The organism is Acidovorax sp. sif1233 (genome assembly GCF_019218755.1).
Taxonomy (GTDB): domain Bacteria; phylum Pseudomonadota; class Gammaproteobacteria; order Burkholderiales; family Burkholderiaceae_C; genus Acidovorax.
The window spans coordinates 167679-282231 of record NZ_JAHUWZ010000001.1 but is presented as its reverse complement, the minus strand read 5'-3'; the positions used below and the strand labels follow the sequence as shown (position 1 = coordinate 282231).

The window sequence follows — 114553 nt, the reverse complement described above, 5'->3', positions numbered from 1 at the left end:
CCTTGTTGACCACCTTGCGCCAGTCGTCCACCCAGCCGATCGCGCCAAAGCCCAGCGTGACGATGAGCACGATCCACACGAAGCGGTTGGACAGGTCGAACCACAACAGGGTCGAGATCGCGATCGACAGCAGGATGAGCACGCCGCCCATGGTGGGCGTGCCGCTCTTGGACAGGTGCGTCTGCATGGCATAGCCCCGGATGGGCTGGCCGATCTTGAGCGAGGTGAGCACGCGGATCACCTTGGGCCCCGCGATGAGGCCGATGAGCAGCGCCGTCATGGCCGCCATCACCGCCCGGAACGTGAGGTACTGGAACACGCGGAAAAAGCCGAACTCGGGCGACAGGCCCTGCAGCCATTGCGACAGCATCAGCAGCATGCGGCACCTCCCACGGGCGGCCGCGCCCCACGGACGCAGGCTCCGACTGCTGCTTCCAGCACGCTCTCAATGCGTTGCGCCATGGTGTCCCTCCCGTGCCTGCGTCGGCGGTTGTCGCTCTTGTTGTTCCTGGTTGTCCTGCGCTTGCGCGGCAGAGGCGATCGCCTCCACCACCTGTTCCATCTTCATGAATCGAGATCCCTTGACCAGCACGCTGCCCACCGTGGGCAGGGCCTGGCGCACCGCATCCAGCAGCGCGCCCCTATCGTTGAAATGCCGGGCCACACCGCCGTTGCCCTCGCCAAAGGACGTGGTGGCGTGCACCGATTGGTCTCCCAGCGCAAAGAGGCAGGGGATGCGGGCCGCGCGCGCATGCGCACCGGCCTCCGCATGGAACTGCGGCCCCTGGTCGCCCACCTCGCCCATGTCGCCCAGCACCAGCAGCTGCGGGCCGGGCAGTTCGGCCAGCACGTCGATGGCGGCGCGCATGGAGTCGGGGTTGGCGTTGTAGGTGTCGTCCACCACGGTGACCTCGCGGCCCGCGATGCGCACGCTGAAGGCGCGCGAGCGGCCCTTGACCGGCGCGAAATCGTTCAGCCCCTGCGCAATGGCGGCCAGCGGTGCGCCCGCCGCCAGCGTGCAGGCCGCGGCCGCCAGCGCGTTGGCCACGTTGTGGCGCCCGGCAATGTGCAGCTGGGTGGCCACCTCGCCCCGCGGCGTGGCCAGCGTGACGGCCCAGGCACCCTGGCCCCACGCAGCCTGTGCGCAGGCCACATCGCCGCCTTCGCCAAAGGTGACGGTGCGGCGCCCCGGCGCCATCGAGCGCCAGAGGGCGGTGTAGGCATCCCCCGAAGGAAACACCGCCACGCCGTCGGCGGGCAGGCTGGCCAACACGGAGCCGTTCTCGCGCGCCACCGCCTCCACCGTGTGCATGAACTCCAGGTGCTCGCGTTGCGCGTTGTTGACCAGTGCCACCGTGGGCCGCGCCATGGCGGCCAGCGTGGCGATTTCGCCCGGGTGGTTCATGCCCATCTCGATCACGGCCGCCGCATGGCCGGCACGCAGGCGCAGCAGTGTCAAAGGCACGCCGATGTCGTTGTTGAAATTGCCCTGCGTGGCAAACGCGGCCTCGCCTTTCCAGGCGCGCAGGATGGACGCGATCATCTGCGTCACCGTGGTCTTGCCGTTGCTGCCCGTCACGCCGATCAACGGAAGGCCAAACTGCGCGCGCCAGCCCGCGGCCAGCGCGCCCAGCGCGGCCAGGCTGTCCGGCACCTCGATGCCGGGCAGGCCGGCGGCTTGCAGGCCGCCATGGGCGATGGCGGCGGCGGCGCCACCGGCGCGGGCATCGGCCAGGAAGGCGTTGGCGTCAAAGCGTTCGCCCTTGAGCGCCACGAAAAGGTCGCCCGCCTGCAAGCTGCGCGTATCGGTGTGCACGCGGGCCAGCGGCGTGGCCCCATCGCCCACCAGGCGCGCGGCGGGAATGCGCGGCTGCACCAGGGCCAGCGCCTGCTGCAGGGTCATCATCACGGCCGGGGTGGCGCTCATGGGCGTGCTCCACGGGCCTGCAGCGCGCTCTGCGCATGGGCCATGTCGGAGAACGGCACGCGCACGCCCGCCGTCTCCTGGGTGTCTTCATGGCCCTTGCCGGCGATCAGCACCACATCGGCGGGCGCGGCCTCGGCCACGGCCAGGGCGATGGCGGCGGCACGGTCGGGCTCGGCACGCACCACGTTGCTGGCGATGGTGCCTTGCAGGATCTGGTGCAGGATGGCCGCGGGGTCTTCGCTGCGCGGGTTGTCGCTGGTCACGACCACGAGGTCGGCCTGCTGCTGCGCCACGGCGCCCATCAGGGGGCGCTTGCCCGCATCGCGGTCGCCGCCGCAGCCGAACACGCACCAGAGCTTGCCGCCGCGCTCCCGGGCCACCGGGCGCAGCGCCTGCAGGGCCTTGTCCAGCGCGTCGGGCGTGTGGGCGTAGTCCACGGCCACCAGGGGTTGCCCGGGGTGGTGGATCCGCTCCATGCGGCCGGGCACGGGCGAGAGCTGGGCGCAGGCGTAGAGCGCGTGCTCCAGCGGCACGCCCAAGGCGCGCAGCCCGGCCAGCACGCCCAGCAGGTTGGAGACGTTGTACTGCCCGATCACGCGCGTCTGCAGCACATGCGTGTGCACGCCCTCGGCCACCGTGAAGGAGAGGCCGCCCTCGCCCATGGCGATGTCACGCGCCGCGAGCCGCGCGGGGCCGGTGATGGAAACACTCCACAGGTCCAGCAGCCGGTCCGCCAGCGAGGCATGCAGCTCGGCACCGCGCGGGTCGTCGATGTTGACCACCGCGGCCTGCAGGCCGGGCCAGTCGAACAGCATGCTCTTGGCCTGCCAGTAGGCGGCCATGCCGGGGTGGTAGTCCAGGTGGTCCTGCGTGAAGTTGGTGAACAGCGCGACGCGGATGCGCGTGCCCGCCATGCGGTGCTCGGCCAGCCCGATGGACGAGGCCTCGATGGCGCAGGCCGTGCGGCCCGCATCGGTGAACTGCTGGAACGCGCGCTGCAGCCGCACCGGGTCGGGTGTGGTCATGCCCGTGCTGGTGAGTGCGGGCGGTGTGCCCATACCCAAAGTGCCTACCAGCGCACATCCACCTTGCGGAATAAGCTCATTTTTTGATAGCACATTGAGCGCTTCGGCCAGCCACCAGCTGGTGCTGGTCTTGCCGTTGGTGCCCGTCACGGCCAGCACATCCAGGCGCTGCGTGGACTGCCCGAACCAGTCGGCCGCGATGAGGCCGGTGGCCGCCTTCAGGCCATGGAGCGCCGCCACCGGCAAGCCTTCGAGCGCAAATGCCTCCACGCCCTCATGCTCCACCAGACAGGCCACGGCGCCGCGCGACAGCGCGTCCGCGATGTGGGCGCGGCCGTCGGTCGCGGCGCCGGGCCAGGCGATGAAACCGTCGCCGGGGCGCACCTGCCGGCTGTCGGTCTGCAGCGTGCCGGTGACCCGCTCGCGCAGCCAGGCGACGGCGTCGTGCACCGAGGCGAGCAAAGGCAAGGCCGTTGTCATAGCGATTCCTCCACCTCTTTGGCCACGATCTGCGGCTTGACCGCCATGTCCGGCTGCACGCCCATCATGCGCAGCGTCTGCTGCACGACTTCGCTGAACACGGGCGCGGCCACGGCACCGCCGTAGAACACGCCGTTGCTGGGCTCGTCGATCATCACGGCCACGATGATGCGCGGCTTGTCGATGGGCGCCATGCCGGTGAACCATGCCCGGTACTTGCCCGAGGCGTAGTTCTTGCCCACCTGCTTGCGCGCGGTGCCGGACTTGCCGCCCACCGAGTAGCCCAGGGTCTGCGCCTTCTGGCCGGTGCCGCCGGGGCCCGCGGCCATCTGCAGCATCTTGCGCACCTGGTCGGCGGTGCGTTCGGAGAACACGGGCACGCCCAGGGCGGGCTCGGAGGTCTTGAACATGGTGGCCGGAATCACGCGGCCGCCATTGGCGAACACCGTGTACGAGCGCGCCATCTGGAACAGGCTGGCCGACAGGCCGTAGCCGTAGGACATGGTGGCCTGCTCCACCGGGCGCCAGGTCTTGTAGGGGCGCAGGCGCCCCGTCACCACGCCAGGAAAATGCAGCTGCGGCTTCTGGCCGAAGCCCGCGGCCGAGAAGGTCTCCCACATCTCGCGCGCGGGCATCTGCATGGCGATCTTGGTGGTGCCCACGTTGCTCGACTTCTGGATCACCCCTTCCACCGTGAGCACGCCGTGGTTGCTGGTGTCGGAGATGGTGGAGCCCGTGATGTTGATCCGGCCCGGATTGGTGTCCACGATGGTGTCGGGCCGCACACGCCCCGATTCCAGCGCCAGGCCGATGGTGAACGGCTTCATGGTCGAGCCGGGCTCGAAAACGTCGGTGAGCGCGCGGTTGCGCAGCTGCTCGCCCGTGAGGTTCTGGCGCTTGTCGGGGACGTAGCTCGGGTAGTTGGCCAGCGCCAGCAGCTCGCCCGTGTGGGCATCGAGCACCACCACGCTGCCCGCCTTGGCCTTGTGCAGCGCGACCTGGTCCCGCAGCTTCTGGTAGGCAAAGAACTGCACCTTGCTGTCGATGGACAGCTGCATGTCCTTGCCATCGACTGGAGGCACGGTCTCGCCCACGCCCTCGACCACCCGGCCCAGGCGGTCCTTGATCACGCGACGCGAGCCCGCCTTGCCCGCCAGCTCCTTGTCGAAGGCCAGCTCCATGCCTTCCTGCCCGTGGTCTTCCACGTTGGTGAAACCCACCACGTGGGCCGCGGCTTCCCCTTCGGGGTACTGGCGCTTGTACTCCTTGCGCTGGTAGATGCCCTTGATGTCCAGTGCCGCGATCTCCCGGCCCACATCCCAGTCGAGCTGGCGCTTGATCCAGACGAAGGTCTTGTCTTCATCGGCCAGCTTGCGCTGCAACTCGGCCAATGGCATGTCGAGCAGCTTGGCCAGTTGCTTGAGCTTGGCGCGGACCTCGGGCCTGTCCTGCTCCACGTCTTCCGGAATCGCCCAGATGCTGGCCGCCGGCACGCTGGACGCCAGGATCAGCCCATTGCGGTCCACGATCTTGCCGCGGTTGGCCGGCAGCTCCAGCGTGCGCGCGAAGCGCACTTCGCCCTGGCGCTGGAAGAAGGCGTTGCCAAACACCTGCACGTAGGCAGCGCGCCCCGCCAGCCCCATGAAACCCAGCGCGATCGCCGCCACGATGAACTTGCTGCGCCAGACGGGCGTCTTGCTCGCCAGCAGCGGGCTGGAGGTGTAGAGCACGCTGCGGCTCATGGCTGCGCTCCTTCGGTCCGGGACGGCGCCGCACTGGCGGCCGCGGCGGCCGTGGCGGCGGCCACCCCTTGGGGGTCGGACACATACTGCGTGATGGCCGGCGTGGCCGTGCGCATGTTGAGCTGCGCGCGCGCGATCTTCTCCACGCGCAGCGGCGTGGCCTGCGCACGCTTTTCCACCTGCAGGCGCTGGTGTTCGGTTTCCAGGCGGCGCGCCTCGGCGGTGGCGCGGTCGAGCTCGGTGAACAGGCGGCGCGACTCGTACTGGGTGTGCACGAGATAGATCGCGCTGGCCAGCACGGCCACCAGCAAGACGACGTTGAGCCTTGTCATGTCAGTTGCCTGCCACGCCGCAGCATGAAACCGCCACGGCCCCACCCAGGGACACCGGGCCAGGGCCGTTGCGCAGCGAGGGCGTCGTCCCCCTGGAGGGGGAAGGCGCGAAGCGACTCGGGCGGCGCTTCATCACTGCACCTCGGTGCGCTCGGCCACGCGCATGATGGCGCTGCGCGAACGGGGGTTGGCCGCCACTTCGGCGGCACCGGGCTTGATGCGGTCCAGGGCCACGAGCTTCATGGCCTGGGGCGCGGCAAAGGGCGCGCGGCGGTCGTAGACCTCCTTGGAGTGTTTGGCGATGAACTGCTTGACGATGCGGTCTTCGAGCGAATGGAAGCTGATCACCACCAGCCGCCCGCCCGGCTGCAGCACCGAGAGGCTGGCCTCTAGCGCCTGTTGCAGCTCTTCAAGCTCGGCGTTGATGAAAATCCGAAGAGCTTGAAATGTGCGCGTTGCAGGGTTCTGGCCCGCTTCGCGGGTTTTGACCGCGCCAGCCACGAGGTCGGCCAGTTCGGCGGTGGTTGCAAGAGGACCCCGTTCTTCGCGCCGAGCAACAATCGCCTTTGCAATGGGGCCAGCAAACCGTTCTTCACCGTAGTCACGTATCACCTCCGCAATCTGACCGACTTCGGCCGTGGCCAACCAATCGGCCACGCTTTCGCCGCGCGTGGTGTCCATGCGCATGTCCAGCGGGCCGTCAAAACGGAAACTGAAGCCCCGCTCGGGGCTGTCGATCTGGGGCGAGCTCACGCCCAGGTCCATCAGCACGCCCGCCGCACTGGCGGGCGGAAGGTCGGCCAGATGGCGAAAACCCTCGTGCCGAATGGAAAAACGCGCATCGGTGATGCGCGTTGCTTCGGCAATGGCTTCGGGGTCCTTGTCAAAGGCGACAAGGCGCCCCTGCGGCCCCAGGCGAAGCAGGATGAGGCGCGAATGCCCCCCGCGCCCGAAGGTCGCGTCCACCCAGGTGCCCGCGGGCGTGGCGCCGGCGCCGCCCAGCAGGGCATCCACGGCTTCTTCGAGCAGGACGGTGGTGTGTTGCAAGGAGGATGTCACCGCGCGCCTTAGAAGGAGAAGTCCTTGAAGACATCCGGCATCTCGCCCTGCATGGCCTTGGCCTCCTGCTCGTCGTAGGTGGCCTTGTCCCAGAGTTCGAAATGGTTGCCCATGCCCAGCAGCATGGTGTCTTTGGAGATACCGGCCGCCTCGCGCAGCTCGGGCGAAACCAGCACGCGGCCCGTGGCGTCCATCTCCACATCCATGGCATTGCCCAGGAAGATGCGTTTCCACCACTGGGCGGACATGGGCAGCTGGGCGATGCGCTCGCGGAACTTCTCCCACTCCGGGCGGGGGAAGACCATGAGGCAGCCGTGCGGGTGCTTGGTGATGGTGAGCTGGCCGGACGCCGTGGCCGCGAGGACGTCACGATGCCGGGTCGGCACGGACAGCCGACCCTTCGCATCGAGACTCAGCGACGAAGCACCTTGAAACACGGACGGATTTCCCAACTCGGTTTTTGCGCCTCGCCGGTCCGTGCAATGGACCTGGAGGGCACTTTTCACCACTTAATTGCACTTTTTTGCACTGTAGCAGGAAAAGCACACCGAACAAGGGGGTGTCCAACAAACTTTTGCAATGAAATCAATGACTTAGGCGCGACTTTGTAGGCACAGGAAAGCCAAAAGTCGTTGAAAAAGAAGCACTTAGAGAGGCCTATGAAAGTGACCTCTCAAGGCTTGACCGAGTGGTCACAGGATGTAGCGCGACAGATCCTCGTCCTGGCTCAGCGTCTGCAGGCGGGCGTCCACGTAGGCGGCGTCCACGGTGACCGTCTGGCCCGACAGGCGCGTGGCATCAAAACTCACCTCGTCCAGCAGGCGCTCCATGACGGTGGACAGGCGGCGCGCGCCGATGTTTTCGGTGCGTTCGTTCACCTCGAACGCGATGTGCGCCAGGCGCGTGATCCCCTCGGGCGCGAACTCGAGCGTGACGCCCTCGGTCGCCAGCAGGGCCTGGTACTGCTTGACCAGGGAGGCATGGGTCTGCGTGAGGATGGCCTCGAAGTCCTTCACCGACAGGGATTCCAGCTCGACCCGGATCGGGAAACGCCCCTGCAGCTCGGGAATGAGGTCGCTGGGCCTGGACAGGTGAAAGGCACCGGAGGCGATGAACAGGATGTGGTCCGTCTTGATCATCCCGTACTTGGTGGACACGGTCGTGCCCTCCACCAGCGGCAGCAGGTCGCGCTGCACGCCCTGGCGCGACACGTCGGCGCCGCTGGTCTCCTGGCGGGCGGCCACCTTGTCGATCTCGTCGATGAAGACGATGCCGTTCTGCTCGGCATTGGCGACGGCCCGGGCCTTGATCTCGTCCTCGTTGACGAGTTTGCCAGCCTCTTCGTCGGTGAGCAGCTTCAGGGCCTCGGCGATCCTGAGCTTGCGCGTCTTGCGCTTGTCCTGCCCCATCTGGCTGAACATGCCGCGCAGCTGCTCGGTCATTTCCTCCATGCCCTGGGGCCCCATGATCTCCAGCTGGGGGCGGCCCTCGGCCACGTCGATCTCGATCTCCTTGTCGCCCAGGGCGCCTTCGCGCAGCTTCTTGCGAAACACCTGCCGCGCCGTGTTGTCCGCCGCGGGCTCGCTGCCTGCCGCGGCCCGGGCCGGCGGGATCAGCACGTCGAGGATGCGCTCCTCGGCCGCATCTTCGGCGCGGGTGCGCACCTTCTTCATCTCGGACTCGCGGGTCTGCTTCACCGCCATTTCGGCGAGATCGCGGATGATGGAATCCACATCCTTGCCCACATAGCCCACCTCGGTGAACTTGGTGGCCTCGACCTTGATGAAGGGCGCGTCGGCCAGCCGGGCCAGGCGGCGCGCGATCTCGGTCTTGCCCACGCCGGTGGGACCGATCATGAGGATGTTCTTGGGCGTGATCTCCTGGCGCAGGCTGCCCTCGACCTGCTGGCGGCGCCAGCGGTTGCGCAGCGCGATGGCGACCGCGCGCTTGGCGCTGGCCTGGCCCACGATGTGGTGGTCGAGTTCGGAGACGATTTCCTGGGGGGTCATGGACGACATACAGGTCTTCCTGGTATCAAATGAGGCTCCAGCGCATGCTCAACAAGCGCCAACAGCTATAAAAAACAGAGCAAACCGCTCCGGGGCATCCCCGGGGGCAGGACCATCCCGCGCGCTCAGAGCGTCTCGATGGTGTGGTTCATGTTGGTGTAGATGCACAGTTCGCCGGCGATTTCGAGCGATTTCTTGACGATGTCCTGCGCGGACAGATCGGTGTTCACCAGCAGCGCCTTGGCGGCCGAGTGCGCATAGGCGCCGCCCGAGCCAATGGCCACGATGCCCTGCTCTGGTTCGAGCACATCGCCGTTGCCCGTGATGATGAGCGACGCGCTCGCATCGGCCACCGCCAGCATGGCTTCCAGGCGGCGCAGCACGCGGTCGGTGCGCCAGTCCTTGGTGAGCTCGATGGCCGCGCGCGTGAGGTGGCCCTGGTGCTTTTCGAGCTTGGCCTCGAAACGCTCGAACAGCGTGAAGGCATCGGCCGTGGCCCCCGCGAAGCCCGCGAGCACCTTGCCATGGTAGAGCTTGCGCACCTTGCGGGCCGTGCCCTTGACCACGATGTTGCCCAGGGTGACCTGGCCGTCGCCGCCAATGGCCACTTGGATGCCTGCCGGGGTCTCGCGGCGCACGCTCAGGATGGTGGTGCCGTGGAACACCGGGGATTGGTTTGGTGATGAGTCCATAGCAGCCGCAGATGGGGACAGGCCCCCATTTTGCAAGCACACCGCCACCAGGGGCGCTGCGCGCGGCCAGCGGACGCCTTCGAACGGGCCTGGCCCGGCCCGCCAGCGTCGTCCGCCTTCCCGCGCGCCGCGCGGCAGAAGGGGCGGAGGCCGCGGTTCCAGGCATGCCTGCCCGGGCAGGGCGGTTCCGAAGAGCCGCCGTCTCTGGCGGCCGCACCGAGCGGAGCAGCCGGCCAGGGCGTGGCCCTAGTTCTTGCGGGGCACCACCCAGGCGTGCTCGTTGATGCCGATCACATTGAAGAAGATGGCCACCAGCCGCTGCAGGTTGTGAAACTGGATCACATGGCCCTGGCCCTGCTGCTCGGCCGCCCAGTTGAGCACCGAGCCCGCGGCGGCAAAGTCCACGCGGATGAGCTTGTCGCACACAATGGTGAGCGGCACGCCGGGCCGCAGGAGGGCCTGGAAGGGCTCCAGCAGCGGCGTGGCATCGCCGTCGATGTGGCCGCTGAGCTGGGCCACGGGCCCCGTGTCCGCGGGCGCGGGCACCGACTCGCCCAGGTCGGACGCCATGAAGTCGCTGTCCACCGACAGCGGCGCGGCCCCGGAAGACACGCCCTCGTTGTCCGAATATCCGCAGCGCGGCGATACCCAGGAGGGCGGCGACACCTCGTAGGTCACGCAGTAGTCGAGCGCGACCAGTTCGAACTCGTCGGGCTTGCCCATGAGCCGCAGCGCCGCCATGCGCAGGCGCCACCACTCAGGGCTGGTGGCACGGTCTCCGGACTGGGTCTTGGCGTCGAGCAGCGCATTGAGCTTCTCGACCCCCGAAAACACCAGTTGCCCGTCACGCTCGGCCCACTGGGTGAACTGGTCGGCCAGCAAAGGCACCGCGGCTTCGTCGATGGCGGCCAGGCGCGTCCAGGACAGCGTCCAGGGGGATGCGGCGCGGGCCAGGGAGGCCTGCAGCGCGGCGACGGACGACACCGCCAGGGAAGCCGGGGCATTCCAGCTGAAATCGCGGCGCACCGCGCCGGCCGGCGCGGCGCCCGTGGCACCGGGCGCCGCCGCGGCGGCAGCCGGCGCCATGCCCAGCTGCTGCGGCATGGAGAACCACAGCGGCGCCGAACGGCTGTACTGTGCGGCGAAGTCGATGGCCAGGGTGTCGAACCGGTCGTGCTGACCGGTTGCGCGGTACAGGTCGAAGAGCGTCATCCAGATTTCGAGTTGCTCTTCGGGATCATCCTGCTGGTGCTGGGCCAGCACGTCGAGCAGGCCGGACTCTGCCCCCGCGTGGTCGCCATTGGCGAACCGGATGGCGGCTTCTTCTAGATCGGGTTCGTGCACGAATTCCTCCGGTTCGGATGCCGGCGCTGGCGTTGCCGCTGTAGCCGCCGCAGGGCTGAAGGACGCTTCGCCCGGGCCTGGGCCCGCGAGCATTTGCGCATCGGTGCCGCCAAACCGGCCAATCGCCATGCTGTCATCGGCAAACAGCGGCTGGACACCGGCGGCCTGGTTGTTGTTGTCGCCCAGCGGCGCAGGCAGGCTGCCGGGCGCGGTGGGCGCGTAGGCCCTGGCGTGCGCGGAATCCGTCGTTGCCGCGCTGGGGGGCTCGGGCATGACGCCCGGCTGGGTGGGCGCCTCGGCCCCTTGCTTGCTCTTCCACCACTGCTGCGACATCTGCGCCTCGATCTCGTCGATCTTCTTGAGCGTCACGGCGCGTTCGTCGGGCGACGCCATGCTGCTCTGGAAGAACGACGGCCTGGCGGTGGGGTCCTCGGTGCGCTGCCCCTGCAGCACCTCGCGCTGGCGCAGCTTGCGCAACTGATCGAACTCGCGGCGCCGCACGAAATCGTTGCGGCGCTTGCGCTCGATCATCTCCTTGAGCATCTGCTTGCTGTACTGGCTCTCCCGGTCATTCTGCGCGGAGTCCAGCTCCGTCCAGTTGACCGTGGGATTGCGCACAAACCGCACCACCTTCGAAAGCAGTCCGCCAGGGGTGGTTTCTTCCTTGCTCATGGCTCAGGGCGCGCGTGGGGATCAGGCCGGGCGGCCAGGTCAATCACCAAACATCTTCTGCTTGAGTTCGCGGCGCTGCTGCGCTTCCAGCGACAGCGTGGCCGTCGGGCGGGCGATCAGGCGGCCCACGCCGATGGGTTCGCCGGTCTCATCGCAGTACCCATAGTCGCCCGCGTCGATGCGGGCAATGGACTGCTCGATCTTCTTGAGCAGCTTGCGCTCGCGGTCGCGGGTGCGCAGCTCCAGGGCATGCTCTTCCTCGATCGTGGCGCGGTCGGCGGGATCGGGCACGACGACGGTGTCTTCACGCAGGTGCTCGGTGGTTTCGCCGGCGCTGTTGTGGATGTCCTGCTTGAGCTGCACGAGCTTCAGGCGGAAGAACGCCATCTGCTTGTCGTTCATGTACTCGCTGTCAGGCATGGCCATGACTTCGGCGTCGGTCAGCTCGGCGGCGGACTTGGTCTTCCAGTTGTTCGCCAGCTTGGGGTCTTTTTTGGCAGCCGTATAGGTGGGCTGCGCTTGCACGGTCGTGGGCATGGTATGTAGATAACTGGCTTTGGCAGCGGTCGAAGCCACTGTCTGTGCCATGGATGGTACGGTCAATTGGGCCAATCGGGAAGAAGGCCGGGTTGTGCGCACGGGTACCTGCGAACCGGCCTGCAGCACGGGTGCTGGAGCGGGAGTCGCCACGGCCGCCGGGCTGGCGGCGACCTTGGGTGCTGCAGCCGGCTTGGCGGCAGCCTTCGCGCCAGCCTTGGTTGCCGCAGGGGCGGCGGCGGTTTTCGCCGCGGCAGGGGTTGCCTTGGTGGCCCCCTTGGATTTGCTGGTGTCGGCTTTCACTTCCTGGTCTCCTCGCAATACGGGCGGGCCCCAGCCGCATTCGCAGCCAAGGGCGGGTGGCAAGCCTTCCGGGGTTTTACCGGGGCGCGATTGTATCGACCTGGGCTGACGCAAACGGAAACGTTGCAGATACAACACAAACCAGCCGCCAACCCCCTGCCCTCGGGCCGCCCCGCCGGGGTCAGACCAGGCTCTGCTCCAGCCCCTGCAGAAAGATGTCCTTGGGCAGGTCGATGCCAATGAAGACCATCTTACTGGTGCGCGGCTCGCCTTCGGCCCACTGGGGGCCCAGGTCGCTGCCCATGAGCTGGTGCACGCCCTGGAAGATCACCTTGCGCTCGGTGCCCTTCATGTTCAGGACGCCCTTGTAGCGCAGCATGCGCGGGCCATAAATGTTGACAATCGCCCCGAGAAAATCCTCCAGCTTGGCCGGATCGAACGGCCGCTCGGAGCGGAAGACGAAGCTTTTCACGTCGTCATCGTGGTGATGGTGGTGGCGGTGCCCGTGGTCGTGCTGGTGCGAGGGGTGGCTGCAGTGCTCGCCATGCTCGTGGTCATGGTCGTGGTGGTCATGGCCGTCGCCCTCTTCCTTGAGGAACTCGGGGTCGATGTCCAGCTTGGCATTGAGGTTGAAGCCCCGCAGGTCCAGCACTTCCGACAGCGGCACCTCGCCGAAATGCACGGCCTTGATGGGCGCGCGCGGGTTCATGTGCTTGAGGCGATGGATCAGCGCGTCGGTTTCCTCGGCGCTGACCAGATCGGTCTTGGACAAAAAGATCTGGTCGGCAAAGCCCACCTGGCGGCGCGCTTCCTGGCGGTCGTTGAGCTGCTGGGGCGCGTGCTTGGCGTCCACCAGCGTGATGATGGAATCGATGAGGTAGGTCTCGGCGATCTCCTCGTCCATGAAGAAGGTCTGCGCGACGGGGCCGGGGTCGGCCACGCCGGTGGTCTCGATGACGATGCGGTCGAACTCCAGCAGGTTCTTGCGCTTCTTGGCGGCCAGCAGCTGCAGCGTCTCGCGCAGGTCTTCGCGGATGGTGCAGCAGATGCAGCCGTTGCTCATCTGCACGATCTGCTCCTTGGACTCGGTCACGAGGATGTCGTTGTCGATGTTCTCTTCGCCGAATTCGTTCTCGATCACGGCGATCTTCTGGCCGTGGGCTTCGGAGAGCAGGCGCTTGAGCAAGGTGGTCTTGCCCGAGCCCAGGAAGCCGGTGAGGATGGTGACGGGGATCAATGCCATGTTTCTTGTCCTTCAAGGGATGAACCCATGCGCTGCACCCGGCACTGCGGGCCGGGTGTGCGTGGCGCAAGGGGTTGTTTTCAGTGTACCGACGCTGTCAAGCCCTTGCCGCGCTCAGCCCTTGCGCATCACCACCAGCCCCTTGAGGTACTCGCCTTCGGGGAATTCCAGGGTCATCGGGTGGTCGGGCGCGCCGCCCAGGCGCTCCAGGATGAAGCCGTCCACGCCCGCGTCGGCGCCCGCAGATGCCACGATCTTGTGGAACAGGTCGGCGCTGATGCCGCCCGAGCACGAGAAGGTGAACAGCACGCCGCCCGGCGTGAGCAGCTGCAGCGCCAGGCGGTTGATGTCCTTGTACGCGCGTGCAGCGCGCTCGGCGTGGGCCGCCGTGGGCGCGAACTTCGGCGGGTCGAGCACGATGGCGTCGAAGCGCCGGCCTTCCTTGAGGAACTGGCGCAGCGAGGCGTTCACGTCCGCGTCCAGGAAGCTCGCGTGGTTCAGGTCGAACCCGTTGAGCGCCACATGGGCGCGGGCGCGCTCCAGGGCGGGGCCGGAGGAGTCGATGGACGTCACATGCCCGTCCGCCGATGCGCCGCTGGCGCGCATGCCGGCCAGCGCGGCCACGCTGAAGCCGCCGGTGTAGCAAAAGCAGTTGAGCACGTCCTTGAAGCCCAGGCGCTGCGCGTAGTCGGCAAAACGCTTGCGGCTGTCGCGCTGGTCCAGGTAGAAGCCGGTCTTGTGGCCTTCGGCGATGTTCAGCGTCAGGTTCCACTGGTGTTCGTGGATGGTGAGCTCGAGCGGCGGGCCTTCGCCGGCGCCCGGCGCGCCCGTGGGGCCGCCGCGCAGCCAGCCGGTGGCGGGCGGGAGGCCTTCGAGCGAGCGCACGCTGGCATCCGAGCGTTCATAGAGCTTGGCCAGGCCCGTCTCGCGCAGCAGGGCATCGGCGATCACGTCCTTCCAGCGCTCGGTCCCGGCGCTGGTGAACTGCGCCACCAGGGTGTCGCCATAGCGGTCCACGATGAGGCCCGGCAGGCCGTCGGACTCGCCGTGCACCAGGCGCACACCGTCGCTTTGTACATCAAAACGGGCTCTGGCGATGATGGAGCGCGCGCAAGCAGCTATGAAAAAAGGAGCATCGATACGCTGCGCCTCGTCAAAGCTCCACACCCGCGCGCGGATGCGCGAGCTGGGGCTGAACGCCGCCCAGGCCAGGAACTGGCCCTCGTGCGATTCCACGCGCACGGTCTCGCCGCTGTCGCCGCCGCCCTTGGCGATGGCCGATTCAAAGATCCAGGGGTGGCGGCGCAAGAGCGAGCGCTCTTTGCCAGGGCGAAGGCGAAGGGTTTTCATGATGGGGCGATTGTCGCGTGAATGGCCCCACGCCAGCCCCGGGGCTGGCGCCAGCGCGTCAGAGCGCGTGCCCGATGCGGCCCAGGCGCGGCGCCCAGTTTTCCAGGATGTCGGCCGACACCAGCACGCGCCGCGCCTGGCCGATGAGCAGGTGACGCGGGACGAAGCCGATGTAGCGGGAGTCCGCGCTGTTGTCGCGGTTGTCGCCCAGCACCAGGTACTGGCCCTCGGGCACCGTCACCGGGCCGAAGCTGCGGTGTGCCGTCACGCCCTGCAGCCATTGCACCCGGCGCTCGTGGCCCTGCAGGTGCTCCGTCCAGCGGGTGGCGGGCACCTGCGCGCCCAGCTCGGCCAGGTGTTCGGTCACCGCCTCGGGCGCGTCGTAGCGTGCGGCCTCGCCGTTGAGGTACAGCACCTCGTCGCGCATCTCCACCGTGTCGCCCGGCAGCGCCGCGATGCGCTTGATCAGCCGCGTGCCATCGCGCGGTGACGAGAACGTGACCACATCGCCCCGCGCGGGCTCGCCCAGGCGCGCCAGCACCACATCGGTGAGCGGCAGCTTCAGGTCATAGGCCAGCCGGTTGACGAACACCACGTCCCCTTCGAGCAGCGTGGGCCGCATGGACCCCGAAGGAATCGGATTCCAGTCCGCCACCGCCGTGCGAAAGATGCCGAAGCACAGCAGCAGCACGAGGAACCCACGGTTCGATTTGATCCATTTCAGCAGCATGGCGAGACACTCCAAGGCGCCCTACAGCAAGCACCCCTTGCTCGGATGCACGGCGTCACATCTTGGTTCCGTGGCACCGGCCCACGGCCGCAGCCCACCGGCATGCCCGATCAGCGCCAGAAGCCGTCCACACGCCACCAACGCCCGCAGCGCGCACCGCCCCCACCAGTGCACCCGTGGAACCGGCTGTGCCGGGCCACCGGGTGCGTCCCCCTCCGGGGGAAGGCGCGCAGCGCCTCAGGGGGGCTTCTTTCTCGCCCGAGGATGCGCCGCGTCATACACCTTGGCCAGGTGCTGGAAATCGAGCCGCGTGTAGACCTGCGTGGTGGTGATGTTGGCGTGGCCCAGCAGCTCCTGCACCGCGCGCAGGTCGCCGCTGCTTTGCAGCAGGTGGCTGGCGAACGAGTGGCGCAGCATGTGCGGGTGCACCGGCGTGGTCAGGCCCGCCTGCTGGCTGCGCTGGCGCAGGCGCAGCCAGATCGACTGCGCCGTGAGCCGCTTGCCGCGCTGGCCGACGAACAGTGCGGTGTCAAGCCGCGCTGATCCTTCACCGCCGAAGGGCGTGGCCCGCAGTAGCAACCAAGCCTGCAGCGCTGCAGTGGCCGCGCGCCCCACGGGCACGCTGCGGCGCTTGCTGCCCTTGCCGAACACATGGGCCTCGCCGGCCTGCAGGTCCACCCAGCCCCGGCCCAGGCGCTGGGTGTCGGCGTTGGGGATGGCGTCGAGCCCCGCGAGTTCGCCCACGCGCAGGCCGCAGCCATACAGCAGCTCCACCATGGCCGCATCGCGCGCCTCCAGCCAGGGGTCGGCGCCGGTGTTGTCGAATTCGGCCAGCCGCACGGCGTCGTCCACCCCCAGCGCCTTGGGCAGGGGCTTGGGCGCCTTGGGGGCACGCACGTCCTGCACGGGGTTGTGCGGAATCAGCCCCTGCCGCCCCGCCCAGATGAAAAACCCGCGCCAGCCAGAGAGGATGAGCGCAATCCCCCGCCCGCTGCGCCCGCCGCTGTGCATCTGCGCCACAAAACGGCGGATGTGCGCGGTCTGCAATTGCAGCAGCGGCACGCCCACCCCCGCCGCAAACTGCGCGAGCTTTTCAAGGTCCAGGGTGTAGAGCGTGAGCGTGCGCGCCGCCAGCCGCTTTTCGACGCGCACATGCTCCAGGTAACGCAGGACGTGCGGGTCCGGGGGAATCTGTGTGGCCAGCATGTCGGACACGGGGCATTACCCAGGCAACTGGCGCGCCCCAAGGCCAGCGCCACCGTGGAACCGGCCTTGCCGGGCCGGGGGTGGCGTCCCCCTGCAGGGGGGAAGCGGCGCAGCCGCACAGGGGGGCATCACTTCAGCCGCAGCAGGGCGGCACTGGCGAGTTCTGCCATGCGCGACAGAAATTCCGTGCCCATCGTGGCATCAAACCGCTGGGGGTCTTGCGAGCCCAGCACCAGCAGGCCGAACGCCGGCGTGGCGCTGTCGATGGCGCCTTCGCGCAGCGGCAGCAGGGCCAGCGACTGGGCGGGTTCGCCCGCCTCGGCCGCGAGCCAGCCTGCGGGCTCGAACCCCAGGTTGGGGCCGCAGAACGGCATGGTCAGCGACGAGGCGAACGCGCGGGCGTCTTCGCTGGCGCCCTGGGTGAAGTCGGCATCGATGTACGGCGCGGCCACCTCCCACACGCGCACCGCGGCCTGGGGCACGTCGAACAGGGTGCGCACGCCATCGACCACCGCCTGCGGCAGGTCGAACGGGTCGCGCACCTGCAGCAGCGCGCTCGTCCACTGGTGCACCTTGTGGGCGATGGCGGCGTTTTCGGTGCTGTTGCGCACCATTTCCATGATGCGCTGCTCCAGGCCCTTGATCTTCTCGCGCAGCATCTCGGCCTGGCGCTCCTGCAGGCTCACGGCGCGCGCGCCGTGGGGGCTGGTGATCTGCACGCTGGCCAGCACCTCGGCATGGCGTTCGAAGAAGCCCGGCGTGTTGGTGAGGAACTGGGCGATGTCGTCTTCGGTGATCGGGGGGATGTGGGACGTCATAGGAGGGTGTCAGGAATGTCGATCCGGCCTTCGAACACCGTGGTGGCGGGGCCGGTCATGAAAACGGAATCGGCCTCCTGGCCGCTCCAGGCGATGGTGAGGCGGCCGCCGCGCGTGTCCACATGCACCTCGTTGTCGAGCAGGCCCAGGCGGATGCCGGCCGCCACGGCCGCGCAGGCCCCCGAGCCGCAGGCCAGGGTTTCGCCCACGCCGCGCTCGAACACGCGCAGCCGCACATGGGCGCGGTCCACGATCTGCAAAAAGCCTGCATTCACGCGCTGCGGAAAACGCGCATGGCGCTCGACCAGGGGGCCCGCTTCCAGCACCGGGGCGGTGTCCACGTTGTCCACCAGCTGCACGGCGTGCGGGTTGCCCATGGAGACAACCGCTACCAAAACAGTAGCTGTCAGCGCTTTACTATCCAGCGCCAGCGGCCATTTTTGTCCTGAACCTTGTGCCACGGCGGTCAAACCACTGGCATCAAACGGCACCCGGGCGGGCTCGAACTGCGGTCGGCCCATGTCCACGGTGACGCGGCCATCGGGGGTGAGGCGGGGGGCGATCACGCCGCTTTTGGTCTGCACCCGCAGGGTGTCCTTGCCCGACAGGCCCTTGTCGTGCACAAAGCGCGCGAAGCAGCGGGCGCCGTTGCCACACTGCTCCACCTCGCCGCCATCGGCGTTGTGAATCACGTATTCGAAGTCGATACCGTCCGCTGGCGAAGGCCGCACCGTGAGGATCTGGTCGGCCCCCACACCGAAGTGGCGGTCGGCGAGGAAACGGTATTGGGCGGCGCCGAGCCCCAGGCGGCCCTGGGTTTCGTCGAGCACCACGAAATCGTTGCCCGCGCCCTGCATTTTGGTAAAGGGAATCTGCATGGCCGGATTATCGTCGGTGGGCCGGCGTGCGCGGCACCCCGCCCGGGGCAACTTGTGACAGAACCCCCACCCCGCCAATGAACCCCGGCCTGCACCGGTTTTTCCGCCGGTTTAGGCTGTGCCGTGTGGCGGCCCGCCCGCGCGCCGGCCGCCGCCTCCCCACCCCCCCCATTCGCCAACGAGGACCCGCATGCCCGATCTCGCCAGTTTTCCCATTACCCGCAAATGGCCCGCCCGGCACCCGGAGCGCATCCAGCTGTACTCGCTGCCCACGCCCAACGGCGTGAAGGTGTCGATCGTGCTGGAAGAGCTGGGCCTGCCCTACGAACCGCACCTGGTGAGCTTCGAGACCAGCGACCAGACCTCGCCCGAGTTCCTGTCGCTCAACCCCAACAACAAGATCCCGGCCATCCTGGACCCGAACGGGCCCGACGGAAAGCCCCTGGCGCTGTTCGAGTCCGGCGCCATCCTGGTGTACCTGGCGAGCAAGACCGGCCAGCTGATCCCGCAGGACACGGCCGGGCGTTACGAAGCCCTGCAGTGGGTGATGTGGCAGATGGGCGGCGTGGGCCCGATGTTCGGCCAGCTCGGTTTCTTCCACAAGTTCGCGGGCAAGGACTACGAGGACAAGCGCCCGCGCGACCGCTATGTGGCGGAGTCCAGGCGCCTGCTCAAGGTGCTGGACGAGCGCCTGAAGGGCCGCCAGTGGGTGATGGGCGAGCAGTACACCATCGCCGACATCGCCATCCTGCCCTGGGTGCGCAACCTCGTGGGCTTCTACGGCGCGGGCGATCTGGTGGAGTTCGGTCAGTTCAAGGAAATAAAGCGCGTGCTGGAAGCCTTCGTGGCGCGCCCGGCCGTGGCCAGGGGGCTGAACATCCCGGCGCGCGGCTGAGCAGGCCCTGGCTGCAGGGGCCGTGGCACCGGTCAGCCCATGCGCTCCTGCAGAAAATCCAGGAAACACGCGATGCGCGCGGCCAGCTGCGTGTTGCGGTAGTACACGGCGCTCACGGGCTGGCGCACGTCCGCCGTGTCCCTGGCCAGCACCTGCACCAGATCGCCGCGCGCGCGGTCGGCGGCGGTCATGAAATCCGACAGGCACACGATGCCCGCGCCCTGCAGCGCGAGCTGGCGCAGCGTCTCGCCGCTGGACGCGGCGATCTCCGGCACGGTGGGCCACTCGTCACCATGCGCGCCGCGCAGGGGCCAGCGGTTGAGCGATTCCGGCTGCGTGAAGCCCAGCAGGGTGTGCCGCGCCAGGTCTTCCACCGCCCGCGGCCGCCCCCGGGCGGCCAGGTAGGCCGGGCTGGCCAGCACGCGGATGCGGCTGGTGCACAGCGGGCGCGCGTGCAGGGTCGAGTCGCGCAGGTGGCCGATGCGGATGGCCACGTCGGTGCGGCGCTCGAGCAGGTCGATGTTCAGCTCGTCCGTGTCCAGCTCCAGCGTGATCTGCGGGTAGGCCGCGCGGAACGCCGGCACCAGCGGCACCACCGCGTGCAGCATGAAGGGCGTGGCCGCGTTCACGCGCAGGCGGCCCGCGGGCTGCTGGCGGCGCGCGGCCATGTGCTCCTCGGCATCGTCGATGGACGCCAGGATGGCGCGCGTGCGCAGCAGGAAGGCCTGCCCCTCCTCGGTCAGCGCGGCGCGGCGCGTGGTGCGGCGCAGCAGCGTGGTATCGAGCTTCTTCTCCAGCCGCGCCAGCGCCCGGCTGATGCCCGAGACGGTCTGCCCCAGCTGGTCGGCCGCCGCCGTGATGGAGCCGCCGTCCACCACGGCCACAAAGGCCTGCAGTTCTTCGAGCGTGGTTTTCATGGGCCTCCATTGTTGACTTCGGATCAAGTATCTATGGAGCTTAACGGTATTTTTCTGCAAAACTGAAGCGCCCACACTCCTTCCCATGTCCACAGGAGTGTTTCCATGCCCATTGCCTTGCTCGCGCTGACGCTCAGCGCTTTCGCCATCGGCACGACCGAGTTCGTGATCGTTGGCCTGCTGCCCACCGTGGCGGCCGACCTGTCCATCAGCATCCCCTCGGCGGGCCTGCTGGTCAGCCTGTACGCCCTGGGCGTCGCCGTGGGCGCGCCCGTGCTCACAGCCCTCACCGGCCGCGTGCCCCGCAAGGCGCTGCTGCTGTCGCTGATGGCGCTGTTCACCGCCGGCAACCTGCTGGCCTGGCAGGCGCCCAGCTACGAAACGCTGGTGGCCGCGCGCATCCTCACCGGGCTGGCGCACGGCGTGTTCTTCTCGATCGGCTCGACCATCGCCACCGGCCTGGTGCCGCGCGAGAAAGCCGCCAGTGCGATCGCCATCATGTTCACCGGCCTCACCGTGGCGCTGGTCACGGGCGTGCCGCTGGGCACCTTCATCGGCCAGCATTTCGGCTGGCGCGAGACCTTCCTGGCCGTGTCGGCACTGGGCGTGGTGGCCTTCATCGGCAGCGCGATCTTCGTGCCGCGCAACATCGCCCACACCCCGCCCGCCTCGCTGGTGCAGCAGGCCAGGGTGCTGGCCGAGCCGCGCCTGCTGCTGGTGTACGCCAAGACGGCCATCGGCTACGGCGGCACGTTCATCCCGTTCACCTTCCTCGCCCCCATCCTCACCGACATCGCGGGCTTCAGCGCCGGTGCCGTGGGCTGGGTGATGCTGGTGTACGGCGTCTCGGTGGCGGTGGGCAACATCTGGGGGGGCCGCCTGGCCGACCGGCTGGGGCCCATCCCCGCGCTGCGCATCATCTTCGCGCTGCTGGCCGCCGTGCTGCTGCTGCTGCAGTTCACCGCGCCCCACCCCTGGCTGGCCCTGGCCACCGTGCTGCTGTGGGGCGCCGTGGCGTTCGGCAACGTGCCCGGGCTGCAGGTGTATGTGGTCAAGCAGGCCGAGCGTTTCACGCCCCAGGCGGTGGACGTGGCCTCGGGCCTGAACATCGCGGCGTTCAACCTGGGCATCGCCGGCGCCGCCTGGGCCGGGGGCCTGATCGTGACGCACCTGGGCCTGATGCACACGCCCTGGATCGGCGCCCTGGTGGTGCTGGTGTCCCTGGCGCTCACGCACTACAGCGGCGTGCTGGACCGGCGCAGCGGCATCCCGGTGCGCGGCAGCGGGCCGGTGCCCGTGGGGCACTGAGCAGCCCACGCCCCCTCAACTCTTTCTGTCCCACCCCTTTTTTGCTTCGTTTCAGGAATCGCCATGACTTCTTCCCCTTCCCTTCCCGCCTTCGGCCTGGGCACCTTCCGCCTCCAGGGCCAGGTCGTCATCGACTCGGTGCGCAACGCGCTCGACCTGGGCTATCGCGCCATCGACACGGCGCAGATCTATGGCAACGAGGCCGAGGTCGGCCAGGCCATCGCGGACAGCGGCGTGCCGCGCGGCGAGCTCTTCATCACCACGAAGGTCTGGACCGAGCACCTGGCGGGCGACCGGCTCGTCCAGAGCCTGAAGGACAGCCTGGCCAGGCTGCGCACCGACCAGGTGGACCTCACGCTGATCCACTGGCCCTCGCCCGGCGGCGCCGTGCCCGTGGCCGAGTTCATGGGCGCGCTGGCCGAGGCCCAGGCCCGGGGCCTCACGCGCCTGATCGGCGTGTCGAACTTCAATACCGCCCTGCTGCGCGAAGCCATCGCGGCCGTCGGCGCCGACCGCATCGCCACGCACCAGATCGAGCTGCACCCCTACCTGCAGAACCGCGCCGTGGCGGACTTCGCGCGCAGCCAGGGCATCCACACCACCTCGTACATGACGCTGGCCTACGGGAAGGTGCTGGGCGACCCGGTGCTGGCGGACATCGCGCGGGCCCACGGCGCCACCACCGCGCAGGTGGCGCTGGCCTGGGCCATGCAGCTGGGGTATGCCGTGATTCCCTCGTCCACCCGGCGCGACAACCTGGCGAGCAACCTGAAAGCCCGGCCGCTGCGGCTGACCGGCGAGGACATGGCACGCATCGCCGCGCTGGACCGCGGCGAACGGCTGGTGAACCCCGAAGGCCTGGCGCCCGCCTGGGACTGAACCGCCCCGCCCGTGCGGGGCGCGCCGCGCGCCTCGATAATGGCCCGATGCCCCGCACCACCCAACAACTGCACCCCCACCGCGAACCTGTTGCCACCCGCCCGGCAGCCACCGTGCTGCTGCTGCGCGATGCGCAGGGCGAACCGGGCGGACTGGAAGTCCTCATGACCCGGCGCTCGGCCACGGCCAGCTTCGCGCCCGGGGCCTACGTGTTCCCGGGCGGGGGCATCGACGCGCTGGACGCGCAGGTGCACGCCGCCGCCGACCGCCGCCCCACGCAGAGCGACCAGCACCTCACGCAGGCCATCGCCGCGATCCGCGAAAGCTTCGAGGAGCTGGGCATCCTGCTGGCCCGCCATGCCGATGGGCGCATGGCCGACGCACGGGACATCGCCGCCATCGACCGCCAACAGCCGCTGGCCGCCCAGTGCGGCGCGCGCGGCCTGCGCCTGGCGGCCGACAGCGTGTACCTGCTGGCCCACTGGACGGCCGACCGCGACCTGCCGCGCCGTTTCGACGTGCCGTTCCTCGTGGCCCGCATGCCCGAGGGCCAGGAGCCCGTGGCCGACGAAACCGAGCAGTTCGAGCCCGTGTGGGTGCGCCCGGCCGATGCGCTGGCGCGGCACGCGGCGGGGCAGTTCTTCATGATCTTTCCCACCATCCGCACGCTGCAGCGGCTCGCCCTGTTCGCCAGCGCGCAGGCGGTTCTTGACGCCCTGGCCGATGAAAAGCCGCTGTGGGTGAGCTGCCCGCGCGCCGGCACGCTGGCGGGCCAGGAGGCGCGCTACATGGAAGGCGACGCCCCCTTTGGCGAGCTGGCCCTGGTGTGCCCCGACGGCCAGATCGTGCACGCGCTCGACTGGCAGACCGACCGGCCCGTGCCGCTGCTGCGCAACGTGCAGCGCCTGACCGCGCCCAACCCCGGCGTGATGACCGGACCCGGCACCAACAGCTACCTGGTGGGCGACCCGGCCACCGGCTACATCGCCATCGACCCGGGCCCGGCCGACGCGGAGCACCTGGACAGGCTCTGGCGCGCCGCCGGCGGCGACATCCGCACGATCGTGTGCACCCACTCGCACCCCGACCACTCGCCCGGCGCCGCGCCGCTGCAGGCGATGTGCACCCGGGCCGGGCGCAGCGCCCCCCCCATCCTGGGCCTGCCATCGGCCCCCACGGCGCGCGCTGCCAGCGCATTCACGCCCGACCGCTTGCTACAAAACAATGAGCTGCTCACGCTGGAAGGACAAGCGCCAGAGGGCAAAATCACCCACACCCTGCAGGTGATCCACACCCCGGGCCACGCGGCCAACCACCTGTGCCTGCTGCTCGTGGAAGACGCCCTGCTGTTCAGCGGCGACCACATCCTCAACGGCAGCACCACCGTGGTGGACCCACCCGACGGCAACATGGCCGACTACCTCGACTCTCTGGACAAGCTCGATGCGGTCTGCGCCGCACATGGCGTGGAATTCATCCTGCCCGCGCACGGCTATGTGCTGGGCGACGCGCGCGGCGCGATCGCCAGGCTCAAGGCCCACCGCCTGGCGCGCGAGGCCAAGGTGCTGGCCGCCATGCAGGCGCTGCCCCAGGGCAGCGTGGACGACTGGGTGCAGCATGCGTATGGCGACGTGCCCCCGCGCATGTGGCCCGTGGCCCAGCGCTCGCTGCTGGCGCATGTAGAGCGAATAAGAATGCTCGCCCCCTGAGTCGCCTGCGGCGCCTTCCCCCATCCGGGGGACGACGCCCTCGCTGCGGGTCGGCCCTCGCTTGGCGTCCCTGGCGGAGAGAGCGCCCGCTGCACGCGCCACGAACAACAAGAGGCGTGCCCACACAATCCATCCAACAAAGAAAGCCGCCCCCACCCATGAATGACAAAAACCCTGACCCCACCCACATCCGCCTGGCCAAACGCGTGGCCGAGCAACTGAACTGCTCGCGCAGCACGGCCGAGCAATTCATCGAAGGCGGCTTTGTGAGCGTGGACGGCCAGGTGGTGGAAGCCCCGGGCGCGCGCGTGCGCCCCGACCAGGCCGTGGCGGTGGCCAAGGACGCCAGCCTGCTGGAGCTGACCCCGGTGACCTTGCTGCTGCACAAGCCGGTGGGGTTTGAAGCCGGCCTGGGCCTGCCCGCCGGGCCAGCGGCGCACGCCAGCCGCAGCCAGGGCGCCACGGCCGCCAGCACGCTGCTGGGCGCTGCATCCCACCTGGCCGAGGACGCCTCGGGCATCCGCGTGCTGCTGCGCCATTTCAGGCAGCTCGAATGCTTCACGCCGCTGCCCACCGAGGCCAGCGGCCTGGTGGTCTACACCCAGGACAAGCGCATCGCGCGCAAGCTGGCGGAAGACATCGAGTCGCTGGAGCAGGAATGCATCGTCGAGGTGAAGGGCGATATCGCACCGAACGGGCTGCAGCGCCTGTGCCACGGCCTGTCGTTCAACGGCCGCCCGCTGCCGCCCATCAAGGTGAGCTGGCAAAGCGAGACGAAACTGCGCTTTGCGCTCAAGGGCATCCGCCCCGGCCAGATCCCGGCCATGTGCGACGCCGTGGGCCTGGCCGTGGTCGCCTTGAAGCGCATCCGCATCGGCCGCGTGCCGCTGGCCAAGGTGCCCGAGGGGCAGTGGCGCTATCTGCAGCCCTGGGAGAAGTTCTGACTCCCCCTGAGTCGCCTTTGGCGCCATCCCCCTGAGGGGGACGCACCCGGTGGCCTGGCAAAGCCAGTTCCACAGGTGCGCTGACAGAGGTGCGCCAGTTGCCGGCGGCGGGGCGGGGCGGGCCGAACCATCGCCAGAACGATTGCTACCAAAAACATAGCTATCAGCGCTTGATGGAAAGGCGCCAGAGGCCCATCTGGCTCGAGATTTTTTCCACAGACCGCTGCTACACTGCGCCACAAACAGGAGGGAGTCCATGAGCCAAGTTCCATCAGACAGAGACGGCGCCGCCGGGCCGATGTCCACGTTCATGCCGCAGAACATCGACGCGCACCCGCTCGAATTCACCGGCAGCGGCGGCGAGTATTTCCGGGTGTGGATCGTCAACGTGCTGCTGTCCATCGTCACGCTGGGCATCTACACCCCCTGGGCCCGGCGCCGCACCGCGCAGTACTTCTACAGCCACACGCTGGTGGCGGGCAGCCCCCTCGAATTCACCGCGCAGCAGCGCAAGATGGTGATGGGCTTCGTGCTGCTGGTGCTGCTCACGCTGGCCTACAACATCGCCGCCAATACCGGACAGGACGCGGCCGTGGGCGTGTTCCTGCTGACCGGCGCCGTGCTCTCGCCCCTGATCTGGGGCAGCGCCATGCGCTTTCGTCTCGGGGCCACGCGCTGGCGCGGCCTGCGCCTGCAGTTCACCGCCAGCTGGAAAGAGGTCTACATCGCCAGCTGGCCCATGTTCGCGCTGGCGCTGGTGTGGTTCGGCGTGTTCTTCGGCATGCAGGTGCTGTCGCCCGGACTGGCCGAGGCGCTCCAGGCCGCCGAGGAAGAAACCACCAAGCGGTCCCTGCCCGCCTTCACCCCCGCCATGGGCGGCCTGCTGCTGCTGGGCCTGGTGCTGACGGTGCTGTGCTTCATCCGCCTCGAATACAACTACAAGAGCCTGCTGGTGCTCAAGGCCCAGGTGGGCGCAGAAAAAGGCCGCTGGAAGCCGGTGTACATGGATTTCGTGAAGGTGTGGCTGGCCACGGTGGCCGTGTTCATCCTGTGCGTGGTCGGCATCTCGGCGCTGATCGGCATCCTGGCGGGCAGCTCCATCGCGCTGGTGGCCAGCCAGAGCGACCGCATGGGCCTGTGGCTGTTCGTGGTGATCATCGTGTCCATCGTGGCGGGCATCTTCATGCTGATCCTGGCCTCGGCCCCCGCCCGCGCGTACCGCGAGGCGCGCATGTTCCAGCTGATGTGGAACAACACCGGCGTGAGCCACGTGGCACGGTTCAAGTGTCACCTGAAGAGCGGGCGCTACGTGTGGCTGCGCATCAAGAACATGCTGCTCACCCTGCTCACGCTGGGGCTGTACCGTCCGTTTGCGCGGGTGAGCGAATACCGCATGAAATGCGAATCCGTCACCCTGCATGTCAAGGGCGGCGTGGAACAGGTGGCGGGCGCCATGGTGCGCCAGCAGCAAGGCGGCCTGGGCGATGCGCTGGCCGATGCGGCGGGCCTGGACCTGATTGGATAGCGGGTAGAGGGCATCCCCCTGAGGCGCTTCGCGCCCCGGTGCGTCCGCCAGGGCGGCCGCTCGCCCGTGCCGCCGCCAGTTTCACCGGCCCCGGGCCACCTACAACGTGATGGATGACTGACATGAACGCCCCCCTTCACGCTGCATCCCTCGTGCCTGGCCGCTGGTTCGACGGCCAGAGCAGCAGAGCCCGCCCCGTGATGGTGGGCCTGCGCCCCACGCCGCGGGGCCCGTCGCTGGTGCTGCACCCGCTCTCGCAGCCAGGCGCCGCGCCGGCCGTGTTCGCCTGCAAGGATGTGGGCTGGCCGGAGGCCTGGAACGAGCGCAAGCCCCAGCCCCGCGTGGTCGTGGACCTGCGGGACCACGGCAGCCTGGAGATCGATGCCGTGAACGACTGGCGCGCCGCCCTGGCCGCCGCTGGCGAACGCCCGGGCCTGGCCCAGCGCATGCAGACCCGCTGGCCCGTGCTGCTGGGCGTGGTGGCGGTGGCGGCCATCGGCCTCACGCTGTTCTATCGCTACGGCACCCCCTGGGCCGCCACGCAGCTCACGCGCTTTGTGCCCCTGTCCTGGGAAACCAGCGTGGCCGAGAACGTGCTGCGCCAGATGGACAGCGGCACGCTCAAGCCCAGCAAGCTCCCCAGGGAGCGGCAGGAGCAGCTCAAGGCGCGCTTTGACGCCCTGGTGCAGCACACACCCCCCGGCCTGCGGCGCTACCCCGGCTACCAGCCTTCCCTGAGCCTGGAATTCCGCTCGGGCATGGGCGCCAACGCCTTTGCGCTGCCGGGCGGCAAGGTGGTGATGACCGACGGCATCGTGAAGGCGGCCGCCGACAAGGGACTGGACGACAACGCGCTGGTGGGCGTGCTGGCGCACGAAATCGGCCATGTGGTGCAGCGGCACACCACGCGCATGGTGGTGCAGCAGGGCGTGCTCAGCATGGGCCTGGGGCTGGCGCTGGGCGATGTGTCCGGCATTGTCTCCACCGGTGCCTCGGTGCTCACGGGGCTGGCCTACAGCCGCAACCATGAGCGCGAAGCCGACTGCTACGCCATCGCGGTGATGGGCCAGGCAGCCCTGCCCACGGCGCCCATGGGCCAGCTGCTGCTGGCCATCGCGAAGGATGAAGCAGAAGAGGAAGAAGACAACAAGAAGAAGGAGAAAGCAGGCCAGGACCAGGCGGCCACCGCCACAGCGGCCGAACCCGGCGCCAGCAGCCCGGAGCGCTCGCGCAAGCGCAAGATGGCGGAAGACATGGCGTCGCACCCGGTCTGGTCGCTGCTCAGCAGCCACCCCGACACCGTGGAGCGGGCCACGGAGCTGGAGAAGGGGCATGCGCCCCACTGCGCGAAAGGCTGAGCGCGCCATGGCGTGCTCCGCGCCGGGCACGACCGGCACATCGGCGCCTACACCAGGCTGAGGCTGGGGGAAATAAAGTGTGAAGCGCGCCGATAAGCCGGATTCTGTGCACCACGGTTGCCCGCAGTGTGACCGCCATTAATCTGGGCCGGGTGTCGCCACCACGGCTCGGTGCTACCTACCCGCCAGCTCTGCGGAACCACATCAACGCTGGCCTACTTGGTATTGCTGCGCGTAGAGATTGCCCGTTTCACCCCGAGCGGGCTTGCCCGCTCGGGGTGGCTGTTCGGACCCGGCTTGCGCCGGGTTCGGACAGCTCTCGCTGTCCTCTCGCCAGCTTGCGCTGGCGCCTCACAGAACACTCCGTGGCAGGTAGTTTCCACCCGGACTCGTCTCTGTTGCTCTGATCCTCACCTCACGGTGGGCAGCCGTTAGCTGCTACGCTGTCCTGTGCAGTCCGGACGTTCCTCCAGTGCCTGGTTTCCCAGATTGCACCAGCGGCGGTCTGGCGCGCTTCACGGGGTGGATTATCCTAGAAACGGCAGTTGAATGCGCCCGTCAGTGCCGTGATCGGTGCGTCAGGCAAGGCGAGACGACGCTGCAGGCTCTTGCCTGCAAGGAGGAGCAACGCCGCATGGCACGCCGAGCGCGGTGCTGGCGGGTGTATAGCGTGCCCATCCAACCAGTGAACGCCATCGAAGCAGCACATACCTGACTTCAGATGGCAAGTTGAAGGAAACCAATCGGTCAACTGCCGTTTCTAGGATTACTGCCCAGCGGCAGCGGCGCGCTCCCAGTCCAGGCCGAACCGCGCCAGGTACTTGCGCAGCCGGTCCGCATCGTTGACCACCGTGCGCTGCGTGCGCGAGGCCTGGAACAGCTGGCGCCCCGCGTCCGACAGGGTGCGGGCCTGGCGGCACACCTGCAGCACGGCCGCCAGTTGCAGCTGGTCGAACAGGTCCAGGGCGTGCACCGCTTCCTCGCCCAGCAGGTCCGCCAGATCGCCGCGGCCCACCGCGCCGGGCATGGACGCCAGACCGCTGCGCGCATCGCTGGCGGGCTGCCACAGCCAGCGCAGGCGCGCGATCTCGGCATCGACCAGGGGCAGGCCGATGCGGCCGCTGTCCGCCAGCGTGGCCAGGCGCGTGACGCTGGCCGAGAGGTCGCGGAAGTTGCCCGTCCAAAGCGCTTCGGGCGACTGGGCGTAGCGCAGGTAGGCCGCGCGCGCCTCGTTGGAAAAGCGCACGCCGCGGCCCAACTCGGCGCCTGCGCGGGCCAGCTGGTGGTCCACGTTGGGCTCGATGTCCTCGGGCCGCTGCGCCAGGCCCGGCAGCACATAGCTCCAGAGGTTGATGCGCGCATACAGGTCTTCGCGAAAACGCCCCGCCGCCACCTCGGTGCGCAGGTCGCGGTTGGTACCCGCGATGAGCTCGAAGTCGCTGGCCACCTCGCGGTCGCTGCCCAGGGGGTAGAAGCGCTTTTCCTCCACCGCCTTGAGCAGCATGGCCTGCTCATCGAGGCCCAGTTCGCCGATCTCGTCGAGGAACAGCACGCCCTTGTGCGCCGTGCGCAGCAGGCCCGCGCGGTCGGCCGCCGCACCGGTGAAGGCGCCTTTCTTGTGGCCGAACAGCGTGGACGCCGCGCCGTCGCCATGCAGCGTGGCGCAGTTCACTTCCACGAACTCGCCCTCCACCTGGTGGCGCGACTTCTTCAGCTCGAACATGCGCCGCGCCAGGTGCGACTTGCCCGCGCCCGTGGGCCCGGTGAACAGGATGGGCGCACGCGAGCGCACCGCCACGCGCTCCACCTCGTCGATCAGCGCGTTGAAGCGCGCGTTGCGCGTGGCGATGCCGCTCTTGAGGAACTGCACCGCATCCCGCTGCTCGGCGCCGAAGCGCTGCGCGATCACGTCATAACGCGACAGGTCCAGGTCGATCAGCGTGTAGCTGCCCGGGTCGCCCATCTGCTGGCGTTTGGGCGGCGAGGTCTGCGCCAGCACGCCTGGAATGCGGCGCGACTCCACCAGCAGGAACAGGCAGATCTGCGCCACGTGGGTGCCGGTGGTGATGTGCGTCCAGTATTCCTCGCGCCCGGTGTCGAAGCGGTAGGCCTGCGCCCAGTCAAACAGCCTGGCATACACCTCGCCAAAGTCCCACGGGTCGGCAATGGGCAGGGGCGCCAGATTCACCGTGATCTCGGGCGAGGCGATGGCCATGTCGGCGCGCACCTGCTGCGCCAGGTCCTGGTGCGGGGGCGTGTAGAGCAGCTCCAGCCGCTCGATCACCACGTCCTCATGCTGCACCAGCGACACCGTGGGGCGCCACTTTTCCCACCGCCCCGCGCCCCTGCCGGCGTCGAGCTGGGTGCCCAGGAAACCGATGACGACTTTGTTTTTGCGCATTCTATTTATCTATTCAACTAGCTTTCATTCTAGTTACTTCATGCGCCTCGGATAGACCCAAAAATCAATCAACGAGATTTCCCCTTACAAATCAATGACTTGAAAGAAATCGAACCACAAGCCACAGGCTGGCACGCATCTGGCAATAAAGAAGACATCCAGCGCAAGCGGTGACCGCTCACAGGCCGGGGTTAGGACACACGTTCGCCCCGCCGGTGCAGGGAATCCGGAGCCTCAGGGCTCTTGTCGATTCCCCGCATGCCGCACGCCGCAAACGCTGGGTAACGGCACGGCCGTGGTAGCCATCCCGCAAGGGATGCCTGGTTCGACTCCAGGCGTGCCTCCATTGGTAGCTCATTGGTAGAGCAACCCCGCAAGGGGTCTGTTGCAGGTTCGATTCCTGCCCAAGGCCGCAAGGCCAGCACTTGGAAGTACCGGTCGAAAGACCACCCGCCGAACGCGGGGAGTTGCCCCAGGGTGGCGTTTTTTGGGAACGCAACCGCAAGGCAAGGCCCCGTCAGCCGGTGGCGGTTTGTGCCAGCACCCGGCACAGCCCGCGCCCGCAGCCAGCCACGCTGCCGCCCTGCTTGCAGGGCAGCAGCCACGGCGCACTGCAGGGCCCTGGCTGCGCCCGCTGACACCCCGCCATCGCTGTAACGGCACCCTGATTGCCATGACAACAACGAAGAAGTAACGACAACGAAAGAACGAGGAGAAGAAAAATGATGAAGTTGATCCAACGCACCACCGTGAAGAAGAACGAACGCGCACTGCTGCTGCGCAACGGCAGCTTTGACCGCGTGCTCCAAAGCGGCACCTACTGGCTGTTTGCGGGCATGGACCAGCTGCGTGTAGAGACCTTCGCTCTCGAACAACCCGCCTTCACCCACGGCCTGGCCGACTACCTGATGGCGCAGGAACCCGCCGTGGTGGCGGCAGAGTTTGTGCAAGTGAACCTGTCGGAACAGCAAGTGGGCCTGCGCAGCGAGAACGGCGTGCTGGTCGAGGTGCTGCCGCCCGGCACCCGCCGCCTTTATTGGAAAGGCCTGGTGGAAGTGAGTGTCCAGGTGATCGACCTGGAGGCAGGCCCCGAGCTGCCCGCCGCCCTGGTGGCGCGCCTGACGCACACACAACTGCGCCAGCGCAGCGTGACCGGATTGACTGGCGTGCTGCAGGTGCAGGTGCCCGAGGGCCAGTGCGCGCTGCTCTCCATCGACGGCAAAGTGGATCGGCTGCTGCCTGCAGGCGCCTACGCGTTCTGGAAGTACGGCCGCACCATCGCCGTGGAGCTGGTGGACCTGCGCCTGCAGGCCGTGGAGGTCTCGGGCCAGGACATCATGACCCGCGACAAGGTGAGCCTGCGGCTGAACCTGTCTGCCACCTTTCGCACCACCGATGTGCTGCGCGCCTTCGCCCAGCTGCAAAAGCCCGCCGACTACCTGTACCGCGAGCTGCAGTTCGCGCTGCGCGCCGCCGTGGGCACCCGCACGCTCGATGAGCTGCTGGAGAGCAAGACGGTGATCGACGACGTGGTGACCGCGCACATGGCCGCCAAATTGCAGCCCTTCGGCATGCAGCTGGAGAGCGTGGGCGTGAAGGACATCGTGCTGCCCGGCGAGATGAAGACCATCCTGACCCAGGTGGTGCAGGCCCAGAAGCAGGCCGAGGCCAACGTCATCCGCCGCCGCGAGGAAACGGCTGCCACGCGCTCGCTGCTCAACACGGCGAAGGTGATGGAGGACAACCCCGTCGCCCTGCGCATGAAAGAACTGGAGACGCTGGAGCGCGTGGCCGAGCGCATCGACAAGATCTCGGTGTTCGGAGGCCTCGACCAGGTGCTGAACGGCCTCGTGAAGATGCGCTGAGAAAAATGGAAAAAATGGAAAAGCAGGAACTGCCATGAAAAACAAGAAACTGACAGCGAGAGCAAAGCGCCTGCAGCGGGACACCGCATCCGCCACCTGCGCATCCGTCGGCCTGGACCCGGCGGTGTACAGCGCGGCCTTGCGCTACCTCTTCGACCGCCCCGTGCCCGACAAGAGCGGGCAGGAGTGGTATTGGCTGATCGACGAGCCGGAGTTCGACGCCACGCCACTGCAATGGACACACATCCAGACCGTGCTGTTCGCCAACGCGGGCACCGACCTGGCGCCCTACAGCGACGAGCAGGTGGGCATGGGCCTGAACCATGTGATGAGCAACAACGCGGGCGACATCCCGCACATGGCGAACGACCCCTCGGTGCCCTTGGCCGACGCGATGCGCATGATGCGGGCCCTGCCCACCTTGTGGCGCGACTGCCTCGGCCCGCGCCTGGACACCGGGTCGAGCCCCATCGGGAGCCGAAGCGACCGCCTCTACTTCGTGAGCTACATGTGGTTTGACGTGTGGCCCACGTTCTGGAACGCCAAGGACATCCCTGAATGGCGCGACGCGATGTGGCAGGTGTTCTGCGAGATGCTGGCGATGCCGTTCAGGGCCGCACAGGAGTCCGCATTGCACGGGATCGGCCACGAGGGCGTGCGCCTGAAGCGGCCCAAGGAACTGCAGGCGCACATGGACGCCTTCATCCGCCAGGTGAAGAACGACGACGAACTGAAGAACTACGCCCAGGCCGCCGCGCGCGGAATGGTGCAATGAACAACAAAATACGAAAGAACAATATGACCAACAACAACTACGAACAATACGAAGTGCCGAACGGCGTGCCCGTGAAGATGTGGACGAACGGCGTGCCCGTGGAAGAAGAAGCCCGGAACCAGCTGCGCAACATCGCGCGCCTGCCCATTGTGTTCAAGCACGTGGCGGTGATGCCCGACGTGCACCTGGGAATCGGCGCCACCATCGGCTCGGTGGTGCCCACGCTCAAGGCCATCATTCCCGCTGCGGTGGGGGTGGACCTGGGGTGCGGAATGATGGCGTGCAAGACCACGCTGACCGCCAGCGACCTGCCCGACAACCTCTCTGGCGTGCGCGCCGCCATCGAGCGCGCCGTGCCGGTGGGGATGACGCCCAAACGCTTTGGCCGCGATGAAGGCAGCTGGGATACCCCGCCGGCCGAGACCGACCGCGCATGGTCGGCCCTGGTGGACGAGTTCAAGGAGATCTGCGAGGCGCATCCGCGCATCGAGAAGACCAACAACTACAAGCACCTGGGAACGCTGGGAACGGGCAACCACTTCATCGAGATCTGCCTGGACGAACACCAGTCCGTGTGGGTGATGCTGCACTCGGGCTCGCGCGGGGTGGGGAACGCCATCGGCACCCACTTCATCGAGCTGGCCAAGAAGGACGCCGAGATGAACCAGCGCAACCTGCCCGATAAAGACCTGGCGTACTTCGAGGAAGGCGCGCGGTACTTCGGCGACTACGTGAAGGCCGTGGGGTGGGCCCAGAAGTTCGCCGCCGCCAACCGCGAAGTGATGATGGGCCGCGTGATCGCCGCGCTGCGACAGGTGATCACCAAGCCGTTCGAGACGCATGTGGAAGCGGTGAACTGCCACCACAACTACGTGCAGCGTGAAACCCACTTCGGACAGGACGTTTTCGTGACCCGCAAGGGCGCGGTGAGTGCCGAGCAGGGCAAGCTGGGGATCATCCCGGGGAGCATGGGGGCCAAGAGCTTCATCGTGCGAGGAAAGGGCCACCCCGAGAGCTTCAACAGCTGCAGCCACGGCGCGGGCCGCACCATGAGCCGCACCAAGGCCAAGAAGATGTTCACGATCGAGGATCAGATCAAAGCGACCGAAGGCGTGGAATGCCGCAAGGACGCCGACGTGATCGACGAGATCCCGATGGCGTACAAGAACATCGACGCGGTGATGGCGGCGCAGCAGGACCTGGTGGAGGTGGTGTACACGCTCAAGCAGGTGGTGTGCGTGAAGGGGTAGCCCCCGGGGCCGCACAGTGGCGAAGGGTTGCGGCGAATACTATACTTTTGATAGCTGTTCGCGCTTATCCAATGAGCGCCAAGGCCATTTTTATGCAAACAACAGAACCACAAGAAAATGCCGCACCCAGCCCACCCGGTGGAGCCACACACCCGCGCCGTGGGTGCGGCGCAGGCATCGCCATGACGGAGTTGACCTTGTCCCCCCTCACCCTCGACGGCTCCACCGGCGAAGGCGGCGGCCAGATCCTGCGCACCGGCCTGGCCCTTTCCATGGCCACCGGCCGGCCGCTGCACATCACGCGCATCCGCGCCGGGCGGCCCAAGCCGGGACTGATGCGACAGCACCTGGCCTGCGTGCAGGCGGCCACCGCCGTGTGCGGCGGGCAGGCCGAGGGGGCGGAGCTGGGCTCCCAGACGCTGCGGTTCACACCCGACGCGGTGCGTGCGGGCGACTACCGCTTTCAGATCGCCACGGCGGGCAGCTGCCTGCTGGTGCTGCAAACGGTCTTGCCCGCGCTGATGCTGGCCGACGGCGAGAGCCGTGTGCAGCTGTCGGGCGGCACGCACAACCCGATGGCGCCGCCGTTTGACTTTCTGGAACGGGCGTTTGCGCCGCTGGTGCGGCGGCTGGGGGTGGGGCTGGATCTGCAGCTGCAGCGGCGGGGCTTCTACCCCGCCGGGGGCGGCGAGGTGCTGGCGCACATCACGCCCCCAGTCCAGACCCTGGCCCCGGTGGACGTGCTGGAGCGCGGCACGCTGAAGACCGGGTGGGCCGATGCGCTGGCGCCCGGCCTGGCCCGCAACATTCCCTACCGGGAGCTGGAGACCCTGGGCCAGCGGATGGGCTGGACCTTTGAAGCAGGCCAGTTGCGCCAGCCGCCCACGCGCCAGAACGAGGGGCCGGGCAATGCGCTGATCGCCACGCTGGAGTACGAGCACGTCACCGAGGTGTTCTGCCAGCTGGGCGCGCGCAGCCTGTCGGCCGAGCAGGTCGCCAAGCGGCTGGTGGACGAGGTGCGCGCCTACCAGCGCAGCCAGGGCGCGCTGGGCCCGCACCTGGCGGACCAGTGGATGCTGCCGCTGGCCCTGGCGGTGTGGCGCAGCGGGCAAGCCGCGCGCTACACCTGCACCGAGGTGACGCAGCACACGGCCACCAATGCGCAGACCATCGCGCTGGGCCTGCCGGTGCGGGTGCAGACCACGCCGGTGGACGGGGCCATGCGGGTCGAGATCACACCGGCGTAGCCCGCCCCCCGGGCCCGCCGCGCGGCCGGGGCCGGGGACAACCCCTGCCGGCCGGCCCGCAACCCACAGGCCCCGGCATATCCATATCACCCAGACAGCAGAACAAGTGGTTCAGAATGCGCGTCACACCCCTCTTTGCACCTCACAGGAGACGCCATGAAAGTTGACAACATTCTGCAAACCATCGGCCACACGCCCCACGTGCGCATCAACCGCCTGTTTGGCCCGGCGGCCAACGTGTGGGTGAAGTCCGAGCGCAGCAACCCCGGCGGCTCCATCAAGGACCGCATCGCGCTGTCGATGGTGGAAGACGCCGAGAAGTCCGGCGCCCTGCAGCCCGGCGGCACCATCATCGAGCCCACCTCGGGCAATACCGGCATCGGCCTGGCGCTGGTGGCGGCCGTCAAGGGCTACAAGCTCATCCTGGTGATGCCCGACAGCATGAGCATCGAGCGCCGCCGCCTGATGCTGGCCTACGGCGCGCAGTTCGACCTGACCCCGCGCGAAAAGGGCATGAAGGGCGCGATCGCCCGCGCACAGGAGCTGCAGGCGCAGACGCCGGGCTCGTGGATTCCCCAGCAGTTCGAGAACCCCGCCAACATCGACGTGCATGTGCGCACCACCGCGCAGGAGATCCTGGCGGACTTCCCCGACGGCATCGACGTGCTGATCACGGGCGTGGGCACGGGCGGCCACATCACGGGCGTGGCGCGGGTGCTCAAGGCCAGGTTTCCGAACCTCAAGGTGTTCGCGGTGGAGCCCACGGCATCGCCGGTGATCTCGGGCGGCGCGCCGGCGCCCCACCCCATCCAGGGCATTGGCGCGGGGTTCATCCCCAGGAACCTCGACACCAGCCTGCTCGACGGCGTGATCCAGGTCGATGCCGAACCCGCCCGCGAATACGCACGCCGCTGCGCGCGTGAAGAAGGCATCCTGGTGGGCATTTCGTCGGGCGCCACGCTCGCCGCCATTGCGCAGAAGCTGCCCGAGCTGCCTGCGGGCGCCAAGGTGCTGGGCTTCAACTACGACACGGGCGAGCGTTATCTGTCGGTGGAGGGGTTCCTGCCTGCATAAGTTGCCCCCCTGAGGCGCAACCGCTTGGTGCCACCGCCAGAGGCGGTGTCTCTTCGATGCCGTCCAAGCCTGCGCAGGCAGGCTTGGAGCCGCGGCGTCTCAGCCCCCAGGGGGACGCACCCGGTGGCCTGGCAGAGCCAGTTCCACGGGTGCGCTGGCCTGGGGCGCGCCAGTTTCCAAGGTGCTGCGGGGCGGCCGGCCCCTGGTGCCAGCCCTGAACCCAGCACGTAGCCAAGGCACGGGTTCAGGGCCGAAAGCCTTTTTCGGCCAGCGCAGCACACACCCACGGCCAGCCGTCCTACAGCGGCGGCGCACTGCGGCCCCAACAATCGTTTCACCCTTCGGCCCGCCCCTGGCGGCGCCCCGCGCCGGAGGGCCCCACAACGATTGTTTGCCCATGGACACCCTCCCCTCACAACCCATCGCGTTCAAGGTGCTCACCGTGAACGTGCACAAGGGCTTCACCACCTTCAACCGGCGCTTCATGCTGCACGAGCTGCGCGAGGCGGTGCGCAGCGTGGCGGCGGACCTGGTCTTTCTGCAGGAGGTGCAGGGCACGCACCACCGCCATGCCAGCCGGCTCGCCAACTTTCCGCAGGTGCCGCACTACGAGTTCCTGGCCGACACCATCTGGTCGCAGTACGCCTACGGGCGCAATGCCGTGTATGACAACGGCGACCACGGCAACGCCCTGCTGTCCAAGTTCCCCATCACGCACTACGAGAACCATGACATCTCGATCAGCGGGCCCGAGCGGCGCGGCATGCTGCACTGTGTGCTGCAGCCGCCCGGCCACCACCTGCCCGTGCATGCCGTGTGCGTGCACCTGGGGCTGCAGGAGGCCCACCGCCAGCGCCAGCTGCAGCGGGTGTGCGAGCTGCTCAAGACCTTCCCGCCCGGCGAGCCCGTGGTGCTGGCCGGCGACTTCAATGACTGGCGCCACCGCGCGCACGCCATCCTGCAGCGGGGCGCGGGCCTGCAGGAGGTGTTCGTGCAGGCCTTCGGCCGGGCGGTGCGCACCTTCCCCGCGTCCATGCCGCTGCTCGCGCTGGACCGCATCTACGTGCGCAACGCGGCCGTTCACGCACCCCTGTCGCTGCCGCGCAAGCCCTGGGACAAGCTTTCGGACCACGCACCCCTGGCGGCGGAGATCCTGCTATGAGCCTATCTTCCCGCTCGTTTCGCGCACCACGCTCATCCCGCTGGGTGCCGGGCAACCACTTCGATCTGCTGGAAAACGGCGAGGAGTTTTTCCCCCGGGTGTTCGGCGCGATTGAAAAGGCACGGCGCGAAGTGCTGCTGGAGACCTTCATCCTGTTCGAGGACAAGATCGGCCAGGAACTGCACGCCGCCCTGCTCGCGGCCGCCCGGCGCGGCGTGGAAGTGCATGTGCTGGTGGACGGGTTCGGCTCGCCCGACCTGTCCGACGGCTTCGTGGGCAGCCTGGTCGAGGCGGGCGTGCGCTTTCGCATCTTCGACCCGGGCCGCCGCTTCATGGGCCAGCGCCTGAACATGCTGCGCCGCATGCACCGCAAGATGGTGGTGGTGGACGGCGAGCTGGGGTTCATCGGCGGCATCAACTACTCGGCCGACCACGTGGCGGATTTCGGCCCCGAGGCCAAGCAGGACTACGCCGTGCAGGTGCGCGGCCCCATCGTGGCGCAGATGCACCATTTCCTGCGCGAGGCCGTGCAGGAGGGCGCGCAGCGCCGGCGCCCGGGCGGCGCGGCCGCCACGGGGCGGCCCCACGCGGGCACCGCCCATGCCATTTTCGTGACCCGCGACAACCACGACCACCGCAGCGACATCGAACGCCACTACCGCGTGGCCCTGCGGTCGGCACGCCACCGCGTGGTGATCGCCAATGCGTATTTCTTCCCGGGCTACCGCTTCATCCGCGAGATGCGGCGCGCCGCCAAACGCGGGGTCGACGTGCGGCTCATCCTGCAGGGCCAGCCCGACATGGCCATCGTGCGCACGGCGGCCAGCATGCTCTACGACCACCTGCTGCGCGCGGGCGTGCAGGTGTATGAATACTGCGAGCGGCCCCTGCACGGCAAGGTGGCGCTGGTGGACGACGAATGGTCCACCGTCGGCTCCAGCAACCTCGACCCGCTGAGCCTGTCGCTCAACCTCGAGGCCAACGTGATCATCCAGGACCGCGGCTTCAACGCCCAGCTCCATCGCCGCCTGGCGCGGCTGATGGAGAACAACTGCCGGCAGATCGAGGCCCCGCCGCCGGGGCGGCTGGACGGCCTGCGCCTGCTGCGCAGCTACGTGGTCTTCCACCTGATGCGGTGGTTTCCCACCTGGGCCGGCTGGCTGCCCCGCCACGAGCCCACCATCACCATGGTCCGCAAGGCGCCGGCCCCCGCGCAGCCCGCGGGCGATGCCGCCGGCAACGGCAACGGCAACGGCACCAACAACAACAGCAGCGCGGGCGTGGCCGCCTAGGCGGCCCCGGCATCCCATGGCAGCCACCACCACCCCGCGCCACCCGGCCCTGCCGCCCCTGGCCGCGGGCAGGCAGGCCCCCGGCGCCCCTTCCGGCCGGCGCGGCCTCACCCAGCGCCCCTGGTGGCCGTGGCTCACGCGCGGCCTCGCGGCGGCGTTCTTCGGGGGGGTGGCCTGGCTCATCTTCCGGCAGGCGCGCCTGGTGGACTGGCCCGCCGTGTTGCGCGCCCTGCAGGCGCTGCCCGCCAGCGCGCTCGCCGTGGCGGGAGCGCTGGCCCTGGCCAGCCATTTCACCTACGGCAGCTTCGACTGGGTGGGCCGCCACTGCAGCGGCCACCGGCTCACGCGCCGCGCCACGCTGGGCATCGCGATGACCAGCTATCCCTTCACGCTCAACCTGGGCTCGCTGATCGGCGGCGTGGGCGTGCGCTACCGGCTGTACGCGCGGCGCGGGGTGGACGCGGGCACCATCGGGCAGGTGGTGGGCACCAGCGTGCTGACCAACTGGGTGGGCTACCTGCTGCTCGCGGCGGTCCTCCCCTGGCTGTGGCAGCCCCCGCTGCTGGCCGGCTGGGCCGCCACGCCATGGCAATGGCGGCTGGGCGGCGCGGTGCTGGGCTGCCTGCCCGTGGCCTACGTGGCGCTGTGCGCCGCGCGCGGCGGACGGGCCCTCACGCTGCGCGGCCACGCCTTTCCGCTGCCCCGGTGGCCCGTGGCCTTGTGGCAGGTGGCGGCGTCGGCCACGAACTGGATGCTCATGGGCGCGGCGCTGTGGGCCGTGCTGCAGGGCGCGGTGAGCTACCCCGCCGCGCTCGCCACCGTGCAGCTGGGAGCGGTGGCCGGGCTGGTCCTGCGGGTGCCCGCGGGCCTGGGCGTGCTGGAGGCCGTGGGCGTCGCGCTGCTGGCCCACGGCGCGCTGGGCCAGGACAAGGTGCTGGCGGCCCTGCTGGCGTACCGGGCGCTGTACTACTTCCTGCCCCTGCTGCTGGCCGCGCTGGGCTTTGGCGTGGCCGAGCTGCGCTGGCGCAGGGGCGAGGCCACCGGCGACGGAAGATCCGCATAAAAACCGGTTGCAGCGCTTATCCATCAAGCGGTAGCAGCTATCATTTTTGAAAATCACCTACCCCACGCCAAGGGCGCCCACGGCAGGCACGGGGCCGCGCGCCAGCGGCCCGGTAAAATCACGGCCCCACGACTTTGCACCCCGCCCGATCGACACGGGCCCGCAAGACCATGATCCGCCTCTCCGAAATCCGGCTGCCCTTCACGGCGGCCGAAGACCCCGACGCGCTGCTGCGCGCCGCCGCCGCCAGGCTGCTGGGCCTGGCCCCGGCCGACATCACCCACCTGCACGTCTTCAAGCGCAGCTTCGACGCGCGCAAGGTGGAACTGCTGGCGGTGTACATCATCGACATCACCCTCGCCCAGCCAGAGCGCGAGGCCGCGCTGCTCGCGCAGTTCGCGGGCAACCCGCACATCCAGCCCACACCCGACATGGCCTGGCAGCCCGTGGGCCAGGCCCCGGTCGAGCTGCCCCTGCGCCCCGTGGTGGTGGGCTTTGGCCCCTGCGGCATCTTCGCGGCGCTGGTGCTGGCGCAGATGGGCTTCCGGCCCATCGTGCTCGAGCGCGGCAAGCCCGTGCGCGAGCGCACCAAGGACACCTGGGGCCTGTGGCGCAAGCGCGAGCTGCATGCCGAAAGCAACGTGCAGTTCGGCGAGGGCGGCGCGGGCACTTTCAGCGACGGCAAGCTCTACAGCCAGATCAAGGACCCGCGCCACCTGGGCCGCAAGGTGATGAACGAGTTCGTGAAGGCCGGCGCGCCCGAGGAAATCCTGTACGTGGCCCACCCGCACATCGGCACCTTCAAGCTGGTGAAGGTGGTGGAGAACCTGCGCGAGCAGATCATCGCGCTGGGCGGCGAGATCCGCTTCGAGCAGCGCGTGACGGACGTGGTCGTCGAAGGCACCGGGGAGAACCGCCACCTGCGCGGCCTGAAGGTGCTGAACCAGGCCACGGGCGAGACCACCGACCTGCGCGCCGACCATGTGGTGATGGCCCTGGGCCACAGCTCGCGCGACACCTTTGCCATGCTGTACGACCGCGGCGTCGCCATGGAGGCCAAGCCGTTTTCCATCGGCTTTCGCATCGAGCACCCGCAGGGCATCATCGACCGCGCCCGCTGGGGCCGCCACGCCGGCCACCCGCTCCTGGGCGCGGCCGACTACAAGCTGGTGCACCATGCGCAGAACGGCCGGGCGGTGTACAGCTTCTGCATGTGCCCCGGCGGCACCGTGGTGGCCGCCACCAGCGAGCCGAACCGCGTGGTCACCAACGGCATGAGCCAGTACTCCCGCAACGAGCGCAACGCCAACGCGGGCATGGTGGTGGGGATCGATCCGAGCGACTACCCTACCGACGCCGCCGCCTTCGACACCCATCTGGGCCACACCCACGGCATCGAAGCGCTGCCGCAGGGCCAGTTCCACCCGCTGGCGGGCATCGTGCTGCAACGCCAGCTCGAATCCAACGCCTTCGTGCTCGGCGGGCGCGACTACAGCGCGCCGGGGCAGCTGGTGGGCGACTTCATCCAGGGCACTCCATCGAAGCACCTGGGCGATGTGGAGCCTTCGTACAAGCCCGGCGTGGCCCTGGGCGACCTGCACGCCGCCCTGCCCGGCTACGCCATCGCGGCCCTGCGCGAGGCGCTGCCCGTGTTCGGCCGCAAGATCAAGGGCTTCGACATGCACGACGCGGTGCTGACCGGCGTGGAGACCCGCACCTCGTCGCCGCTCAAGATCGGGCGGGGCGAGAACCTGCAGAGCCTGAACACCCCCGGCCTGTACCCGGCGGGCGAAGGCGCGAGCTACGCGGGCGGCATCCTGTCGGCGGGGGTGGACGGGATCAAGGTGGGCGAGGCGGTTGCGCGTGCTCTGCTGGGCCGTGCCTGACCTGGTGGTGGGATCGCTGCTGTGCTGACGCTCCCGACCCGCGCGCAGTTCGCTGCCGCTGCCCTGGCCATGGCCGCCGTGGTGCTGGCTTCCAACATCCTGGTGCAGTTCCCGATCAACGACTGGCTCACCTGGGGCGCGATCACCTACCCGGTCGCCTTCCTGGTGAGTGAGCTGGTCAACCGCGCCCACGGCCCGCAGCAGGCGCGCCGCGTGGCCTGGGTGGGCTTTGCCGTGGCGGTGGCCGCGTCGCTGGTGCTGGCACCTGCGCGCATTGCCATCGCGTCCGGCACGGCGTTTTTGCTGTCGCAATGGCTGGACATCGCCGTGTTCGACCGGCTGCGCCACGGCACCTGGTGGCGCGCGCCGCTGGTGGCCACGCTGATGGCTGCGGTGCTGGACACGGCAGTGTTCTGGAGCATCGCCTTTGCCGGTAGCAGCGACCCTTGGGTGACGTGGGCGCTGGGGGACCTGGGGGTGAAGCTGGTGCTGGGCGTGGCGCTGCTGCTGCCGTTTCGGCTGCTGGTGGGCCGGGGCGCCGCGCTCCACACCCGGTCGGGTTGAGCTTGTCGGAACCTGGGTGCGCTCGCAGGCTCGCTGATGGGCAGCATGCCTGGTTGAAGGGCGGAGGCCGGGAGTCGCCCGGCGTGCGAGTAACTTTCTTTCGCTTCGCCGAAAGAAAGTCACCAAAGAAAGGGCGACCCTACAGCCTGCGTCCCCACTCGCCCGCTGGGCGAGCGGGGCAACCTGCGGTGCTCGTGCGGGGGGCGCGCTGCGGAACTCGCTGCGCGCTTCGCGCTCCGCTCAGACAACCGCAGCGAGTCAGTCAACGAAGGCGTGTGTCCTTCGGCACACGCCCGCCCCCCGCACTGCGCTCCTCGGCGCATCCTGAAGGGCTGGGGGAGCCAACATCCACACGGGCCATCGCTGCGCTCGGCCCCCGAACGCGCAGGCGCTTTGCGCCGCGACCGCCAGGCCGAGCGAAGCAAAGGCCCGTGTGGCTGTTCGGCTGTCCACCCCCTGCTGGCTGCGCCTGCGGCGGGGCGGCTGCGGGGTGGCATGCGCGTCGGAGCGCGCATGCTTCGTGCACTGACTCGCCGCAGTTGTCTGAACGGAGCGCCAAAGGCGCGCAGTGAGTTCTGCGGCGCACCCCGCAACCGCACCGACGCAGGTTTGCCCCTTCGCAACGCGAAGGGGTCGCAGACTGGGGGTCGCCTTCTCTTTGGTGACTTTCTCTTGGCGAACCAAGAGAAAGTTACCGCGCCGCCGGGCGCGCACCCCGGCTCCCGCCCTCAACACAGGCATGTCGCATCCATCAGCCAAAGAGCCAACCCAGGTTTCGACAAGCTCAGCCCGCGCAACCTGAAGAGCCCCAACCCCATGCGGCGCCGTCGGCACCAGACCCAGCGCCAAGGCCCACGCCTTACTTGCGCTGCAAGAAATCCACCGCCAGCGCCGCCAGCGTGCGCGCACCCACCGGCAGCTGGTCTTCATCGATGTCGAACAACGGCGAGTGGTTGGATGGAGCCTTGTTGAAGTCCGCGCCCTTGGGCGGCGCGCCCAGGAAGTAGAAGAAGCCGGGCGCGACCTTCTGGAACTCCGAGAAGTCTTCCGAACCGCTCACCTTGGGGATGATCATCGCCTTGCCCCCCGTGGCCAGCTTGAGCGCGGGCAGCGAGGCGGCCGTCAGCTCGGCCGGGTTGGTGGTCACCGGGTAGGCCACGGGTCCGAAGCGCACCTTGGCCTTGGCGCCGCTCGACGCCGCGATCTGCTCGGCGGTGGTGGTGATGCGCTTCAAGGCCTCCTGGCGCATGCCCTCGTCAAAGGTGCGCAGGGTGCCCAGCAGCTCCACGTTGTCCGGAATGATGTTGTAGCGCGTGCCGCCGTGGATGGAACCGATGGTGACCACCGCGGGCTCCTGGCTGATGTTGAGCTGGCGGCTCACCACGGTCTGCAGGCCCAGCACCACCTGGCTGGCCGCCACCACCGGGTCCACTGCGTTCCAGGGCGACGAGCCATGGCCGCCGCGCCCTTCCACCTGGATGCTGATGTTGTCCGATCCGGCCATGAGCGGGCCGCTGCGGTAGCCCACCACGCCGGACGGCAGGTTGGCCGTGATGTGCAGGCCGTAGATGGCCTGCACATCCTTCAAGGCGCCCTCTTCCACCATGGCCTTGGCCCCGAAGCTGGGCACCTTGCCGTTGGCGTCGGCCTCCACGGGCGCGCCTTCCTCGGCGGGCTGGAAGATGAACTTGATGGTGCCGGGCAGCTGGGCCTTCATGCCGGCCAGCGCCTCGGCCGCGCCCATGAGCATGGCCACGTGGGCGTCGTGGCCGCAGGCGTGCATCACCGGCACTTCCTTGCCCAGGTAGTTGGCCTTCATCTTCGAGGCAAAGGGCAGGCCGGTGTTCTCGGGCACGGGCAATGCGTCCATGTCGGCGCGCAGCGCCACCACCTTGCCCGGGAGGCCGCCGCGCAGGGTGCCCACCACGCCGGTGCCGCCCACGTTGGTCTGCACCTCCATGCCGAGTTTCTTCAGGTGCTCGGCCACGAGCTTGGCGGTGCGCACCTCCTGGCCCGAGAGCTCGGGGTGGGCATGGATGTCGCGGCGCCAATTGACCATCTTGGGCGCCACCTTGTTCACGGCGGTGTCGATGGCCTGCAGGCCGGCGGCATCGAGCGCCTGGGCGTGGGCCGAAGAGGCGGCGATCAGCCCGCTGGCGGCGAGGCCGGCGGCAAGCGCGATGGCGGAAAGGGGTTTGTGCATGGGCAGATCCATAGGGTGGGTGACAGCTTGCAAGGCTGGAGCAGGGAGCAAAAAGCACGTTCATGCTAAAAGCCGGCACCCTCTTCATGACAAGCGAAAATGGCCATCCAACGAGCCAATACCGCCATGCCGCAGTCACCTTCGTCCTTGCCCCCGAGTCCCGCCAGGCCGCCGGTCTTTCGCGTGGACATTCCGCTGCTGCCCGAGTCCGCCGTGGGCAATGCGCTGCAGTTCATCGACCTGCTGCGCGGCGCCAACCTGCTGGCGGGCCTGCGCATGGGCGCGCAGGCGCCGCGCATGGCCTGGCGGCTGCTCGATGCCGGGGGGCTGCCCCTCGCTTCCCTGCCAGGGCCGCTGGCGGCCTACACGCCGGCCGGGGACACGGCGGCGCCCTCCGCCCCGGCCCACGCGTTGTTCATCCCCTCGTTCCATGCCGCGGACATTCCGGCCATCCGCGCGGTGGCGGCCCGCCACCGCGCGCTGTCGCGGCAGCTGGGCATCGCGCTCGATGCCGGGCAGAAACTGCTCACGGTGGGCAATGGTGCCTGGCTGGCGGCGCAAAGCGGCCGCCTGAACGGGCGCCAGGCCAGCCTGCCCTGGTTCTACATCGCGGGCTTCGAACGGGACTTCCCGGGCATCGGCCACAGCCTGGGCCGGGACCTGTCGGACGACGGCCCCTGGCTCAGCTGCGCGCTGCCGCACAGCGTGAACCTGCTGGCGATCGCCCTGGTGCGCCACGCGCTGGGGGAGGAACTGGCCGCCGCCTGCGAGACCGTGATGGCGCCGGACCACCAGCGTGCGCGCGCGGCCCTGCAGGCCAACGCGCAGCAGCACATCCCGGCCACGCGCGACAGCACCCTGGCGCGCGCCATCGCCTGGATGGAGGCCCACCTGGACCAGCCGTACTCCCTGGCCCGGCTGGCCGAGGCAGCATCGGTGAGCACGCGCACGCTGCTGCGGCACTTCCAGCAGGAGCTGTCGCAGTCGCCGCTCGACTACCTGCACGGCCTGCGCTGCCGCCGCGCCAAGGTCATGCTGGAAGTGACGCTGGAGAGCGTGCCCAGCGTCGCCGTGGCCTGCGGCTACGCCGACCCGGCGGCTTTCAGGCGCATCTTCGCGCGCTACACCGGCATGGCGCCGGCGGAGTACCGCAAGCGCCATGCGCTGCGCGCGCCGCGCAGGCGCTGGCGGGTGGAAATATCGTGACCGCCCTGTGGCGCCGGCTTGGCCGCGCCAGCCTTGGACGCCGCGCTTCACTCCAGGGAAGACGCCCTTGTCTAGCGCGGCAGCGCGTTGCCAGCCGGCAGGCGGAACGCCTCCACCAGTTCGGCCAACTGCTGCGCCTGCGCGCGCAGACCCTGCGCGGCGGCGGAGGACTCTTCCACCAGCGCGGCGTTCTGCTGCGTCATCTGGTCGAGCTGCGAGACCGCCTCGCCCACCTGGCTCAGGCCCGTGGTCTGCTCGCGCGCGGCGGTGCTGATCTCGCCAATGATGGTGGCCACCTGCTGCACGGAGCTCACGATCTCGCCCATGGTGCTGCCCGCCGCGTGCACGAGCTTGGCGCCCTCGTCCACCTGGCGCACGCTGTCGCTGATCAGGCCGCCGATCTCCTTGGCCGCCGTGGCCGACCGCTGGGCCAGGCTGCGCACCTCGCCGGCCACCACCGCGAAGCCCCGGCCCTGCTCTCCGGCCCGGGCCGCTTCCACGGCGGCGTTGAGCGCGAGGATGTTGGTCTGGAACGCGATGCCGTCGATCACGCTGGTGATGTCGGCGATGCGGCGGGACGACAGCGCGATGCCATCCATGGTGCCCACCACGCGGTCCACGGCCTCGCGCCCGCGCTGCGCCACGCCGCTGGCGCCCGTGGCCAGGCTGCTGGCCTGCGCGGCGGCGTCGGCGCTGTGGCGCACGGTGGCCAGCAGCTCCTCCATGCTCGCGGCGATTTCTTCGAGGTTGGAGGCCGTGTGCTCGGTGCGGGCCGACAGGTCGCTGTTGCCCGCCGCGATCTCGCTGCTGGCCCCGGCCACGGAAGTGCTGGCCTGGCGCATGCCCACCACCAGAGCGGCCAGGCGTGCCTGCATGCCGCCCAGGCGCGCGAGCAGCGCCTGCAGCTCGTCGCGGTTGCCCGCGCCCGGGGCCGGCACGGCCGAGGTCAGGTCACCTTCGGCGATGCGGTCGGTGACTTCGGACGCACGGGCCAGCGGCCGCAGGATAGAGCGCGACAGCAGCCAGGCACAGGCCAGGCTCAGCAGCAGCCCCACCACGGAACCCGCCGCCAGCAGGGTGATGCCCTGCCGTTCGCTGCGGGCGGCGGCATCGCGGGCCTCGGCCACGCGCTGGCGCTGGAAGTCGGCCAGCTGGTTCACGGCCGCCGCATAGGCATCAGCCGCCGGGCGCAGGCGCGTGGCGATGGCGTCGGGCGGCAGGGCCTCCCCGTCCTTGCGGCGCTTGACAAGGTCGTCGCGCACGGTGCGAAAACCATTGCCGGCCTTGTCGATGGCATCGAACAGGGCCTGGGACTCCGGGTCCGCCGCCAGTTCGTCCAGCCGCTTGCGCACGTCGGCGGACCGGGCAGAGGTGACCTTGCGGTCGGCATCGATGCGCGCCGCGTAGGCGGGGTTGTCGATTTCCAGCAGGGTTTCGGCCCGCACGGAGCTGAGCACCACGATGGCGTGCAGCTCGCGCGCCAGCAGTGCGCGCTCGGAGGAGGCGCCGCCCAGGTCGTCGGCGATGTCCTGCAGCCCCGCCAGCCGCCAGATGCCGACGGCGGCCGACAGCGACATGACCAGGCAGACAACGCCAAAGGCCAGGGCCAGGCGGACCGCAACACGCGCGTGGGAAATGGACATGGAGTGCTCTCGTGGGAATGAAGGTCAATGATGCAACCGCGCGCCGCACGGCATGCGGGCCTGGGTCGCCACCACCTTATCGACACAAGGTGACAAGCCCTTGAGCCTTGCCACGAGGCGGCCTGCCCACCCCACCAACAAAAAGGCCGCCGCGGGGGCTCCCGCGGCGGCCTGCAGGGGCCGAGGCCCGAGCCGGATCAGCCCTGCTACTGCTGCTGCGCATTCTGCAGCGCGGCAATGCGCTCTTCAATGGGCGGGTGCGTGCTGAACAGCTTGCCGATGCCGCCGGCGATGCCCATGGCGGCCATGCTCTTGGGCAGCTCGGCCGGGTGCATGCCACCCAGGCGGGCCAGGGCGTTGATCATGGGCTGGCGGCGGCCCATGAGCTGGGCGGCACCCGCGTCGGCGCGGAATTCGCGCTGGCGGCTGAACCAGGCCACGATCATGGCGGCCACAAAGCCCAGCAGGATGTCGAGCACGATGGTGGTCACGTAGTAGCCGATGCCGGGGCCCGAGCTGCTCTCGTCGTTCTTGCGCAGGAAGCTGTCCACGGCGTAGCCGATGACACGCGACAGGAACACCACGAAGGTGTTCATCACGCCCTGGATCAGCGTCATGGTGACCATGTCGCCGTTGGCGATGTGGGCCACCTCGTGGCCGATCACGGCCTCGACCTCTTCACGCGTCATGCCCTGCAGCAGGCCGGTGGACACCGCCACCAGCGCCGAGTTCTTGAACGCGCCCGTGGCGAACGCATTGGGGTCGCCCTCGAAGATGCCGACTTCGGGCATGCCGATCTTGGCTTCGGTGGCGAACTTGCGCACGGTCTCGACGATCCAGCGCTCGTCGGGCGAGCCGGAGCCGTCGATCACGCGCACGCCCGAGGTCCACTTGGCCATGGGCTTGCTGATGAGCAGCGAGATGATCGCGCCGCCAAAGCCCATGACGAGCGCGAAGCCCAGCAGCGCGCCCAGGTTCAGCCCGTTGGCCGTGAGATAGCGGTTCACGCCCAGCAGGCTGGCCACCACCCCCAGCACGACAACGACGGCCAGGTTGGTCATCACAAATAACAGGATCCGCTTCATGGAATGAATTCTCCGTGGGGTCAACAACAACAGTGTCCGCTGGTCCAGATGGGGGCCGGGGACCGCGCTTCAAGCGGTACGCCCTCGGGCGTGGCGGGCCGCTGCAGCCCCCGCGCCCGCCGCCCATGGCCGCGATTTCATCGCGCTATGGTAGGTGCAAACCTGTGGTGCGGCCTTATCACACAAGCCTTGACGGGAATTAGGGAGCGGGTGCAGCGCGCGGCGGACGGAACACCTGGGCGTCGGCATAGAAGCCCGGCACCTCATTCGCCCGCCACCAGCCGGGCACGCCCAGCACCGGCAGGGGGGTGAAAGGCTTGGCGTCCCAGGTGGGGGATTGCACCCGCCGCGCGAGCCAGGCATCCAGACCCGCTATGGATTCAATAGCTGCAGGCGCTGGATAGACGTGCGCCACCATGGGTTTTCGGGGTGCCACCAGCTTCTCCAGCAGCGCATGTCCGAACAGCACCAGCCGGGCTTCGCGCCACAGCGGGCGCAGGTCGACGAACAGGCGCTGCCAGTCGCGCGCCCGGAGCGCATCCCACAGTGCGTCGGGCGCCTGCAGCAGCGCGCCGTTTTCATCGAACACCGTGAGCGCATCGCGCAGCGGCCCGCGCACCGCCTGCACGCCGTCGGCGGCGATGGCCTGGGCCTGCAGTTCGTTCAGGCGGCGCTTGGTGAGCGGGAAATGCAGCCACACCAGGCCGTTGAAGAAGTCGTGCAGGTTGTCGCGCGTGGGCACGCGGCGGGTGTCCCAGATGTACTGCTCGTAGGCCACGCCGTCGGGCAGCGCGGCCTGCGGCGCGAACAGCATGGGCACCGCGCCGGGCGCCGCGGACTGCAATGCCTCGTGCACCGCGCCGCCGCCCTGCACCTGCCGCGCGATGGGCTGGCCCAGGCCGCGCCACGGCGCCAGCCAGGGAGCGCTCCAGTCGATGGCGTCGAAGGAGGGGCTTACACCAGCCGCCACGGCAGCGCTTCACCGGAGCGCAGGGGCTTGAGGTTGGCCTCGCCGAAGACGAAGCTCTCGGGCGGCGTCCAGGATTCGCGGCGCAGGGTGATGGTGCCGGTGTTGCGCGGCAGGCTGTAGAAGTCGGGGCCGTGGAAGCTGGCAAAGCCTTCGAGCTTGTCGAGCGCACCGGCGTTGTCGAACGCCTCGGCGTACATCTCCATGGCGGCATGCGCGGTGTAGCAGCCTGCGCAGCCGGTGGCGTGCTCCTTGAGGTGCGCGGGGTGTGGCGCGCTGTCGGTGCCCAGGAAGAACTTGGCCGAGCCGCTGGTGGCCGCCTGCACCAGGGCCACGCGGTGCGTCTCGCGCTTGAGCACGGGCAGGCAGTAGTAGTGCGGGCGCACGCCGCCGACGAAGATCGCGTTGCGGTTGTACAGAAGGTGGTGCGCCGTGATGGTCGCCGCGGTGAAGCGGCCGGACGCCTGCACGTAGTCGGCCGCGTCCTTGGTGGTGATGTGCTCGAAGACGATCTTGAGTTCGGGGAAGTCGCGGCGCAGCGGGATGAGCTGCTGGTCGATGAAGACGGCCTCGCGGTCGAACAGGTCGATGTCGCTGCTCGTGACTTCGCCGTGCACCAGCAGCAGCATGCCGGCCTTCTGCATGGCCTCGAGCGTCTTGTAGGTCTTGCGGATGTCGGTCACGCCCGCGTCGCTGTTGGTGGTGGCGCCCGCGGGATAGAGCTTGCAGGCCACCACGCCCGCATCCTTGGCGCGCACGATCTCGTCGGCGGGCAGGTTGTCGGTGAGGTACAGCGTCATCAGCGGCTCGAACTGCACGCCGGCGGGCACGGCGGCCAGGATGCGCTGCTTGTAGGCCAGGGCCTGCTCGGCCGTGGTCACGGGCGGGCGCAGGTTGGGCATGATGATCGCGCGGCCGAACTGCGCGGCCGTGTGCGGCACCACGGTGGAAAGCGGCTCGCCGTCGCGCACATGCAGGTGCCAGTCGTCGGGCCGGGTGATGGTGAGGGAGTCGATGGGGGGGTGGAGGGCGGCGGTCATGGGCAGCATTGTCCCATCGGCTTTGGAACTATCAATTTGATAGCTTCCGGCGCTTGACAAACAAGGGCCAGCAGCGAAAACAATCACAAACAGCAGGCCAGCACGACCTCATTCAGCCGTGATGCCCGCCTTGCGCACCACCTCGCCGAATTTCACGAGGCGCTCGGACATCATCTTCTCGAAGGCGGCGGGCGCCATCTCTTCGGGGGCGATCACGCCGCGCTCCTTGAGGTTGGCCAGCATCGCGGGCGAGGTGGCGACCTGGCGCACGGCCTTGTACAGCGTCTGCACGATGGCATCGGGCGTGCCGCCGGGGGCCGCCAGGCCTGTCCACGAGGTGAGATTGAGCTCCGGGTAGCCCACCTCGGCCATGGTGGGCACATCGGGCAGTTGGGCCAGCCGCTGGTCGGCCGCCACGGCCAGGGCACGGACCTTGCCGGCCTGCACGTGCGGCAGCATGATCACCAGGTTGTCGAGGATGAACTGCACCTCGTTGGCCAGCACGGCCGTGATCAGCGGCGTGCCGCCACGGTAGGGAATGTGGGTGGTGAAGGCGCCGGTGGCGGCCTTGAACATCTCGACGTTGAGCTGGCCCATGCTGCCCACGCCGCCGCTGCCGTAGTTGAGCTTGCCGGGGTTCTTCTTGGCGTAGGCCACGAACTCGGCGAACGTCTTGAACGGCAGGCTGCTGTGCACCACCAGCGCGTTGGGCTGGCGGCCCAGGATGGCGATGTTCTCGAAATCCTTGACCGGGTCGTAGCCCACCTTGGGCTGGGTGAGCGGGTTGGCCAGGTGGCTGCTTTGCGACGACACGACCAGCGTGTAGCCGTCGGGCTTGGCGCGCGCCACGTACAACGCGCCCACCGAGCCGCCCGCGCCCGCGCGGTTTTCCACGACGATGGGCACGCCCAGCACGCGCGAGAGCGGCTCGGAATACTGGCGGGCCATGATGTCCACCGACCCGCCGGGCGGGAACGGCACCACCAGGGTGATGGGGCGCGAGGGGAATTTCTCGTCCGCCTGGGCTGCTACCGGCGCCAGGCCCGCAAGGCCCAGCCCCAGGCCGGCGGAGAGAACATGGCGGCGGTTGAGTTGTGTGGAATGCATGGGGTCTTCTCTCGAAAAGGAATGGGGAGGGATCAGGGATGGTCCAGGATGGCCAGCGCCACGGCCTGGGCACGCGGCACGAAGGTGGACAGCTCGCAGTACTCGCGCTCGGTGTGCGGGTGGCCGCCCACGGGGCCGGTGCCGCACAGCGTGGGCGCGCCCACGGAGGCGGTGAGGCCGCTGTCGGCCGCGCCCCCGGTGAATTCGCCCTGCACCTCGAAGCCCAACGACTGGGCGCCGCGCTGGTACAGCGCCAGCAGCGCGTCGGGCGTGGGCTTCATGGGCAGCGTGCGGCGCGATTCGGTGATGCGGCCTTTGGTGCGCGGCACGGATTCCTCCTCCACGATGGCGCGCACCCTGGCGAGCAGTTCCTCGGGGTCGGTGTCCGAGGTGAAGCGCAGGTCCACCGCGGCCTTGGCGTGCGGCGCCACCATGTTGGGCACGATGCCGCCCTGCACCACGCCCACGTTGGCGGTGGTGCCCGTGGCGGGGTCGGTGAGTGCGTGCAGCGCCAGCGTCTTGCGGGCCAGGGCCTCGATGGCGCTCGCGCCCGCCGCGTGGTTGATGCCGGCGTGGGCGGCGACGCCCTCCACCTCGAACTCCACCACCATCGAGCCCTTGCGGCTCGTCACCAGGTTGCCGCTGACGCGTCCCGGCTCGGCGTTGAGCACCGCCTTGACGCCGCGCGCCTGGGCCATGATGCGCTCGCGCGTGGCGGGCGAGCCGATCTCCTCGTCGCACGAGAAGAACAGCTGCAGCGGCCCCTGGAGCCCGCCGCAGCGCGCGAAGGCCTCGGCCACGAACACGTTCATCACCAGGCCGGATTTCATGTCAGCCACGCCCGGGCCGTAGGCACGGCCATCCTCCACGCGGAAGGGGCGCCGCGCCACGGTGCCCGCGGGGAACACGGTGTCCATGTGGCCCATGAGCACGATGGGCGGGCCGTCGGTGGCGCCAGGAACGTGGGCATGCAGCAGCACGCCGTAACCCGGTACGGGCTCGAACCGCACGGCCACGCTGGCGGCCTCGAGCCGCTCGCGCAGGGCGGTGGCCACGGCCGTCACCCCCGCCTCGTCGCGGCTGCCGCTGTCGATGTTCACAACTTTCTGCAACAGTTCTTGCATGGCCTGCGACTGGCCAGCGAGCCAGTCCAGGATGCGCCGGCGCACCTGGGAGCCGCTTGCTTCAAGGGTATCCTGCATCTGTGTCCTTGGGTCCTGCCCCTGAACGCGGGGCGAAAATTGGTCCGAAGTGTTGCACGCGCTGCCTCTGTTTGCAATACATTTTTCATAAAAGAGACATTCATGAAATCATCATTGCAAGAATCCGCCGGCCTGCTGACCGAGCGCCTGGCCCGCCAGGGCGCCGAACTCACGACCACCGAGCGCGCGCTGGCGGAGGCGCTGGGGCGCGACTACCCGCACGCGCTGCTGGAGTCCGCCACGGCGCTGGCGGCGCGCAACGGCACGAGCGCATCGACGGTGGTGAGGCTGTTCGCCAAGCTGGGCTATGAAAGCTATGCCCAGGCGCAGCGCGAGGCGCGCGGCGAAGTCACGGCGCTGCTGCAAACGGCCGGCCAGCGCGCACCGGTGACCATCGGCACGGAGCGCAGCCTGCAGCAGTGCCTGGACGATGCGCTGCTGCACGACCAGCACAACATCGCCGCCACGCGCGACGGCCTGGACATGGCGGCCTTTGAGGCCATCGCCCGGCGCATCGCCCAGGCGCGGGGCCGCCTGTTCGTGCTAGCCCAGATCAACAGCGCGCCCGTGGCCGCGTGGCTGGCACTGCACCTGAACATGTGCCGCCCCGGGGTGCATGAGCTGGGCGTGGGCGCCGTGGCGACCACCGACCAGCTGCTGTGGGTGCAGCCCGAGGACACGCTGCTGGTCTTCAGCATCCGCCGCTATGCGAGCGGCCCGGTGAAGGTGGCCCAGCGCTTTCGCGACGCGGGCGCACAGGTGCTGGCCATCACCGACAGCGCGGCCGCACCGCTGGCGCGGCTGGCCCAGCACCGGCTTCAGGTGCGCACCTCCAACGCATCACCGTTCGACTCGTACACCGCGGCCTTCTTCCTGTGCAACGCCCTGGTGTCGGCCGTGGCCCAGCTGCGCCACAAGGCCGTGTCCGAGGCCCTGAAGCATCGCGACGACCTGTGGACGGATTTTGAGTCGCAGCTCATCGTGGAGGGCAGCCCGCCGGCCGGCCGGCGGGGCAAGCGTTAGCCTGGGCTCCTTGGCATTGCATGCGCCCATAAAAAAAGCGCTCCGAAGAGCGCTTTTTGCTTTTAATCCTGAACACCTGCACGCCACTCGCCGCATGAAACTGGCGCGGCCCAAGCCAGTGCCACCGGGGAACTGGCTTTGCCAGGCCACCGGTGGCGTCCCCCTGGGGGAAGGCGCCGCAGGCGACTCAGGGGGAGCCATCAGTGCTGCAGGATCTTGTTGAGGAAGTCCTTGGTGCGCGGCTGGCGGGCGTCGGGGTTGTTGAAGAAGTCGTCCTTGGAGCAGTCTTCCAGGATCTTGCCGCCCACGTCCATGAAGATCACGCGGTTGCTGACCTTGCGGGCGAAGCCCATTTCGTGGGTCACGCACATCATGGTCATGCCTTCGTTGGCCAGGCCCACCATCACGTCCAGCACCTCACCGACCATTTCGGGGTCGAGCGCGGACGTGGGTTCGTCGAACAGCATCACGATGGGGTCCATCGACAGCGCACGGGCAATCGCCACGCGCTGCTGCTGGCCGCCCGAGAGCTGGCCCGGAAACTTGTCCTTGTGCGCCATCAGGCCCACGCGTTCGAGCATCTTCAGGCCACGCTTCTTGGCGTCGTCCGCGCTGCGGCCCAGCACCTTGATCTGCGCGATCGTCAGATTCTCCGTCACCGACAGGTGGGGGAACAGCTCGAAATGCTGGAACACCATGCCCACGCGGCTGCGCAGCTTGGGCAGGTCGGTCTTGGGATCGTGCAGGCGGATGCCGTCCACCGTGATCTCGCCCTTCTGGAAGGGCTCCAGCGCGTTGATGGTCTTGATCAGCGTGGATTTGCCCGAGCCCGAGGGCCCGCACACCACCACCACTTCACCCTTGTTGATGGTGGCCGAGCATTCATTGAGCACCTGCACGGGGCCATACCACTTGGATACGTTCTTGAGTTCGATCATTTCTTTCTCCAATCTCTTCTCTCGTCACTTGTTCAGGGCGCTGCGCATGAGACCGATCCGGCCCCATGCGAGGACGCCGTGGAACTGGCTTTGCCAGGCCACTGGCGTCGTCCCTCTCGGGGGAAGGCGCCGAAGGCGACTCAGGGGGGGCTACCGAATAATTGCGATCTTCTGGTGCAGGCGCTTGACCATCCAGGACAGCGCGTAGCACATCACAAAGTACAGGACGGCGGCCGCCAGGTAGGCCTCGATGGGCCGGCCGAAGTTCTTGCCGGCCACTTCGAAGCCCTTGAGCATGTCGTAGGCGCCGATGGCGTAGACCAGCGACGTGTCCTGGAACAGGATGATGGTCTGCGTGAGCAGCACCGGCAGCATGTTGCGGAACGCCTGCGGCAGCACCACGAGCTTCATGTTCTGGCCATACGTCATGCCCAGCGCCTGGCCGGCATGCACCTGTCCGCGCGGGATGGACTGGATGCCGGCGCGCATGATCTCGCTGAAATAGGCGGCCTCGAACGCGATGAAGGTCACCACGGCCGACACTTCCGCGCCGATGGGCCGCCCGATGATGGCGGGCACCAGCAGGAAGAACCACAGGATCACCATCACCAGCGGAATGCTGCGCATGCCGTTGACGTAGATGGTGGCGGGCACGTCGAGCCATTTCTTGCCCGACAGGCGCATGAGCGCGAGCACGGTGCCGAAGATCACCCCGCCAATGGTGGCCACGAAGGTGAGCAGCAGGCTGAAGTACAGCCCCTTGAGCACGAAATTGGAGATGAGATCCCAGTTGTAGAAGGAGAAGTCGAGATTCATATCAATGACCTCCGCCTGCGCTGCTGGCCACGACCATGCCCGGGATGCGCACGCGCTTCTCGATGAACGCCATGATCCGGTTGATGGCAAAGGCCGAGATGATGTAGAGCGCCGTCACGGCCAGGTACACCTCGATGCCGCGCGAGGTTTCTTCCTGCGCCTGCATGGCGAACATGGTGAGTTCGGCCACCGACACGGCAAACGCCACGGACGAGTTCTTGAAGATGTTCATCGTCTCGCTGGTCAGCGGCGGGATGATGATGCGAAACGCCATGGGCAGCAGCACATAGCGGTAGGTCTGGAACGTGGTGAACCCCACCGCCAGGCCGGCATAGCGCTGGCCGCGTGGCAGCGTCTGGATGCCCGAACGCACCTGCTCGGCGATACGCGCCGAGGTGAAGAAGCCCAGGGCCAGCACGACCAGTGCAAACCCCGGAACGCCCTTGAGCACCGGGAACAGGCTCGGCAGGACGTGGTACCAGAGGAAGATCTGGACCAGCAGCGGAATATTGCGGAATAGCTCGACCCAGGCATTGCCCAGCCGAACGATCACCGGCCGGTCCTGCAGAGTGCGCAGCGTGCCGATGAAAGAGCCCAAAACAAGTGCCAGCACAAGTGCCAGCAGAGAAACAGACACCGTCCAGCCCCAGGCAGACAGCATCCAGTCCAGGTACGTGATGTCGCCGCCCTTGCCAAAGCAGCTTTGCACGACTTCCCGGTCCATGGTGTCCTGGCAGAACACCTGCCAATCCCAACTCATAGGAGCACCCCTTTAATTCTTGGTGTTGCGTTGGCCGCTACCGCTCGCGAGCCCAACAAAAAAGCCCCTTCAAACCGGCTGGCCGAAGGGGCACAAGCGCTCAGAAGATCACTTCTTTGCGTAGTCTTCCATGGGCTTGTCGTTAGGCGATGCCCAGGCGGCCTTGGTGGCATCGGAGATCGGCAGGCCGATCTTGGTGTTGGTCGGCGGCACGGGCTGCATGAACCACTTGTCGTACAGCTTGGCCAGCGAACCGTCCGCGATCTGGCGCTTGATGGAGTCGTCCACGGCCTTCTTGAAGGCTGCATCGTCCTTGCGCAGCATGCAGGCGATGGGCTCCACGCTCAGGACTTCACCGACGATCTTGTAGTCGGCGGGGTTCTTGGACTTGGAGATGTTGGCCGCCAGGATGGAGGCGTCCATCACGAAAGCGTCAGCGCGGCCCGTTTCCAGCATCAGGAAGCTGTCAGCGTGGTCCTTGCCGAAGACTTCCTTGAAGTCGATGCCGCCAGCGCGCTCGTGCTTGCGCAGGGTCTGCACCGACGTGGTGCCCGTGGTGGTGGCGATGGTCTTGCCGTTCAAGTCCTTGATCGACGTGATGCCCGAGCTGGACTTCACGGCGGTGCGCACTTCTTCCACATAGGTGGTCACGGCAAACGCCACGTCCTTCTGGCGCGCTGCGTTGTTGGTGGTGGAGCCGCACTCCAGGTCCACGGTGCCGTTGGTCACCAGGGGGATGCGGTTTTGCGAGGTGACGGGCTGGTACTTGACGTCCAGCTTGGGCAGGCCCAGCTGCTTCTGGATGTCGGCCAGGACGACTTCGCCCATTTCGGTGTGGAAGCCCACGAACTTGCCGTTGCCCAGGGTGTAGGAAAGACCCGAAGACTCGCGCACACCCAGCGTCACGCTGCCCGAGGCCTTGATCTTGGCCAGGGTGTCGGTGGCCTGAGCGAAAGCGCTACCTGCAGCCAGGGCGGTCACGGCAACCGCGAGCAAATGCTTCTTCATTGGTATCTCCTTGTGTGTGAAGCGAAAAAAGGGATGGATTCTAGAGATTCGACCCTGCCGGGGGTACCGGCAGACCGCATTCTCCAAAAATGGAAACCTCGACCAGGGATATTAGTCAGAACGGGACCTGGTCGGTAGGGTATTTCCAGAAGTCCCGCAACAAGTAGCTGACCGGAAGGTTCAGCACCGTGTTGTTCGGGGGGATGGGCTTGTTGAACCATTTGTCATAGATCGGGTAGATGTCGCGGCTGGTGATCAGGCGGCGCATCTCCTCGTCGATGAGCTTCTTGAACTCGGGGTCGTTCCTGGGCAGCATGATGGCCAGGGGCTCGGTGGTCATGAAGCGGCCCACCACCTTGAGCGCCTTGGGGTCGGGCCGCCCGGCCGCCAGGCCGTACAGCAGCACGTCGTCCATCACGAAGGCGTCGGCCTCGCCCTTTTCCACCATTTCGACGGCCTTGGCATGGTCGGGCGCCTCCACGATGGTGATGCCCATCAGGCGTTCGCGGTTGGCCTGGTCGGCCGCCTTCAGCGGCGTCGTGCCCTTGGTGGACACCAGTTTCTTGCCGTTGAGGTCTTCCACGCGGTCGATGGGGCTGGCGGACTTCACCAGCAGGCGCGCGCCGGTAATGAAGTGGGGGATCGTGAAGGCCACTTTCTGGCGCCGCTCGGCGTTGTTGGTAGTGGAGCCGCACTCCATGTCGGCCTTGCCCTGCTCGATCACCGCGATGCGGTTGGCCGGCGTGACCGCCACGAACTCGACCTCCATGTCCTTCTTGCCGGTCTTCTTGCGCACCACCTCGGCCAGGCGCAGGCACAGATCCATCGCATAGCCCACCGGCTTGCCGGACTGGGTGTCGATGTACGAGAAAGGCACCGACGATTCCCGGTGGGCGATCACCAGCTTGCCGCCAGCGCCGATGCGCTCGAGCACCGAGGCCTGCGCAGAAGTCGCAAAAGCGCTGCACAGGGCGGCAAGGCCCCAGGCAATTCCCCAATGCTGAACGTTCATACGGTGTCTCGGTGAGTGGATGGATCGGATTTGCAATGTTCGTGCCACCGTGGGGCCTTCAGAGGGCGCGCGCTGCGGTAACCGACCCGTCGATGGCGCAGACTGTACGTGTCGTTACCGTGAAATTCCAATGCCGTTTGCGCGCGCAACTATGCAAAGTGTTTATATCCGTATTTACCCTTAGCATGACCCTGCCTGGGATTGCAGGTAGGTCCACAGGGCCTGCGCCGTGCCCTTGGGGGCTTCCTTGCCCGCGGGCTTTTCGCGGTAGGCGCGCACGTCCATGGTCATCTGCAGTCCTTCGGTATCGGGCGGCGCCGCACTGACCAGGCGGCGCGAGCGCAGCTCCTTCTTCACCGCGCTGTGCGGCAGGAAGGCCACGCCATGGCCCTCGAGCGCCATGGCCTTGAGGCCCTCGGCCATGTCCGTCTCGTACACCCGCTCCAGATGGATGGGCGTGCCGGACTCCTTGAGGATCAGCTCCGTCACGCGCCCCAGGTAGGCACCGGGCGCGTAACCCAGGTAGGGCAGCGGCTGCCCGGCGCGGCCCGGCAGGCGGTGCAGCGGCTGGCCTTCCGCGTCGGCCTTGCTGTAAGGGGAGAGCACCTCCTGCCCCAGGCTCACCATCTCGTAGCGGTCGGCATCGAGCTGGAACGGCTGCGAAGGGTGGTGGTAGGCGATCAGCAGGTCGCAGCCGCCCTCCACCAGCCGCATCACGGCGTCGTGCACGTTCAGGGCGATGAGGCGGCTCTTGAACGGGCCGAACTTGTCGTGCAGGCTGGACACCCAGGCGGGGAAGAAGGTGAACGCGAGCGTGTGCGGCACCGCGAACTCGATCATGTCCTTGCCGGCGCTGGTGTGCGCGCGCAGCATGGCGCGCGTGTTCTGCAGTGCCTGCAGCATTTCCAGCGCCTGGTCGTACAGGGTCTTGCCGGCGGGCGTGAGGCGGGTGGGGTAGGAGCTCCGGTCCACCAGATCGGTGCCCGCCCAGGCTTCCAGGGCCTGGATGCGCCGGGAGAAGGCGGGCTGCGTCACGTGGCGTAACTGGGCGGAGCGGCTGAAGCTGCGCGTTTCCGCAAGACTGACAAAATCCTCTAGCCACTTGGTTTCCATGGGCGCATTATCCGCGCGCGCCCGCGGACGTGCTTCGTAAAGATATGAGGGTTTTCACAGCCCGCGCCAGGCGCACCAATGGTGTGCATGCATAGCAACCATCGCATAATAGAAAGCAGCGCTTACCGCGCTTTTTTTGCGCTCGGGGCGGGATTCGCCCCAGCCCCCGGTGCACAACACCGCCGGGCAGGGCGGCCGGCATTCGCATATGTTTGTTCCCCTCCACCCCTGCTCCCATGTCCTCCTCTTCCCCCCCCGGGCCCGCGGCCGATGCATCGCCCGGCGCTGCCAGCCCCGACACCGAGCCCCGCTCGCTGCGCCTTGAAGACTGGCTCACCGTCCTCGTGATGGCGGCGCTCGCGCTCATCACGTTCGCCAATGTCCTGGTGCGCTATTTCACCAACTCCTCCTTCGCCTGGACGGAGGAAATCTCCGTGTTCCTGATGATCGTGCTGGCCCTGGTGGCGGGCTCCGCCGCCGTGGCGCGCGACCAGCACATCCGCATCGAGTATTTCGCCGAAGGCGGCTCGGCCCTGCGCAGCAGGCGCCTGGCGCAGCTGGGAGCCATCACCGTGGCCCTGCTGTTCGGGCTGATCGCGGTGCTGAGCGTGCGCGTGGTGTGGGACGACTACCGCTTCGGCGAGACCTCGCCCGGCATCGGCGTGCCGCAGTGGTGGTATTCGATCTGGCTGCCCGTGCTGTCCACGCTGATCGCGGCGCGGGCCGTCGGCCTGCTGGTGCGGCGCACGCGCGCGGCGCCCGGGGCCACCGATGAATCCGCCGAGGACGCCCGGCCATGATCGCCACGCTCCTGTTCGTGGCCTTCCTGGGCCTGATGTTCGTGGGCGTGCCGATCGGCGCCGCGCTGGGCCTGGCGGGCGCCGCCGCCATCGCGCTGGCCAATGCCGACAGCCAGTGGTTCGGCCTGCTGGCCGTGCCGCAGAATTTCTACGCCGGGTTGGGCAAGTACCCGCTGCTGGCCATCCCCATGTTCGTGCTGGTCGGCTCCATCTTCGACCGCTCGGGCGTGGCGCTGCGCCTCGTGAACTTCGCCGTGGCCATCGTCGGACGCGGCCCGGGCATGCTGCCGCTGGTGGCGATCGCCGTGGCCATGTTCCTCGGGGGCATCTCGGGCTCGGGCCCGGCCAACGCCGCCGCCGTGGGCGGCGTGATGATCGCGGCCATGTCGCGCGCGGGCTACCCGCCCTCGTTCTCGGCCAGCGTGGTGGGCGCGGCAGCGGCCACGGACATCCTGATCCCGCCCTCGGTCGCGTTCATCATCTACTCGGTGCTGGTGCCCGGCGCCTCGGTGCCGGCGCTGTTCGCCGCCGGCATGATCCCCGGCATCCTGGCAGGCATCGCACTCATCGTGCCGGCCGTGTGGATGGCCCGCAAGCACAAGATGGGCGCACTGGAAGCCACCATGCCGCGCCCGCCGTTCTGGAAGAGCCTGCGCGAGGCCACCTGGGGCCTGGCCGCGCCGGTGCTGATCCTGGGCGGCATGCGCGCCGGCTGGTTCACGCCCACCGAGGCCGCCGTGGTGGCGGTGTTCTACGGCCTGTTCGTGGGCATGGTGATCCACCGCACGATCAAGGTGCGCGACCTGTTCCCCATCCTGCGCGAATCGGGCGAGCTGTCGGCCGTGATCCTCATCGTGGTGTCGCTCGCGGGCATCTTTGCGTATTCGCTGTCCACGCTGGGCGTGATCGACCCGGTGGCCAACGCCATCGTGAACTCCGGCCTGGGCGAATACGGCGTGCTGGCGCTGCTCATCGTGCTGCTCATCACCGTGGGCATGTTCCTCGACGGCATCTCGATCTTCCTGATCTTCGTGCCGCTGCTGCTGCCCATCATGCAGTTCTACAAATGGGACCCTGTCTGGTTCGGCGTGATCCTGACCCTGAAGGTGGCGCTGGGCCAGTTCACACCGCCGCTGGCCGTGAACCTCATGGTCTCGTGCCGCATCGCCGGCGTGCGCATGGAATCCACCGTGCGCTGGGTGGGCTGGATGCTGTTCGCCATGTTCCTCGTGATGGTGCTCGTGATCGCCTTCCCGCAACTGGCCCTGTGGCTGCCCGCCAAACTCGGTTATTGATTCACACATTGACCCCTGATTTCTATAAGGAGACTGAAACAATGAAACTGCGCACTTTCCTCACTTCCGCCGTCGCCACTGCGGCCGCCCTCGCCTTCACCGCCCCCGCCGCCATTGCCCAGACGGCCTACAAGAGCGAGTACCGCATGTCGCTGGTGCTGGGCACCGCCTTCCCCTGGGGCAAGGGCGGCGAACTCTGGGCCAACAAGGTCCGCGAACGCACCAGCGGCCGCATCAGCATCAAGCTGTACCCCGGCGTCTCGCTGATCCAGGGCGACCAGACGCGCGAGTTCAGCGCGCTGCGCCAGGGCGTGATCGACATGGCCGTGGGCTCCACCATCAACTGGTCGCCCCAGGTCAAGCAGCTCAACCTGTTCTCGCTGCCCTTCCTGTTCCCCGACTACGCGGCGGTGGACGCGGTGACGCAGGGCGACGTGGGCAAGCAGATCTTCCAGACCCTGGACAAGGCGGGCGTGATGCCCCTGGCCTGGGGCGAGAACGGCTACCGCGAGATCTCCAATTCCAAGAAGGCGATCAAGACCCCCGAGGACCTGAAGGGCCTGAAGATCCGCGTGGTGGGCTCGCCCCTGTTCCTGGACACCTTCACCGCGCTGGGCGCCAACCCCACCCAGATGAGCTGGGCCGATGCGCAGCCCGCGTTTGCCAGCGGCGCCGTGGACGGCCAGGAGAACCCGATTGCCGTGTACATGGCCGCCAAGCTGCACACCGTGGCGCAAAAGCACGTGACGATGTGGGGCTACGTGAACGACCCGCTGATCTTCGTGGTCAACAAGGACATCTGGGCGTCCTGGACACCCGCCGACCGCGAGATCGTCAAGCAGGCCGCCATCGATGCCGGCAAGGAGGAGATCGCCATTGCCCGCAAGGGCATGGTCGAGGCCGACAAGCCCCTGCTCAAGGACATCGCCGCCAATGGCGTGACCGTCACGCAGCTCTCCACCGCCGAGCGCGATGCCTTCGTGAAGGCCACGCGCCCCGTGTACGAAAAGTGGAAGGGCCAGATCGGCGCCGACCTGGTGGGCTCGGCCGAGAAGGCGATCGCCGCGCGCAAGAAGTGAGCAATGCCATCACCGGCGCACGGAAGCAAGCCGGTGCGTGCAGCATGAAAAAGCCCCGCCCTGGCGGGGCTTTTTCATGGGCGTCCCGTCACCGCCAAATGGAGAGCACCCGGCATGCAACACCGGTGCAGGCGCCCCCGTTCACTCCAGGTTTTCTGGTGCGGGGTGCTTGACGGCGTTCTTGCGCAGCTTGTGCTCCACCGCTTCGGCCAGGTCCACGCCCGCATGGTCGGCCAGCTGCAGCAGGTACAGCAGCACATCGGCCACTTCATCGGCGATGGGCTCCTTGAACGCCGGGTCGTCGCGCACCGACCGCGACTGCTCGGGCGTCATCCACTGGAAGATCTCGGCCAGCTCGGCCGCCTCCACCATCAGCGCCATGGCCAGGTTCTTGGGGGTGTGGAACGGCTGCCACTGCCGTTCGGCCGCAAACACACGCAGCCGGGCCTGCAGCGCATTCAAATCGACGGACATGAGTCGCTCCTGATGGAATAGCTGCCAGCGCTTGTCCAGCAAGCGCCAGCAGCCGATATCACTATTGAACCTTCTGTCACACCACCGTGACGGGCGCCTCGCCCGCCAGGTGGCGCCGGGCGTTTTCCATGAACCGGTCTACCGAGGCCTGCACCGCCTCGGGCGACCAGCCCGCCACATGGGGCGTGAGCACCACGTTGTCCAGGTCCAGCAGTTCGGCCGGGGGCGCGGGCTCGCTTTCGTACACATCGAGGCCCGCCGCCGCGATGCGGCCTTCGCGCAGCGCGGCGGCCAGGGCGGCCGTGTCGATCACGCTGCCGCGCGCGATGTTGACCACCACGCCGCGCGAGCCCAGGGCATCCAGCACAGCGGCATTGACAAGGTGCCTGGTACCTGCACCACCCGGCGTGGCGACCACGAGGAAGTCCGCCCATCCGGCCAGCGCCGCCACGTCTGCGAAGTAGCGGTAGGGCACATCGGTGCGCACGCTGCGGTTGTGGTAGCCCACCTCGATCTCGAAGCCCAGCGCGCGCTGCGCGATCTTCTTGCCGATGGTGCCCAGCCCGATGATGCCCAGGCGCTTGTGCGACACGTTGGGCGGCAGCGGCAGCGCCGTGCGCCAGATGCCCGCACGCGTGGCCTTGTCCAGCGCCAGGATGCGGCGCTGCGCCGCGATCAGCAGGCCCCAGGTGTGGTCGGCCACGCAGTCGTCGTTGGTGCCCGCGCCCGTGGCCACCACGATGCCGCGCGCCTTGGCGTGCGCAACGGCCACGTTCTCATAGCCCGCGCCCAGCACGCAGATGAGGGTGAGCGCGGGCAATGCGTCGATCTGCGCGGGGCTCAGGCCTACGGCACCGATGGTGAGCACCACGCGCACGCCATGCTGCGCAATGGCAGCCGCGGCCTGGGGCGCGTCGGGGGCGTAGACCACCTCGAAGGTCTGAGCCATCTGGGCGATGTGCTCTTCGGACAGGAACATGAGGGCAAGCAGGACAGGCTTCATGGGTCAATGCAATGTCAATGGAAAAAAACTGCGAGAACAAGAGCCGTGCGGCGTGCATCGTCTCCTTGCGCGCAGAGCGTACAAAACCGGCGCGGCCCGCGCGAGAGACACCCGGCAAGGGCCGCCCCTCAGGGGGAAAGCGCCGCAGGCGACTCGGGGGGGCTCTCCTGTTGCAAGGACCACATGCCCGCGTAGCGGCCTCCCAGGGCCAGCAGCTGGGCATGCGTGCCGCGCTCGATGATGCGTCCCGCGTCCATGACCAGGATCTCGTGCGCTTCCACCACCGTGGAGAGGCGGTGGGCGATCACCAGGGTGGTCTTGTTCTGCGAGACGTTCTGCAGCTCGGCCTGGATCGCGCGCTCGTTGGCCGAATCCAGCGCCGAGGTGGCCTCGTCGAAGATCAGGATGGGCGGGTTCTTGAGCAGGGTGCGCGCAATGGCCACGCGCTGCTTCTCTCCGCCCGAGAGCTTGAGCCCGCGCTCGCCCACCATGGTGCCGTAGCCCTTGGGGGTGCTGGCGATGAAGTCGTGGATGCGGGCGGAGCGCGCGGCCGCCTCCACCTCGGCTTGGCTGGCGCCGGGGCGGCCGTAGGCGATGTTGTAGGCCACCGTGTCGTTGAACAGCACCGTGTCCTGCGGCACGATGCCGATCGCCTGGCGCACGCTGGCCTGCGTCACGGCGCGGATTTCCTGCCCGGCGATGGTGATGCGGCCCTGCTGGATGTCGTAGAAGCGAAACAGCAGCCGCGCCAGCGTGCTCTTGCCCGAGCCCGAGGGCCCGACCACCGCCACCGTCTTGCCCGCAGGGATCTCGAAGCTGATGCCCTGCAGGATGGGGCGGCCACTGCCAAGGTCGCCGCCCTTGCGCACCTCGTAGGCGAAATGCACGTCCTCGAAGCGCACGGCGGGTTGGTCCAGCCCGGCCAGGGGCAATGCGCCGGGGCGGTCGGCCACCTCGCGCTCCTTGTCCATCAGCGTGAACATCTTGTCCAGGTCGGTCAGGCTCTGCTTGATCTCGCGGTAGATCACGCCCAGGAAGTTGAGCGGGATGTACAGCTGGATCATGAAGGCATTGACCATGACGAGGTCGCCCAGCGTCATGCGGCCATCGACCACGCCCTGCGTAGCGCGCCAGAGCATGGCCACCAGCCCGGCGGCGATGATGAGCTGCTGCCCCGTGTTGAGCAGGGACAGCGTCGTCTGGCTCTTGAGCCGCGCGCGGCGCAGGCGCTCCAGGCTTTCGTCGTAGCGGCGGGCCTCGAAGCCTTCGTTGTTGAAGTACTTGACCGTCTCGTAGTTGAGCAGCGAATCCACGGCCTTGGTGTGCGCGGCCGAATCGAACTCGTTGGCCTCGCGCCGGAACTGGGTGCGCCACTCGGTCACCAGCACCGTGAAGACGATGTAGAACGCCAGCGCCGCCAGCGTGATCCAGGCAAACCAGGCGTCGAACTTCACGGCCAGCACGGACAGCACCAGCACCACCTCGACCAGCGTGGCCACCACGTTGAACAGCGTGAAGGAGATCAGCGACTCGATGCCGCGCACGCCGCGTTCGATGTCGCGCGTCATGCCGCCGGTCTGCCGCTCCAGGTGAAAGCGCAGGCTCAGGGCATGCAGGTGCTCGAAGGTCTGCAGCGCGATGGAGCGCGCCGCCCCCTGCGTGGCCTTGGCGAACACCAGTTCGCGCAGCTCGGTGAACAGCGACGTGGACAGCCGCAGCGCGCCGTAGGCCACCAGCAGCCCCACGGGCACCACCAGCAGCGCCGCCGGGTCTCCGGGCTTGAAGCTCATCGCATCGACCAGCGTCTTGAGCAGAAGGGGCACGCCCACGTTGGCCACCTTGGCGCCCACCATGAACACGATGGCGGCGATCACGCGCCACTTGTACTGCCACAGGTAGGGCAGCAGGCGGTTCAGGGTGCTCCAGTCGGACTGTGCAGGCGGTGCAATGGTGGCGGTGGCGGAAGGGGCGGTTTCGCCGTGGTGGCGCATGGGGGACAATTCCAGTTGTTGTTTTTACCGACCCGGCTGATGCCCAGGTGGTTTTTTGCAGGGCGCGAGCCTGTGATGAAACCCCTGGTTCCCCAAGGATTGGCTCAGCCCCAACCGAGATTGTGCCCATGTCTGCCGTTTTCAGCCCGCCCCCCGCCGCATTGCCCTCCGACAAGGAACTGGTGCTCAAGGTGATCCCCATGCCCGCCGACACCAATGGCAACGGCGACATCTTCGGGGGCTGGGTGATGGCACAGGTCGACCTCGCCGGCTCGGTGCTGCCCGCGCGCTACATGCAGGGCCGCATGGCCACCGTGGCAGTGAACGAGTTCATCTTCAAGCAGCCCGTGCGCGTGGGCGACATCCTGTCGTTCTTCTCGTCCATCACGCGCGTGGGCAACACCTCGGTCACCGTGGAGGTGGAGGTGTATGCCGAGCGTTTTGCCGAGCAGGGCCGGTACGTGAAGGTGACGGAGGCGCGGCTCACCTACGTGGCCATCGACGAGCAGGGACGCCCGCGCCCCGTGCCCAAGCTGGCGCCGAATCCGTCGTAGGGGAGAAACGGCCCCGCACGGCCCGGCCTTTGCGCAGGCTTTCCGGGAAGGCCCGGACCGGCATGCGGCCTAGGGCTGCCCGAGCCCCACCAGCCGCATCAGCGTGCCCCGCGCCACCTGCTGGCGCGCGCCAGGCGACAGCTGGGCCAGGAAGCCCTGCACGCTCGCGTACTTCATGTCGTCGCTCGCGGCCGAGCGGTGGCTCGCATCCGTTCCCACCAGAAAGCGCCCGGGCTGCTCCTCGATGAGCGCCAGCCACTCGGGCCAGACGCGCGTGCCATCGCGCAGGATGGTGTAGTCCGGCGAGCGGGGATGGTGCGGCCAGGTGCGCGCACTCAGTTCGTAGTAGAGGTTGGGATGCCGCTCCAGCATGCGCCGCGCCAGGAACAGCGGCGTATAGCCCCCGTGCGCCCAGATCACGGGCACATCCGGGAACCGCTGCAAGAGCTGTGAAAGCTCCGCCATGCGCGTGCTTTCGACATGCACCATCACCGGCACCTTGTGCTTGAGGGCCAGCTCCAGGATGCCCGCCATCATCGGGCCGGCCACGCCGAAGTCCGTCTCCGCGAAGCCGGCCGAGGGAAAGTGCGCCACCGAGATCTCGCCGATGCCCTTGTAGAGGCCGGTCGCCAGCATGGCGTCGAGCTGTGTGAGCAGTTCGACGCCGTTGTGCTCCCAGTGCGGCCGGTACGCCGTGCGTTCGGGCGATATCGAGGCGAACGGAATCAGCACGCCGGGGTGCTGGCGCGCGGCCTCGGCCACGGACTCATTGCTGCTGCGCCCGCCCCAGAACACCACCGCGTGGCTGGCCCCCCAGCGCGCCATGAGCTCCAGCTGCATCGGCAGGCTGTTGAGGTGCACATGGGCATCCACGAAGGGCGTGAGTGCGCTGGCCGGTGCGGGTGCCTGCGCGGGGCCGGGCGCGGCATCGCGCTGCACCGGCTGCCGCGTGGCGCGCCGCACGGGCTCGGACGGCTCGGCCTGCGGCCAGGCGTTGAGCGCAGCCAGGGCAAGGCATGTGGCAAATAGAACTCGTGTCATGGTGGCGATGGCGCGAAGAAAGCGCGCCCGGAGTGCAAGACGACGTGGAAATTTTACAAAGCCATTTCCATGCCGCCTTCTCCGCACCCGCGCCGCGCCGCCACCGGCACGCAGGACGGCACAAGGCACCCGTGACGGCTCCAGCCAGGCCGAGCTGCCGCGGGTGCCTGAATGCCCTGGTTATCTGTGTGCCGCGATGCGGATCAGGCCGCCATCGCCGTGGGCTCGGCCCGCAGCGGTGCAGACGCCGTGCGCTGCGCGCCGGACGACGACGCGCCGCTGGCAAAGCCCGCCTCGATCTCGCCCGCGAGCTGCCCGCCCTCTTCCACCACCAGCTTGCCGTAGCGGATCTTGCCGTTGACCTTGCCGGTGCTGTAGATCACGAGCTTCTGGCGCACGGTGAGCGTGCCATTGAACTCGCCATGGATTTCGGCGATGTCGATCTCGGCCGAGCCGCGGAAGGCGCCGTTTTCAGAGATCTGGATGACGCGCGAATCCATGGTGGCCTCGACCGTGCCTTCGACCACGAGCGTGTCGCAATCGGTGATCTCCACGCCCTTGAGCTTGATGTTGGGGCCCACCGTGAGCTTGCTGCCCGAGGAGTCGCTGGAAGACCGGTTGGCGGCGGTGCCGGCCACGGACTGCGCCGTGGCCGCGCTGCTGGCCGCCGTGCCACTCAGGCTGGAAGCGGCAGATGAGGATGATGAAGTGGTGGCGCCATGGCGGGGTTGGAACGACTCAGGTTCACGCTTGCCAAAGAAGGGGTTTTGCACGGCCATCAGATCTCCTTGAAAAGAAGTCATCGTAGGTTTGGGACCCTGTGAAAGATGCCTTCGTTACGCAAGAACGGTAACCAAACGGTTCGTCCGTAGCATGCGCTTGCAAGGCTTGCGGGATCACACATCCACGCGATGGGGCGCGGCAACGGCCGTGACCTCGCCCCCGTGTCCGAAGAGGGTGCGCGCGCAGCGCGTTGGCGATGAAGCCGCTCAGGGCGCTACGACACGATGTACGCCGCGGCCCCCGCCGACATGATCTCCCCGTCCGGGCCGAGGAATTCCATGCGCGTGCTGGCCACGCGCGAGCCCAGCCGCAGCACGTTGGCGCGCAGCTCGAAGTGGCTGCCGATGCCGGGGCGCAGGTAGTCGATACGCAGGTCGATGGTGCCCAGCTTGGCAAAGCGGTGCAGGCGCTGCTCGGGCGCCTCGTCCATGTGCTTGGCGCCGATGGCCGCCATCACGGCCAGCCCGCCCATGGCGTCCAGCCCCGCGCTGATCACGCCGCCGTGGATGCGGTTGTACGCATAGTGGCCCACCAGGTCCGGCTTCATGTCGATGCGGCCCACCACGCCATCGGGCTTGAGGGAGGTGATCTTGAGGCCCAGCACCTGGTTGAACACGATCTTCTCTTCAAAGATGGCCTTGAGCCCGGCAATGAAGTCGGGCTCGAAGGCTTGCGGGGGCGGTGTGGTGGATTTGCTCATGGGTTTCCTGGGGGAGTGCGCGCGGGCAGCTCGGGCCCACGAACGTCATTTGCTATATTTTATATAGCGCACCGCGCTTTCACGATAAGCGCTGGCGGCCATTTTCACTCAAAACTCACCATGGCGTCCCTGCCCGTCGGCGAACCGCGCCGCTCCCCGCAGGGCGTCGGCCAGGCACGCCCGGCCCCCCGCCCACTCGCGCAGCAGGGCCTCCTGCAGCGGCAGCCCTTCGGCCGCGAGCGCGCTGGCCCGGTCGGCGCGCAGCGTGGCCTGCGGGAATGCTGCGATCTCCCGCGCCAGCGCGAGCGACGCCTGCAGCGCCTGCCCCGGGGGCACCACGCGGTTGCACAGCCCCATGCGCAAGGCCTCCGCCGACCCGACCTTGCGGCCGGTGAGGATGAGGTCCAGCGCGTGCGACAGGCCCACCAGGCGGGGCAGGCGCACGGTTCCGCCATCGATCAGCGGCACGCCGAAGCGGCGGCAAAAGACACCGAAGTACGCGTCCTCCTCCATCACGCGCAGGTCGCACCACAGCGCCAGCTCCATGCCACCGGCCACGGCCGCGCCGCTGACCGCGGCGATCACCGGCTTGGTGAGGTGCAACCGGCTGGGGCCCATCGGCCCCAGCGGCAACGGGGTGTCGGCCGTGAAATCGAGCGATCCGGCCAGCGCCTCGGGCGCCACGCCCTGCGCCTGCAGCCGCGCCCCCGACTGCAGGTCCCAGCCCGCGCAGAAATGCCCGCCAGCGCCATGGAACACCGCCACGTCGGCCGCGCCGTCCTGCTCGAACGCCAGGAACGCGGCGTGGAGCGCTCGCGCGGTCGCCGCGTCCACGGCATTGCGCACGTCGGGGCGGTGCAGTGTCACCAGCGTGACACGGTCCTCGGTCTCTATTTGTACGGACATGGCGTTCTCTCAGAGGGTGTTGCGCGCCTTCCCCGGCCCTGCCGGAGGGCGCCCCGGGGTGCGCCTATCGGACGCAACCCTTATTGCGCCCCGCCGCGCACTGCGTCAATATGCGCCGGGACCGATCAGGGTTAGCCCCGAGTGCGGGATGCGTCCGGCACAGGCACCATTATTTATGCAAAGCAATCGCTTTGTAAAAATATTCTGGAGCGCCAGGGTGCAATTCTTGCAACTGTTGATCAGCGGTATCTCCCAGGGGTGCATCTACGGCCTGATAGCGCTGGGCTTCGTGCTCATCTACAAGGCCACGGAGACCGTGAGCTTCGCCCAGGGCGAGCTGATGATGCTGGGCGCGTTCTGCGGCCTGGCGCTCATGACGGTGCTGGGCTTTCCCTTCTGGGTGGCGGTGCTCGCCAGCATCCTGGCCATGGGCCTTTTCGGCGTGGTGCTCGAACGCGCGGTGATCCGCCCCATCCTCGGCCAGCCCGCGTTCTCCATCGTCATGCTCACCATCGGCATCGGCTACGTGCTGCGCGGGCTGGTCACCATGATTCCCAACATCGGCACCGACACGCACACGCTGCCCGTGCCCTACAAGGACCTGTCGTTCCGCCTGGGCGCGCTGGTGCTCAACGCCGAGCAGCTGGTGGTGATCGGCGCCACGGCCGCGCTGTGCGTGCTGCTGTTCGCGATGTTCCGCTACAGCAAGCTGGGCATCGCGATGCAGGCCTCGTCGCAGAACCAGCTGGCCGCGTACTACATGGGCATCCCCGTGCAGCGGCTCAACGGCCTGGCCTGGGGCCTGGCCGCCGCCGTGGCTGCCGTGGCGGGGCTGCTGCTGGCGCCCATCACCTTCGTGCACGCCAACATGGGACTGATCGGGCTGAAGGCGTTTCCCGCCGCCGTAGTGGGCGGCTTTGGCAGCCTGCCGGGCGCCATCGTGGGCGGGTTGGTCATCGGGATCGTCGAATCGCTCTCGGGTTTTTATCTGCCCGACGGCTTCAAGGACACGGCGGCGTACATCGTGGTGCTGATCATGTTGATGGTCAAACCGAATGGGCTGTTCGGCGAAAAGCTGCGCAAGAAGGTGTGACCCCATGAGATTCATCTTCAAGACCAGCTACGAACAAGACCTGCGCCTCGCCAAACATGGCGGGCATGTCTTCTGGTACAGCCTGCTGGCCGTAGGGCTGGTCGCAGCACCCTGGGTGGCGCCAGAGTATTGGCTGGCCCAGCTCACCTTTGTGCTGATCTACGCCATCGTGGGCCTGGGGCTCATGCTGCTGGCCGGGTTCACGGGGTTGTTCTCGCTCGGACATGCGGCCTTCCTCGGTGTGGGGGCGTACACGCAGGCCGTGCTCACGGGCATGGGCTGGCCGTTCGCGCTGTCGCTGGCCTGCGCGGCGGGGCTGTCGGCCGCCGTGGGCGTGGTGGTGGGGCTGCCCGCGCTGCGCGTGAAGGGCATCTACCTGGGCATGGCCACGCTGTCGTTCGGCTTCATCGTCGAGGAGGTGTTCGCGCGGTGGGAGTCGGTCACCGGGGGCAACTCCGGCAAGCACCTGGTGCCGCCCGAGATCTGGGGCTTCAAGTTCGAATCCACCGAGTCCTTCTACTTCCTGTGCCTCGTGATCGCCGTGGTCAGCACCCTGGCCATCCTGAACCTGCTGCGCTCGCCCACGGGCCGGGCCTTCGTGGCGATCCGTGATTCGGAGATCTCGGCGCAGAGCATGGGCATCCACCTCGCGCGCTACAAGACGCTGTCGTTCTCGATCTCGGCGGCCCTGGCCGGCATCGGTGGCGCGCTGTATGCGCACAAGCTGCAGTTCATCTCGCCGGACCAGTTCAACATCCTGCAGTCCATCGACCTGCTGCTGATGATCGTGATCGGCGGCCTGGGCTCGGTGCACGGCGCGTTCCTGGGCGCGATCTTCCTGATCTCGATGCCCCAGCTGATCTCGCTGAGCAAGGACTGGCTGCCCGCCGCCGTGGGCCAGGCGCCGGGCCTGCAGGCGGTGGTCTATGGCGCGGTCCTGATCGCCTTCGTGCTGTTCGAGCCCATGGGGCTGTACGGCCGCTGGCTCAAGGTGCGCACCTGGCTGCAGATGTTCCCGTTCTACCGCAAGGGCCTGTTCAAGCGGCAGAAGTCCTTCCAGAAGTCGGACAGGCTGAGATGAAGCACCCCCTGAGTCGCTTCGCGCCTTCCCCCTCTCTCGACCCGCTGTGCGATTCGGGAGGGGAACGCCCCCAGCGCGGCGGGGCGGCCCTTGCGCGGGGGCACTGGCCTCGGTCACGCCAGTCGCAAAGGCCGCGAGCGGCATTCAGCGCAATGGACCAGTGAAATGACCCCAATTGCTGTACCCATGACTGACGACATCTTGCTCAGCGCCCAGAGCCTCAGCGTGCGCTTTGGCGGCGTGCTGGCGGTCAACAACGTGAGCTTCGACGTGCGCCGGGGCGAGGTGTTCACCCTCATCGGCCCCAACGGCGCTGGCAAGACCACGGTGTTCAACCTCATCAGCCGCATCTACACGCCCACCACCGGCACCATCGCCTACGCGGGCCCGGGGGGCGCGATGCTGCCGCTCACCGACCAGCCGCCGCACAAGGTGGCGGGCCTGGGGATAGCGCGCACCTTCCAGAACATCGAGCTCTTCGAGCACGCGAGCGTGCTGCACAACCTGCTGATCGGCCGCCACACGCGGCGCGAGACCGGCCTGTGGGCCGACATGCTGTTCACCCGCAAGGTGCGCGACGCCGAGGTGCGAGCCCGCGAAAAGGCCGAGCAGGTCATCGACTTTCTCGACCTGCAGCACTACCGCGACACGTTGGTGGCCGGCCTGCCCTACGGCGTGCGCAAGGTGGTGGAGCTGGCCCGCGCGCTGTGCACCGGGCCGCAGCTGCTGCTGCTCGACGAGCCCTCGTCGGGCCTGAACGTGGAGGAGACCGACGACATGGCCTTCTGGATCCAGGACATCCAGCACGAGCTGGGCATCACCGTGCTGATGGTGGAGCACGACATGTCGCTGGTCTCCAAGGTGTCCGACCGCGTGCTGGCGATGAACCAGGGCGAGGTCGTGGCCATGGGCACGCCGCGCGAGGTGCAGTCGCACCCCGGCGTGATCGAGGCCTACCTGGGCACCATCGACGACGTGAGCAACCTGCGCCGCCCGGCGGGTTCCCACCTGGGGGTCCGGGCATGAGCGCCGCGCCGGGCCGCCCCCAGCAAGCTCGCACCGCAGTGCGCAGCACGGAGGTTTCCGAATGAGCGCCGTACTTGCCGCCGTCAACACACCAGCCGCCGCGGCGGCCGACCAACCTCTGCTGCGCCTGCAGAATGTGGAAAGCGCCTACGGCCCCATCAAGGCCATCCGGGGCGTGAGCCTGCAGGTGCGGCGCGGCGAGATCGCCGCCGTGCTGGGCAGCAACGGCGCGGGCAAGACCACCATCCTGAAGACCATCAGCGGCATCATCGACCCGCGCAAGGGCTCCATCGAGTTCCAGGGCGCCGACATCACCGCCAACGACCCGGCGGCCATCGTGCGCCGGGGCCTCATGCATGTGCCCGAGGGGCGCGAGGTGTTCGCGCTGCTGTCAGTGCGCGACAACCTGCTCATGGGCGCCTACACCCGCGGCGACGCCGACGCGGTGGCGCGCGACATCGAAACCGTGTACGGCTACTTCCCCATCCTGAAGGAACGCGCCGCGCAGGACGCGGGCCTGCTCTCGGGCGGGCAGCAGCAGATGCTGGCCATCTCGCGCGCGCTCATGGCCAACCCCGAACTCATCCTGCTCGACGAGCCCAGCCTGGGCCTGTCCCCGAAGCTCACCAAGGAGATCTTCGAGATCGTGGTGCGCATCAACCGCGAGCGCGGCACCACCATCCTGCTGGTCGAGCAGAACGCCAACATGGCGCTCAACGCATCGGACTACGGCTACGTGCTGGAGAACGGCCGCATCGTGATGGAGGACAGCTGCGAGCGCCTGCGCGAGAAGGACGACATCAAGGAGTTCTACCTGGGCATGAAGGATGAAGGCGTGCGGGGTGAGCGGCGGTGGAAGAAGAAAAAGACTTGGCGGTGAGGACTACATGAGCAATCTCTGGGACCTCGATCACATCCAGCCCGCCGGCACCGACGTGCTGGCCGGCAGCACCATCTCGGCCATGTTCTGGAACGCCGTGGCCGAGCGCGGCCCGCGCGTGTGGATGCGCCAGAAGGAAATGGGGATCTGGAAGAGCTGGACCTGGGACCAGACCGCCGAGGCCGTGCGCGAGATCGCGGGCGGACTCATGTCGCTGGGGTTTGCGCGCGGCGACTGCGCCTCCATCCTGTCGAGCACCAACATCGAATGGGTGCTGGCCGACCTGGCCGTGCTCAGCTGCGGCGGCGTGTCCAACGGCATCTACCCCACCGACGCGGCCGCCCAGGTGCACTACCTGAGCGAAGACTCCAGCACCAGCGTGCTGTTCGTCGAAGACGATGAGCAGCTCGACAAGGCACTGGAGGTGCGCGCCAACCTGCCGCTGCTGCGCAAGATCGTCGTCTTCGACATGGAGGGCCTGCGCGGCCTTCAGGACCCGGGCGTCATCAGCCTGGATGCGCTGCGCGACATGGGCCGCGCCTGGAACCAGCAGAACCCCGACGCGCTCATGCGCCGGGTACAGGCCTGCCAGCCCGAGGACGTGGCCATCCTCGTCTACACCTCGGGCACCACCGGCAAGCCCAAGGGCGCGATGCACACGCACGCCGCGCTCACCTACACGGTGCGCGGCTACAACACGCTGATATCGCGCACCGAAGACGACGAGGCCATGTGCTTCCTGCCGCTGTGCCACATCGCCGAGCGCATGGGCGGCGAATACTTCTCGCTGTACACCGGCTCGCGCCTGAACTTCGTCGAGAACCCCGACACCGTGCCCGAGAACGTGCGCGAGATCGCGCCCACGGTGTTCACCGCCGTGCCGCGCGTGTGGGAGAAGTTCTATTCGGGCGTGATGATCGCGCTCAAGGAATCCACGCGCCTGCAGCAGGCGGCCTATGCCTGGTCGATTGGCGTGGGCACCCGCATTGCAGACCGCGTGCTGGCGGGCCAGCCGGTAGGGGGACTGCTGAAGGCGCAGTTCATGCTGGCGCGCTTTCTGGCGCTGAACAACGTGCGCAAGCTCATCGGCATCCACCGCGCGCGCTTCCTCGTCACGGGCGCAGCGCCCATCTCGCCCGAACTGGTGAAGTGGTACCTGGCCCTGGGCGTGCCCATGCTGGAGGTGTGGGGCATGACGGAGACCTGCGGCGCCGCCACCGGCGTGCCCGCCAGCCGCATTAAGCCCGGCTCCATCGGCCCGGCGGCCAGCTACAACGAGGTGCGCATCGACCCCGCCACGGGCGAGATCCTGGTGCGCGGCCCCAATGTGTTCAAGGGCTACCTCAACCTGCCCGAAAAGACGGCCGAGACCATCGACGCCGACGGCTGGCTGCACACGGGCGACGTGGGCACCATCGACGCCGACGGCTACCTGCGCATCACCGACCGCATGAAGGACATCATCATCACGGCCGGGGGCAAGAACATCACGCCCAGCGAGCTGGAGAACGAGCTCAAGTTCAGCCCCTACGTGACGGACGCCGTCGTCATCGGCGACAAGCTCCCCTACCTCACGGTGATCATCATGATCGACCAGGAGAACGTGGAGAAATATGCGCAGGACAATGACGTGCCCTTCAGCAACTACGCCAGCCTGACCCGCGCCCGCGAGGTGCAGGACCTGATCCAGGCCGAGATCGACCGCGTGAACACCCGGTTCGCCCGCGTGGAGCAGATCAAGAAGTTCTTCCTGCTCGACACGCAGCTCACCGCCGAGGACGAGGAGCTCACGCCCACCATGAAGCTCAAGCGCAAGCTGGTGCAGCAGAAGTACGCGCCCCAGATTGACGCCATGTACCGCTAGGCAGCCTGCGCCAGGTGGCGCGCGGCATAGGGAAAGTGCTGGTGCCCCACCCTGGGCATCGTTCTATAACGACTGATCCATTCAAGGAGACGTGCCATGAAACTTCATCACATTGCCGCGCTGGCCATCGTGGCCATGGCCGCAGGTGCTGCGCAGGCGCAGCCCAGCCAGGGCGTGAGCAAGGACACCATCACCCTGGGCTCCATCCAGGACCTGTCCGGCCCGCTGGCGGGCTTTGGCAAGCAGGTGCGGCTGGGCATGATGCTGCGCGTGGACGAGGCCAACGAGCAAGGCGGCGTCAACGGCCGCAAGCTCGACCTGAAGGTGGAAGACTCGGGCTACGACCCCAAGAAAGCCGTGCTGGCCGCGCAGAAGCTCGTGAACCAGGACAAGATCTTCATGATGGTGGCGCACATCGGCACGGCACAGAACCTGGCCGCCATGCCGGTGCAGTTCAGCAAGAACGTGATCAACTTCTTCCCGGTCACCGCCGCGCGCGAGATGTACGAGCCCTTCCACAAGCTCAAGTATTCGTTCGCCGCCACCTACTACGACCAGATCCGCCTGGCCGCACCCAAGCTCATCAAGGAAAAAGGCGCCAAGAAGGTCTGCACCATCTACCAGGACGATGAGTTCGGCCTGGAGGTGATGCGTGGCGGCGAGGCGGCGCTCAAGTCCCTGGGTATGGAGTTCACCGAGAAGACGTCGTACAAACGCGGCGCCACCGACTTCTCGTCGCAGGTCGCCAAGATGAAGTCGTCCGAATGCGACTTCGTGATACTGGGCACCATCATCCGCGAGACCATCGGCACCATCGGCGAGTCGCGCAAAACGGGCTTCAACCCCACGTTCCTGGGCTCCAGCGCCGCGTACACCGACCTCATCCACAAGCTGGGCGGCAAGCCCATGGACGGCCTGTACGCCACCATGACGGTGCAGCACCCCTACCTGGACGAGGCCAGCCAGCCCATCCGCTTCTGGGCCAACAAGTACAAGACCAAGTTCAACGAAGACCCCACGGTGTTCTCGGTCTACGGCTACGGGGCGGTGGATGCCTTCATCAAGGCAGCCCAGAAGGCAGGCACCAGCCTTACCACCGACAGCTTCATCAAGGCCATGGACACCATGGTGATCCCGCCCGACATGTTCGGCAGCGCCGAGGCCACCTACGGCCCGCAAAAGCGCCTGGGCAGCGATCTTTCGCGCCTGTCGCAGATCACCGATGGCAAGTGGAAGGTGGTGTCCGACTACGTCAAGCCATGAGGGCCTGACCACCCGCTCCCAAGCCGCCTTCGGGCGGCTTTTGTGTTTCAGGGGATGCGCTCGGCCCCAGTCGGTGGCAGAATTTAACCAAGCAGTAACTTTGCATAAATAGACCGAATCCACCGCCATGATCGAACGCACCCTCTTCCAGCCCGACCACCAGGCCTTTGCCGACAGCTTTCGCCGGTTCATCGACAAGGAGGTGGCGCCCCACCACGCCGACTGGGAAGACCAGGGCTACGTGGCGCGCGAGGTGTGGAGCCAGGCGGGCGCCAACGGCTTTCTGTGCATGAGCCTGCCCGAGGAATACGGCGGCGCCGGGGCCGACAAGCTCTACTCCGTGGCGCAGATGGAAGAGCTGGCGCGCGCCGGCACCACGGGCATCGGCTTCGGGCTGCACAGCGAGATCGTGGCGCCCTACATCCTGCACTACGGCACCGAGGAGCAAAAGCGCCGCTACCTGCCACAGATGGCCAGCGGCGCCATGGTAGGCGCCATCGCCATGAGCGAGCCCGCCGCGGGCAGCGACCTGCAGGGCATCAAGACCACCGCCATGAAAAGCGCCGATGGATCGCACTATGTGCTCAACGGCAGCAAGACCTTCATCACCAACGGCTGGCATGCCGATCTGGTGATCGTGGTCGCCAAGACCGACCCGGCGGCCGGGGCCAAGGGCACCAGCCTCTTCCTGGTGGAGCGCGGCATGCCCGGTTTTGAAAAAGGCCAGCGCCTCAAGAAGATGGGCATGAAGGCGCAGGACACCTCCGAGCTGTTCTTCACCGACGTGAAGGTGCCCGCCGCCAACCTGCTGGGCAGCCCCGCCATGGAAGGGCGCGGCTTCATCTGCCTGATGGAGCAGCTGCCGTGGGAGCGCCTGCAGATCGCCATCACCGCCGTGGCGTCCGCGCAGGCCGCCATCGACTGGACGGTGGACTATGTCAAGCAGCGCAAGGTCTTCGGCCAGAGCGTGGCCTCGTTCCAGAACACCCGCCACACCCTGGCCGAGCTGCAGACCCAGGTGCAGGTGGCCCGCGTGTTCGTGGACAAGTGCTGCGAGCTGATCACGCGCGACCAGCTCGACACCGATACCGCCAGCATGGCCAAGTACTGGACCACCGACCTGCAGTGCAAGGTGATGGACGAATGCGTGCAGCTCTTCGGCGGCTACGGCTACATGTGGGAATACCCCATCACCCGCGCCTACGCGGATGCGCGCGTGCAGCGCATCTACGGCGGCACGAACGAGATCATGAAAGAGGTGATTGCGCGCGCCATGGGCCTGGGCAAATAGCACCATGACCAGCGCCACGGACTGCGCCGCGACGGGCGCCCAACCCCGTCACAGGTACCAGGCGGCGCGGGCTTCCTCGGGGCTGAGCGGCGCGCCGGGGCGGCGGTCGGTGACATTCAACCAGGAGCGGACACCCTGGCTGCCGCTCAGGGCACGCATCAGCAGCAAACCCGCGCCGATGCCGCGAATGGCTGCCGAGCTGCGGCTGGGTGCCATGAAGGCCGCCACCGCCAGCGCGCTGGATGCGGCCAGTACCACATGGTGTTCCAGCGCAAACCCATCGCGCGTGTCGTCGTATTCCACAGCGCCACGGACCATGCGCTGCAATGCAGAGGATGTATTTCGTTTCATAGCCAAAAATGAGAGAGCAACCGCAGAAAGATAGTGCAAAAACCACCGCACGCGCGTCAGAAAGCGCGCTGTTGTGGTGTGCGCCGCCGAGGCACCGCTCGCTGCCGACCCGCATGGGGCGCGCCTCCCAAGCGCCTGCCCAATCACCCAGCGAGCTTCCAGTTTAAAGACCACCGGAGACCATTCATGACCGAAGCCTATGTATTCGACGCGCTGCGCACCCCGCGCGGCAAGGGCAAGAAGGACGGCACCCTGCACGAGGTCAAGCCCATCGACCTACTCGTGGGCCTGCTCACCGAGCTGCAGGCTCGCCACCGCTTTGACACGGCGGCGGTGGACGACGTGGTCATGGGCATCGTCTCGCCCGTGGGCGAGCAGGGCTCGGTGCTGCCCAAGGTGGCCGCACTCAAGGCCGGGTGGGACTTTCGCTGCGCGGGCGTGCAGGTCAACCGCTTCTGCGCATCGGGCCTCGAAGCGGTGAACCTGGCCGCGCAGAAAGTGCGCAGCGGCTGGGAGGATTTGGTGGTGGCGGGCGGCGTGGAGAGCATGAGCCGCGTGCCCATCGGCTCCGACGGCGGCGCCTGGGCGCAAGACCCCGCCACCAATTCGGAAACCCTGTTCGTGCCCCAGGGCATCGGCGCCGACCTGATCGCCACGCTGGATGGCTACACCCGCGCCGACGTGGATGCCTTCGCCCTCGAATCGCAGCGCCGCGCCACCGCAGCGCGCGCAGCGGGCTACTTCAAGAACTCGGTCGTGCCCGTGCGCGATTTCATCGGCCAGACCATCCTGGCCGAGGACGAATTCATCAAGCCCAAGACGACCCTTGAAGGCCTGGGTGCGCTCAAACCTTCGTTCGAGCAACTGGGCGGCATGGGATTTGACGCCGTGGCGCTGCAGCGCTACCCGCAGGTGGAGCGCATCCACCACGTGCACCACGCGGGCAACTCGTCGGGCATCGTGGATGGCGCCGCCGCCGTGCTCATCGGCAACGAGGCCGCCGCCAAGGCCCACGGCCTCACGCCCCGCGCACGCATCGTGGCCACGGCGCTGAGTGGCGCCGACCCCACCATCATGCTCACCGGCCCCGTGCCCGCTGCCAAAAAGGCGCTGGCCCGCGCGGGCATGACCATCGACCAGATCGACCTTTTTGAAGTGAACGAGGCCTTTGCCGCCGTGCCCATGCGCTTCATGCGCGAGCTGGGCGTGCCGCACGACAAGGTCAACGTGAACGGCGGCGCCATCGCCATGGGCCACCCGCTGGGCGCCACGGGCGCCATGATCCTCGGCACCCTGATTGACGAACTGCACCGCCGGGGCCAGCGCTATGGCCTAGCCACGCTGTGCGTGGGCGGCGGCATGGGCATTGCCACCATCGTTGAACGCATATGAGGAACAACCCCCTGAGCGGCTGCGCCGCTTCCCCCTTCTCTCATCGCTGCGCGATGGGAAGGGGGACGACGCCACTGGCCTGGCAAAGCCAGTTCCACGGCGTCCGCTGGCCTCGGCCACGCTTCATCTAAGGCCGCGCCCCACACCTGCGCTATGCCGTATTACAGATTCGGAGACATCAGCATGCAAACCATCCGCTACGAACTCATCCCCGCCCAGGGCACCGACGGCGAAGTTGCCGTCATCACCTTTGACGAAACCAACTCCCCCGTCAACACCATGTGCCGCCAGTGGCAGCAAGAGCTGGGCGAGGTCACCGCCCAGGTGCTGGGCGACCGCGAACGCCTGGGCACCGCGCTCAAGGGCATCGTGCTGGCATCCGCCAAGACCAGCTTCTTTGCGGGTGCCGACCTCAAGGCCACCATGCGCCTTACGCCCGCCGATGCGCCTGCCGCGTTCGGCGAAATCGAGCGCATGAAGAAGCACTTCCGCACGCTCGAAACCTTGGGGCTGCCGGTGGTGGCCTGCCTCAATGGCGCGGCGCTGGGCGGTGGCTGGGAGGTGGCGCTGGTCGCCCACTACCGCATCGCCGTGGCCGACCCCAAGATCCAGTTCGGCCTGCCCGAGGTCACGCTGGGCCTGATGCCCGGCGCCACGGGCGTGACCAAGATGACCCGCCTGCTGGGCCTGATGGGTGCGCAGCCCTACATCCTGGAAGGCAAGCTCTTCAACCCCGCCGAAGCGCTGGAGCTGCAACTGGTGCATGAGCTGGTGGCTACGCGCGAGCAACTGCTGCCCGCCGCGCTGGCCCACATCGCCACCCACCCACACACAGTGCAGCCGTGGGACGATAAGAATTACAAGATGCCGGGCGGCACACCCGCCAACCCCAAGATTGCAGGCGCGCTGACGGTAGCGCCCGCCATGCTCAAGAAGACCACGCGCGGCCGCTACCCCGCGCCAGAGGCGGCGCTGGCCGCCATGGTCGAAGGCGCCATGGTGGACTACGACACCGCCCTGCGCATCGAAAGCCGCTACCTCGCCCGCCTGATGACCGGCCCCGTGGCGCGCAACATGATCAACACGTTCTTCTTCGACATGAACGCGATCAAGAGCGGCAAATCGCGCCCCGCTGTACGTGGAGCTGTGGCCCCACGCTACAAACCCCAAAAGGTCGGCATTCTGGGCGCGGGAATGATGGGCGCGGGCATCGCCTGGGCCCAGGCCAGCCGGGGCATCGCCACCGTGCTCAAGGACGTGAGCACCGAGAAGGCCGAGGCCGGCAAGGCCTACAGCGCCAAGCTCACGCAAGCTCGCGTGGACAAGGGCCGCATGACGGCCGAGGCGCAGCAAGCGCTGCTGGCGCGCATCACGCCCACCGCCAGCGCGGCCGACCTGGCGGGCTGCGACCTCATCATCGAAGCCGTGTTCGAAAGCCGCGACCTCAAGGCCAAAGTCACGCAAGAGGCAGAGCCGCAGCTCGCACCCGGCGGCTTCTTTGCCAGCAACACCTCCACCCTGCCCATCAGCGGCCTGGCCACGGCCAGCAGCCGGCCCGAGAAGTTTGTCGGCATCCACTTCTTCAGCCCCGTGGACAAGATGAAGCTGGTGGAGATCATCCGCGGCAAACAGACGGACGACGAGACCGTGGCCCGCGCTTTCGACCATGTGCAGGCCCTGGGCAAGGTGCCCATCGTGGTCAACGACTCACGCGGCTTCTACACCAGCCGCACCTTCGGCACCTTCGTCATGGAAGGCGCCGCCATGCTGGGCGAAGGCATCCCCGCCGCCGCCATTGAAAACGCCGCCATGCAGGCCGGCCTGCCCGTGGGCCCGCTGGCCGTGCTGGACGAAACCGCGCTGACCCTGAGCGTGCATGTGCTGGACCAGACCCGCGCCGACTACGCGGCCGAAGGAAAAACCTACACCTCCACACCCGGCGAGCTGCTGGTGGAGCGCATGGTCAAGGAACTGAAGCGCCCCGGCCGCGCGGGTGGCGGCGGCTTTTACGACTACCCCGCAGGCGGCAAGAAGCACCTGTGGCCGGAGCTGAAACCTCTGTTCGAGAAGCCCGGCGTGGCATGGAGCGTGCAGGAGATCCAGGACCGTCTGCTCTACCGCCAAGCCATCGAAACTGCGCGCTGCCTGGCCGAGGGCGTGCTGACCAGCGTGCATGACGCGAATATTGGGTCGATCTTTGGGATTGGGTTTCCGGCTTGGACGGGAGGGGCGATGCAGTTTATTTATGCGATGGGCGTCCAAGAATTTTTGCGGCGGGCGGATGAGCTGACGCACAAATGGGGGGGAGGGTTTGAAGTCGATACGGTGACTCAAAGGACAATTTCTGAGTTCTTACCGACGTACTGAAGCCACCTGCAATGTCCTATACGAATGCAATTCGTGACCGTTCCCAAGTAGCTCCTGATTGCTGCGCTTTTCTTCTTGACGCCGCTTGTTCATTACATATGCTGGGTCTAGCTTTCATAAGGAGTTGGTAGTGCTCTCAAACAGATATATGGTCAGCAACAAAAACCTTCCTTCGATCATGCAGAAGATCGTTGAAGGCTCGGCGCCAGAAAAGTTCACCCTCGCTCACCTAAAAGGCATCGGTTTCACTAGCAGCAATGACCAAGGTGTCATTCCAGTTTTGAAGGATCTCAAATTTCTTGCAGCGGATGGGACGCCGACATCGCGCTATCACCACTATCGCGACAAGTCTCAGTCCAAACGAGTATTGGGAGAGGCTCTGCGAGAGGCTTACGAAGACCTCTTTCACATTAACGAACAGCCAACGGAAGCGGACCGCCAAGCAATCATTGGACGGTTTAAGTCAACTCACAACGCCACAGACTTGGTTGCCGAAAGGCAGTCAGCCACCTTCTTTGCTCTACTAAAGATGGCCGATCTTCCTCGTGCTGGAAAATCTCAAGCACAGCAAGTAGAACCGCCACCCCCACCGATTCCAAGTCCGACAGCGCCTCCTCCTGAACGAACGACGGGACTCTCTTCAATGGGGTTTTCTGGGCTTAGGTACAACATCGAAGTGCACCTCCCGGCAACCAAAGATGTTGAGGTGTACAACGCGATTTTCAAATCACTCCGAGAGCATCTTTTAGATGATTGAAACAAAGGATCTCCGTGACTGGCTGTTCCGTGGCCTGATGTTTGAATCTGAAGCGGAGAAATTTAGATCTGCAGGGATTCAGGTCGGCGCAGATGTTTCACGCACTGAAAGGGAGTTGCAGCAGGAGACGCTTGCACCTTTCGGTGTTGACGTGAGAGGCGAAGCTATGCGTATGGCTAGACTTTACGCACTCTTGTATTGCTTCGAGAACTCTGTTCGTGAGCTCATTACAGACCGTTTACGCGAACGACATGGGGATCATTGGTGGACGACAAAAGTCCCCCGCAAGGTTCAGGAATTCGCAGCGGCACGACAGAAAGATGCCGTGGACAATTCTTGGCTAGAAGGAATGACAAAAGACCCACTCAGCTTCGTACAGTTTGGTCACCTATCTGACATCATCATCGCAAGTTGGGATGACTTTTCCGACTTGATAACTTCACAGCACTGGCTAAAGCAGCGACTTGAAGAGTTGGAGCGTGCAAGAAACTACATCGCTCATAACCGATATCTTTTACCAGCCGAATTCCAACGCATTGAAATGTATGTAAATGACTGGAATCGAATGGTTGGCCTGTAGCCAGCTTGATCCGCTGACCGTGCGTGCTCGACTCCAATACTGATCTCAGACTCTGACGAAGCGCACGCGATGCTAATTGCACATAGTGGTGCGCGCGTAGATAGCAACAACCACGGCCATCAACAATCGAACCCCGCCTTCTTTGCCTCCCGACCAGCGATGCGCAGATGGCCGCCCAGCTCAACCACGCACTAGTGCATGGGCCAACTAGGGCGGGCACCTTGTAGCAGGTAGATTACTCAATCATCATTGCATATTGATCATTCAACGATCAAAATGCATGGATGATTGCCCGCCAACTCAGCCCACTGCTAGATGAACGCCTCGCCTTCTACCCCGGCATCGTCCTGCTGGGCCCACGCCAGGTAGGCAAGACCACGTTGGCCAAGGCCATTGCCGCGCTGCACCCCGGCGCGCTGTTCCTTGACCTGGAGCGCCCCGCCGACCGAGCGCAGTTGGCCGAACCCGAACTCTTCCTGGCGCAGCACCGTGACCGGCTGGTGGTGATGGACGAGGTGCAGATGCTGCCCGATCTGTTCACCCACCTGCGCCCAGAGATTGATGCTGACCGGCGGCCTGGACGGTTTCTGCTGCTGGGGTCTGCCAGCGGGGCGATGCTGCGGCAACGCTCAGAGTCGCTGGCCGGGCGCGTGGGCTACCTGGAGCTGACGCCGCTGCTCGCCAACGAGGTGGCTGCCACCAACGACCTGGGCAAGCTGCAGCAGCTGTGGCTCCGGGGCGGCTTTCCGCTGGCGCACTTGGCGCCGAGCGACCGGCTGGCCTATGCATGGCGGCAGGACTTTATTCAGACCTTTTTGCAGCGCGACCTGCCGCAGATGGGCGTGGGTGTGGCGGCCGATACGCTGCACCGGTTCTGGCGCATGCTGGCGCATTTGCAGGGGCAGCTGTTCAATGCGTCGCAGCTTGGGCAGTCGCTGGGTGGGGCATCGCACACCACCGCTGCGCGCTACCTGGACACCCTGGTGGACACGATGCTGGTGCGTCGGCTGGAGCCGCATTTGCCCAACGTGGGCAAGCGGTTGGTGAAGTCGCCCAAGGTCTACATCCGCGACAGCGGCCTTCTGCATGCGCTGCTCAACATCGCCAGTTTGTCGGACCTGCAAGGCCACCCCATCGTCGGCGCGTCGTGGGAGGGGTTTGTGGTGGAGCAGGTAGCGGCGCACCTGCCCGAAGGAGCGCAACTGGGTTTTTATCGCACGGCAGCCGGTGCTGAAATGGACATCGTGGTGCAGGCCGGGCAGCGCTCCATGTGCATCGAGGTGAAGTTCTCGTCCGCGCCCACGGTGACCAAGGGCTTCTGGCATGCGCGCGAAGATTTGCAGCCCACGCGCACGGTGGTGGTGGCGCCGGTGGAGCGGCGCTATCCGCTGAAGGATGGGGTGGAGGTGGTGCCTGTGAGTGCCATTGCGGAACTACTGGCTGAACTGGGTTGAGCTGAGCTTCTTTTTTAACGGGCGCAGACTGCAAATGCACACTAGCCATCACGCCTAATTGCTATACAAAACATAGCTATTTGCGCTTATCCATCCGGCGCCAGAGGCCAAAAAGGCTGAATTTTTGGCCCGCCTAAGGGATCAGCACCCGCTTTCACTCTTGAATGCGCTGCCCATATATCGCAAACTTTTCCTTGTAAATTGATCGACCATCGATCAATTTACAAGGACATTCGACAACGTTATTCGAAAAATGAGCCAGGACATTTATGCACCGGCAGTCGCAGCGCCAATTGCCTTCAACCCCAACATCCCCCGCGCCTCCTTCGGAGAAGCCACCTCCCGCCCCGCATTGCGCGCGTATTCCGCCAGCTTCTCGATCAACGGCCCGTTCGAATCCGCCTTCGTCCCGTCCGGCAGATAGAACGTGTCCTCCAGCCCTGTACGCAAATGCCCGCCCAGCTCGGCCACGCGCTGGTGCACGGGCCAGATCTCGCTGCGGCCGATGACGGTGGCTTGCCAGGGGGCGTCCTTGATTTTCAGCTTGAGCAAGATGGGCAGCAGGTCCGCGTCCGCAGGCATGCCGGATTCAACGCCCATCACGAAGTTGTATTCAGGCAGGCCCTGCGTGTACATACCGGTCTGCACATACATCTCCACGCAGCGCACGATGCCCACGTCGAAGCATTCGAACTCGGGCAGCGTGCCGGTCTCCAGCATCACGTCGATGAAGTCCTTGACCTTGGCGGGCTGGTTGTCGAACAGCATGGGCGGCCAGGCCCAGGTGCCGTTGCTGCGCACCTTCAGGTAGTTGAGCGAGCCGGCGTTGCACGCCGCCATCTCGGGGCGGGTGGCACGCAAGCAGTCGAGCGGGCCCTGGTAATGGGGGCCGACCACGCCGGTGGTCTGGTTGATGATCAAGCCCGGGCAGGCCTCGCGCATGGCTTGCACGCAGTCGCGTGCCACCTGCGGGTCCCAGCTGGGCAGGTGGCCTTTGCCGGGCTCCTGGTTGCGAAAGTGCACGTGAACCACGGCGGCGCCTGCGTCGTAGGCGCGGCGGGCTTCTTTCGCCAATTGCTCGGGCGTGACGGGCACATGGTGCTGGCCGGGGTCCGTCAGCACGCCGGTGATGGCGCAGGTGATGATGGCTTTGCTGCCGTGGTCGGTGCTGTGCATGGGGCCTGTCTCCTTCATTCAAATGCCGAGCTGGCGTGCAGCCAGGTCTTTCATGATTTCTTCCGCCCCGCCGCCGATCATCATGACCTTGACCTCGCGGTAGATGCGCTCGCTGACGGTGCCGCGCATGAAGCCCATGCCGCCCAGGATCTGCACGGCCTGGTCGGCGCAGAACTGCATGGTTTGGGTGGCGTGGTTCTTGAGCAGACAGACGTTTGCGACCCATTCAGGGCCTGTGCGGCCTGCATCAGCCTGTGCGGCCACGGATTCGCACCACGCGGCGGTGGACTGGATGCGCATCTGCATGTCCACCAGCTTGTGGCGGATGACCTGGTGCTCCACCAGCGCGGCGCCAAAGGTCTTGCGCTGGCGGGCCCAGGCCAGGGCCTCGTCGTAGCAGGCCTCGGCAAAGCCCAGGGCCGATGCGGCGAGGCCAAAGCGCTCGCCATTGAAGTTGGCCATGATGATGCGAAAGCCCGCGCCCTCTTCGCCCAGCAGGTAGCGCGCAGGCACGCGCACGTTGTCAAAGCGCAGGTGGGCGGTGTCGGAGCAGAGCCAGCCCATCTTGTCGAGCTTGCTGCGCGACAAGCCTGCGCTGTGGCCGGGCACAAGCAGCATCGATATGCCGCCACTGCCCTTGCTTCCAGCTTCTCCCGTTCTGACAGCGACCGTGATCCAGTCCGCGCGCATGCCGGAGGTGATGAACACTTTTTCGCCGTTGACGATGTACTCATCGCCCTCGCGCCGCGCGGTGATCCGTAGCTGGGCTACGTCTGACCCGCCACCGGGCTCAGTAATCGCCAATGCCGCGATCTGCTCGCCTGCCAGCACGGGCGGGATGACCTCGGCACGCACAGCGTCGCTGCCATGGGCCAGTACCGGCGGCAGGCCGATGTTGTGCGACAGCAGGCTGGCCAGCACACCGCCGCTGGCGCCGTGGCGGCTGAGCGCGCGCCACAGCGGCAAGCGCAAGGCGTAGCTGGCAGGCGTGCCGCCGTACGGCTCGGGGTAGCCCAGGCCCAGCAGGCCCAGGTCGGCCGCGCGGCGGTACAGGCTGCGGGGGAACTCACCGGCGGCATCCCAAGCATCCACATGCGGCGCGATCTCAGTGCGGGCGAAGCGGGTGACGGTGTCGGTGAGTGCGGTGCGGTCTTCGTCGCTCACAGAACTTGCATCGGACGTGGCGGTCATGCGGGCGCTCCTTGCGTGGCGGGTGCAAAGCGGGCCAGCACCTGGCCGGGCGACACCTGCTGGCCGGGGGCCACCAGCAGCTCGGCCACCGTGGCGGCGGCAGGGCTGGCCAGGCTGTGTTCAAGCTTCATGGATTCGATGACCACCACCGTATCGCCCGCCGCCAGCGCCTGGCCTGCGGCCACGGGCAGCGCGACCACCTTGCCGTTGAAGGGGGCGCGCAGTTCGGTGGCACCACCGGCGGCGCCCGCGCGCGCAGCGGACTCCCACGATGCGTCTTCCACCCAGCCGTCCACGCCGCCGGTTTGCCAGTGCCAGCGCAACGGCCCCACCGCAACGTAATGCACGCCACGCTGGGGCAGTTGCAGCGTGAAGCTGGTGGGCTCAACGCCGGCGTGCTCTACCTGCAGCCGCCCGCTGCCCAGCTCTCGCACGACGACGGCGTGCACTTGGCCCTGGTGGCGCAGGCGCAGAGGCCGGGCCATGGAACAAGGCAGATCCGATGCCGGATTTGAAGCAAAAATGGCCTCTAGCGCAGGAGGAACAAGCGCTGATAGCTCTTCATTTAATAGCAACTCCTGCAGACCAGCAGCGTGCTCCGCCAGGAACGGAACCAGCGCCTGCCCACTGGCAAACACGGGGTGCTGCAGACACGCCGCCAGAAACGCGCGGTTGGTGGGCAGGCCCAGCACGCGGGTGTTGTGCAACGCACGAACCAGCGCGGTGATGGCCTCGGCCCGCGTGGGCGCGTGCACGATGAGCTTGCCCAGCATGGCGTCGTAGTGGGGGGTGACTTCGGCGCCCTCTTCCAGCGCATGGTCAAAACGCAGCGCGCCGGGTGCGGCCCGCTCAAACGCAGTGGCCGGTGGTGCGCTGAACTGCAGCACGCGGCCGGTGTGGGGGCGAAAGTGCGCGTCTTCGGCGCACAGGCGCACCTCGATGGCGTGGCCTTGCAGATGCACCTGGTCTTGCGTGAGCGGCAGCGGCTCGCCCCGCGCCACGCGGATTTGCCATTCCACCAGGTCCAGCCCCGTCAGCGCTTCGGTCACCGGGTGCTCCACCTGCAGGCGGGTGTTCATCTCCATCAAGAAGAAGTCTTCCCCATCCAGCAAAAACTCCACCGTGCCCGCGCCCACATACCCGGCAGCCTGCGCCAGCGCCACGGCGCAGGCGCCCATGCGCTCGCGCAGCGCTGCGTTCACGGCGGGGCTGGGGGACTCCTCAATGATCTTCTGGTGGCGGCGCTGCACGGAGCAATCGCGCTCGCCCAGGTGGATGCAGGCGCCGTGGGCGTCGGCAAAGATTTGCACCTCCACATGGCGCGGCTGCAGCAGTGCACGTTCGATCAGCAGGTCGCCACAGCCAAAGCCCGCCAGCGCCTCCGACCGGGCGCTGACCAGTGCGGCGGGCAACTGCGCCAGATCGGTGACCAAGCGCATGCCGCGCCCTCCCCCACCCGCCACGGCCTTGACCATGAGGGGCGTGCCAATGCGCGCTGCCTCAACGGCAAAACGTTCGTCGCTCTGGTCGTCGCCGGAGTACCCGGGCAAGCAGGGCACGCCGTGCGCATGGGCCAGGGCCTTGGCCCCTGACTTGCTGCCCAATGCGCGGATGGCGGCTGGCGAGGGGCCAATCCAGGTCAGGCCCGCATCGACCACGGCCTGGGCGAAGTCAGCGTTCTCGCTGAGGAAGCCATAGCCGGGGTGCACGGCATCGGCGCCGGTGGCGCGCGCTGCAGCCAGCAGCTTGTCGATGCGCAGGTAGGTGTCGGCGCTGGCGGCGCCGCCCAGCGCAACGGCCTGGGTGACTTCGCGCACATGCAGGGCGTTGGCATCGGGGGCGGAATAGACCGCGACCGTTTCGATGCCCATGCGGCGGGCGGTGTGGATGATGCGGCGGGCGATCTCTGATCGGTTCGCTACAAGGATCTTTTTCATAGCTTCGCGCTCCACGGCGGTGCCTTGCGCGCGGCAAATGCCGCCAGCCCTTGCGGCGCCTCAGGCCCACGCAGCGCTTGCGCAAAAGCCAGGGCCGCGTCGTCCAGCAGCGCGGGCAACGGCGTTTCGGGCTGAGCCAGCAACAAACGTTTGGTGGCTGCCACAGCCTGCGGCGCTGCGGCAGCGTGGCGTGCAATGGCTGCCTGCAAAGCGGCATTCATGTCACCCTCCACCAGGTCATCGACCAGGCCCAAGCGCTGGGCGGTAGCGGCATCCCAGCGCTCGCCCGTCAGCAAACACCGCCGCGCCGCCGCTGGGCCAAGGCGCCGCACCACAAAGGGCGCGATCTGCGCGGGCACGATGCCCAGCGTGACCTCGGGCGTGGCGAACTGCGCGCTGGAATGGGCCAGCACGCGGTCGGCGCAGCACACCAGGCCGAAGCCACCGCCCATCGCGGCGCCCTCCACTGCCACGATGAACCACTGCGGCAGCGCGCACAGGGCCTGCAGCAGCGCGCCGAAGCGACGGTTCAGTGGCACCAGCGGGTCAGCCTCGCCCGCAGCCAGAGGTTGGCCGATGGTGTTGGCAAAACCGCCCAGGCTGCCGCCCGCACAGAAGTGCCCACCGGCACCGCGCAGCACCACGCCACGCAGGTGGACATCGGCCGCAGCGCGCTCACACGCGGCTATCAAACCGTCAACCATCGCCTCGGAAAGCGCATTGCGGCTGGCCGGGTCGTTGAGCGTCCAGGTTTCCACACAGCCGCTGGCCAGCGGCGCGCGGGTTATCTGCAAAGGCATGTCAGGTCTCCACCGTGTTGCGCGCCACGCGCGACATACGAAACTGGCGCGGCCCAGTGCCAGGGCAGCCGAGCAAGGGCCGCCCCGCAGCGAGGGCTGCGTCCCCCTGCCCGCATTGCGCAGCAATGCGAGAGCGGGGGGAAGCGACGAAGTCGCTCAGGGGGGTGTTGCTCATCTCTTGGCGATGCCCATGAGCTTGGCGAGGATGCCCAGCATCACCTCGTCCGCACCGCCGCCAATCGACGCCAGCCGCCCGTCGCGGTACATGCGCGAGACCTTGTTCTCCAGCGTGTAGCCCATGCCGCCCCAGAACTGCAGGCAGGTGTCGGGCACCTCGCGGTTCAGGCGGCCGGCCTTGAGCTTGGCCATGCTGGCCAGCTCCAGCACGTCCTGCCCGTTCACATACAGGTCGCACGCGCGGTAGGTGAGCGCGCGCAGGGCCTCGACCTCGGTCTTGAGTTCGGCCAGCTTGAACTGCACCCACTGCTGGTCGGCCAGCGTGCTGCCAAAGAGCTTGCGCTCCTGCGCATAGTCGATGGTCCACTGGATGCAGTGGTTCAGCGATTCGAGCGTGCTGGCGGCACACCACAGGCGCTCCTCCTGGAACTGCTGCATCTGGTAGATGAAGCCCTGCCCTTCTGCGCCGATGCGATAGCGCTGCGGCACACGCACCTCGTCAAAGTAGATCAGGCCGGTGTCGCTGCTGTGCATGCCGATCTTGCGGATCTTTTGCGCCACCTCGATGCCCTTGGTGAGCTTGCCGCCGGGGCCATCGCGCATGGGCACCATCACCAGGCTCTTGTTCTTGTGCACGGGGCCCTCGCCCGTGTTGACCAGCATGCACATCCAGTCGGCCTGCAGGCTGTTGGTGATCCACATCTTCTGGCCGGTGATCACGTAGTCGTCGCCGTCCTTGCGGGCCACGCTCTTGATGCCGGACACATCGCTGCCCGCCGCAGGCTCGCTCACGCCGATGCAGCCCACCATGTCGCCCGCGATGGCCGGGGCCAGAAAGTTGCGCTTGAGTTCTTCGCTGCCGTAGCGGGCCAGCGCGGGCGTGCACATGTCGGTCTGCACGCCAATGGCCATGGGCACGCCGCCGCAGTGGATGTGGCCCAGCGTCTCGGCCATGGCCAGGCTGTACGAATAGTCCAGGCCCTGCCCGCCGTATTCCTCGGGCTTGCACAGGCCCAGCAGGCCCAGGTTGCCCATCTTCTTGAAGACCTCGTGCGCGGGGAAGATCTCGGCCGCCTCCCACTCGTCCACGTGGGGGTTGATCTCTTCGTCGATGAAGCGCTTGAGGGTCTTCTGGATCTCGCGGTGCTCGTGCGTGAACTGCATGGTGTTTGTCTCCGGTGTTTTGTTTGTGTGGATCTCGATCACGACAACTGGAACTGCCCCAGCGGCTGCGGCCGCCCGTTGAGTACCAGTTCCACCTGGTGCGCGCCGGGGTAGTGGGTGCGCGTGGTCATCTGCTGCAGCGACAGCGTCTTGCCCACGGCCACCGTGGCGCCAGGCGCTATGTCCAGCGTTTGCAGCTTGAACACCTTGGGCGCGGCACCGCCGTGGGCCTTGACGTAGTGCACCTTCAGGTCGGCCAGCACGCGCTGGGGCCGTGGCGTGGGGTTGTGCAGCTCGGCCTCGATGCGCACCTTGTCTCCGATGCGTGCGCTGGCAGGCAGCACGCGCGCGGCCCGCACGTCCAGCGCCACGGCATGCCCCACGCCCAGGGCATCGAGCGCACCAGCGTCGCCACGCTTGATGAGAAAACGCAGGCCGTGGCGCACCAGGGCTTCACGCGGGGCGGATGCGCCCTGCAGCCAGGTGCGGGCGGTGCCCACGGCCAGGTCGGGGTGATCCTTGGCGATGTCGCCTAGGTGGTTGGCCACCGAGCGGCGCACATAGGACGACGGGTCGTCCTTGAGCGCATCGAGCAACGGCAGGGCCAGTTGCGGGTTGGCCTGGAACGCGGGCAGGCGCGGTGCCCAGGGCAGGCGGGGCCGCGTGCCTTCGCTCACCAGGCGGCGCACATGGGCGTTGCCGTCCTGCGCCCAGTTCCGCAGCCGCGCGAGCGTGGCGCCCTGGTGGTGCAGCAGGTAGGGGCGGATGCAGAACTCGGCGGTAAAGCGCTGGGTCAGCGCGTGCTGCGCGGCCATGGCCGCCTCGAAATGCGGCAGGCCGTGTGTGCCGATGTAGATGCTGTGCGGCAGGTACAGGAAGGCGCTGTAGGGCCGGTCACCCGCGTCGGGTTCGCCAGCGGCATCGAGGCCCATGGGTGGGTCCATCGAATCGACCAACACACCCAGCGCGCGTGGCACGTCTTGCGGCAGGTGCGCCTGCAGGGACTGCGCGATGCGCTGGCCGCGTGCCATCAGCTCCAGCGATTCATAGCCGGGCTCGATCTGCCCTAGGAAGGCCTTGGAGTCGAAGGACCGCCACGCACGCCGCACCATGGCCGCAATGCGCGGCGGCACGGTGTCGTTGAGCAGGTGTTTGAGAGGCTCGGCCATCGTGGTGATTGCGCGCTTTGGCGTGGCTTTTACATCCGCGCCACGCCAAAGCTCAGGGGCCGCAACGTGCGGGCCTGTGCCTCGGCGCAGGTGTCCAGGCAAAACGCCAGCACAGCCCGCGTGTCGCGCGGGTCGATCACGCCGTCGTCCAGCAGCAGGCCGCTGGTGTAGAACGCATCGGCCTGGGCCTCGAACATGGCGACGATCTTGTCGAACTGGGCCTGCGATTCGGCGGGGTCGGGCGTGATGCCTTTGCGCGCCAGTGCCGCCTCGGTCACGATCTGCATGGTGCGCGCGGCCTGCTCGCCGCCCATCACGGCCGTCTTGGCCCCGGGCCAGCTGAACAGGAAGCGCGGCGCATAGCCGCGCCCGCACATGCCGTAGTTGCCCGCGCCAAAGCTGGCGCCGCACTGGATGGTGATCTGAGGCACGGTGGCGTTGGTCACGGCCTGGATCATCTTGCTGCCGTGCTTGATCATGCCGCCCTGCTCGCTGTCCTTGCCCACCATGTAGCCGGTAGTGTTCTGCAGGTAGATGATGGGGTGGCCCAGCTGGCACATCCACTGGATGAAGTGCGTGGCCTTGTTCGCACCCGCCACGTCGATGGGGCCGTTGTTGCTGATGAAGCCCACGGCGTGGCCGCCAATGCGGCCCTGGGCGCACAGGGTGGCCATGCCGTAGCGCGCCTTGAACTCGAGCAGCTCAGACCCATCCACCAGCCGTGCGATGACCTCGCGCATGTCCACGGGCTGGCGCAGGTCGGCGGGCATCAGCGCCAGCAGGTCGTCGGCCGGCAGTGTGGGCGCAGGTGCTGTGGCGCGCGGCAGCGCGGCCCAGCCGGTCTGCGCGATCACGTCGCGCGCCATGCCGATGGCCTCGCGGTCGTCCAGCGCCAGGTATTCGCCCAGGCCCGAGACGGCGGTGTGCATCTCGGCGCCGCCCAGTTCTTCTTCCGTCGCGATCTCGCCCGTCGCAGCCATGAGCAGCGGCGGCCCGGCCAGAAAGGCGCGCGAGCGGCCCTGCACCATGATGACCACGTCCGACAGCCCCGGCATGTAGGCCCCGCCCGCCGTGCCCGAGCCGTGCTGCACGGTGATCACCGGAATGCCCGCCGCCGACAGCCGCGCGAGGTTGCGGAACAGTGTGCCGCCGTGCACGAAGCCTTCGACCCGGTAGCGCATGAGGTTGGCGCCCGCACTCTCGACCAGGTGCACGAAGGGCAGGCGCTCGCGCAGCGCGATCTCCTGCACGCGCAGAATCTTTTCCAGGCCCATGGGCTGGATGGCCCCCGCCTCGATGCCGGAGTCGCTGGCCACCACCATGCAGCGCACGCCGCTGACCAACCCGATGCCGGCGATCATCCCGCCGCCGGGCACGGACTTTGCCGGGTCCTTCACATCCTGCAGGTAGCCCGCCAGGGTGCACAGCGGCAGCCAGGGCGCGCCCGCATCCAGCAGCAGCGCCACGCGCTGGCGCGGCAGCAGCTGGCCGCGTTTGTCGAACTGGGGGAGCGACCGGGCCGAGGCGGCGGCGGCACGCTCTTCCAATGCGCGCAGGGCATCGAGGCGCGCGGCCAGGGCAGCGCGGCGCTGTTGCGCATCGGGTGCGCCGGAGTGAAAGCGCGAAGCAAAGGCGGAGGTCATTCAGAGTCCTTGGACGCACTGGAAGCCTGCTCGGCAGACGCCGCAAACACCCGCGGCACCTGTGCGCGGTGAAAGCCCCCGTAGGGCTTCACGGCGGCGCGCTGCTGCGTGGCGGCATCGGGCACGCGCAGCGGCCAACCCAGGCGCACCTGCGGCCGCGCGCCATCCACGCGCAGCGTGCTGCCGCTGATGAAGCTGGCGGCCGGGCTGAGCAGGAAGACGATGGCCGCCGACACCTCGGCCTCGTTGCCGAAGCGGCCCAGCGGCACGGTCTGCGGCATGGCGCGCAGCGTGTGCGCGGCGGCGGGCGGGTAGTTGTCCATGCCGCTCGATGCGATGTAGCCCGGCGCGACGGCATTCACGCGCACGCCGCTGCAGGCCCATTCGAGCGCGGCGGTTTCGGTGAAGCTGACCATGCCCGCGCGCGCCGCGCCGCTGTGCCCCATGCCGGGCATGGAGCCCCACATGTCGGCCACGATGTTGACTACTGAGCCGCCGTTCGACGCCATCCACTGCCGGTAGCACTCGCGCGCCACCAGGAAGCCGCCGGTGAGGTTGGTGTGCAGCACCGCCTCCCAGCCCCTGGCGCTGATGGATTCGAGCGGCGACATGAACTGCCCGCCCGCGTTGTTCACCAGTCCATCGATGCGCCCGTGCGCGGCCAGCACCTGCTGCACCAGCACCACCACCGCGTCTTCGGAACGGATGTCGCACGCGTGCCAGGACGCTGCGCCGCCATCCACGGCGATCTCATCGGCTACGGCCTGCAGCTTCTCTGGCTTGCGGCCCACCAGCACCACCTGCGCGCCCAGGCGCGCCAGCTCGTGCGCGGTGCAGCGGCCGATGCCCGAGCCGCCGCCCGTGACGACGACCACCTGGCCGGCGAACAGGCCCGGGGCAAACACAGACTGATAAACACTCGGAACCGTGGGGGCCATGGTGGTCCAGCCTTTTTTGTATTTTTTTGTTTATGCGCGGATGAAAAGGGCCAGGGCCTCGTCGGTCAGCGCATCGAGCGACTTGCCCTTCTTGGGCGAGAACCACTGCACGGCCCAGTTGAGCGCGCCAAAGATGAACAGCCGCGCCACGCCAGGATTTGCCTGCAGCGCGCCCTGCTGCGCGAGGGCATCAAGCGCGGGCATCCACGCGGCCTCGTAGCTGTCCTTGATGCGCGCAATGCCCTTGCGCTGCGCGGGCGTGAGCGAGCGCCATTCGTAGAGCATCACCGGGATGAAGCTGCTGCGCGGGCCGAGCAGGATCTCGAAGTGGTGGCGGATCAGCGTGCGCAGCTGCGCGCGTGGCGCTGCGCCAGCAGGCAGGGCCTCCAGCGCCTGCTGCTGGCTCTGCGTGGCCATGGTCATGCCCTCGCTCATCACGGCGTAAAGCAGCGCGCTTTTGCTTTCGAAGTGGTAGAAGGGCGAGCCGCTGTGCATGCCTGCGGCGGCGGCAATATCGCGCGTGCTGGTGGCCGCGAAGCCCTGCGTGCGGAACAGTTTGGCGGCGCCGTCCATGAGCTTGCGGCGGCGGTTGCCATCGTCGAGTTCTTCGGCGGTCTTGCGCGGGCGGCCGCGGGGGCGGCGTGGGGGGTCTTCGGCTGCCGTGGTTTCTGTGGGGATGGGGTTGGCGACGAGGGACGCTGCGGCCTTGCCACGGGGGCGGGCCGGGGTTTTCTTTTGCGGGGGGGTGATGGCGCGGGCGCGCGGCACGGGTGAGTCCATGCAGGCACGATAGCAAAACTGTTTATTTTTAGCAAGCAAGTGCTTGGTAAAAATAGGTGCTGTGATTGCGGGTTGTTTTGCCTGGCGGGATTTTGGGTGTTTTTTTGCCTTTAGCGCTTATCCATCAAGCGCTAGAAGCTATTGTTTTTATAGTATGCAGCGTGCCTGAACGAAGGGCGGAGGCCGGGGTGTGCGCCCGGCGGCGCAGTAACTTTCTCTTGGGTCGCCAAGAGAAAGTCACCAAGGAGAAGGCGACCCTGCTGTCTGCGACCCCTTCGCTGCGCTACGGGGCAAACTGGGGTGCTCGGTCACGGGGTGCACCGCAGAACTCGCTGTGCGCCCCAGGCGCATCCAGAAGGGAACCCGCAGCCGGACATCCATTCGGGCCGTCGCCGCGCTCGGCCCAGCCTGCGCAGCGCGTGGCGCGTGGCGCTTGCGCCCGCGAGATGGGGCCGAGCGAAGCAAAGGCCCGTGTGGCTATTCGGCTGTCTGGATGTTCGGCGGTCCACCCCCTGCTGGCTGCGCCTGCGGCGGGGCGGTTGCGGGGTGAGCATGGGCGTCGCAGCGCCCATGCCTCGTGCTCTGACTCGCCGTGGTTGTCCGAGTGGCGCGCGCCAGCGCAAAGCGAGTTCCACGGCGCACCCCGCAACCGCACCGACGCAGGTGGCCCCTTCGCACTGCGAAGGGGTCGCAGACTGGGGGGCGCCCTTTCTTTGGTGACTTTCTTTCGGCGACGCGAAAGAAAGTTACTCGCATGCCGGGCGACTCCCGGCCTCTGCCCTCAAACCAAGCATGCTTTTCAAACCAGCACGCCCTGGCATCGATGGGCTCAGCCCGAACGGTAGGCAGAAACTCGATGACTATAAAAACAATAGCTGCTAGCGCTTGATAGAAAAGCGCTAGCAGCCAAAATGACCAAGAACCGGGGGCCCAGAGTGCGCCGAAATCCAGCCGGCGCTTTTGGCAAAAGATCGTTCAGCCCGCTACGCGGTCTGCACCGCTATCGCGGCGGCCAGATTTCAGCTCTTGCTGAAATCTGGCTTTCTCTTTTCCATAAACGCCGAGAACGCTTCCCGCGCTGCCGGCTCGCGCAGCATGCGACCAAAGCTCGCGCCCTCTTCCGCCATCACCGCCAGCACCTTCCCCGTCTGCCCCCCCTTCATCAGCCGCTTGGTCTCGATCAGCGCCGACAGCGGCTTGGCCGCCAGCTTGCGCGCCTGCGCCTGCGCCACGCCATTGCACTCGGTCGGCGGCACCACGCGGTTGACCAGGCCCACTTCCAGGGCGGCCTCGGCCATGAAGGGCTCGCCCAGCAGCAGCGCCTCGGCCGCGCGGTGATAGCCCAGCATCTGCGGCACCAGCAGGCTCGATGCGGCCTCGGGGCACAGCCCCAGGTTCACGAAGGGCATGGAGAACGCCGCGTTGTCGCCCGCATAGACCAGGTCGCAATGGAACAGCATGGTCGTGCCGATGCCCACGGCGGGGCCACACACCGAGGCGATGATGGGCTTGGGAAAGGCCGCGATGCCGTGCAGGAAGCGGAACACGGGCGAATCCTGCGTGGCGGGCGGCTGCTTCAAAAAGTCGCCGATGTCATTGCCCGCGCTGAAGATCGCCACGTCGCCCTGGAACACCACCACGCGCACGCTGGCATCGGCCTCGGCAGCGGCCAGGGCATCGGCCATGGCGGCATACATGGTGGTGGTGATGGAGTTCTTCTTGTCCACACGGTTGAAGGTGATGGTGGCCACACCGGCTTCGGTGTGGACGAGGATGTCTTGGGTGGCGTCGGTCATGGTGGTGAAGGTTCCGGGGTCGGATGGATGAGGACGGGAGGAATGCACGGTGCAGAGCAACAGGCCGACTTCCTATTCCTTGTAGTAGACGATCTGGTGGCTCGTGGCCAGCATGGTGCCAGCCTCGTTCCACAGCTGCACGGTCTGGTCGAAGAAACCGTTGCGAAACTCCTGCCCGCGCGCCTGGCCGAGCAGGTAGCCGGAGCCCGTGGCCTGCAACTGCTCTGCCGTGGCATGGAAGTACACGGTGATGGACACCGTGCCCGCAGGCACCTGGCGCGCACGGCGCAGCCACACGCGGGGGAAGAACACGTCGGCCAGTGCCGCCAGCGAGGTGAAGTCGAGCGGGCGCGGCGGCGCGTCGCGCATCCACAGCTGCGTAAGGCTGTGGTCGCCGCTGCCGTCCCAGGTGCGCGGGATGAAACCCGCGATGGGGCGCATCTCATAGCGGCTGAGCCATTCCACCGCCCCCTTGGGCGCGACGATGGCCTTGTGCTCCGCGGGGGGAGGCACCTCGGGCATGGGCACATCGCCCACGCTCCAGGTCTCGCGGCGCACCGCCGTCACGGCCGTGGCGGTGGTGGTGACCACCGGGGCGCCGTCGGCACCAGCCTGCAGGATCGACAAGGTCCAGTGCTGGGTGGAGCGGTTGGTGCGCACGGGCGTTGCCTGCACGGTGAACGCACCGGCTGTCAGTGCGCCCGCGTAGTTGACGGTGAGCGACAACGGTTCGCCGAGCCGGTCAGGGTGCTGCAGGATGGCCTGTAGCAGCGTGGCGGCGGTGATGCCACCAAACGGGCCCACCATGTTCCAGTAGCCGGGGTGGGTTTGCCCTTCGTACTGGCCGGTCGGAGCGGACGAGGCCGTCAGTTGCAGCGCCTCGTCCAGCGGGTGGGCTGCGGAGGACGAAGAAGTGGATGAAGAGGAAGTCATGCTGCGAGTGTGCCGCGAAACGACCGCTCAGGCCGTCGTACCGGAGACTTCGCCGTGGTGCACGCCGCCACCCAGGGCGGCCAGCGCAGCCGCCGCGCGCGGCCACAGGCTCTGGCGAAACTGGTCGCGAAAGAAACCGAAGTGCCCGATGCGGCGCACCTGCAGATCGGCCGGCGTGATGCTCTCCACGCGGCGCTCGGTGTTGGCGTACAGATTCACCAGGTTGTGCGTGCCCCGCAAGGTCATCAGCTCGTCGTCGGCCATCGACAAGGCCAGCACCGGAAAACGCACCGCGCCGTAGCTCTGCGCCACGGCAGGCCCCTCGGCCCCCACGCTGTAGGCCGGGTGCAGGCACCAGCGGCGCCACTGCAGGATCACGCCCGCAGGCAGGTCGCCCACCTTCTTGAGCGTGCGCCCCGGAAAGTACCCGCACAGCCGCGTGGCCAGCGGCACCAGCACCCACCAGAAATACGGAACGATGCGCTTGAGCTGCGGCGCGTTGTCGCGCCAGTAGCCGCTGCCCGCGGCCACGCTCAGCAAGCCATCCACCTGCTCGGGCTTTTTCAACAGGCCCGGCAACTGCGCCCCCAGGCTGTGGCCCAGCAAGTACAGCGGCTGCGACGGCAGCGCGGCCTTGGCGGCTGTGATCACCGCCTCGTAGTCCTGCGCCCAGTCGAACAGATCCGCCTTCACATCGCGCATGGCGCCCTGCAACGAATCGCCATGGCCCCGGTAGTCGAACGTGGTGACCCGAAACCCTTGCTGCGCCATCCACAGCGCAAAGGCCTCGTAGAACGACTGCCGCACCCCCATCGCGCCGCCGATCACGACACTGGCGCGCGGAGCGCCCTCGGGTTGGTAGACACGCAGCGCCAATGACACTGCCCCGTTGACCTGCAAAGTTTGCTTGTCCATGTCTGTCTCCTTGGTTCGAAACCGATCTGCGCCGGCTTGAAAAGAAAACTATCGCTGAGGGCAGAACCCTGGCTTCGACAGGCTCAGCCCGAACGGTTTGAGTGGGAGCGATCAAGCCTTACCCCGCCCGTTCCCCCGCCTTCACACCCCACCCTCCAGGGCGTAGCGAGCGGGATCAGCTGCTAGGCGGACGGAGCACAGGAACCGGAACGTACTTGAAGTACGTGAGGATTCCGAGCACCGCCCAACGACGCAGATGACCCGCGCAGTAGCCAGCTAACTCACAGCGCTTCAATAATTCCAGCGGCGCCTTGGCCTGTGCCCACGCACATCGTGACCATGCCGTACTTCAGCTTGTGGCGACGCAGTGCGTGCACCACGGTGGCGGCGCGGATGGCACCGGTGGCGCCCAGCGGGTGGCCCAGCGCAATGGCACCGCCCATCGGGTTCACGTTCGCAGGGTTCAGGCCCAGCGTATTGATCACCGCCAGCGACTGGGCCGCAAACGCTTCGTTCAACTCGTACCAGCCAATGTCGTCACTCTTCAAGCCCGCATAACGCAGGGCTGCAGGAATCGCCTCGATGGGGCCGATGCCCATGATCTCCGGCGGCACGCCGCGGGCGGCGTAGCTCACAAAACGCGCCAGGGGCGTGAGGCCGAATTGCTTCACGGCCTTTTCGCTGGCCACGATCAGCGCACCGGCGCCGTCGCTGGTCTGCGAGCTGTTGCCCGCCGTGACGCTGCCGCGCGCAGCGAACACGGGCTTGAGCTTGGCCAGTCCTTCGAGCGAGGTATCGGGGCGGGGGCCCTCGTCCAGGCTCACGGTGCGGCGCTTTTCCACCACTTCGCCGGTAGCGAGGTTGGGCGAACGCTCCACGACCTCGAAGGGCGTGATTTCGTCGCTGAACTCACCGGCCTTCTGCGCCTTGATGGCGCGCAGGTGCGATTCCAGTGCGAAGGCATCCTGCGCCTCGCGGCTGATCTTCCACTGCTGCGCGACTTTCTCGGCCGTGAGGCCCATGCCGTAGGCGATGCCCACGTTCTCGTCACGCGCAAAAATTTCTGCGTTGAATGATGGCTTGTTGCCGCCCATGGGCACGAGGCTCATGGACTCGGCGCCACCGGCGATCAGCACGTCGGCCTCGCCCACGCGGATGCGGTCGGCCGCCATCTGCAGCGCGGTGATGCCCGATGCGCAGAAGCGGTTCACGGTCACGCCGCCCACGGGGTGGTCGAACGCCAGGCCCACGGCGATGCGGGCCATGTTCATGCCCTGCTCGCCTTCAGGGAAGGAGCAGCCGATGATGGCGTCCTCGATCGCCTTGGGGTCCAGCGTGGGGACCTGCAGCATGGCGCTCTTGATGGCGGCGACCAGCAGGTCATCGGGGCGGGTGTTCTTGAAATAGCCGCGGCCCGAGCGCCCGATGGGGGTGCGCGTGGCGGCAACGATGTAGGCGTCCTGGACTTGTTTTTGAGCCATGGTGTTGAAACTCCTTCAATGCTTGGCGGGGCGGCTGGAAGGAATCCAGGCCCACGTAAATACACATTCGACCGGCTCCACGCCGGCTTCGTCGGTCACGGTGACGGTGACCTGCACCTCGCCCTTGTCGCTGGCCAACATGGCGGCGCGCTGCTCGGCGGTCAGCGTGGCCACGGCCTTCAAGCCACCCGTGGCGCGCTTCTTGAACGCCATGGACAGCTCCTTGGCCAGCGGTATGCAGTCATCGCGCACGTTCATGCCCACCACCATGCCGGTGGCCGTCTCGGCCAACAGGTTCATGGCCGAGGCGTGCACGCCGCCGATGTGGTTCTGCACGCGGTGCTCATTGGGCAGGCGCACTTCCACACGCTCGGGCGTGAGCGACACGAACTTCACCCCGGCCGTGCCGGTGAAAGGCACGGCCCGGCGCAGGATGATGTTCTGCACGAAGCCGCGCAGGAAGGCGGGTGCCTCGTCCAGGCGCATCAGCGAGCGCTGGAGTTTGTTGGGGGCGTGGTCCGTCATGGCGATGGCGGTCAGTTGCGAACAGGCTTGCCTGTCGAGAGCATGCCCAGGATGCGCTCGTGCGTCTTGGGCTGTGCGATCAGGTGGCAGAACACCTTGCGCTCCAGCGTGAGCAAATATTCCTCGCTCACCAGCGCGCCGGCGTCCACGTCGCCGCCACAGACCACCTCGGCGATCATGGTGCTGACCTTGAAGTCGTAGGCGCTGATGAAGCCGCCGTCGCGCATGTTCACGAGCTGCGCCTTGATGGTGGCCAGGCCGCTGCGGCCCGCCACGGGGAACAGGCGCTTGTGCGGCGCGCGCCAGCCACTGGCGGCCATGGACTTGGCTTCGTTGATGGCCACGAACAGCAGCTCGTCCTTGTGGGGCACGATGATGTCGGACTCCAGCAGGAAGCCGAGCTTGCGCGATTCGAGCGCGCTGGTGCCCACCTTGGCCATCGCGGCGGCGGTGAAGCCCTCGGTCAGGAAGGGCAGGATGTCCTTGCCAGTAGAGGCCGCCATGTTCTCGGCCGCGCGGCGCGCGATGTAGGTCAGGCCGCCCGCGCCGGGCACCAGGCCCACGCCGACTTCCACCAGGCCGATGTAGCTTTCCATGTGGGCCACGCGCTTGGCGGAATACACGGCCAGCTCGCAGCCGCCGCCCAGCGCCATGCCGTGGATGGCCGCGACGACGGGCACCTGCGCGTAGCGGATGCGCAGCATCAGGTTCTGCAGTTCCTGCTCGATGCTTTCGACCGCATCGGCGCCGCCGACCATGAAGGCCGGCATGGTGGCTTCCAGGTCCGCACCCACGCTGAACGGGGCGTCGCCGGACCAGATGACCATGCCCTGGTACTCGGCCTCGGCCAGCTCCAACGCTTCCATCAAGCCTTCCATCACTTCGGGGCTGATGGCGTGCATCTTGTTCTTGATGCTGGCGATGAGTACCTGGCCATCCAGCGTCCACGTGCGCAGGGCTTTGGACTCTGCAATGGTCGTGCCGGCGGTGCGCCAGTCGGGCAGGTTGGTCTCGCCCAGCAGCGACTCGGGGAAAATCTGGCGCTCGTACACCGGCAGCTGGCGGCGGGGCACGAACTTGTTCTGCGATGCGCTCCACGAGCCTTGCGCGGTGTGCACGCCACCGGCTTCGGCCACGGGGCCCTTGAAGACCCACTCGGGCAGCGGTGCCTTGCACAGCGCTTTACCCGCGTCGATGTCTTCCTGGATCATCTTCGCCACGTCGAGCCAGCCGGCTTCCTGCCACAGCTCGAAGGGGCCCTGCTTCATGCCGAAGCCCCAGCGCATGGCTTGGTCCACGTCGCGCGCGTTGTCGGCGATGGTGCCCAGGTGCACGGCGGCGTAGTGAAAGCCGTTGCGCAGGATGGCCCAGAGGAACTGGCCGGGCGCGCCTTCGGCGTTGCGCAGCAGGCGCAGGCGTTCGGCGGCGGGCTTCTTGAGCATGCGAGCGTACACCTCGTCGGCCTTCTGGCCGGCGGGCACGTACTCTTCGCTGTCCAGCTCGAAGCGCATCACGTCGCGGCCGACCTTCTTGAAGAAACCGGCCTTGGCCTTCTGGCCCAGGTTGCCCAGCTCCAGCAGTTTCTTCAGCACCGCGGGCGTGCCAAAGCTTTCGTAGAAGGGGTCGGTCTCGATGCTCAGGTTGTCCTGCAGCGTCTTGATCACATGGGCCATGGTGTCCAGGCCCACCACGTCGGCGGTGCGGAAGGTGCCGCTCGATGCGCGGCCGAGCTTCTTGCCCGTGAGGTCGTCCACCACGTCATAGGTGAGGCCGAAGTTCTCGACCTCCTTCATGGTGGCCAGCATGCCGGCGATGCCCACGCGGTTGGCGACGAAGTTGGGGGTGTCGTGCGCGCGCACCACGCCCTTGCCCAGGCCGCTGGTGACGAAGGCTTCAAGCTGGTCGAGCACTTCAGGCTGGGTGGTGGGGGTGTTGATCAGCTCCACCAGCGTCATGTAGCGCGGTGGGTTGAAGAAGTGGATGCCGCAGAAACGCGGCTTGATGCTCTCGGGCAGCACTTCGGAGAGCTTGGTGATCGACAGGCCCGAGGTGTTGGACGCCAGGATGGCGTGCTTGGCCACGTGGGGCGCGATCTTGGTGTAGAGGTCGAGCTTCCAGTCCATGCGCTCGGCAATGGCCTCGATCACGAGGTCGCATTCCTTGAGCAGGTGCATGTGCTCTTCGTAGTTGGCCTGCTGGATCAGCGCCGCGTCGTCGGCCACGCCCAGGGGCGAGGGCTTGAGCTTCTTGAGGCCTTCGACGGCCTTGGTGACGATGCCGTTCTTCGGGCCTTCCTTGGCGGGCAGGTCGAACAGCACCACGGGCACCTTCACGTTGACGAGGTGGGCGGCAATCTGCGCGCCCATCACGCCTGCGCCGAGCACGGCGACTTTCTTCACTTGAAATCGGGACATGGGTTGGTTCCTTGTTGGTGGCCTGGCGCTGCCGCGCGCCGGGCACGGCGCAGGCAGACGGGCAGGCAGGCCACGGGCGTTGGGTTTACTGGACGCGGATCCAGGTCTGCGAGCGGCCGAAGGGGCCGATGGAGCCCCGCACTTCGAGTTTCTTGCCGCCGTCGATGGGGGCCATGCGCAGGGTGTAGTTGCGGCCGTTCTCGGGGTCGAGGATCTTGCCGCCTTCCCACACTTCCTTGCCCTCGGCCTTCTTGGCGCCACGGATGATCTCCAGCCCCAGGAGGGGCTTGCCCTTGCGGTCGTCCGAGCATTCGTCGCAGACATCGTCGGGCTTGGCGTCCTTGGACAGGCGCTTTTCCAGCGCTCCGTGCAGCACGCCGCCGCCGATGTCGCGGATGCGGATCTCCGCCTTGGCCTCGCCGGTCTTGTCGTCGATGTTGCGCCACAGGCCTTCAGGCGTCATCTGCGCCCAGGCCGGCAACGCACCCGCTACCAAAACAATAGCTGCTACCGCTTTGTACATAAGCGCTCCGTGGCAAAAAGGCTTGAAATCCGCACCATGCACCGATCAGGCCAGGGCCAGATCGGTGTCCATCAGCACCTTGCTGCCGGCACGGGCCGTGCGCATCAGCGTCGCCGTTTCAGGGAACAGCTTGGCGAAGTAGAAACGCGCGGTCTGCAGCTTGGCGCCGTAGAACGGGTCGGTGTTGCCGGCGGCGATCTCGCGCAGCGCGACCTGGGCCATGCGGGCGAACAGGTAGCCAAACACCAGGTGGCCGGCCACGCGCAGGTAGTCCACGGCGGCGGCGCCCACTTCGTCGGGGTTTTGCATGCCCTTGAAGCCGATTTCGGTGGTGAACTTGGTCATCTGGTCACCCAGCATCGCGACGGGGTTGATGAACTCGGCCATCTTCTCGTTCACGCCTTCTTCTTCCACCAGCTTGCCGATCAGCTTGCCCAGCTTCTTGAGCGTGGCGCCGTTGTTGCCCAGGATCTTGCGGCCCAGCAGGTCCAGCGACTGCACGGTGTTCGTGCCTTCGTAGATCATGTTGATGCGGTTGTCGCGCACGTACTGCTCCATGCCCCATTCCTTGATGAAGCCGTGGCCGCCGAAGACCTGCATGCAGGCGTTGGTGCTGATGTGGCCGTTGTCGGTGATGAAGGCCTTCACGATGGGGGTGAGCAGCGCCACCATCTCTTCGGATTCGGCACGCACCTTTTCATCGGGGTGGCTGTGCACCTTGTCCAGCAGCAGCGTGCAGAAGATCTGCAGCGCGCGGCCCCCTTCGGCGTACGCCTTGGCGGTGAGCAGCATCTTGCGCACGTCGGGGTGCACGATGATGGGGTCGGCATCCTTGTCCTTGGCCTTCACGCCCGACAGGCTGCGCATCTGGATGCGGTCCTTGGCGTAGGCCAGTGCGTTCTGGTAAGCCACTTCGGTCAGGCCCAGCGACTGGTTGCCCACGCCCAGGCGGGCAGCGTTCATCATCACGAACATGGCGGCCAGGCCCTTGTTGGGCTGGCCCACCAGGGTGCCGATGGCGCCATCGATTGCGATCTGCGCGGTGGCGTTGCCGTGGATGCCCATCTTGTGCTCCAGGCCCGTGCAGTAGATGGGGTTGCGCTCGCCCAGCGAGCCGTCGGCCTTCACGTTGAACTTGGGCACGACGAAGAGGCTGATGCCCTTGCTGCCCTTGGGCGCATCGGGCAGGCGGGCCAGCACCAGGTGCACGATGTTGGCGGTCATGTCGTGCTCGCCGGCGCTGATGAAGATCTTGTTGCCGGTGATCTTGTAGGTGCCGTCGGCCTGCGGTTCGGCCTTGGTGCGCAACAGGCCCAGGTCGGTGCCGCAATGGGGTTCGGTCAGGCACATGGTGCCGGTCCACTCGCCGCTGGTGAGCTTGGGCAGGTAGATCTTCTTTTGCTCGTCGGTGCCGTGGGCGTGCAGGGCTTCGTACGCGCCGTGCGACAGGCCGGGGTACATGGTCCACGCCTGGTTGGCCGAGTTCATCATCTCGTACAGGCACTGGTTCAGCACGAAGGGCAGGCCCTGGCCGCCGTAAGCGGGGTCGCACGACAGCGCCGCCCAGCCGCCTTCGACGTACTTGGCGTAGGCGTCCTTGAAGCCCGACGGGGGCTTGACTTCGTGCGTGGCCTTGTCCAGCACGCAGCCTTCGGTATCGCCGCTGATGTTGAGCGGGAAGGTCACTTCGGCGGCGAACTTGCCGGCTTCTTCCAGCACGGCATTGATGGTGTCCACATCCACCTCGGCGTGGGGCGGCATTGCCTTGAATTCATCGCTGACCTTGAGCACTTCGTGCATGACGAATTGCATGTCGCGCAGGGGCGGCGTGTAGGTAGGCATGGGTTTACTCCTTGGAGGTGGTGGTTTGGTTGGAAACTTTGCGGCGCTTGGCGGCAGCAGGGGTGGCTGGCGCGGCGGCGGCCGGCGTGTCGGCGCTGTAGCGCGCCAGGATGTTGTGAAAGCCCTGCACGGCCCGGCCCATGGAGCCGGGGGTTTGCAGGAAGCGCGCTTCGTAATGCAGCGCGAGGATGAGGCCGTGGATCTCGAACAGCATCTGCTCGGCATTGGTGTCCGCGCGCAGCTCTGCGAGGCCCTTGCACTGCTCGATGGCGCGGCGCATGGCGGCGTGCCATGTCAGCACCGAGCTGGCCAGCGCGTCGCGCACGGGGCCGGTGCGGTCGTCGAACTCGACCGCGCCGCTGATGTAGATGCAGCCCGAGTCGATTTCGATGGAGGTGCGCTTCATCCAGTTGTCGAACATGGCCGACAGGCGCGCCACGCCGCGCGGCGCGGACATCGCGGGGTAGAACACCTCCTGCTCGAAGCGGGTGTGGTATTCGCGGATGACGGAGATCTGCAGCTCTTCGCGCGAGCCGAAGTGGGCGAACACGCCCGACTTGCTCATGCCCGTGACATCGGCCAGCGCCCCGATGGACAAGCCTTCCAGCCCGATGTGCGTGGCCAGGCCCAGCGCCGCCTCGACAATGGCCGCCTTGGTTTGCTGGCCCTTTTGCAGGGCGCGGCCGGTACCGCTGCGGGCGCGCGGGATGCGGGTGACCTGGCTGGATGAAGAGGTGGCGGACATGCTGGCAAATAAAAACGAACGTTCGTTCTATTCTGCAGCAAATTCGGCGACCGGCCAAAACCCCGGGAAAAAATAGGGAGCGGCCCCCAAATCACCCGTTGCGGCGGCGCCACCGCCTGGCGGGCCCGCTCTCCAGCGTGCCGGGGCCCCGCCGGCGGCACCGCCAGCGGGGCGGTGCTAGAGGATCAGCGCGAGGCTGGCTTCCAGGTGCTCGGAAGGCGGGCGCTTGAAACCCGAGCGCGCATAGCGCTGCAGGCGCCCCACCGCAAACGCCGTGAGCACGCTGGCCGCCACCTGGGCATCGACCGTGGGCGTCGCGGAGCCCGCCGCGGCCGGGCGCAGGCACTGGCGCAGGGTGGACTCGATGCGGTCAAAGAACTGGTTCATGCGCTGCTGCAGGCGCTCGTGCTCGAACACCAGGGCGTCGCCCACCATCACCCGCACCATGCCGGGGTTGCGCTCGCCAAACTGCAGCAGCACGGCCACGATGCGCGCCGCCTGCCGCTGGCCCACGTCGGGCGGCTGGGCGGGGTCGGGCACCTCGCGGCCGGTGATCTGCTGCACGAGGGTGAACACGGACTGCTCGATGAAGTCGATCAGCCCCTCGAACATCTGCGCCTTGCTCGCGAAGTGGCGGTACAGCGCCGCCTCGCTCACCGACAGGCGCGCCGCCAGCGCGGCGGTGGTGATGCGCTCCGCGCCCGGCTGCTCCAGCATGGCCGCCAGCGCCTGCAGGATCTGCACGCGGCGCTCGCCCGGCTTGGGCCGCTTGCGCGCGGCCGGCGTGTCACCCGCGTCGTCGGTACTGGCGGGCTCTGGAAGGGGAGAAAGTTCGGACATGCAGGACAGGGGCTCTGGTAGGGCCATGCGGCCAGTGGCACCCGGCGCCCGGTTCACATGCCGGATGGGCATGCACGGGCCAGCGGCAGGCGTAAATCATGTATGGAAATGATTCTCGCACAGGCTTTTGCCCGGCCCGCGCACGGACACGCGCAAGGAGCGCGCGGGCGCGGATCTACAGCGGAAACACCACAGCCACCAGCAGCCCGTGCCCCTGGGGGCCCGTCCCGAGCGTCAGGGAGGCGCGGTGCACGCGCGCGATCTCGTCGGCGATGGCCAGCCCCAGGCCCGTGCCCTCCCCCACCGTGCCAGGCACGCGGTAAAAGCGCTGCATGACGCGGGCGCGCTCCGCCTCGGGCACGCCCGGGCCGTCGTCCTCGACCTCCAGGTACACGCGGGGCGGCCCGGTGCGCCCCTGGCGCATGCCGCAGCGGATGGTGACAATGCCCCCCGCCGGCGTGTACTTGATGGCGTTGTCCACCAGGTTGGACAGCAATTCGCGCAGCAGCCAGCCATGGCCGGTGACATGCACGGGCTGCACGTCGAGCCCCAGGTCCAGCCCCTTGCCGGTGGCCGGATCGAGAAAGGTCTCGAGCAGCGCCTCGCACAGGTCCTTCAGGTCCACGCGCTGCGGCGGCTGCGCATCCAGGCTGCGCGCGTCGGCGCGCGACAGGGCCAGCAGCTGGTGCGCGAGCTGTGAGGTCCGGCGCGTGGCATTGCGCAGCTTCTCGATCTGATCAACTCCTAAAACAATAGCGCCTTTCGCTTGACCATCCTGCGCCAGCGGCATTTGTCGATCAAAGTCCGGCAGCGATACCCGCGGGCCGGCGGCCTTGGCCATCATCGCCCAGGCCTCGACCTGCGCCTGCAGGCCCGCCAGCGGGGTGCGCAGCTGGTGCGCCGCGTCGGCCACGAAGCGGCGCTGCCCTTCCGCCTGCGCATTGACCAACGCGAACAGCCGGTTGAGCGAATGCACGAGCGGGCGCACCTCGGCGGGCGACGAGGCCTCGTCGATGGGGCTGAGATCGCGCGGCGAGCGGTGTTCCACCGCTTCGGCCAGATCCACCAGCGGCTTGAACGCACGCCCCACGGCCCAGTGGATGGCCAGCGCGGCGGCGGCCACGAGCACCAGGTTGGGCAGCAGCACGCGCAGCAGAAGCTGCTGCGCCCACTGCTGGCGCGGGTCCGACCCGTCGGCCAGCGCCACCACCAGCTCGCCGGCCCCCGTGCGGCCGCGCTGCACGGCCACCCGGTAGGTCACGCCGCCAAATTCGACGCTGTGGAATTCGGGGGCCTGCGTGGTCGGCACGGCGCTGTGCACCCAGTCGTCCCCCAGCAGCAGGCGGCCGGAGGCGTCGCGCACGCTGTACCCGGCAAACCCGGCGTTCTGGCGCAGGAAGTCCTCGACCGGCGGCGCCAGCAGCAGCAGGGGCGGCTCGTTGTCACGGATCGCGGGGGCCAGTACCGAATCGGCCAGCGCCGGAAGCAGCCGCAGCAGGCGCTGGTCATGCCGTCCGGCGGCCTCATCGGCCGAGCGGTAGTCCAGCCACACGCCCGCGAGCGCGAGCAGGCACAAGGGCAGCACCAGCAAAAGCAGCAGCCGGTTGCGCAGGTCGGAGGTCATGGCGCGCAGGCCAAGCCGCTGGGAAGGAGGGGCCCGGTCCGGCATCGTCATGGTGGGTCTTCACCGGCGCGGGCGCTGAGCCAGACCGATTCCGATCAGGCGGCCTGGAGTTCCAGACGGTAGCCGAACCCGCGGATCGAGCGCAGCGCCACGCCATGCGGCTCGAGCTTGCCGCGCAGGCGCGAGACGTAGACCTCCACCGCATTGGGTGTGATCTCCTTGTCCCACCCCGTCAGGGCCTGCAGGAGCTTGTCCTTGCTCGCAGGCTTGGGGGCGTTGATGAGCAGGTATTCGAGCACGGTCCATTCACGGGGACCCAGTTCGATCACCTGCTCCCCTTCGCCGGTGCGGATGCTCGCGCGGCGGCCTGCCGTGTCCAGCTCCAGCGGCCCGAAGCTGAGCACCGCCGTCGTGGCGGCCTGCGAGCGGCGCAGCAGGGCCCGCAGGCGGGCCAGCAGCTCGGGCAGCTCGAAGGGCTTGACCATGTAGTCGTCCGCCCCCAGGTCCAGCCCCTGCACGCGGTCATGCAGGGCATCGCGCGCGGTCAGGATCAGCACGGGCATGGCGGGGCTGATCATGTCGGGACGGCGCAGGCGGCGGGTGAGCTCCAGCCCATCCATGGCGGGCAGGCCGATGTCGATGATGGCCGCGTCGAAAGACTCCGTGCGCAGCACCTCTTCGGCGCGCTCCCCGCTGCCGACCCAATCCACGGCGTATCCGGCGTCGGTCAGGCCCAACTTGATGCCGCTGGCCACCATGACATCGTCTTCAACCAACAGCAGGCGCATAGCAGGCTACGAAAAGGGTCAGTGCGAGCGGATCATGGTCCCGTAGGCCTGGTCGGTCAGGATTTCGAGCAGCATGGCATGCGGCACACGGCCATCGATGATGTGCACGGCGTGCACGCCGGCCTTGGCGGCATCGAGCGCGCCCGCGATCTTGGGCAGCATGCCGCCGGAGATGGTGCCATCGGCGAACAACGCGTCGATCTCGCGGGCCGTGAGGTCGGTGAGCAGGTTGCCCGCCTTGTCCAGCACGCCGGGCGTGTTGGTCAGGAGCATGAGTTTTTCAGCTTGCAGCACCGTGGCCAGCTTGCTGGCCACCACGTCGGCGTTGATGTTGTAGCTCTCGTTGTTTTCGCCGAAGCCGATGGGGCTGATGACGGGGATGAAGGCATCGTCCTGCAGCGCCTTGACCACGCTCGGGTCGATGGCCACGATGTCCCCCACCTGGCCCACGTCGTGCTCGATGCTCGGGTTCTTGTTGTCCACCATCTTGAGCTTCTGCGCGCGGATCATGCCGCCGTCGCGGCCCGTGAGCCCCACGGCCTTGCCACCGGCCTGGTTGATCAGGCCCACGATGTCCTGCTGCACTTCGCCGGCCAGCACCCACTCGACCACTTCCATGGTCTCGGCGTCGGTCACGCGCATGCCCTGGATGAACTCGCCCTTCTTGCCCAGGCGGTTCAGGGCCGTCTCGATCTGCGGGCCGCCGCCGTGGACCACCACGGGGTTCATCCCCACGAGCTTGAGCAGCACCACGTCTTCGGCAAAGTCGGCCTGCAGCGCGGGGTCCGTCATGGCGTTGCCACCGTATTTGATGACCATGGTCTTGCCATGGAACTTGCGGATGTAGGGCAGCGCCTGGGCCAGGATTTCAGCCTTGTCGCGCGGAGCAATCGAAAGAAGGTCGGTCATGGAGGCGGGCCATCCAGAGAAAACGGTGAGGCGCAAATTGTGCCGCATTCGCGCGGCACCCTGGGGTGGCCTGCGCAACAGCCCTCAGTGGCGCAGCCAGTGCGGCACCTTGAACCGCACGATGGCAAGGTACGCCATCACATAGCTGATGACGAACAAGCCGCAAAACGCCATCAGCAGCGGGGTATTGCTCCAGAACAGCACCGCCGGCACCACCGTGAGCAAGGTGAAGCCCCAGAGGTAGGGCGATGTGCGGTTGTTGCGCATCAGAACCCTGCGGGATTCGTCGTCGTGGAAAACGCCCCGCACGATGCGCCGGTAGATCAGCTGGTGAAAATGCAGTGCATCGGCCACGCCGGGGGACACGCCCCGCACCGTCTTGCGATAGATCGAGAAGATCGTTTCCCAGACGGGGTAGATCAGCAAAAGCATGGGGAACCACGGTGACACGTCGGCGTTGCGCTGCACCAGCGAAATGCTGGCCAGGGCGATGACCACGCCCCAGATATACGCCCCGCCATCGCCGGCAAACAGCATTCCCCGCGGGTAGTTCCACACCAGGAATCCCCCGGTGGCGGCGGCGGTGGACACCAGCAGCGCCGCCAGGGCGCGATCCCCCACCTGCAATGCCACGTGCGCCAAGGCCAGGCACACGATCAGTGCGACCATGCCCGCCAGGCCGTTGTAGCCGTCGATGATGTTGAACGCGTGGGGCAGCCCCGCGACGGCAAGTACAACGATGGCGATGCCCAGCCACGGGGCAGCGGCCAGCACGGAGTCCAGCCAGGGCCACCCCATGCGGGGCAGGGACAGGTCCAGCAAGACCACCGCCAGGGCACCGGATGCGCCCGTCAGGCTTAACCGATACCGGACGGACAGGCGCTGGGTCATGTCCTCCGCGATCCCCCCCAGAGCAGCCGGCAGCATGACCACCAGCCAGCCGCCGACCCATGCCCCCAACCTGAGGGAACCAGGATCTCCCCAATGGGACGACTGCAGCATGCCCAGGCTCCAGCTGCACCCGATACCCAACAGCAGCGCCCCTCCGCCCAGGCGGGGAATATCCCCGAGGTGAAAACGCTGTGGCATGGCGCTGCCATACACGGAAGCGTGGCTGCGCATCCACCGCACGATGAACCCTGCCGCCAACGCTGCAACGATGAATGCCACCACAGATAACCAGATCATGAGCGGCCGATGGTACCCGTACTCTGCGCGGATGCCTGTAAGAAAGCGCTAGCTGGCGCTGCCCGCGACGGCATCCCCGCGCCATTTGCGTGAAATACGGCCGCCCACCGCAGGAAGTCGGCAGTGGCGCCTCGGCTGCCTGGACACAGGGTCAACCCAGGCCAGCGCCGGCGCAGACGGTTCACGAAAAAGTCCACGCTGCAGGGTCCAGGGCCACTACCGCGCCATGCCGCGGTAAAAGCGCATCACTTTTTCCACGTATTGCTGTGTTTCGGGATACGGCGGAATCCGGCGGCCGTGCTTGATCACGGCTCCTTCCCCGGCGTTGTAGGCCGCCAGTGCCAGCTCTTTGTCGCCATCGAACATGCGCAGCAGGTCCGCCAGGTAACGGGTGCCGATCTGCGCATTCACCTTGGGCTCCATGGCGGCATGTTCTCCCTCTGAAGGCGGACGGGCCGCGACCCCATAGCGCTCGGCCGTCGCGGGCATCACCTGCATCAGGCCCAGGGCGCCTTTGCGCGAAACGGCCTTCACATTGAAGGCCGATTCCGCAGCGGCAACGGCGATCACGAATGCCGGATCCAGCGACTGCGCCTCCGCCGCCGCCTCCAGGTGCTGCTTGACATCGTCGTAGCCAGGAAACTGCAGTGCGGAGGTGCCGCGCTCCTTGCTCCTCATCACGGAGGCAGGAGGCACACGTTGGAGCCAGACCAGCCCCCGCGACGCGGCCGCGCCCGGTGCCACGTTGCCAATGTGGGTCACTCCATCCTTGTCCACGAACTCCCACACCTGGTCGGCCCAGGAAGACGCAGGGAGTCCCATCAGGAAGATCACTGTGAGCGCCGCCCTGCGCAGGCTGTCCACCATGTTCGATCCCCATCCGCGCCCGTCGGAGCTTCTGCGAAATTCACTCTTGCTTGTCATTTGGCACCGCGTCCCTGGTACAAGAAGCTCTTCAGCCGGACCCCGACCCGTTCAAACCAGGGGGATGGCACGGGGGCCTGTGCCGCCGGCCAGGCATCCCCACGGCGCGAGCGCAGCAGCCGAGCGGGCATTCCCGCCGCCACCATCCCCGCGGGGACATCCTGCCGCACAAGCGCACCGGCGGCCACCACCGCGCCGCGCCCGATGGTAACCCCCTCGAGCACGATGGCTCCGGCCCCTATCCAGGCGCCGTCCTCCACGACGATCTTTGCGCGGGTGATGCGGTTGCGCGCGATGACCGCATCCCCTTCGTCTATGGCGTGGCCGGCCGACAGCAACTTGACGTGGGGGCCGATCAAAACGTCCTCGCCAATCTCCAGGCCCCCTTCGCCAGACAGATAGCCGCCCACGTTGACAATGGTGCGGGCGCCGATGCGGATTCCCACGCAAGGGTCCGCGACCACATCCCCCAGCACCAGCCTTGTCTGCGCGTAGATGCTGACCCCGTCCGACAGGCACAGC

The 114553-nt window shown here is 67.5% G+C and carries 100 protein-coding genes, 1 tRNA gene and 1 other RNA gene (2 of these 102 only partly in view); 36 read left to right on the top strand and 66 right to left on the bottom strand.

Annotated features, from left to right (window positions below; genetic code table 11):
- From mraY to dapF, 17 genes are all read right to left on the bottom strand, one after another.
- On the bottom strand, positions 1–379 hold the 5' portion of the coding sequence (gene mraY / locus KW843_RS01295; RefSeq protein ID WP_218293295.1) for a phospho-N-acetylmuramoyl-pentapeptide-transferase. Its footprint begins 800 nt before the window's first position; 379 of the gene's 1179 nt are visible here — the first part of the coding sequence; it begins with the start codon at positions 377–379; its stop codon lies beyond the left edge, outside the window.
- A 66-nt stretch (positions 380–445) separates the two neighbouring features.
- Positions 446–1927, bottom strand: a complete 1482-nt coding sequence (murF, locus tag KW843_RS01290; protein WP_218293294.1) for a UDP-N-acetylmuramoyl-tripeptide--D-alanyl-D-alanine ligase — start codon at positions 1925–1927, stop codon at positions 446–448.
- On the bottom strand, positions 1924–3432 hold the full coding sequence (locus tag KW843_RS01285) for a UDP-N-acetylmuramoyl-L-alanyl-D-glutamate--2,6-diaminopimelate ligase (RefSeq protein ID WP_218293293.1): 1509 nt from the start codon (positions 3430–3432) through the stop codon (positions 1924–1926). Before KW843_RS01285 ends, murF begins: the two co-directional genes overlap by 4 nt.
- A complete protein-coding gene (locus tag KW843_RS01280) occupies positions 3429–5174 on the bottom strand; it encodes a penicillin-binding protein 2 (protein WP_218293292.1) in 1746 nt (581 codons plus the stop codon). Before KW843_RS01280 ends, KW843_RS01285 begins: the two co-directional genes overlap by 4 nt.
- Positions 5171–5506, bottom strand: coding sequence for a cell division protein FtsL (ftsL, locus tag KW843_RS01275; RefSeq protein WP_218293291.1), 336 nt, complete (start codon positions 5504–5506; stop codon positions 5171–5173). Before ftsL ends, KW843_RS01280 begins: the two co-directional genes overlap by 4 nt.
- 132 nt (positions 5507–5638) lie before the next feature.
- Positions 5639–6565 (bottom strand): 16S rRNA (cytosine(1402)-N(4))-methyltransferase RsmH, encoded by a 927-nt coding sequence (gene rsmH / locus KW843_RS01270; protein WP_218293290.1) that lies wholly within the window; start codon positions 6563–6565, stop codon positions 5639–5641.
- An 8-nt stretch (positions 6566–6573) separates the two neighbouring features.
- Positions 6574–7002, bottom strand: a complete 429-nt coding sequence (mraZ, locus tag KW843_RS01265) for a division/cell wall cluster transcriptional repressor MraZ (RefSeq protein ID WP_218293289.1) — start codon at positions 7000–7002, stop codon at positions 6574–6576.
- Positions 7003–7257: 255 nt separating this feature from the next.
- On the bottom strand, positions 7258–8583 hold the full coding sequence (hslU, locus tag KW843_RS01260) for an ATP-dependent protease ATPase subunit HslU (protein WP_218293288.1): 1326 nt from the start codon (positions 8581–8583) through the stop codon (positions 7258–7260).
- A 116-nt stretch (positions 8584–8699) separates the two neighbouring features.
- Positions 8700–9266, bottom strand: a complete 567-nt coding sequence (gene hslV, locus KW843_RS01255; protein ID WP_218293287.1) for an ATP-dependent protease subunit HslV — start codon at positions 9264–9266, stop codon at positions 8700–8702.
- Between the two features lie 246 nt (positions 9267–9512).
- A complete protein-coding gene (locus tag KW843_RS01250; RefSeq protein ID WP_218293286.1) occupies positions 9513–11282 on the bottom strand; it encodes an STAS domain-containing protein in 1770 nt (589 codons plus the stop codon).
- 39 nt (positions 11283–11321) lie between these two features.
- Positions 11322–12122 carry an RNA polymerase-binding protein DksA gene (gene dksA / locus KW843_RS26955; protein WP_218293285.1) on the bottom strand — a complete coding sequence of 267 codons (801 nt, stop codon included), beginning with the start codon at positions 12120–12122 and terminating at the stop codon, positions 11322–11324.
- A 181-nt stretch (positions 12123–12303) separates the two neighbouring features.
- On the bottom strand, positions 12304–13365 hold the full coding sequence (locus KW843_RS01240) for a GTP-binding protein (protein WP_218293284.1): 1062 nt from the start codon (positions 13363–13365) through the stop codon (positions 12304–12306).
- Positions 13366–13479: 114 nt separating this feature from the next.
- Positions 13480–14715 carry a class I SAM-dependent rRNA methyltransferase gene (locus KW843_RS01235; protein ID WP_218293283.1) on the bottom strand — a complete coding sequence of 412 codons (1236 nt, stop codon included), beginning with the start codon at positions 14713–14715 and terminating at the stop codon, positions 13480–13482.
- Positions 14716–14773: 58 nt separating this feature from the next.
- The gene (lepB, locus tag KW843_RS01230; protein WP_218293282.1) at positions 14774–15445 is read right to left on the bottom strand and encodes a signal peptidase I; all 672 of its coding nucleotides are present in this window, start codon (positions 15443–15445) and stop codon (positions 14774–14776) included.
- Positions 15446–15682: 237 nt separating this feature from the next.
- Positions 15683–16651 carry a tyrosine recombinase XerC gene (locus KW843_RS01225; protein ID WP_218294386.1) on the bottom strand — a complete coding sequence of 323 codons (969 nt, stop codon included), beginning with the start codon at positions 16649–16651 and terminating at the stop codon, positions 15683–15685.
- 128 nt (positions 16652–16779) lie between these two features.
- Positions 16780–17469: a DUF484 family protein gene (locus KW843_RS01220; RefSeq protein ID WP_218293281.1), complete on the bottom strand. Its 690-nt coding sequence runs from the start codon at positions 17467–17469 to the stop codon at positions 16780–16782.
- Positions 17466–18347 carry a diaminopimelate epimerase gene (dapF, locus tag KW843_RS01215; RefSeq protein ID WP_218293280.1) on the bottom strand — a complete coding sequence of 294 codons (882 nt, stop codon included), beginning with the start codon at positions 18345–18347 and terminating at the stop codon, positions 17466–17468. The genes KW843_RS01220 and dapF overlap by 4 nt, the downstream gene beginning before the upstream one ends.
- Positions 18348–18537: 190 nt before the next feature.
- On the opposite strand from dapF, the gene KW843_RS01210 reads away from it, so the two are divergent.
- On the top strand, positions 18538–19242 hold the full coding sequence (locus KW843_RS01210; protein ID WP_218293279.1) for a glutathione S-transferase N-terminal domain-containing protein: 705 nt from the start codon (positions 18538–18540) through the stop codon (positions 19240–19242).
- A gap of 32 nt (positions 19243–19274) precedes the next feature.
- Here the strand turns inward: KW843_RS01210 and KW843_RS01205 are convergent, their stop codons facing one another.
- On the bottom strand, positions 19275–20159 hold the full coding sequence (locus tag KW843_RS01205; RefSeq protein WP_218293278.1) for a LysR family transcriptional regulator: 885 nt from the start codon (positions 20157–20159) through the stop codon (positions 19275–19277).
- Positions 20160–20264: 105 nt separating this feature from the next.
- Here KW843_RS01205 and KW843_RS01200 point away from each other — a divergent pair, with 105 nt between their 5' ends.
- The 6 genes from KW843_RS01200 to KW843_RS01175 all read left to right on the top strand — a co-directional run bounded on the left by KW843_RS01200 (position 20265) and on the right by KW843_RS01175 (position 27882).
- Positions 20265–21467, top strand: a complete 1203-nt coding sequence (locus KW843_RS01200) for an MFS transporter (RefSeq protein WP_218293277.1) — start codon at positions 20265–20267, stop codon at positions 21465–21467.
- 63 nt (positions 21468–21530) lie between these two features.
- Positions 21531–22346: a 2,5-didehydrogluconate reductase DkgB gene (gene dkgB / locus KW843_RS01195; protein ID WP_218293276.1), complete on the top strand. Its 816-nt coding sequence runs from the start codon at positions 21531–21533 to the stop codon at positions 22344–22346.
- 47 nt (positions 22347–22393) lie between these two features.
- Positions 22394–24055, top strand: a complete 1662-nt coding sequence (locus KW843_RS01190; protein WP_218293275.1) for an MBL fold metallo-hydrolase — start codon at positions 22394–22396, stop codon at positions 24053–24055.
- A 158-nt stretch (positions 24056–24213) separates the two neighbouring features.
- Positions 24214–24999, top strand: coding sequence for an rRNA pseudouridine synthase (locus KW843_RS01185; RefSeq protein WP_218293274.1), 786 nt, complete (start codon positions 24214–24216; stop codon positions 24997–24999).
- A 256-nt stretch (positions 25000–25255) separates the two neighbouring features.
- On the top strand, positions 25256–26524 hold the full coding sequence (locus tag KW843_RS01180; RefSeq protein ID WP_370628418.1) for a YjgN family protein: 1269 nt from the start codon (positions 25256–25258) through the stop codon (positions 26522–26524).
- Positions 26525–26646: 122 nt separating this feature from the next.
- Positions 26647–27882: a M48 family metallopeptidase gene (locus KW843_RS01175; protein WP_218293273.1), complete on the top strand. Its 1236-nt coding sequence runs from the start codon at positions 26647–26649 to the stop codon at positions 27880–27882.
- Positions 27883–27959: 77 nt separating this feature from the next.
- On the opposite strand, the gene rnpB is transcribed toward KW843_RS01175, so the two are convergent.
- Positions 27960–28399: RNase P RNA component class A (gene rnpB / locus KW843_RS01170), an RNA gene on the bottom strand.
- A 249-nt stretch (positions 28400–28648) separates the two neighbouring features.
- A complete protein-coding gene (rtcR, locus tag KW843_RS01165) occupies positions 28649–30283 on the bottom strand; it encodes an RNA repair transcriptional activator RtcR (protein WP_218293272.1) in 1635 nt (544 codons plus the stop codon).
- A gap of 339 nt (positions 30284–30622) precedes the next feature.
- Between rtcR and KW843_RS01160 the strand changes: the two genes are divergently transcribed.
- The 11 genes from KW843_RS01160 (at position 30623) to KW843_RS01110 (ending at position 42461) form a co-directional block, all read left to right on the top strand.
- Positions 30623–30695 (top strand) — tRNA-OTHER (locus KW843_RS01160).
- A gap of 313 nt (positions 30696–31008) precedes the next feature.
- Positions 31009–32148, top strand: a complete 1140-nt coding sequence (locus KW843_RS01155; protein WP_218294384.1) for a slipin family protein — start codon at positions 31009–31011, stop codon at positions 32146–32148.
- A 34-nt stretch (positions 32149–32182) separates the two neighbouring features.
- The gene (locus KW843_RS01150) at positions 32183–32923 is read left to right on the top strand and encodes a hypothetical protein (RefSeq protein WP_218293271.1); all 741 of its coding nucleotides are present in this window, start codon (positions 32183–32185) and stop codon (positions 32921–32923) included.
- Positions 32924–32946: 23 nt separating this feature from the next.
- Positions 32947–34173 (top strand): RtcB family protein, encoded by a 1227-nt coding sequence (locus KW843_RS01145; protein ID WP_218293270.1) that lies wholly within the window; start codon positions 32947–32949, stop codon positions 34171–34173.
- A gap of 182 nt (positions 34174–34355) precedes the next feature.
- On the top strand, positions 34356–35420 hold the full coding sequence (gene rtcA / locus KW843_RS01140; RefSeq protein ID WP_218293269.1) for an RNA 3'-terminal phosphate cyclase: 1065 nt from the start codon (positions 34356–34358) through the stop codon (positions 35418–35420).
- Positions 35421–35576: 156 nt separating this feature from the next.
- Positions 35577–36494, top strand: coding sequence for a cysteine synthase A (cysK, locus tag KW843_RS01135; protein ID WP_218293268.1), 918 nt, complete (start codon positions 35577–35579; stop codon positions 36492–36494).
- Positions 36495–36891: 397 nt separating this feature from the next.
- Complete coding sequence (locus tag KW843_RS01130) at positions 36892–37656, top strand: endonuclease/exonuclease/phosphatase family protein (protein ID WP_218293267.1); 765 nt, start codon at positions 36892–36894, stop codon at positions 37654–37656.
- Positions 37653–38948, top strand: a complete 1296-nt coding sequence (gene clsB, locus KW843_RS01125) for a cardiolipin synthase ClsB (RefSeq protein WP_218293266.1) — start codon at positions 37653–37655, stop codon at positions 38946–38948. The genes KW843_RS01130 and clsB overlap by 4 nt, the downstream gene beginning before the upstream one ends.
- 16 nt (positions 38949–38964) lie before the next feature.
- Complete coding sequence (locus KW843_RS01120; protein ID WP_218293265.1) at positions 38965–40011, top strand: lysylphosphatidylglycerol synthase domain-containing protein; 1047 nt, start codon at positions 38965–38967, stop codon at positions 40009–40011.
- Positions 40012–40181: 170 nt separating this feature from the next.
- Positions 40182–41897 (top strand): NAD(P)/FAD-dependent oxidoreductase, encoded by a 1716-nt coding sequence (locus KW843_RS01115; RefSeq protein WP_218293264.1) that lies wholly within the window; start codon positions 40182–40184, stop codon positions 41895–41897.
- Between the two features lie 69 nt (positions 41898–41966).
- A complete protein-coding gene (locus tag KW843_RS01110) occupies positions 41967–42461 on the top strand; it encodes a VUT family protein (protein WP_255591300.1) in 495 nt (164 codons plus the stop codon).
- A gap of 859 nt (positions 42462–43320) precedes the next feature.
- On the opposite strand, the gene KW843_RS01105 is transcribed toward KW843_RS01110, so the two are convergent.
- Positions 43321–44664: an amidohydrolase gene (locus tag KW843_RS01105; RefSeq protein ID WP_218293262.1), complete on the bottom strand. Its 1344-nt coding sequence runs from the start codon at positions 44662–44664 to the stop codon at positions 43321–43323.
- 126 nt (positions 44665–44790) lie between these two features.
- Between KW843_RS01105 and KW843_RS01100 the strand changes: the two genes are divergently transcribed.
- Complete coding sequence (locus tag KW843_RS01100) at positions 44791–45870, top strand: GlxA family transcriptional regulator (protein ID WP_218293261.1); 1080 nt, start codon at positions 44791–44793, stop codon at positions 45868–45870.
- A gap of 71 nt (positions 45871–45941) precedes the next feature.
- On the opposite strand, the gene KW843_RS01095 is transcribed toward KW843_RS01100, so the two are convergent.
- The 6 genes from KW843_RS01095 to KW843_RS01070 all read right to left on the bottom strand — a co-directional run bounded on the left by KW843_RS01095 (position 45942) and on the right by KW843_RS01070 (position 52914).
- Positions 45942–47513: a methyl-accepting chemotaxis protein gene (locus tag KW843_RS01095; RefSeq protein ID WP_218293260.1), complete on the bottom strand. Its 1572-nt coding sequence runs from the start codon at positions 47511–47513 to the stop codon at positions 45942–45944.
- A 206-nt stretch (positions 47514–47719) separates the two neighbouring features.
- Positions 47720–48598 (bottom strand): protease HtpX, encoded by an 879-nt coding sequence (gene htpX / locus KW843_RS01090; RefSeq protein ID WP_218293259.1) that lies wholly within the window; start codon positions 48596–48598, stop codon positions 47720–47722.
- Between the two features lie 199 nt (positions 48599–48797).
- Positions 48798–49568 (bottom strand): DUF3025 domain-containing protein, encoded by a 771-nt coding sequence (locus KW843_RS01085; protein WP_218293258.1) that lies wholly within the window; start codon positions 49566–49568, stop codon positions 48798–48800.
- Positions 49553–50605: a dihydroorotase gene (pyrC, locus tag KW843_RS01080; protein ID WP_218293257.1), complete on the bottom strand. Its 1053-nt coding sequence runs from the start codon at positions 50603–50605 to the stop codon at positions 49553–49555. Before pyrC ends, KW843_RS01085 begins: the two co-directional genes overlap by 16 nt.
- Positions 50606–50713: 108 nt before the next feature.
- The gene (locus KW843_RS01075; RefSeq protein ID WP_218293256.1) at positions 50714–51712 is read right to left on the bottom strand and encodes a tripartite tricarboxylate transporter substrate binding protein; all 999 of its coding nucleotides are present in this window, start codon (positions 51710–51712) and stop codon (positions 50714–50716) included.
- A 32-nt stretch (positions 51713–51744) separates the two neighbouring features.
- Complete coding sequence (locus tag KW843_RS01070) at positions 51745–52914, bottom strand: M20 family metallopeptidase (RefSeq protein ID WP_218293255.1); 1170 nt, start codon at positions 52912–52914, stop codon at positions 51745–51747.
- A 102-nt stretch (positions 52915–53016) separates the two neighbouring features.
- Between KW843_RS01070 and KW843_RS01065 the strand changes: the two genes are divergently transcribed.
- Positions 53017–53937, top strand: coding sequence for a MurR/RpiR family transcriptional regulator (locus KW843_RS01065; RefSeq protein WP_218293254.1), 921 nt, complete (start codon positions 53017–53019; stop codon positions 53935–53937).
- 200 nt (positions 53938–54137) lie between these two features.
- Here KW843_RS01065 and KW843_RS01060 read toward each other — a convergent pair whose 3' ends face one another.
- The 6 genes from KW843_RS01060 to KW843_RS01035 form a co-directional block, all read right to left on the bottom strand.
- Positions 54138–54875, bottom strand: a complete 738-nt coding sequence (locus KW843_RS01060) for an amino acid ABC transporter ATP-binding protein (protein ID WP_218293253.1) — start codon at positions 54873–54875, stop codon at positions 54138–54140.
- 150 nt (positions 54876–55025) lie between these two features.
- Positions 55026–55691, bottom strand: a complete 666-nt coding sequence (locus KW843_RS01055) for an amino acid ABC transporter permease (RefSeq protein ID WP_218293252.1) — start codon at positions 55689–55691, stop codon at positions 55026–55028.
- A gap of 1 nt (position 55692) precedes the next feature.
- Positions 55693–56451 (bottom strand): amino acid ABC transporter permease, encoded by a 759-nt coding sequence (locus tag KW843_RS01050; protein ID WP_218293251.1) that lies wholly within the window; start codon positions 56449–56451, stop codon positions 55693–55695.
- Positions 56452–56559: 108 nt separating this feature from the next.
- Entirely contained in the window at positions 56560–57459 is a 900-nt protein-coding gene (locus KW843_RS01045) for an amino acid ABC transporter substrate-binding protein (RefSeq protein ID WP_218293250.1), read from the bottom strand.
- Positions 57460–57574: 115 nt separating this feature from the next.
- Entirely contained in the window at positions 57575–58471 is an 897-nt protein-coding gene (locus tag KW843_RS01040; protein WP_218293249.1) for an amino acid ABC transporter substrate-binding protein, read from the bottom strand.
- Positions 58472–58651: 180 nt separating this feature from the next.
- Complete coding sequence (locus KW843_RS01035; protein WP_218293248.1) at positions 58652–59584, bottom strand: LysR family transcriptional regulator; 933 nt, start codon at positions 59582–59584, stop codon at positions 58652–58654.
- Positions 59585–59820: 236 nt separating this feature from the next.
- On the opposite strand from KW843_RS01035, the gene KW843_RS01030 reads away from it, so the two are divergent.
- The 3 genes from KW843_RS01030 to KW843_RS01020 are packed head-to-tail and all read left to right on the top strand — an operon-like array spanning position 59821 to position 62758.
- Positions 59821–60384 carry a TRAP transporter small permease gene (locus tag KW843_RS01030; RefSeq protein ID WP_218293247.1) on the top strand — a complete coding sequence of 188 codons (564 nt, stop codon included), beginning with the start codon at positions 59821–59823 and terminating at the stop codon, positions 60382–60384.
- A complete protein-coding gene (locus KW843_RS01025; protein WP_218293246.1) occupies positions 60381–61679 on the top strand; it encodes a TRAP transporter large permease in 1299 nt (432 codons plus the stop codon). Before KW843_RS01030 ends, KW843_RS01025 begins: the two co-directional genes overlap by 4 nt.
- Before the next feature lie 41 nt (positions 61680–61720).
- The gene (locus KW843_RS01020) at positions 61721–62758 is read left to right on the top strand and encodes a DctP family TRAP transporter solute-binding subunit (RefSeq protein WP_218293245.1); all 1038 of its coding nucleotides are present in this window, start codon (positions 61721–61723) and stop codon (positions 62756–62758) included.
- Positions 62759–62899: 141 nt separating this feature from the next.
- Here KW843_RS01020 and KW843_RS01015 read toward each other — a convergent pair whose 3' ends face one another.
- The 3 genes from KW843_RS01015 to KW843_RS01005 form a co-directional block, all read right to left on the bottom strand.
- Complete coding sequence (locus KW843_RS01015) at positions 62900–63232, bottom strand: nucleotide pyrophosphohydrolase (RefSeq protein WP_218293244.1); 333 nt, start codon at positions 63230–63232, stop codon at positions 62900–62902.
- Between the two features lie 76 nt (positions 63233–63308).
- Positions 63309–64235 (bottom strand): 2-hydroxyacid dehydrogenase, encoded by a 927-nt coding sequence (locus tag KW843_RS01010; protein ID WP_218293243.1) that lies wholly within the window; start codon positions 64233–64235, stop codon positions 63309–63311.
- Between the two features lie 128 nt (positions 64236–64363).
- Positions 64364–66226, bottom strand: coding sequence for an ABC transporter ATP-binding protein/permease (locus KW843_RS01005; RefSeq protein ID WP_218293242.1), 1863 nt, complete (start codon positions 66224–66226; stop codon positions 64364–64366).
- Positions 66227–66354: 128 nt separating this feature from the next.
- Here KW843_RS01005 and KW843_RS01000 point away from each other — a divergent pair, with 128 nt between their 5' ends.
- Positions 66355–66780, top strand: a complete 426-nt coding sequence (locus tag KW843_RS01000) for an acyl-CoA thioesterase (protein ID WP_218293241.1) — start codon at positions 66355–66357, stop codon at positions 66778–66780.
- 69 nt (positions 66781–66849) lie between these two features.
- Here the strand turns inward: KW843_RS01000 and KW843_RS00995 are convergent, their stop codons facing one another.
- From KW843_RS00995 to KW843_RS00980, 4 genes are all read right to left on the bottom strand, one after another.
- On the bottom strand, positions 66850–67821 hold the full coding sequence (locus tag KW843_RS00995; RefSeq protein WP_218293240.1) for an amidohydrolase family protein: 972 nt from the start codon (positions 67819–67821) through the stop codon (positions 66850–66852).
- Between the two features lie 203 nt (positions 67822–68024).
- On the bottom strand, positions 68025–68600 hold the full coding sequence (locus KW843_RS00990; RefSeq protein WP_218293239.1) for a polymer-forming cytoskeletal protein: 576 nt from the start codon (positions 68598–68600) through the stop codon (positions 68025–68027).
- Between the two features lie 218 nt (positions 68601–68818).
- The gene (locus KW843_RS00985) at positions 68819–69304 is read right to left on the bottom strand and encodes a thioesterase family protein (RefSeq protein WP_218293238.1); all 486 of its coding nucleotides are present in this window, start codon (positions 69302–69304) and stop codon (positions 68819–68821) included.
- Between the two features lie 108 nt (positions 69305–69412).
- Positions 69413–70210, bottom strand: coding sequence for a crotonase/enoyl-CoA hydratase family protein (locus KW843_RS00980; RefSeq protein WP_218293237.1), 798 nt, complete (start codon positions 70208–70210; stop codon positions 69413–69415).
- A 217-nt stretch (positions 70211–70427) separates the two neighbouring features.
- On the opposite strand from KW843_RS00980, the gene KW843_RS00975 reads away from it, so the two are divergent.
- From KW843_RS00975 to KW843_RS00945, 7 genes are all read left to right on the top strand, one after another.
- Complete coding sequence (locus KW843_RS00975; protein ID WP_218293236.1) at positions 70428–71303, top strand: branched-chain amino acid ABC transporter permease; 876 nt, start codon at positions 70428–70430, stop codon at positions 71301–71303.
- 4 nt (positions 71304–71307) lie between these two features.
- Positions 71308–72384, top strand: a complete 1077-nt coding sequence (locus tag KW843_RS00970) for a branched-chain amino acid ABC transporter permease (RefSeq protein ID WP_218293235.1) — start codon at positions 71308–71310, stop codon at positions 72382–72384.
- Between the two features lie 186 nt (positions 72385–72570).
- Positions 72571–73410, top strand: a complete 840-nt coding sequence (locus KW843_RS00965) for an ABC transporter ATP-binding protein (RefSeq protein WP_218293234.1) — start codon at positions 72571–72573, stop codon at positions 73408–73410.
- Between the two features lie 61 nt (positions 73411–73471).
- Complete coding sequence (locus KW843_RS00960; protein ID WP_218293233.1) at positions 73472–74290, top strand: ABC transporter ATP-binding protein; 819 nt, start codon at positions 73472–73474, stop codon at positions 74288–74290.
- Positions 74291–74297: 7 nt separating this feature from the next.
- Positions 74298–76154, top strand: a complete 1857-nt coding sequence (locus KW843_RS00955; protein WP_218293232.1) for a long-chain fatty acid--CoA ligase — start codon at positions 74298–74300, stop codon at positions 76152–76154.
- A gap of 96 nt (positions 76155–76250) precedes the next feature.
- Positions 76251–77417: an ABC transporter substrate-binding protein gene (locus KW843_RS00950; RefSeq protein ID WP_218293231.1), complete on the top strand. Its 1167-nt coding sequence runs from the start codon at positions 76251–76253 to the stop codon at positions 77415–77417.
- 127 nt (positions 77418–77544) lie between these two features.
- Entirely contained in the window at positions 77545–78708 is a 1164-nt protein-coding gene (locus KW843_RS00945; protein ID WP_218293230.1) for an acyl-CoA dehydrogenase family protein, read from the top strand.
- A gap of 48 nt (positions 78709–78756) precedes the next feature.
- Here the strand turns inward: KW843_RS00945 and KW843_RS00940 are convergent, their stop codons facing one another.
- Positions 78757–79059 carry a hypothetical protein gene (locus tag KW843_RS00940; protein ID WP_225584958.1) on the bottom strand — a complete coding sequence of 101 codons (303 nt, stop codon included), beginning with the start codon at positions 79057–79059 and terminating at the stop codon, positions 78757–78759.
- Between the two features lie 186 nt (positions 79060–79245).
- On the opposite strand from KW843_RS00940, the gene KW843_RS00935 reads away from it, so the two are divergent.
- The 5 genes from KW843_RS00935 (at position 79246) to KW843_RS00915 (ending at position 85609) form a co-directional block, all read left to right on the top strand.
- Complete coding sequence (locus KW843_RS00935) at positions 79246–80451, top strand: acetyl-CoA C-acetyltransferase (RefSeq protein WP_218293229.1); 1206 nt, start codon at positions 79246–79248, stop codon at positions 80449–80451.
- A 183-nt stretch (positions 80452–80634) separates the two neighbouring features.
- Positions 80635–82818 (top strand): 3-hydroxyacyl-CoA dehydrogenase NAD-binding domain-containing protein, encoded by a 2184-nt coding sequence (locus KW843_RS00930; RefSeq protein ID WP_218293228.1) that lies wholly within the window; start codon positions 80635–80637, stop codon positions 82816–82818.
- A gap of 148 nt (positions 82819–82966) precedes the next feature.
- On the top strand, positions 82967–83575 hold the full coding sequence (locus tag KW843_RS00925; RefSeq protein ID WP_255594481.1) for a DUF5343 domain-containing protein: 609 nt from the start codon (positions 82967–82969) through the stop codon (positions 83573–83575).
- Positions 83568–84155, top strand: coding sequence for a Swt1 family HEPN domain-containing protein (locus KW843_RS00920; RefSeq protein ID WP_218293226.1), 588 nt, complete (start codon positions 83568–83570; stop codon positions 84153–84155). Before KW843_RS00925 ends, KW843_RS00920 begins: the two co-directional genes overlap by 8 nt.
- A 284-nt stretch (positions 84156–84439) precedes the next feature.
- Positions 84440–85609 (top strand): ATP-binding protein, encoded by a 1170-nt coding sequence (locus KW843_RS00915; protein WP_218293225.1) that lies wholly within the window; start codon positions 84440–84442, stop codon positions 85607–85609.
- Between the two features lie 267 nt (positions 85610–85876).
- Here the strand turns inward: KW843_RS00915 and KW843_RS00910 are convergent, their stop codons facing one another.
- The 25 genes from KW843_RS00910 to KW843_RS00790 all read right to left on the bottom strand — a co-directional run.
- Positions 85877–86785, bottom strand: coding sequence for a 3-keto-5-aminohexanoate cleavage protein (locus KW843_RS00910; protein WP_255594480.1), 909 nt, complete (start codon positions 86783–86785; stop codon positions 85877–85879).
- 18 nt (positions 86786–86803) lie between these two features.
- Complete coding sequence (locus KW843_RS00905; protein ID WP_218293223.1) at positions 86804–87976, bottom strand: acyl-CoA dehydrogenase family protein; 1173 nt, start codon at positions 87974–87976, stop codon at positions 86804–86806.
- Positions 87973–89913 carry a biotin carboxylase N-terminal domain-containing protein gene (locus KW843_RS00900; protein WP_218293222.1) on the bottom strand — a complete coding sequence of 647 codons (1941 nt, stop codon included), beginning with the start codon at positions 89911–89913 and terminating at the stop codon, positions 87973–87975. Before KW843_RS00900 ends, KW843_RS00905 begins: the two co-directional genes overlap by 4 nt.
- Complete coding sequence (locus KW843_RS00895) at positions 89910–90713, bottom strand: enoyl-CoA hydratase/isomerase family protein (RefSeq protein WP_218293221.1); 804 nt, start codon at positions 90711–90713, stop codon at positions 89910–89912. Before KW843_RS00895 ends, KW843_RS00900 begins: the two co-directional genes overlap by 4 nt.
- Before the next feature lie 171 nt (positions 90714–90884).
- Positions 90885–92054 carry an acyl-CoA dehydrogenase family protein gene (locus KW843_RS00890; protein ID WP_218293220.1) on the bottom strand — a complete coding sequence of 390 codons (1170 nt, stop codon included), beginning with the start codon at positions 92052–92054 and terminating at the stop codon, positions 90885–90887.
- A gap of 38 nt (positions 92055–92092) precedes the next feature.
- On the bottom strand, positions 92093–93223 hold the full coding sequence (locus KW843_RS00885; protein ID WP_218293219.1) for a DNA alkylation repair protein: 1131 nt from the start codon (positions 93221–93223) through the stop codon (positions 92093–92095).
- Between the two features lie 29 nt (positions 93224–93252).
- Positions 93253–94866: an acyl-CoA carboxylase subunit beta gene (locus KW843_RS00880; protein WP_218293218.1), complete on the bottom strand. Its 1614-nt coding sequence runs from the start codon at positions 94864–94866 to the stop codon at positions 93253–93255.
- The gene (locus KW843_RS00875) at positions 94863–95804 is read right to left on the bottom strand and encodes an SDR family oxidoreductase (protein ID WP_218293217.1); all 942 of its coding nucleotides are present in this window, start codon (positions 95802–95804) and stop codon (positions 94863–94865) included. Before KW843_RS00875 ends, KW843_RS00880 begins: the two co-directional genes overlap by 4 nt.
- Before the next feature lie 30 nt (positions 95805–95834).
- Complete coding sequence (locus KW843_RS00870; protein WP_218293216.1) at positions 95835–96584, bottom strand: TetR/AcrR family transcriptional regulator; 750 nt, start codon at positions 96582–96584, stop codon at positions 95835–95837.
- A 1019-nt stretch (positions 96585–97603) separates the two neighbouring features.
- Positions 97604–98380 carry an enoyl-CoA hydratase gene (locus KW843_RS00865; protein WP_218293215.1) on the bottom strand — a complete coding sequence of 259 codons (777 nt, stop codon included), beginning with the start codon at positions 98378–98380 and terminating at the stop codon, positions 97604–97606.
- Between the two features lie 72 nt (positions 98381–98452).
- Positions 98453–99313, bottom strand: a complete 861-nt coding sequence (locus KW843_RS00860; protein ID WP_218293214.1) for an acyl-CoA thioesterase II — start codon at positions 99311–99313, stop codon at positions 98453–98455.
- Positions 99314–99340: 27 nt separating this feature from the next.
- Positions 99341–100228: an alpha/beta fold hydrolase gene (locus KW843_RS00855; protein ID WP_218293213.1), complete on the bottom strand. Its 888-nt coding sequence runs from the start codon at positions 100226–100228 to the stop codon at positions 99341–99343.
- Positions 100229–100509: 281 nt separating this feature from the next.
- Positions 100510–101709 (bottom strand): acetyl-CoA C-acyltransferase, encoded by a 1200-nt coding sequence (locus tag KW843_RS00850; RefSeq protein WP_218293212.1) that lies wholly within the window; start codon positions 101707–101709, stop codon positions 100510–100512.
- A gap of 15 nt (positions 101710–101724) precedes the next feature.
- Positions 101725–102234: a DUF4442 domain-containing protein gene (locus KW843_RS00845; RefSeq protein ID WP_218293211.1), complete on the bottom strand. Its 510-nt coding sequence runs from the start codon at positions 102232–102234 to the stop codon at positions 101725–101727.
- 11 nt (positions 102235–102245) lie between these two features.
- The gene (locus KW843_RS00840) at positions 102246–104648 is read right to left on the bottom strand and encodes a 3-hydroxyacyl-CoA dehydrogenase/enoyl-CoA hydratase family protein (RefSeq protein WP_218293210.1); all 2403 of its coding nucleotides are present in this window, start codon (positions 104646–104648) and stop codon (positions 102246–102248) included.
- Between the two features lie 85 nt (positions 104649–104733).
- The gene (locus tag KW843_RS00835) at positions 104734–105171 is read right to left on the bottom strand and encodes a DUF2147 domain-containing protein (RefSeq protein ID WP_218293209.1); all 438 of its coding nucleotides are present in this window, start codon (positions 105169–105171) and stop codon (positions 104734–104736) included.
- 45 nt (positions 105172–105216) lie between these two features.
- Positions 105217–107013: an acyl-CoA dehydrogenase C-terminal domain-containing protein gene (locus tag KW843_RS00830; protein ID WP_218293208.1), complete on the bottom strand. Its 1797-nt coding sequence runs from the start codon at positions 107011–107013 to the stop codon at positions 105217–105219.
- Between the two features lie 4 nt (positions 107014–107017).
- Positions 107018–107758 (bottom strand): TetR/AcrR family transcriptional regulator, encoded by a 741-nt coding sequence (locus tag KW843_RS00825; protein WP_218293207.1) that lies wholly within the window; start codon positions 107756–107758, stop codon positions 107018–107020.
- Positions 107759–107935: 177 nt separating this feature from the next.
- Entirely contained in the window at positions 107936–108598 is a 663-nt protein-coding gene (slmA, locus tag KW843_RS00820; RefSeq protein WP_218293206.1) for a nucleoid occlusion factor SlmA, read from the bottom strand.
- 175 nt (positions 108599–108773) lie between these two features.
- Complete coding sequence (locus tag KW843_RS00815; RefSeq protein ID WP_218294383.1) at positions 108774–110222, bottom strand: sensor histidine kinase; 1449 nt, start codon at positions 110220–110222, stop codon at positions 108774–108776.
- A gap of 95 nt (positions 110223–110317) precedes the next feature.
- Positions 110318–111010, bottom strand: a complete 693-nt coding sequence (locus KW843_RS00810; RefSeq protein ID WP_218293205.1) for a response regulator transcription factor — start codon at positions 111008–111010, stop codon at positions 110318–110320.
- A gap of 18 nt (positions 111011–111028) precedes the next feature.
- Entirely contained in the window at positions 111029–111919 is an 891-nt protein-coding gene (gene argB / locus KW843_RS00805) for an acetylglutamate kinase (protein ID WP_218293204.1), read from the bottom strand.
- Positions 111920–112003: 84 nt separating this feature from the next.
- The gene (locus KW843_RS00800) at positions 112004–113107 is read right to left on the bottom strand and encodes a glycosyltransferase (protein WP_218293203.1); all 1104 of its coding nucleotides are present in this window, start codon (positions 113105–113107) and stop codon (positions 112004–112006) included.
- 216 nt (positions 113108–113323) lie between these two features.
- A complete protein-coding gene (locus KW843_RS00795) occupies positions 113324–113974 on the bottom strand; it encodes a lytic transglycosylase domain-containing protein (RefSeq protein ID WP_255594479.1) in 651 nt (216 codons plus the stop codon).
- Positions 113975–114027: 53 nt separating this feature from the next.
- Positions 114028–114553, bottom strand: the 3' portion of a protein-coding gene (locus KW843_RS00790) for a DapH/DapD/GlmU-related protein (protein ID WP_218293201.1). 116 nt of this gene lie beyond the right edge of the window; 526 of the gene's 642 nt are visible here — the last part of the coding sequence; its start codon lies beyond the right edge, outside the window; its stop codon occupies positions 114028–114030.

Bases quoted from the DNA above. Each gene is read 5' to 3' on its own strand.
- murF (WP_218293294.1), bottom strand. From the start codon at position 1,927: ATGAGCGCCACCCCGGCCGTGATGATGACCCTGCAGCAGGCGCTGGCC.
- KW843_RS01285 (WP_218293293.1), bottom strand. From the start codon at position 3,432: ATGACAACGGCCTTGCCTTTGCTCGCCTCGGTGCACGACGCCGTCGCC.
- KW843_RS01280 (WP_218293292.1), bottom strand. From the start codon at position 5,174: ATGAGCCGCAGCGTGCTCTACACCTCCAGCCCGCTGCTGGCGAGCAAG.
- ftsL (WP_218293291.1), bottom strand. From the start codon at position 5,506: ATGACAAGGCTCAACGTCGTCTTGCTGGTGGCCGTGCTGGCCAGCGCG.
- hslU (WP_218293288.1), bottom strand. From the start codon at position 8,583: ATGTCGTCCATGACCCCCCAGGAAATCGTCTCCGAACTCGACCACCAC.
- hslV (WP_218293287.1), bottom strand. From the start codon at position 9,266: ATGGACTCATCACCAAACCAATCCCCGGTGTTCCACGGCACCACCATC.
- KW843_RS01250 (WP_218293286.1), bottom strand. From the start codon at position 11,282: ATGAGCAAGGAAGAAACCACCCCTGGCGGACTGCTTTCGAAGGTGGTG.
- KW843_RS01240 (WP_218293284.1), bottom strand. From the start codon at position 13,365: ATGGCATTGATCCCCGTCACCATCCTCACCGGCTTCCTGGGCTCGGGC.
- KW843_RS01235 (WP_218293283.1), bottom strand. From the start codon at position 14,715: ATGAAAACCCTTCGCCTTCGCCCTGGCAAAGAGCGCTCGCTCTTGCGC.
- lepB (WP_218293282.1), bottom strand. From the start codon at position 15,445: ATGCTGCTGAAATGGATCAAATCGAACCGTGGGTTCCTCGTGCTGCTG.
- KW843_RS01225 (WP_218294386.1), bottom strand. From the start codon at position 16,651: ATGCTGGCCACACAGATTCCCCCGGACCCGCACGTCCTGCGTTACCTG.
- KW843_RS01220 (WP_218293281.1), bottom strand. From the start codon at position 17,469: ATGACGTCCCACATCCCCCCGATCACCGAAGACGACATCGCCCAGTTC.
- dapF (WP_218293280.1), bottom strand. From the start codon at position 18,347: ATGCAGATTCCCTTTACCAAAATGCAGGGCGCGGGCAACGATTTCGTG.
- KW843_RS01210 (WP_218293279.1), top strand. From the start codon at position 18,538: ATGCCCGATCTCGCCAGTTTTCCCATTACCCGCAAATGGCCCGCCCGG.
- KW843_RS01205 (WP_218293278.1), bottom strand. From the start codon at position 20,159: ATGAAAACCACGCTCGAAGAACTGCAGGCCTTTGTGGCCGTGGTGGAC.
- KW843_RS01200 (WP_218293277.1), top strand. From the start codon at position 20,265: ATGCCCATTGCCTTGCTCGCGCTGACGCTCAGCGCTTTCGCCATCGGC.
- dkgB (WP_218293276.1), top strand. From the start codon at position 21,531: ATGACTTCTTCCCCTTCCCTTCCCGCCTTCGGCCTGGGCACCTTCCGC.
- KW843_RS01190 (WP_218293275.1), top strand. From the start codon at position 22,394: ATGCCCCGCACCACCCAACAACTGCACCCCCACCGCGAACCTGTTGCC.
- KW843_RS01185 (WP_218293274.1), top strand. From the start codon at position 24,214: ATGAATGACAAAAACCCTGACCCCACCCACATCCGCCTGGCCAAACGC.
- KW843_RS01180 (WP_370628418.1), top strand. From the start codon at position 25,256: ATGAGCCAAGTTCCATCAGACAGAGACGGCGCCGCCGGGCCGATGTCC.
- KW843_RS01175 (WP_218293273.1), top strand. From the start codon at position 26,647: ATGAACGCCCCCCTTCACGCTGCATCCCTCGTGCCTGGCCGCTGGTTC.
- rtcR (WP_218293272.1), bottom strand. From the start codon at position 30,283: ATGCGCAAAAACAAAGTCGTCATCGGTTTCCTGGGCACCCAGCTCGAC.
- KW843_RS01155 (WP_218294384.1), top strand. From the start codon at position 31,009: ATGAAGTTGATCCAACGCACCACCGTGAAGAAGAACGAACGCGCACTG.
- KW843_RS01150 (WP_218293271.1), top strand. From the start codon at position 32,183: ATGAAAAACAAGAAACTGACAGCGAGAGCAAAGCGCCTGCAGCGGGAC.
- KW843_RS01145 (WP_218293270.1), top strand. From the start codon at position 32,947: ATGACCAACAACAACTACGAACAATACGAAGTGCCGAACGGCGTGCCC.
- rtcA (WP_218293269.1), top strand. From the start codon at position 34,356: ATGACGGAGTTGACCTTGTCCCCCCTCACCCTCGACGGCTCCACCGGC.
- cysK (WP_218293268.1), top strand. From the start codon at position 35,577: ATGAAAGTTGACAACATTCTGCAAACCATCGGCCACACGCCCCACGTG.
- KW843_RS01130 (WP_218293267.1), top strand. From the start codon at position 36,892: ATGGACACCCTCCCCTCACAACCCATCGCGTTCAAGGTGCTCACCGTG.
- clsB (WP_218293266.1), top strand. From the start codon at position 37,653: ATGAGCCTATCTTCCCGCTCGTTTCGCGCACCACGCTCATCCCGCTGG.
- KW843_RS01120 (WP_218293265.1), top strand. From the start codon at position 38,965: ATGGCAGCCACCACCACCCCGCGCCACCCGGCCCTGCCGCCCCTGGCC.
- KW843_RS01115 (WP_218293264.1), top strand. From the start codon at position 40,182: ATGATCCGCCTCTCCGAAATCCGGCTGCCCTTCACGGCGGCCGAAGAC.
- KW843_RS01110 (WP_255591300.1), top strand. From the start codon at position 41,967: ATGGCCGCCGTGGTGCTGGCTTCCAACATCCTGGTGCAGTTCCCGATC.
- KW843_RS01105 (WP_218293262.1), bottom strand. From the start codon at position 44,664: ATGCACAAACCCCTTTCCGCCATCGCGCTTGCCGCCGGCCTCGCCGCC.
- KW843_RS01100 (WP_218293261.1), top strand. From the start codon at position 44,791: ATGCCGCAGTCACCTTCGTCCTTGCCCCCGAGTCCCGCCAGGCCGCCG.
- KW843_RS01095 (WP_218293260.1), bottom strand. From the start codon at position 47,513: ATGTCCATTTCCCACGCGCGTGTTGCGGTCCGCCTGGCCCTGGCCTTT.
- htpX (WP_218293259.1), bottom strand. From the start codon at position 48,598: ATGAAGCGGATCCTGTTATTTGTGATGACCAACCTGGCCGTCGTTGTC.
- pyrC (WP_218293257.1), bottom strand. From the start codon at position 50,605: ATGACCGCCGCCCTCCACCCCCCCATCGACTCCCTCACCATCACCCGG.
- KW843_RS01075 (WP_218293256.1), bottom strand. From the start codon at position 51,712: ATGCATTCCACACAACTCAACCGCCGCCATGTTCTCTCCGCCGGCCTG.
- KW843_RS01070 (WP_218293255.1), bottom strand. From the start codon at position 52,914: ATGCAGGATACCCTTGAAGCAAGCGGCTCCCAGGTGCGCCGGCGCATC.
- KW843_RS01065 (WP_218293254.1), top strand. From the start codon at position 53,017: ATGAAATCATCATTGCAAGAATCCGCCGGCCTGCTGACCGAGCGCCTG.
- KW843_RS01060 (WP_218293253.1), bottom strand. From the start codon at position 54,875: ATGATCGAACTCAAGAACGTATCCAAGTGGTATGGCCCCGTGCAGGTG.
- KW843_RS01055 (WP_218293252.1), bottom strand. From the start codon at position 55,691: ATGAATCTCGACTTCTCCTTCTACAACTGGGATCTCATCTCCAATTTC.
- KW843_RS01050 (WP_218293251.1), bottom strand. From the start codon at position 56,451: ATGAGTTGGGATTGGCAGGTGTTCTGCCAGGACACCATGGACCGGGAA.
- KW843_RS01045 (WP_218293250.1), bottom strand. From the start codon at position 57,459: ATGAAGAAGCATTTGCTCGCGGTTGCCGTGACCGCCCTGGCTGCAGGT.
- KW843_RS01040 (WP_218293249.1), bottom strand. From the start codon at position 58,471: ATGAACGTTCAGCATTGGGGAATTGCCTGGGGCCTTGCCGCCCTGTGC.
- KW843_RS01035 (WP_218293248.1), bottom strand. From the start codon at position 59,584: ATGGAAACCAAGTGGCTAGAGGATTTTGTCAGTCTTGCGGAAACGCGC.
- KW843_RS01030 (WP_218293247.1), top strand. From the start codon at position 59,821: ATGTCCTCCTCTTCCCCCCCCGGGCCCGCGGCCGATGCATCGCCCGGC.
- KW843_RS01025 (WP_218293246.1), top strand. From the start codon at position 60,381: ATGATCGCCACGCTCCTGTTCGTGGCCTTCCTGGGCCTGATGTTCGTG.
- KW843_RS01020 (WP_218293245.1), top strand. From the start codon at position 61,721: ATGAAACTGCGCACTTTCCTCACTTCCGCCGTCGCCACTGCGGCCGCC.
- KW843_RS01015 (WP_218293244.1), bottom strand. From the start codon at position 63,232: ATGTCCGTCGATTTGAATGCGCTGCAGGCCCGGCTGCGTGTGTTTGCG.
- KW843_RS01010 (WP_218293243.1), bottom strand. From the start codon at position 64,235: ATGAAGCCTGTCCTGCTTGCCCTCATGTTCCTGTCCGAAGAGCACATC.
- KW843_RS01005 (WP_218293242.1), bottom strand. From the start codon at position 66,226: ATGCGCCACCACGGCGAAACCGCCCCTTCCGCCACCGCCACCATTGCA.
- KW843_RS01000 (WP_218293241.1), top strand. From the start codon at position 66,355: ATGTCTGCCGTTTTCAGCCCGCCCCCCGCCGCATTGCCCTCCGACAAG.
- KW843_RS00995 (WP_218293240.1), bottom strand. From the start codon at position 67,821: ATGACACGAGTTCTATTTGCCACATGCCTTGCCCTGGCTGCGCTCAAC.
- KW843_RS00990 (WP_218293239.1), bottom strand. From the start codon at position 68,600: ATGGCCGTGCAAAACCCCTTCTTTGGCAAGCGTGAACCTGAGTCGTTC.
- KW843_RS00985 (WP_218293238.1), bottom strand. From the start codon at position 69,304: ATGAGCAAATCCACCACACCGCCCCCGCAAGCCTTCGAGCCCGACTTC.
- KW843_RS00980 (WP_218293237.1), bottom strand. From the start codon at position 70,210: ATGTCCGTACAAATAGAGACCGAGGACCGTGTCACGCTGGTGACACTG.
- KW843_RS00970 (WP_218293235.1), top strand. From the start codon at position 71,308: ATGAGATTCATCTTCAAGACCAGCTACGAACAAGACCTGCGCCTCGCC.
- KW843_RS00965 (WP_218293234.1), top strand. From the start codon at position 72,571: ATGACTGACGACATCTTGCTCAGCGCCCAGAGCCTCAGCGTGCGCTTT.
- KW843_RS00960 (WP_218293233.1), top strand. From the start codon at position 73,472: ATGAGCGCCGTACTTGCCGCCGTCAACACACCAGCCGCCGCGGCGGCC.
- KW843_RS00955 (WP_218293232.1), top strand. From the start codon at position 74,298: ATGAGCAATCTCTGGGACCTCGATCACATCCAGCCCGCCGGCACCGAC.
- KW843_RS00950 (WP_218293231.1), top strand. From the start codon at position 76,251: ATGAAACTTCATCACATTGCCGCGCTGGCCATCGTGGCCATGGCCGCA.
- KW843_RS00945 (WP_218293230.1), top strand. From the start codon at position 77,545: ATGATCGAACGCACCCTCTTCCAGCCCGACCACCAGGCCTTTGCCGAC.
- KW843_RS00940 (WP_225584958.1), bottom strand. From the start codon at position 79,059: ATGAAACGAAATACATCCTCTGCATTGCAGCGCATGGTCCGTGGCGCT.
- KW843_RS00935 (WP_218293229.1), top strand. From the start codon at position 79,246: ATGACCGAAGCCTATGTATTCGACGCGCTGCGCACCCCGCGCGGCAAG.
- KW843_RS00930 (WP_218293228.1), top strand. From the start codon at position 80,635: ATGCAAACCATCCGCTACGAACTCATCCCCGCCCAGGGCACCGACGGC.
- KW843_RS00925 (WP_255594481.1), top strand. From the start codon at position 82,967: ATGGTCAGCAACAAAAACCTTCCTTCGATCATGCAGAAGATCGTTGAA.
- KW843_RS00920 (WP_218293226.1), top strand. From the start codon at position 83,568: ATGATTGAAACAAAGGATCTCCGTGACTGGCTGTTCCGTGGCCTGATG.
- KW843_RS00915 (WP_218293225.1), top strand. From the start codon at position 84,440: ATGATTGCCCGCCAACTCAGCCCACTGCTAGATGAACGCCTCGCCTTC.
- KW843_RS00910 (WP_255594480.1), bottom strand. From the start codon at position 86,785: ATGCACAGCACCGACCACGGCAGCAAAGCCATCATCACCTGCGCCATC.
- KW843_RS00905 (WP_218293223.1), bottom strand. From the start codon at position 87,976: ATGACCGCCACGTCCGATGCAAGTTCTGTGAGCGACGAAGACCGCACC.
- KW843_RS00900 (WP_218293222.1), bottom strand. From the start codon at position 89,913: ATGAAAAAGATCCTTGTAGCGAACCGATCAGAGATCGCCCGCCGCATC.
- KW843_RS00895 (WP_218293221.1), bottom strand. From the start codon at position 90,713: ATGCCTTTGCAGATAACCCGCGCGCCGCTGGCCAGCGGCTGTGTGGAA.
- KW843_RS00890 (WP_218293220.1), bottom strand. From the start codon at position 92,054: ATGCAGTTCACGCACGAGCACCGCGAGATCCAGAAGACCCTCAAGCGC.
- KW843_RS00885 (WP_218293219.1), bottom strand. From the start codon at position 93,223: ATGGCCGAGCCTCTCAAACACCTGCTCAACGACACCGTGCCGCCGCGC.
- KW843_RS00880 (WP_218293218.1), bottom strand. From the start codon at position 94,866: ATGACCTCCGCCTTTGCTTCGCGCTTTCACTCCGGCGCACCCGATGCG.
- KW843_RS00875 (WP_218293217.1), bottom strand. From the start codon at position 95,804: ATGGCCCCCACGGTTCCGAGTGTTTATCAGTCTGTGTTTGCCCCGGGC.
- KW843_RS00870 (WP_218293216.1), bottom strand. From the start codon at position 96,584: ATGGACTCACCCGTGCCGCGCGCCCGCGCCATCACCCCCCCGCAAAAG.
- KW843_RS00865 (WP_218293215.1), bottom strand. From the start codon at position 98,380: ATGACCGACGCCACCCAAGACATCCTCGTCCACACCGAAGCCGGTGTG.
- KW843_RS00860 (WP_218293214.1), bottom strand. From the start codon at position 99,313: ATGACTTCCTCTTCATCCACTTCTTCGTCCTCCGCAGCCCACCCGCTG.
- KW843_RS00855 (WP_218293213.1), bottom strand. From the start codon at position 100,228: ATGGACAAGCAAACTTTGCAGGTCAACGGGGCAGTGTCATTGGCGCTG.
- KW843_RS00850 (WP_218293212.1), bottom strand. From the start codon at position 101,709: ATGGCTCAAAAACAAGTCCAGGACGCCTACATCGTTGCCGCCACGCGC.
- KW843_RS00845 (WP_218293211.1), bottom strand. From the start codon at position 102,234: ATGACGGACCACGCCCCCAACAAACTCCAGCGCTCGCTGATGCGCCTG.
- KW843_RS00840 (WP_218293210.1), bottom strand. From the start codon at position 104,648: ATGTCCCGATTTCAAGTGAAGAAAGTCGCCGTGCTCGGCGCAGGCGTG.
- KW843_RS00835 (WP_218293209.1), bottom strand. From the start codon at position 105,171: ATGTACAAAGCGGTAGCAGCTATTGTTTTGGTAGCGGGTGCGTTGCCG.
- KW843_RS00830 (WP_218293208.1), bottom strand. From the start codon at position 107,013: ATGCCTACCTACACGCCGCCCCTGCGCGACATGCAATTCGTCATGCAC.
- KW843_RS00825 (WP_218293207.1), bottom strand. From the start codon at position 107,758: ATGTCCGCCACCTCTTCATCCAGCCAGGTCACCCGCATCCCGCGCGCC.
- slmA (WP_218293206.1), bottom strand. From the start codon at position 108,598: ATGTCCGAACTTTCTCCCCTTCCAGAGCCCGCCAGTACCGACGACGCG.
- KW843_RS00815 (WP_218294383.1), bottom strand. From the start codon at position 110,222: ATGACCTCCGACCTGCGCAACCGGCTGCTGCTTTTGCTGGTGCTGCCC.
- KW843_RS00810 (WP_218293205.1), bottom strand. From the start codon at position 111,010: ATGCGCCTGCTGTTGGTTGAAGACGATGTCATGGTGGCCAGCGGCATC.
- argB (WP_218293204.1), bottom strand. From the start codon at position 111,919: ATGACCGACCTTCTTTCGATTGCTCCGCGCGACAAGGCTGAAATCCTG.
- KW843_RS00800 (WP_218293203.1), bottom strand. From the start codon at position 113,107: ATGATCTGGTTATCTGTGGTGGCATTCATCGTTGCAGCGTTGGCGGCA.
- KW843_RS00795 (WP_255594479.1), bottom strand. From the start codon at position 113,974: ATGGTGGACAGCCTGCGCAGGGCGGCGCTCACAGTGATCTTCCTGATG.